Annotated in this window: 93 protein-coding genes, 4 tRNA genes and 1 other RNA gene (1 of these 98 running past the window's edge); 37 read left to right on the forward strand and 61 right to left on the reverse strand. The window is 61.1% G+C overall.

Features of this window, described 5'->3' with window-relative positions:
• Nucleotides 1-2,631 (reverse strand): methyl-accepting chemotaxis protein (locus ACRY08_RS00005; protein WP_432447760.1); only part of this gene is annotated, 2,631 nt, incomplete at its 3' end.
• A gap of 154 nt (nucleotides 2,632-2,785) precedes the next feature.
• On the opposite strand from ACRY08_RS00005, the gene ACRY08_RS00010 reads away from it, so the two are divergent.
• The gene (locus ACRY08_RS00010; protein WP_432447761.1) at nucleotides 2,786-3,442 is read left to right on the forward strand and encodes an NnrU family protein; all 657 of its coding nucleotides are present in this window, start codon (nucleotides 2,786-2,788) and stop codon (nucleotides 3,440-3,442) included.
• On the opposite strand, the gene ACRY08_RS00015 is transcribed toward ACRY08_RS00010, so the two are convergent.
• Nucleotides 3,417-4,391 (reverse strand): GlxA family transcriptional regulator, encoded by a 975-nt coding sequence (locus ACRY08_RS00015; RefSeq protein WP_432447762.1) that lies wholly within the window; start codon nucleotides 4,389-4,391, stop codon nucleotides 3,417-3,419. The genes ACRY08_RS00010 and ACRY08_RS00015 overlap by 26 nt on opposite strands.
• A gap of 82 nt (nucleotides 4,392-4,473) precedes the next feature.
• On the opposite strand from ACRY08_RS00015, the gene ACRY08_RS00020 reads away from it, so the two are divergent.
• From ACRY08_RS00020 to ACRY08_RS00045, 6 genes are read left to right on the forward strand one after another with little or no spacing between them, the layout of a single operon-like run.
• Nucleotides 4,474-5,385 carry a 3-keto-5-aminohexanoate cleavage protein gene (locus ACRY08_RS00020; protein ID WP_432447763.1) on the forward strand — a complete coding sequence of 304 codons (912 nt, stop codon included), beginning with the start codon at nucleotides 4,474-4,476 and terminating at the stop codon, nucleotides 5,383-5,385.
• Nucleotides 5,382-6,158 carry an SDR family oxidoreductase gene (locus tag ACRY08_RS00025; protein ID WP_432447764.1) on the forward strand — a complete coding sequence of 259 codons (777 nt, stop codon included), beginning with the start codon at nucleotides 5,382-5,384 and terminating at the stop codon, nucleotides 6,156-6,158. The genes ACRY08_RS00020 and ACRY08_RS00025 overlap by 4 nt, the downstream gene beginning before the upstream one ends.
• Entirely contained in the window at nucleotides 6,159-7,559 is a 1,401-nt protein-coding gene (locus ACRY08_RS00030) for a carnitine 3-dehydrogenase (RefSeq protein WP_432447765.1), read from the forward strand.
• Nucleotides 7,559-8,719 carry an acyl-CoA dehydrogenase family protein gene (locus ACRY08_RS00035; RefSeq protein WP_432447766.1) on the forward strand — a complete coding sequence of 387 codons (1,161 nt, stop codon included), beginning with the start codon at nucleotides 7,559-7,561 and terminating at the stop codon, nucleotides 8,717-8,719. Before ACRY08_RS00030 ends, ACRY08_RS00035 begins: the two co-directional genes overlap by 1 nt.
• A gap of 14 nt (nucleotides 8,720-8,733) precedes the next feature.
• Nucleotides 8,734-10,761, forward strand: coding sequence for an acetate--CoA ligase family protein (locus ACRY08_RS00040; RefSeq protein ID WP_432447767.1), 2,028 nt, complete (start codon nucleotides 8,734-8,736; stop codon nucleotides 10,759-10,761).
• Nucleotides 10,758-11,561 carry a carnitinyl-CoA dehydratase gene (locus ACRY08_RS00045; RefSeq protein ID WP_432447768.1) on the forward strand — a complete coding sequence of 268 codons (804 nt, stop codon included), beginning with the start codon at nucleotides 10,758-10,760 and terminating at the stop codon, nucleotides 11,559-11,561. Before ACRY08_RS00040 ends, ACRY08_RS00045 begins: the two co-directional genes overlap by 4 nt.
• 61 nt (nucleotides 11,562-11,622) lie before the next feature.
• Here ACRY08_RS00045 and ACRY08_RS00050 read toward each other — a convergent pair whose 3' ends face one another.
• The 3 genes from ACRY08_RS00050 to ACRY08_RS00060 form a co-directional block, all read right to left on the reverse strand.
• Nucleotides 11,623-12,660 (reverse strand): quaternary amine ABC transporter ATP-binding protein, encoded by a 1,038-nt coding sequence (locus ACRY08_RS00050; protein WP_432447769.1) that lies wholly within the window; start codon nucleotides 12,658-12,660, stop codon nucleotides 11,623-11,625.
• Nucleotides 12,653-13,540: an ABC transporter permease gene (locus tag ACRY08_RS00055; protein ID WP_432447770.1), complete on the reverse strand. Its 888-nt coding sequence runs from the start codon at nucleotides 13,538-13,540 to the stop codon at nucleotides 12,653-12,655. The genes ACRY08_RS00050 and ACRY08_RS00055 overlap by 8 nt, the downstream gene beginning before the upstream one ends.
• Nucleotides 13,541-13,637: 97 nt before the next feature.
• A complete protein-coding gene (locus tag ACRY08_RS00060; RefSeq protein WP_432447771.1) occupies nucleotides 13,638-14,648 on the reverse strand; it encodes a glycine betaine ABC transporter substrate-binding protein in 1,011 nt (336 codons plus the stop codon).
• 357 nt (nucleotides 14,649-15,005) lie between these two features.
• On the opposite strand from ACRY08_RS00060, the gene ACRY08_RS00065 reads away from it, so the two are divergent.
• Complete coding sequence (locus ACRY08_RS00065) at nucleotides 15,006-15,527, forward strand: invasion associated locus B family protein (protein ID WP_432447772.1); 522 nt, start codon at nucleotides 15,006-15,008, stop codon at nucleotides 15,525-15,527.
• Between the two features lie 72 nt (nucleotides 15,528-15,599).
• On the opposite strand, the gene ACRY08_RS00070 is transcribed toward ACRY08_RS00065, so the two are convergent.
• The 8 genes from ACRY08_RS00070 to lipA form a co-directional block, all read right to left on the reverse strand.
• Entirely contained in the window at nucleotides 15,600-26,387 is a 10,788-nt protein-coding gene (locus ACRY08_RS00070) for a hypothetical protein (RefSeq protein WP_432447773.1), read from the reverse strand.
• Nucleotides 26,388-26,569: 182 nt separating this feature from the next.
• Nucleotides 26,570-27,556: a helix-turn-helix domain-containing protein gene (locus ACRY08_RS00075; protein WP_432447774.1), complete on the reverse strand. Its 987-nt coding sequence runs from the start codon at nucleotides 27,554-27,556 to the stop codon at nucleotides 26,570-26,572.
• Between the two features lie 89 nt (nucleotides 27,557-27,645).
• Nucleotides 27,646-30,501 carry an aminomethyl-transferring glycine dehydrogenase gene (gene gcvP / locus ACRY08_RS00080; RefSeq protein ID WP_432447775.1) on the reverse strand — a complete coding sequence of 952 codons (2,856 nt, stop codon included), beginning with the start codon at nucleotides 30,499-30,501 and terminating at the stop codon, nucleotides 27,646-27,648.
• 60 nt (nucleotides 30,502-30,561) lie between these two features.
• Nucleotides 30,562-30,927, reverse strand: a complete 366-nt coding sequence (gene gcvH / locus ACRY08_RS00085) for a glycine cleavage system protein GcvH (protein WP_432447776.1) — start codon at nucleotides 30,925-30,927, stop codon at nucleotides 30,562-30,564.
• An 18-nt stretch (nucleotides 30,928-30,945) separates the two neighbouring features.
• On the reverse strand, nucleotides 30,946-32,043 hold the full coding sequence (gene gcvT / locus ACRY08_RS00090; RefSeq protein ID WP_432447777.1) for a glycine cleavage system aminomethyltransferase GcvT: 1,098 nt from the start codon (nucleotides 32,041-32,043) through the stop codon (nucleotides 30,946-30,948).
• Nucleotides 32,044-32,102: 59 nt separating this feature from the next.
• Nucleotides 32,103-32,516, reverse strand: coding sequence for a universal stress protein (locus ACRY08_RS00095; protein ID WP_432447778.1), 414 nt, complete (start codon nucleotides 32,514-32,516; stop codon nucleotides 32,103-32,105).
• 66 nt (nucleotides 32,517-32,582) lie between these two features.
• Nucleotides 32,583-33,956, reverse strand: coding sequence for an alanine/glycine:cation symporter family protein (locus ACRY08_RS00100; RefSeq protein WP_432447779.1), 1,374 nt, complete (start codon nucleotides 33,954-33,956; stop codon nucleotides 32,583-32,585).
• A 48-nt stretch (nucleotides 33,957-34,004) separates the two neighbouring features.
• A complete protein-coding gene (gene lipA, locus ACRY08_RS00105; protein ID WP_432447780.1) occupies nucleotides 34,005-34,946 on the reverse strand; it encodes a lipoyl synthase in 942 nt (313 codons plus the stop codon).
• Nucleotides 34,947-35,353: 407 nt separating this feature from the next.
• Between lipA and ACRY08_RS00110 the strand changes: the two genes are divergently transcribed.
• Entirely contained in the window at nucleotides 35,354-35,890 is a 537-nt protein-coding gene (locus tag ACRY08_RS00110) for a helix-turn-helix domain-containing protein (protein WP_432448820.1), read from the forward strand.
• Between the two features lie 10 nt (nucleotides 35,891-35,900).
• Here the strand turns inward: ACRY08_RS00110 and ACRY08_RS00115 are convergent, their stop codons facing one another.
• Nucleotides 35,901-37,877, reverse strand: coding sequence for an FAD-dependent oxidoreductase (locus ACRY08_RS00115; protein WP_432447781.1), 1,977 nt, complete (start codon nucleotides 37,875-37,877; stop codon nucleotides 35,901-35,903).
• 178 nt (nucleotides 37,878-38,055) lie between these two features.
• Here ACRY08_RS00115 and ACRY08_RS00120 point away from each other — a divergent pair, with 178 nt between their 5' ends.
• Nucleotides 38,056-39,234, forward strand: coding sequence for a M24 family metallopeptidase (locus ACRY08_RS00120; RefSeq protein WP_432447782.1), 1,179 nt, complete (start codon nucleotides 38,056-38,058; stop codon nucleotides 39,232-39,234).
• A gap of 41 nt (nucleotides 39,235-39,275) precedes the next feature.
• On the opposite strand, the gene ACRY08_RS00125 is transcribed toward ACRY08_RS00120, so the two are convergent.
• The 14 genes from ACRY08_RS00125 to ACRY08_RS00190 all read right to left on the reverse strand — a co-directional run bounded on the left by ACRY08_RS00125 (nucleotide 39,276) and on the right by ACRY08_RS00190 (nucleotide 55,600).
• Entirely contained in the window at nucleotides 39,276-39,662 is a 387-nt protein-coding gene (locus ACRY08_RS00125) for a carboxymuconolactone decarboxylase family protein (RefSeq protein ID WP_432447783.1), read from the reverse strand.
• 95 nt (nucleotides 39,663-39,757) lie between these two features.
• Nucleotides 39,758-41,389, reverse strand: a complete 1,632-nt coding sequence (locus ACRY08_RS00130; protein ID WP_432447784.1) for a thiamine pyrophosphate-binding protein — start codon at nucleotides 41,387-41,389, stop codon at nucleotides 39,758-39,760.
• Nucleotides 41,390-41,564: 175 nt separating this feature from the next.
• Nucleotides 41,565-42,386, reverse strand: a complete 822-nt coding sequence (locus ACRY08_RS00135; protein ID WP_432447785.1) for an alpha/beta fold hydrolase — start codon at nucleotides 42,384-42,386, stop codon at nucleotides 41,565-41,567.
• Nucleotides 42,383-44,104: a PHA/PHB synthase family protein gene (locus ACRY08_RS00140; protein ID WP_432447786.1), complete on the reverse strand. Its 1,722-nt coding sequence runs from the start codon at nucleotides 44,102-44,104 to the stop codon at nucleotides 42,383-42,385. The genes ACRY08_RS00135 and ACRY08_RS00140 overlap by 4 nt, the downstream gene beginning before the upstream one ends.
• Nucleotides 44,105-44,247: 143 nt before the next feature.
• Nucleotides 44,248-45,522 carry a glycerate kinase type-2 family protein gene (locus tag ACRY08_RS00145; RefSeq protein ID WP_432448821.1) on the reverse strand — a complete coding sequence of 425 codons (1,275 nt, stop codon included), beginning with the start codon at nucleotides 45,520-45,522 and terminating at the stop codon, nucleotides 44,248-44,250.
• Between the two features lies 1 nt (nucleotide 45,523).
• On the reverse strand, nucleotides 45,524-46,210 hold the full coding sequence (locus tag ACRY08_RS00150; RefSeq protein WP_432448822.1) for a D-lyxose/D-mannose family sugar isomerase: 687 nt from the start codon (nucleotides 46,208-46,210) through the stop codon (nucleotides 45,524-45,526).
• A 363-nt stretch (nucleotides 46,211-46,573) separates the two neighbouring features.
• A tRNA-Ser gene (locus tag ACRY08_RS00155) sits at nucleotides 46,574-46,663 on the reverse strand.
• A 230-nt stretch (nucleotides 46,664-46,893) separates the two neighbouring features.
• Nucleotides 46,894-47,610, reverse strand: a complete 717-nt coding sequence (locus ACRY08_RS00160) for an alanyl-tRNA editing protein (RefSeq protein ID WP_432447787.1) — start codon at nucleotides 47,608-47,610, stop codon at nucleotides 46,894-46,896.
• Nucleotides 47,603-50,089 (reverse strand): DUF3772 domain-containing protein, encoded by a 2,487-nt coding sequence (locus tag ACRY08_RS00165; protein ID WP_432447788.1) that lies wholly within the window; start codon nucleotides 50,087-50,089, stop codon nucleotides 47,603-47,605. Before ACRY08_RS00165 ends, ACRY08_RS00160 begins: the two co-directional genes overlap by 8 nt.
• Nucleotides 50,089-51,117 (reverse strand): cysteine synthase A, encoded by a 1,029-nt coding sequence (locus ACRY08_RS00170; RefSeq protein ID WP_432447789.1) that lies wholly within the window; start codon nucleotides 51,115-51,117, stop codon nucleotides 50,089-50,091. Before ACRY08_RS00170 ends, ACRY08_RS00165 begins: the two co-directional genes overlap by 1 nt.
• Nucleotides 51,118-51,210: 93 nt before the next feature.
• Nucleotides 51,211-52,338, reverse strand: a complete 1,128-nt coding sequence (locus ACRY08_RS00175; protein ID WP_432447790.1) for a gamma-glutamylcyclotransferase — start codon at nucleotides 52,336-52,338, stop codon at nucleotides 51,211-51,213.
• Nucleotides 52,339-52,344: 6 nt separating this feature from the next.
• Entirely contained in the window at nucleotides 52,345-52,785 is a 441-nt protein-coding gene (locus tag ACRY08_RS00180) for a TrgA family protein (protein ID WP_432447791.1), read from the reverse strand.
• 74 nt (nucleotides 52,786-52,859) lie between these two features.
• Nucleotides 52,860-54,092, reverse strand: a complete 1,233-nt coding sequence (locus tag ACRY08_RS00185; protein ID WP_432447792.1) for a class I SAM-dependent methyltransferase — start codon at nucleotides 54,090-54,092, stop codon at nucleotides 52,860-52,862.
• 281 nt (nucleotides 54,093-54,373) lie between these two features.
• On the reverse strand, nucleotides 54,374-55,600 hold the full coding sequence (locus tag ACRY08_RS00190; RefSeq protein WP_432447793.1) for an aminotransferase class V-fold PLP-dependent enzyme: 1,227 nt from the start codon (nucleotides 55,598-55,600) through the stop codon (nucleotides 54,374-54,376).
• Between the two features lie 350 nt (nucleotides 55,601-55,950).
• On the opposite strand from ACRY08_RS00190, the gene ACRY08_RS00195 reads away from it, so the two are divergent.
• Nucleotides 55,951-57,777, forward strand: a complete 1,827-nt coding sequence (locus ACRY08_RS00195; protein ID WP_432447794.1) for a BCCT family transporter — start codon at nucleotides 55,951-55,953, stop codon at nucleotides 57,775-57,777.
• A 49-nt stretch (nucleotides 57,778-57,826) separates the two neighbouring features.
• Here the strand turns inward: ACRY08_RS00195 and ACRY08_RS00200 are convergent, their stop codons facing one another.
• The 5 genes from ACRY08_RS00200 to ACRY08_RS00220 are packed head-to-tail and all read right to left on the reverse strand — an operon-like array spanning nucleotide 57,827 to nucleotide 61,673.
• The gene (locus ACRY08_RS00200) at nucleotides 57,827-58,156 is read right to left on the reverse strand and encodes a contact-dependent growth inhibition system immunity protein (protein ID WP_432447795.1); all 330 of its coding nucleotides are present in this window, start codon (nucleotides 58,154-58,156) and stop codon (nucleotides 57,827-57,829) included.
• The gene (gene acuI, locus ACRY08_RS00205; protein WP_432447796.1) at nucleotides 58,149-59,141 is read right to left on the reverse strand and encodes an acryloyl-CoA reductase; all 993 of its coding nucleotides are present in this window, start codon (nucleotides 59,139-59,141) and stop codon (nucleotides 58,149-58,151) included. Before acuI ends, ACRY08_RS00200 begins: the two co-directional genes overlap by 8 nt.
• A 10-nt stretch (nucleotides 59,142-59,151) precedes the next feature.
• Complete coding sequence (locus ACRY08_RS00210) at nucleotides 59,152-60,252, reverse strand: dimethylsulfoniopropionate demethylase (RefSeq protein ID WP_432447797.1); 1,101 nt, start codon at nucleotides 60,250-60,252, stop codon at nucleotides 59,152-59,154.
• A gap of 34 nt (nucleotides 60,253-60,286) precedes the next feature.
• On the reverse strand, nucleotides 60,287-60,919 hold the full coding sequence (locus tag ACRY08_RS00215; protein WP_432447798.1) for a DUF1326 domain-containing protein: 633 nt from the start codon (nucleotides 60,917-60,919) through the stop codon (nucleotides 60,287-60,289).
• Between the two features lies 1 nt (nucleotide 60,920).
• A complete protein-coding gene (locus tag ACRY08_RS00220; protein ID WP_432447799.1) occupies nucleotides 60,921-61,673 on the reverse strand; it encodes a DUF2182 domain-containing protein in 753 nt (250 codons plus the stop codon).
• Nucleotides 61,674-61,790: 117 nt separating this feature from the next.
• Between ACRY08_RS00220 and ACRY08_RS00225 the strand changes: the two genes are divergently transcribed.
• The 9 genes from ACRY08_RS00225 to ACRY08_RS00265 all read left to right on the forward strand — a co-directional run bounded on the left by ACRY08_RS00225 (nucleotide 61,791) and on the right by ACRY08_RS00265 (nucleotide 68,673).
• Complete coding sequence (locus ACRY08_RS00225) at nucleotides 61,791-62,525, forward strand: FadR/GntR family transcriptional regulator (RefSeq protein ID WP_432447800.1); 735 nt, start codon at nucleotides 61,791-61,793, stop codon at nucleotides 62,523-62,525.
• Nucleotides 62,526-62,606: 81 nt separating this feature from the next.
• Nucleotides 62,607-63,635, forward strand: coding sequence for a fatty acid desaturase (locus ACRY08_RS00230; protein ID WP_432447801.1), 1,029 nt, complete (start codon nucleotides 62,607-62,609; stop codon nucleotides 63,633-63,635).
• Nucleotides 63,628-64,005: a transfer-messenger RNA gene (ssrA, locus tag ACRY08_RS00235) on the forward strand. The genes ACRY08_RS00230 and ssrA overlap by 8 nt, the downstream gene beginning before the upstream one ends.
• A 296-nt stretch (nucleotides 64,006-64,301) precedes the next feature.
• Nucleotides 64,302-64,727 carry a nuclear transport factor 2 family protein gene (locus tag ACRY08_RS00240; RefSeq protein ID WP_432447802.1) on the forward strand — a complete coding sequence of 142 codons (426 nt, stop codon included), beginning with the start codon at nucleotides 64,302-64,304 and terminating at the stop codon, nucleotides 64,725-64,727.
• A 95-nt stretch (nucleotides 64,728-64,822) separates the two neighbouring features.
• A complete protein-coding gene (gene chrA, locus ACRY08_RS00245; protein ID WP_432447803.1) occupies nucleotides 64,823-66,094 on the forward strand; it encodes a chromate efflux transporter in 1,272 nt (423 codons plus the stop codon).
• Nucleotides 66,095-66,158: 64 nt separating this feature from the next.
• Entirely contained in the window at nucleotides 66,159-66,689 is a 531-nt protein-coding gene (locus ACRY08_RS00250; RefSeq protein ID WP_432447805.1) for an SspB family protein, read from the forward strand.
• A gap of 195 nt (nucleotides 66,690-66,884) precedes the next feature.
• Nucleotides 66,885-68,279 carry a class II fumarate hydratase gene (fumC, locus tag ACRY08_RS00255; RefSeq protein WP_432447806.1) on the forward strand — a complete coding sequence of 465 codons (1,395 nt, stop codon included), beginning with the start codon at nucleotides 66,885-66,887 and terminating at the stop codon, nucleotides 68,277-68,279.
• A complete protein-coding gene (locus ACRY08_RS00260; protein WP_432447807.1) occupies nucleotides 68,279-68,461 on the forward strand; it encodes a DUF4169 family protein in 183 nt (60 codons plus the stop codon). The genes fumC and ACRY08_RS00260 overlap by 1 nt, the downstream gene beginning before the upstream one ends.
• Nucleotides 68,455-68,673 (forward strand): ribbon-helix-helix domain-containing protein, encoded by a 219-nt coding sequence (locus tag ACRY08_RS00265; protein WP_432448823.1) that lies wholly within the window; start codon nucleotides 68,455-68,457, stop codon nucleotides 68,671-68,673. The genes ACRY08_RS00260 and ACRY08_RS00265 overlap by 7 nt, the downstream gene beginning before the upstream one ends.
• Nucleotides 68,674-68,678: 5 nt before the next feature.
• On the opposite strand, the gene ACRY08_RS00270 is transcribed toward ACRY08_RS00265, so the two are convergent.
• The 4 genes from ACRY08_RS00270 to ACRY08_RS00285 form a co-directional block, all read right to left on the reverse strand.
• Complete coding sequence (locus tag ACRY08_RS00270) at nucleotides 68,679-68,936, reverse strand: hypothetical protein (protein ID WP_432447808.1); 258 nt, start codon at nucleotides 68,934-68,936, stop codon at nucleotides 68,679-68,681.
• A 173-nt stretch (nucleotides 68,937-69,109) separates the two neighbouring features.
• On the reverse strand, nucleotides 69,110-70,489 hold the full coding sequence (locus tag ACRY08_RS00275; protein WP_432447809.1) for a cytochrome P450: 1,380 nt from the start codon (nucleotides 70,487-70,489) through the stop codon (nucleotides 69,110-69,112).
• Entirely contained in the window at nucleotides 70,486-71,730 is a 1,245-nt protein-coding gene (locus tag ACRY08_RS00280) for a hypothetical protein (protein WP_432447810.1), read from the reverse strand. Before ACRY08_RS00280 ends, ACRY08_RS00275 begins: the two co-directional genes overlap by 4 nt.
• A gap of 77 nt (nucleotides 71,731-71,807) precedes the next feature.
• The gene (locus ACRY08_RS00285; protein ID WP_432447811.1) at nucleotides 71,808-72,560 is read right to left on the reverse strand and encodes a cytochrome c biogenesis CcdA family protein; all 753 of its coding nucleotides are present in this window, start codon (nucleotides 72,558-72,560) and stop codon (nucleotides 71,808-71,810) included.
• A gap of 115 nt (nucleotides 72,561-72,675) precedes the next feature.
• Here ACRY08_RS00285 and ACRY08_RS00290 point away from each other — a divergent pair, with 115 nt between their 5' ends.
• Nucleotides 72,676-72,912 (forward strand): sulfurtransferase TusA family protein, encoded by a 237-nt coding sequence (locus ACRY08_RS00290; protein WP_432447812.1) that lies wholly within the window; start codon nucleotides 72,676-72,678, stop codon nucleotides 72,910-72,912.
• A gap of 75 nt (nucleotides 72,913-72,987) precedes the next feature.
• Here the strand turns inward: ACRY08_RS00290 and ACRY08_RS00295 are convergent, their stop codons facing one another.
• A complete protein-coding gene (locus tag ACRY08_RS00295; protein WP_432447813.1) occupies nucleotides 72,988-75,882 on the reverse strand; it encodes an Rne/Rng family ribonuclease in 2,895 nt (964 codons plus the stop codon).
• A 658-nt stretch (nucleotides 75,883-76,540) separates the two neighbouring features.
• Nucleotides 76,541-79,081, reverse strand: coding sequence for a penicillin-binding protein 1A (locus ACRY08_RS00300; protein WP_432447814.1), 2,541 nt, complete (start codon nucleotides 79,079-79,081; stop codon nucleotides 76,541-76,543).
• A 214-nt stretch (nucleotides 79,082-79,295) separates the two neighbouring features.
• Between ACRY08_RS00300 and ACRY08_RS00305 the strand changes: the two genes are divergently transcribed.
• Together ACRY08_RS00305 and ACRY08_RS00310 are read left to right on the forward strand one after the other, a co-directional pair.
• Nucleotides 79,296-79,592: a YciI family protein gene (locus tag ACRY08_RS00305; RefSeq protein ID WP_432447815.1), complete on the forward strand. Its 297-nt coding sequence runs from the start codon at nucleotides 79,296-79,298 to the stop codon at nucleotides 79,590-79,592.
• Nucleotides 79,593-79,690: 98 nt separating this feature from the next.
• Nucleotides 79,691-81,523 (forward strand): M3 family oligoendopeptidase, encoded by a 1,833-nt coding sequence (locus ACRY08_RS00310; RefSeq protein WP_432447816.1) that lies wholly within the window; start codon nucleotides 79,691-79,693, stop codon nucleotides 81,521-81,523.
• 77 nt (nucleotides 81,524-81,600) lie between these two features.
• Here the strand turns inward: ACRY08_RS00310 and ACRY08_RS00315 are convergent, their stop codons facing one another.
• From ACRY08_RS00315 to ACRY08_RS00335, 5 genes are all read right to left on the reverse strand, one after another.
• Nucleotides 81,601-82,722: a serine/threonine protein kinase gene (locus ACRY08_RS00315; RefSeq protein ID WP_432447817.1), complete on the reverse strand. Its 1,122-nt coding sequence runs from the start codon at nucleotides 82,720-82,722 to the stop codon at nucleotides 81,601-81,603.
• A gap of 275 nt (nucleotides 82,723-82,997) precedes the next feature.
• The gene (locus tag ACRY08_RS00320) at nucleotides 82,998-84,008 is read right to left on the reverse strand and encodes a cytochrome-c peroxidase (protein WP_432447818.1); all 1,011 of its coding nucleotides are present in this window, start codon (nucleotides 84,006-84,008) and stop codon (nucleotides 82,998-83,000) included.
• Between the two features lie 262 nt (nucleotides 84,009-84,270).
• Complete coding sequence (rpoH, locus tag ACRY08_RS00325; RefSeq protein WP_432447819.1) at nucleotides 84,271-85,167, reverse strand: RNA polymerase sigma factor RpoH; 897 nt, start codon at nucleotides 85,165-85,167, stop codon at nucleotides 84,271-84,273.
• 180 nt (nucleotides 85,168-85,347) lie between these two features.
• Nucleotides 85,348-86,793, reverse strand: coding sequence for a cardiolipin synthase (gene cls, locus ACRY08_RS00330; RefSeq protein WP_432447820.1), 1,446 nt, complete (start codon nucleotides 86,791-86,793; stop codon nucleotides 85,348-85,350).
• 30 nt (nucleotides 86,794-86,823) lie between these two features.
• Nucleotides 86,824-87,858, reverse strand: coding sequence for an RluA family pseudouridine synthase (locus ACRY08_RS00335; protein ID WP_432447821.1), 1,035 nt, complete (start codon nucleotides 87,856-87,858; stop codon nucleotides 86,824-86,826).
• Here ACRY08_RS00335 and ACRY08_RS00340 point away from each other — a divergent pair.
• Entirely contained in the window at nucleotides 87,857-88,195 is a 339-nt protein-coding gene (locus tag ACRY08_RS00340; RefSeq protein WP_432447822.1) for a DUF6476 family protein, read from the forward strand. The genes ACRY08_RS00335 and ACRY08_RS00340 overlap by 2 nt on opposite strands.
• A gap of 26 nt (nucleotides 88,196-88,221) precedes the next feature.
• Here ACRY08_RS00340 and ACRY08_RS00345 read toward each other — a convergent pair.
• Nucleotides 88,222-88,298: transfer RNA gene (locus ACRY08_RS00345), tRNA-His, on the reverse strand.
• A 105-nt stretch (nucleotides 88,299-88,403) separates the two neighbouring features.
• On the opposite strand from ACRY08_RS00345, the gene ACRY08_RS00350 reads away from it, so the two are divergent.
• Nucleotides 88,404-88,613 carry a DUF6324 family protein gene (locus tag ACRY08_RS00350; protein ID WP_432447823.1) on the forward strand — a complete coding sequence of 70 codons (210 nt, stop codon included), beginning with the start codon at nucleotides 88,404-88,406 and terminating at the stop codon, nucleotides 88,611-88,613.
• Between the two features lie 6 nt (nucleotides 88,614-88,619).
• On the opposite strand, the gene ACRY08_RS00355 is transcribed toward ACRY08_RS00350, so the two are convergent.
• On the reverse strand, nucleotides 88,620-89,078 hold the full coding sequence (locus ACRY08_RS00355; RefSeq protein ID WP_432447824.1) for an MmcB family DNA repair protein: 459 nt from the start codon (nucleotides 89,076-89,078) through the stop codon (nucleotides 88,620-88,622).
• A 309-nt stretch (nucleotides 89,079-89,387) separates the two neighbouring features.
• On the opposite strand from ACRY08_RS00355, the gene ACRY08_RS00360 reads away from it, so the two are divergent.
• Nucleotides 89,388-90,203 (forward strand): zinc-dependent peptidase, encoded by an 816-nt coding sequence (locus ACRY08_RS00360; RefSeq protein ID WP_432447825.1) that lies wholly within the window; start codon nucleotides 89,388-89,390, stop codon nucleotides 90,201-90,203.
• Here the strand turns inward: ACRY08_RS00360 and ACRY08_RS00365 are convergent.
• The 6 genes from ACRY08_RS00365 to ACRY08_RS00390 form a co-directional block, all read right to left on the reverse strand.
• Nucleotides 90,200-90,502: a hypothetical protein gene (locus tag ACRY08_RS00365; protein WP_432447826.1), complete on the reverse strand. Its 303-nt coding sequence runs from the start codon at nucleotides 90,500-90,502 to the stop codon at nucleotides 90,200-90,202. The genes ACRY08_RS00360 and ACRY08_RS00365 overlap by 4 nt on opposite strands.
• 249 nt (nucleotides 90,503-90,751) lie before the next feature.
• Nucleotides 90,752-91,219, reverse strand: coding sequence for a transcription antitermination factor NusB (nusB, locus tag ACRY08_RS00370; RefSeq protein WP_432447827.1), 468 nt, complete (start codon nucleotides 91,217-91,219; stop codon nucleotides 90,752-90,754).
• Nucleotides 91,216-91,767 (reverse strand): 6,7-dimethyl-8-ribityllumazine synthase, encoded by a 552-nt coding sequence (locus tag ACRY08_RS00375; protein ID WP_432447828.1) that lies wholly within the window; start codon nucleotides 91,765-91,767, stop codon nucleotides 91,216-91,218. Before ACRY08_RS00375 ends, nusB begins: the two co-directional genes overlap by 4 nt.
• A gap of 3 nt (nucleotides 91,768-91,770) precedes the next feature.
• Nucleotides 91,771-92,901 carry a 3,4-dihydroxy-2-butanone-4-phosphate synthase gene (gene ribB, locus ACRY08_RS00380; protein ID WP_432447829.1) on the reverse strand — a complete coding sequence of 377 codons (1,131 nt, stop codon included), beginning with the start codon at nucleotides 92,899-92,901 and terminating at the stop codon, nucleotides 91,771-91,773.
• A 163-nt stretch (nucleotides 92,902-93,064) separates the two neighbouring features.
• Nucleotides 93,065-94,030, reverse strand: coding sequence for an MBL fold metallo-hydrolase (locus ACRY08_RS00385; protein WP_432447830.1), 966 nt, complete (start codon nucleotides 94,028-94,030; stop codon nucleotides 93,065-93,067).
• 82 nt (nucleotides 94,031-94,112) lie between these two features.
• Nucleotides 94,113-94,706 carry a riboflavin synthase gene (locus ACRY08_RS00390; protein ID WP_432447831.1) on the reverse strand — a complete coding sequence of 198 codons (594 nt, stop codon included), beginning with the start codon at nucleotides 94,704-94,706 and terminating at the stop codon, nucleotides 94,113-94,115.
• Nucleotides 94,707-94,912: 206 nt separating this feature from the next.
• Here ACRY08_RS00390 and ACRY08_RS00395 point away from each other — a divergent pair, with 206 nt between their 5' ends.
• The 3 genes from ACRY08_RS00395 (at nucleotide 94,913) to ACRY08_RS00405 (ending at nucleotide 99,537) form a co-directional block, all read left to right on the forward strand.
• Nucleotides 94,913-96,217, forward strand: a complete 1,305-nt coding sequence (locus ACRY08_RS00395; protein WP_432447832.1) for a capsule biosynthesis protein — start codon at nucleotides 94,913-94,915, stop codon at nucleotides 96,215-96,217.
• Nucleotides 96,218-96,320: 103 nt separating this feature from the next.
• Entirely contained in the window at nucleotides 96,321-97,463 is a 1,143-nt protein-coding gene (locus tag ACRY08_RS00400; RefSeq protein ID WP_432447833.1) for a polysaccharide biosynthesis/export family protein, read from the forward strand.
• Nucleotides 97,464-97,491: 28 nt separating this feature from the next.
• Nucleotides 97,492-99,537 (forward strand): capsular polysaccharide biosynthesis protein, encoded by a 2,046-nt coding sequence (locus ACRY08_RS00405; RefSeq protein WP_432447834.1) that lies wholly within the window; start codon nucleotides 97,492-97,494, stop codon nucleotides 99,535-99,537.
• 7 nt (nucleotides 99,538-99,544) lie between these two features.
• Here the strand turns inward: ACRY08_RS00405 and ribD are convergent, their stop codons facing one another.
• From ribD to ACRY08_RS00440, 7 genes are all read right to left on the reverse strand, one after another.
• Nucleotides 99,545-100,618: a bifunctional diaminohydroxyphosphoribosylaminopyrimidine deaminase/5-amino-6-(5-phosphoribosylamino)uracil reductase RibD gene (gene ribD, locus ACRY08_RS00410; RefSeq protein WP_432447835.1), complete on the reverse strand. Its 1,074-nt coding sequence runs from the start codon at nucleotides 100,616-100,618 to the stop codon at nucleotides 99,545-99,547.
• Nucleotides 100,619-100,660: 42 nt separating this feature from the next.
• The gene (gene nrdR / locus ACRY08_RS00415; RefSeq protein WP_432447836.1) at nucleotides 100,661-101,131 is read right to left on the reverse strand and encodes a transcriptional regulator NrdR; all 471 of its coding nucleotides are present in this window, start codon (nucleotides 101,129-101,131) and stop codon (nucleotides 100,661-100,663) included.
• Between the two features lie 267 nt (nucleotides 101,132-101,398).
• Nucleotides 101,399-101,821, reverse strand: a complete 423-nt coding sequence (locus ACRY08_RS00420; protein ID WP_432447837.1) for a secondary thiamine-phosphate synthase enzyme YjbQ — start codon at nucleotides 101,819-101,821, stop codon at nucleotides 101,399-101,401.
• Entirely contained in the window at nucleotides 101,818-102,525 is a 708-nt protein-coding gene (locus ACRY08_RS00425; protein WP_432447838.1) for a hypothetical protein, read from the reverse strand. Before ACRY08_RS00425 ends, ACRY08_RS00420 begins: the two co-directional genes overlap by 4 nt.
• Nucleotides 102,526-102,571: 46 nt before the next feature.
• On the reverse strand, nucleotides 102,572-104,551 hold the full coding sequence (rpoD, locus tag ACRY08_RS00430) for an RNA polymerase sigma factor RpoD (protein ID WP_432447839.1): 1,980 nt from the start codon (nucleotides 104,549-104,551) through the stop codon (nucleotides 102,572-102,574).
• A gap of 177 nt (nucleotides 104,552-104,728) precedes the next feature.
• Nucleotides 104,729-106,699: a DNA primase gene (gene dnaG / locus ACRY08_RS00435; RefSeq protein WP_432447840.1), complete on the reverse strand. Its 1,971-nt coding sequence runs from the start codon at nucleotides 106,697-106,699 to the stop codon at nucleotides 104,729-104,731.
• Between the two features lie 39 nt (nucleotides 106,700-106,738).
• Nucleotides 106,739-107,326, reverse strand: a complete 588-nt coding sequence (locus ACRY08_RS00440; protein ID WP_432447841.1) for a TetR/AcrR family transcriptional regulator — start codon at nucleotides 107,324-107,326, stop codon at nucleotides 106,739-106,741.
• Between the two features lie 135 nt (nucleotides 107,327-107,461).
• Here ACRY08_RS00440 and ACRY08_RS00445 point away from each other — a divergent pair, with 135 nt between their 5' ends.
• The 8 genes from ACRY08_RS00445 to ACRY08_RS00480 all read left to right on the forward strand — a co-directional run bounded on the left by ACRY08_RS00445 (nucleotide 107,462) and on the right by ACRY08_RS00480 (nucleotide 114,484).
• A complete protein-coding gene (locus ACRY08_RS00445; RefSeq protein WP_432447842.1) occupies nucleotides 107,462-107,758 on the forward strand; it encodes a hypothetical protein in 297 nt (98 codons plus the stop codon).
• A gap of 102 nt (nucleotides 107,759-107,860) precedes the next feature.
• On the forward strand, nucleotides 107,861-109,153 hold the full coding sequence (locus ACRY08_RS00450; protein WP_432447843.1) for a homoserine dehydrogenase: 1,293 nt from the start codon (nucleotides 107,861-107,863) through the stop codon (nucleotides 109,151-109,153).
• Between the two features lie 108 nt (nucleotides 109,154-109,261).
• Nucleotides 109,262-110,233 (forward strand): class II fructose-bisphosphatase, encoded by a 972-nt coding sequence (glpX, locus tag ACRY08_RS00455; protein WP_432447844.1) that lies wholly within the window; start codon nucleotides 109,262-109,264, stop codon nucleotides 110,231-110,233.
• Nucleotides 110,233-110,784 (forward strand): cysteine hydrolase family protein, encoded by a 552-nt coding sequence (locus ACRY08_RS00460; protein ID WP_432447845.1) that lies wholly within the window; start codon nucleotides 110,233-110,235, stop codon nucleotides 110,782-110,784. The genes glpX and ACRY08_RS00460 overlap by 1 nt, the downstream gene beginning before the upstream one ends.
• The gene (gene recJ, locus ACRY08_RS00465; RefSeq protein WP_432447846.1) at nucleotides 110,781-112,529 is read left to right on the forward strand and encodes a single-stranded-DNA-specific exonuclease RecJ; all 1,749 of its coding nucleotides are present in this window, start codon (nucleotides 110,781-110,783) and stop codon (nucleotides 112,527-112,529) included. Before ACRY08_RS00460 ends, recJ begins: the two co-directional genes overlap by 4 nt.
• An 88-nt stretch (nucleotides 112,530-112,617) precedes the next feature.
• Nucleotides 112,618-112,692 (forward strand) — tRNA-Glu (locus ACRY08_RS00470).
• Nucleotides 112,693-112,819: 127 nt separating this feature from the next.
• Complete coding sequence (locus tag ACRY08_RS00475) at nucleotides 112,820-114,310, forward strand: DUF4403 family protein (protein ID WP_432447847.1); 1,491 nt, start codon at nucleotides 112,820-112,822, stop codon at nucleotides 114,308-114,310.
• A gap of 99 nt (nucleotides 114,311-114,409) precedes the next feature.
• Nucleotides 114,410-114,484 (forward strand) — tRNA-Glu (locus ACRY08_RS00480).
• A 92-nt stretch (nucleotides 114,485-114,576) separates the two neighbouring features.
• On the opposite strand, the gene ACRY08_RS00485 is transcribed toward ACRY08_RS00480, so the two are convergent.
• Together ACRY08_RS00485 and ACRY08_RS00490 are read right to left on the reverse strand one after the other, a co-directional pair.
• Nucleotides 114,577-114,957, reverse strand: a complete 381-nt coding sequence (locus ACRY08_RS00485; protein ID WP_432447848.1) for a hypothetical protein — start codon at nucleotides 114,955-114,957, stop codon at nucleotides 114,577-114,579.
• 36 nt (nucleotides 114,958-114,993) lie between these two features.
• Nucleotides 114,994-115,343 carry the final stretch of a diguanylate cyclase domain-containing protein gene (locus tag ACRY08_RS00490; protein ID WP_432447849.1) on the reverse strand. Its footprint extends 652 nt past the window's final position, so the window shows 350 of its 1,002 coding nt (coding positions 653-1,002); its start codon lies off the right edge, out of view — the gene reads right to left on this strand; its stop codon occupies nucleotides 114,994-114,996.

Genomic DNA, 115,343 nt, shown 5'->3' on the forward strand with positions numbered 1-115,343 from the left:
GGGGTTTGGCCTGTTTTCCAAAGCGGCCTGCCTGTCCAGAGCGGTGGTCCCGTCAGTCGCGAGGGATGGTGGCTGGCCTGGCAGCTCCGTCGACGGGGTGGCGGTGTCCGGGTCAGGATATCCGGGGCCTGTGATATCGTCAGCTGTGGTCGGGCCCGGCCCTTGAACCGGCCCGTGAAGCAGGTTGTCCGGCGCGAGCCTCTCGTGCCCGGTGTTGAAGTTGCGCATCGTGGTCATCAGCGTGTCCGCCTCACGCGTCAGCGCATGGCTGGCGGCCGTTGTTTCTTCAAACATCGCGGCATTTTGTTGCGTCACCTGGTCCAGCTGGTTCACCGCCGAGTTGATCTCGGCCAGGCCGCTGCTTTGTTCCTGTGCAGATGTGGCGATCTCGCCCACATTGCGGCTGATTTCATTCACGCTGTCGACAATCCCCGACAGCGCAGAGCCCGCCTGGTCAACCAGTTCCACACCGCGTTTCACATGCCCGCCCGAGGCCGAGATCAGCCCGTTGATCTCGCGCGCGGCATCCGACGAGCGCTGCGCCAGTGCGCGCACTTCCGAGGCCACCACCGCAAACCCCCGCCCGGCTTCGCCCGCCCGGGCCGCTTCGACCCCGGCATTCAGCGCCAACAGGTTGGTCTGGAACGCGATATCGTCAATCACACCCGTGATTTTCGAGATCTGCTGCGACGAGCTTTCAATCTCGCCCATGGCGCCAACCGCCTCTCGCACAACCGCGCCCGAAGCTTCCGCATTTTCGCGCGCCGTTTCCACAACTTCACGCGCATGCGCCGCCCCATCCGCGGCCGAGCGCACCGAGGACGTCAGCTCGTCCAGCGCCGCCGCCGTTTCCTCAAGCGTCGCCGCCTGATGTTCCGTCCGGCGCGACAGGTCATCCGCCGCGTTCGAGATTTCGCTCGCTTCGCCCTGGATCAGGTCCGCATTCTCGACCACGCCGCACATCGCCGCCCGAAGCTTGTCCGATGCCGTGTTGAAATCCGCCCGAAGCTGTTCGTATTTGGCATCAAACGCCGTATCGATACGGATCGTCAGATCCCCATCTGACAGCTGGCCAAGACCCACACGCAGCGCATCCACAACCGCGGCCTGCGCCGCCTCCATCTCAGCACGCTCCCCCTCCGCACGCAAAATCGCCTCATGCGACTGCGTAACATCATTCCCGATCAATACGATCCGAAGTAGATGGCCATCATCGTCAAGAACCGGTGTAAAGCCCCCTTCGACATATCGTTCGCCACCCTTAAACTTGAACCGCCCATAGACACTTTTGCTGTCACGCAGGCGATCAAAGACGGGTCCGGATTTTTCGGCCAGCTCCGGATCAAAATCAAAAATTTCATCTGCCATCGGGCGCCGGTCCTGTGCAATCTCGGGCGCCAGACTTTCAAACAATCCATTTGCACTGATCAATTGGCCATCATAGGCAAAATCAGCTTTCACCTGATTGGTTTCGATCGAGGCAAGAATTGATCGGTTCAGGAAATCTTCGGTGATATCACGCCATTCAATCACATAGCCCAAGGCCTCTTGGTCATCACTTTCGATCAGATTGATCTCGATTTCATACCGTGTTTGGCCATAGGCAACTGATTTGCGCAACGGCAGCGCAGAAGGGTCGGACTTGATTTTGTCAAGCAGTCCCAATTGCTTGGTCGGAAAACAATCGCTGATCGAGCTCGACACGATGTTTTCGGCGGGAAAGTGCGGGCAAACCTCGGAAAGATCGCTGATATGGCCTTCGAAACTCGCCCGCAAAGCAGGGTTGGCATAGGTGATGATCATATCCGTATCCGTGATCATCAAACAGGCAGAGGACTTGTTCAGGGCCGTGCCACGAACCTGACTTTTATACATTTGCTTCGCCCCATCGCTGAGACGACAGGCAAATTTCTGTAGTGAGGACGCAATCTTACCAAGCTCGTCCTTGCGCCCAAGACCCGGAATTTCGCGGTCAAATTTCTCGGCAGCCACGTCGTCAATCGCCGATGCGAGCCCTGCGAAGGGTTTTGCCACCGTTTTCCAAACCAAATATCCGGTCACAAGCACAGATATGGCAAACACCGCCAAGGCGACCAACGCGCCAAAAACCTGATCCTGAAACGCCACAGCATGAAGATGCTCTGCCGTCCAGCCAATCGCAAGGACCCCATGGATGGGGTTTCCATCGCCACCAACAGGAACAGCAATCAACAGACCATCCTGGGTCATCTGAGTTGCTTCAGTTTCCAATGCTTTCTGGCCAAGAGAGGTCAGGGTTTCAACCAGATCGGTTCGATCCCCTTTTTCCAGCAAGACCCGCCCCCGTTTGTCCAGAGCAATCCCCATCACGGCGCCGCTGGCAGGGTCTTCCAACAGGTTCGACATACGCAGATCGACCCCGCGCGTGTTGCTCATCTGGAAGGACCCGGTCACGACCTGCGCGGTAAACTTCGTAAGCTCGCTGGCCTGGTGGGCCATAGTTTGATCAACGATGCGTTGGGACGTCGAATATGAGATAAAGGAGGTCACAATCCCGATCAGCGCAATGGTTGCCCCAACCACGACCATGATCTTAGTGAAAATTGTGCTCAACACGCCGGGCTGGCGATCGGTTTCAGGTGCCGTTTTCATATTGCTCGCTCTTTACACATCATCGAAATCTTCCGGGTTTCGACATGAGATAAGCACATAGGTCTTGCCCGACTGTTAACGCGACTGTATCGCGGAGAAGCAGCAGCCTGTCGCGCGAGGTGATCGGGCGCAACATCCGTCCAAGGAGCCACGAATGCCAAGCTGGCTGGAGTTTTTCGCCGCACTTGTCACCTTCATGGCGTCGCATGTGATCCCGACACGTCCCAAGTTGCGCAACTCCCTGCGCAACCTACTGGGAGAAAAGGGGTTTACGGTCTGCTATTCCCTGCTGTCCACGCTGCTGCTTGGCTGGGTGATCGTGGCAGCAGGTCGCGCGCCATTGGTGAATTTGTGGCCTTGGGCACCGTGGCAAAACACGGTCACCTTGCTGGCCATGGCCTTGGCCTGCACCCTTGCGGCATTGGCCATCGGGCGTCCAAACCCCTTGTCCTTTGGCGGCGCAAATAACGCGTCTTTCGACCCCCGGAATGCTGGAATCATCGGGTGGGTGCGCCATCCGCTTCTGGTGGCGCTGCTTTTGTGGTCGCTGGGTCATCTGCTGCCCAATGGCAATCTGGCTCATTTGATCCTGTTTGGCATATTCGCCAGCTTCTCAGCCCTTGGAAAACGGATTATCGACAAGCGCAATCAAAGGCTTTTGGGCATCGATACCTGGCAACGCCTGGCAAACACCAAGCGCGAAATCACAGTCACCAAATCGGGACTGGTGCGTGTCTTTATCGGTGCGGCCGTCTATCTGCTGCTTATCCACTACCACAGCGCAATTATCGGCGTGACACCCCTGCCCTGACCAGCTCCCCCCGTGCAACGGCGAGCGGCGTCAAACCGAACTCCTGCCGGAAGGCGCGCGCAAAGGCGCTGGCATCTGCATAGCCGGATCGAAGCGAGACTTCGGCAACCGACAACCCGCTTGCCTCCAACATCCGACGCGCTGCATTCAGGCGCAGACGCCGATAGACCTTGCGTGGCGATGCCCCGAAATGACGCTCGAACCGCGCTTCAAGATCCCGCTGTCGACACCCCGCCAGTTGTGCCAACTCGGGGATCGTTAAAGGGGTTTCGATATTGGCTTCCATCGCGCGCAGGCAGGTGTCCACCCGGCGATCCGAACGCGCGCGCGCCACGATCTGCGGCGCTGTGGCGTTTTCGGACATGAACATCTGGTTGATTTCTAACAGAATGGCGGCCCCGTGGTCCTGCCCGATCAGCTCGCAGGTCAGCTCATAGGCCGCCATTCCGCCGCTGCATGTGATCCTGTCGCGATCCTGCAACCAGCGCGCGCGTTCAACGTCGATATCGGTGAACTGCTCGGCAAAGGCATCCTGCAAATCAAAGTGAATGGTCGCGCGATAGCCATCCAAAAGCCCCGCGGCCCCCAACAACCAGCACCCGGCATCCACCCCTGCCACCGCATCGAAACGCCCCGCCAAACCGCGCAAAACCTTTCTGGTATGCGCGTTTGCGTGACGCATATGGTCATAACTTGCCACCGCATAAACCACGTCACCTTTGTCGATGTCGGCCAATCGTGCGGTCGGCATAATCGGCAACCCGCTTGAGGTATGCGCCACGTCATCGTCCGGTGTGACAATGCGCCAGCGATACGCCTCACGCCCCAACAACGTGTTGGTCGCCCGCAGCGGCTCCAACAGGTTTGCAAGCGCAAGGTTCGAGAACCTGTCGAACAAGAGAAACGCAATTTCCCGCGTTCTGGAGTCGGATTTTGACCAAATCTGCATAATGCAAACTAATTCCGCACGGAAGCATCCGTCAATTCCTCATGTGATAAACAGGTGAAACACCGCATCAGGAGGGACCGAGATGCCGCTCGCCATGAACAAAGACGTCTTCATCACATGTGCCGTGACCGGATCGGGGTCGACGCAGGACCGGTCGCCCCATGTGCCCCGCAGCCCGAAAGAGATCGCCGACAGCGCCATCGCAGCGGCCAAAGCCGGCGCCGCCGTGGTCCATTGCCATGTGCGAGACCCGGACACCGGCACCCCCGCACGGGATTTGAAACTATACCGAGAGGTCACAGACCGCATTCGCGACGCTGATGTCGATGTGGTCCTGAACCTCACGGCGGGCATGGGGGGGGACATCACTTTTGGTTCCACAGATGCGCCCCTCCCCGTGAACGCAGCGGGCACTGATATGGTGGGCGCGGAAGAGCGCGTGGCCCATGTCGCCGAATGCCTGCCCGAGATTTGCACGCTGGATTGCGGCACGATGAATTTCGCCGAGGCCGACTATGTCATGACCAACACCCCCGGCATGCTGCGCGCCATGGGGCAAATGATGACCGATCTGGGCGTGAAACCGGAGATCGAGGCCTTTGACACCGGCCATCTTTGGTTCGCCAAGGAGCTGGTCAAGGAAGGCGTGCTGGACGGTCCTGCCCTTGTGCAGCTCTGTATGGGCGTGCCGTGGGGGGCGCCGGATGATCTGAACACCTTCATGGCGATGGTGAACAACGTGCCGGACGACTGGACTTTCTCGGCCTTCGGACTGGGGCGCAACCAGATGGCCTATGTCGCGGCGGCCGTTCTGGCGGGTGGCAATGTGCGTGTGGGCTTGGAAGACAACCTGTGGCTGGCCAAGGGTGAGCTGGCCACCAACGAACAGCTTGTGACCCGCGCCCGCGGCATCATCGAAGGCATGGGCGCGCGGGTCATTGGCCCGGAAGAGGTGCGCAAGAAACTGGGCCTGACCAAACGGGCCCCTGTATGAACGGGCTCAAGGGCAAACGCGTCCTGATCACCGCAGGCGGCAGCGGCATTGGCGCCTGTTTCGCCCGCCGCTTTCACGCCGAAGGGGCCAAGGTCGCGATCTGTGACGTGGATGCAGAAGCGCTGGCAGATACGGTAAGCACCCTGCCCGGCGTGATCTCGGTCGCAGCCAATGTGACCCAGCCCGACGAGATGCAGCTGCTGTTTGACCAACTCGACAGCGACTGGGGCGGCGTTGACATGCTCTGCGCCAATGCAGGCACCGGCGGCCCCGCGGGCGCGATCGAGGACTTGTCGCTGGAGGATTGGCGTGCCTGCCTGTCCGCCAATCTGGACGGGGCCTTTCTGGCCTGCGGCTGGGCCGCGCGTCACATGAAGGAACAGGGCAGTGGCAGCATGCTTCTGACGTCTTCCACGGCGGGGTTGTGGGGCTATCCCATGCGCTCGCCCTATGCGACGGCCAAATGGGGCGTGATTGGGCTTATGAAAACACTGGCCTCCGAACTTGGCCCCTATGGCATCCGCGTCAATGCGCTCTGCCCCGGCGCGGTGGAAGGCCCACGCATGGAACGCGTGATTGCGCGCGAGGCCGAGGCGCATGGGCTGGACCCGGAGGAGCTGCGCAAGCGCTACGTCACAGGCGTGGCGATGAAAACATGGGTCACGGCGGATGATTTGGCAGACACGGCGCTTTTCCTGGCCTCAGACGCCAGTTGCAAGATCTCGGGTCAGGCCTTGGCCGTGGATGGACATACAGAAAGCTTGGTTGGATAGATGACAATGAAAGCAGCGATTATTGGCGGTGGCGTGATTGGCGGCGGATGGGCCGCGCGCTTCCTTTTGAACGGTTGGGACGTGGCGGTGTTCGACCCCGATCCCGAGGCTGAACGCAAGATCAGCGAAGTCCTGCTGAACGCGCGCCGTGCGCTGCCGGGGCTTTACGAAACGGCGCTGCCGACAGAGGGCAAGCTGACCTATCACAACGATCTGGCCGAGGCCGTCGCAGGAGCAGACTGGGTGCAGGAAAGCGTGCCCGAACGGCTGGAGCTGAAACACAAAGTGCTTGCCGACCTCATGGCTTTCGCGCCGAAAACTGCCATCATCGGCTCATCAACGTCGGGCTTCAAGCCATCGGAATTGAACGAAAAAGGCGCGCGCGCGATCGTTGCCCATCCGTTCAACCCGGTCTATCTTCTGCCGCTGATCGAGCTGGTGGGCGACGCCGACACCTGCACGCGTGCCGCCGACATTCTAAGCGGTATCGGCATGTACCCCTTGAAGGTCCGCAAAGAAATCGACGCCCATATCGCCGACCGCTTCCTTGAAGCCGTCTGGCGCGAGGCGCTGTGGCTGGTCAAAGACGGCATCGCCACGACCGAAGAAATTGACGAGGCCATTCGCATGGGTTTTGGCCTTCGCTGGGCGCAGATGGGCCTGTTTGAGACCTACCGCGTGGCCGGTGGTGAGGCTGGCATGAAGCACTTCATGGCCCAGTTTGGCCCCTGCCTGTCGTGGCCTTGGACCAAACTGATGGACGTGCCCGAGTTCACCGATGAACTGGTTGACCTGATCGCGGGCCAGTCCGATGCTCAGTCCGGCCACATGTCGATCCGCGAGCTGGAACGCCTGCGCGACGACAACCTTGTCTCCATGTTGCGCGCCCTGAAAGCCCGCGGTGACGGCTCTGGCGCGGGTCGGGTCATTCGCACCCATGAAACCGGCCTCTGGCCTGCCATGTCTGACGAGACGCCGATGCGCACCGTTGCCCGTGACGTGCCCATCGACTGGACCGACTATAACGGCCACATGAACGAGGGTCGCTATGGGCAGGTCTTTTCAGACGCGGCCGACCGGATCATGATCCATGTGGGGGCAGATCCAGAGTACATTGCCTCGGGTCTGAGCTATTTCACCGCGGAAACCAACATCAAATACATCGATGAATGCCATGCGGGTGAAGCCGTCTATGTGGATACGACCGTCACACTTGGCGAAGGCAAAAAGCTGCGCATGTGGCACGAAATGAAGCGCGCGTCTGATGACGGGTTGCTGGCCACCTGCGACCAATTCCTGCTGCATGTGGACCTGAACACCCGCAAATCCTGCCCGCCCCGCGCGGATGTGGAAGCCCGTGTTGAGGCTCTGGCCGCCCTGCACGCCAAAGGAGACGCGTGATGCATTTCGGTCTGTCAGAAGAACAGGAAATGATCGTCTCGACCGTGCGCAGTTTCGTGGAAAACGAAATCTACCCGCATGAGGCCGAGGTCGAACGCACGGGTCAGGTGCCCCATGAGCTGGGGCAAGAGATCAAGAAAAAGGTCATCGACCTTGGCTTTTACGCCTGCAACTTCCCCGAAGACGTCGGCGGCGCGGGGCTAAGCCACCTCGACTTCACTTTGGTCGAGCGCGAACTTGGACGTGGCTCGATGGCCCTCACGCATTTCTTTGGCCGGCCCCAGAACATCCTCATGGCCTGTGTGGGCGAGCAGCGCGAACGTTACCTTCTGCCCGCCGTGCGCGGCGAGAAGATGGACGCGCTCGCCATGACCGAACCAGATGCAGGGTCGGATGTGCGCGGTATGAAGGCCAGCGCAGTGCGGGACGGTGGCGACTGGGTTTTGAACGGATCAAAACACTTTATCTCCGGCGCAGAACACGCTGATTTCTTTATTGTTTTCATCGCCACAGGGGTAGACGAAACCCCCAAAGGCCCGAAGAAACGCATCACCTGTTTTCTGGTGGATCGCGGCACGCCGGGCTTTGAGGTGCGCGAAGGGTATAAGTCGGTCAGCCATCGCGGCTACAAGAACTACGTGCTGGATTTCGACAATTGTCGCCTACCCGACGCGCAGGTGTTGGGCGAGGTCGATGGTGGCTTTGCTGTGATGAACGATTGGCTCTACGCCACCCGCCTGACGGTTGCCGCTTTCTGTGTGGGCCGCGCGCGGCGTTGCTTTGATTACGCGCTGGAATACGCAGCCGAGCGCAAGCAGTTTGGCCAGCCCATCGGCAAGTTTCAGGGGGTGGGCTTCCAGATCGCCGATATGATCACCGAGATTGATGCGGCGGACCTTCTGACCCTCTCGGGGGCATGGCGGTTGGATCAAGATCTGCCTGCCAACCGCGAGATCGCCTCGGCCAAGCTTTATGCCTCGGAAATGCTGGCCCGCGTGACCGACGCCAGCCTGCAGGTCTTTGGCGGCATGGGGCTGATGGATGATTTCCCCATTGAACGGTTCTGGCGCGATGCTCGCGTCGAACGCATCTGGGATGGCACCTCGGAAATCCAGCGCCACATCATCAGCCGCGAGCTGTTAAGGCCTTTGGGGGCCTGACATGGGGGGCCGACATGACGCGCCTTGACCGCCTGTTGCGCCCCCGCTCCATCGCCGTGATCGGCGGCGGGGTCTGGTGCGCAAACGTGATCGAACAATGCCTCAAGATGGGTTTCACGGGCAATATCTGGCCCGTGCACCCAACAAAACCCGAGGTCGGCGGGTTGTCCGCCTATCCGTCGATCGAGGCCCTGCCCGACGCCCCGGATGCAAGCTTTGTCGGCGTGAACCGAAACGTCACGATCGAGGCCGTCGCGGCCCTGTCCGCCAAAGGCGCCGGTGGGGCCATCTGCTTTGCCTCGGGCTTTCGCGAAGCCAATGCCGAGCTGGAAGATGGCGCCGCATTAGAGCACGCCTTGCTGAAGGCCGCTGGCGACATGCCGATCATTGGCCCCAATTGCTATGGGCTGTTGAACCTTCTGGACGGCGTCGCCCTTTGGCCCGATCAACATGGGGCCGCCTGCAGCGACAAGGGTGTGGCGATCATCACCCAAAGTTCGAACATCGCCATCAACCTGACCATGCAAAAACGCGGCCTGCCAATGGCTTACGTGGTCACTGCAGGCAATCAGGCGCAGACCGGGCTGGCCGAGATCGGGCAAGCGTTGTTGGAGGATGACCGCGTCACCGCGCTGGGGCTGCATATCGAAGGCATTGGCGATCTGCGCAGCTTCGAGGCCCTGGCGCGACGAGCTGCGGAGCTTGGCAAACCCATCGTCGCACTCAAAATCGGGCGGTCAGATCAAGCCCGCGCCGCCACCATTTCACACACGGCATCGCTGGCAGGCAGCGATGCGGGGGCCCGTGCGCTGCTCAGGCGGCTTGGGGTGGGTCAGGTCGACAGCCTGTCGGATTTTCTGGAAGCGCTGAAGCTTTTGCATGTGGCAGGCCCGCTTGGGTCAAACCGGATCGCGTCAGCCTCCTGCTCTGGCGGAGAAGCCAGCCTGATCGCGGATGCCGCACATGGTCGGGGGGTGGCGTTCCCAGCGCTTACACAGGCGCAGTCCGAGGGGTTGCGCGCCGCGTTGGGCCCGAAGGTGTCGCTGGCCAACCCCTTGGATTATCACACCTATATCTGGGGCGATGTTGCGGCGATGACTGCCACCTTCACTGCATTGATCGACGGGGATGTGGGACTTGGCCTTGTGGTTTTGGACTTTCCACGCGCGGATCGTTGCGTCGGCGACGACTGGAACAAGGTGATTGAGGCAGTGGCTGCGGCCCAGACCGCCACGGGGCGGTCAATCGGCATTCTGGCGTCGCTGCCCGACACGATGCCGGAAGACATCGCCCAAAGCCTTGTGGCCCGCGGTATTGTACCGTTTTCGGGCATGGGGTCGGCCATTGCGGCGATCGAGCTGGCCGCCAATTTACCCCGTTACACCGCCCAGCCCCTGTTCTTACGTCCACCGCCTGAAACCGGCGCCGCGCTCTCCGAGGCAGAGGCGAAATCCGCGCTGAACGCGCATGGACTGCTCGTGCCGGGGGCGATACGCGCAGACAGCCCGGATGCGGCTGGCGACGCCGCGAACCGTCTGGGCGGTGCGGTGGCATTGAAGGGCGAAGGCATCGCCCACAAGACCGAAGCAGGCGCCGTGGCCCTGAACCTGACGGGCGCCGAGGCGGTGACCAAAGCCGCCCGCGCCATGCCTGCCGACAGCTTTCTGGTCGAAGAGATGCTGACCGGCGCCGTGGTCGAGCTTTTGATCGGCGTGATCTATGATCCTGCGCATGGCTATGTTCTGACATTGGCGGCTGGCGGCACGCTGACCGAGGTCATGAAAGACAGCCAGTCCTTGTTGATCCCGGCCACGCGTGACGACGTTCAGGCCGCACTTGGCAATCTGAAGATTGCGCCCATCATGGCAGGATATCGCGGGTCCCCCCCCGCCGATATGAACGCCGTTCTGGACGCGGTCGCGGCCATCCAGTCCTATGTGATGGCCCAGCCCGTGGCTGAAGTTGAAGTGAATCCCCTTATGGTCATGGCCGACCGCGCCGTGGCTGCAGACGCATTGATCCGCATCGGAGAAAAGACATGACCGACCTGACAAATCTGACCGACGGCCCGATCCGCACCCATCGACGCGGCAAGGTGATGGAGGTCACGTTGAACCGCCCCAAGGCCAATGCAATCGACCTGGCCACAAGCCGGATCATGGGGGATGTGTTCACCGTGTTTCGCGACGACCCTGACCTGCGCGTGGCGGTTGTGACCGCCGCGGGCGAAAAGTTCTTCTGCCCCGGTTGGGACCTGAAAGCGGCCGCCGATGGCGACGCGGTGGATGGCGATTATGGCAAAGGCGGGTTTGGCGGCTTGCAGGAGCTGCGCGGGTTGAACAAACCGGTGATTGCGGCGGTGAATGGTATTTGTTGCGGCGGCGGGCTGGAGCTGGCGCTGTCCGCCGACATCATCCTTGCCGCCGATCACGCCAGCTTTGCCCTGCCGGAAATCCGGTCAGGCACCGTGGCCGATGCGGCCTCGATCAAACTGCCCAAGCGCATCCCCTATCACATCGCGATGGAATTGCTGTTGACCGGGCGTTGGATGGACGCTGAAGAAGCCGCGCGGTGGGGCATGATCAACCATATCTACCCAGCCGCCGACCTGATGGCTGAAGCGCGCAAACTGGCCGACCTGCTGGCCTCTGGCCCCCCGCTTGTCTATGCGGCAATCAAAGAGGTGGTACGCGAAGCGGAAGATATGAAATTTCAGGACGCGATGAACAAGATCACCAAAAGCCAGTTTGAAACGGTCGAGGTGCTTTATCGGTCCGAGGACCAGATGGAAGGGGCGCGCGCTTTCGCAGAAAAACGCGATCCGGTTTGGAAGGGCAAGTAAACCCTTGCCCTGAAAAGGGCGGCCCGAACAAGCCGCCCTTTTGTGATTTCATATGTTTGCGTCAAGCATGCATGGCAGCGACAGCGTCGGCCAGATGTACCTGCCCGGTGACTTTGCCAGTCTCATCTTTGACGGGCACGATATGCCCTTCTGCACCCGCAATCACTTCCAATGCATCCTCCAACACCATGCTGTCAGCCAAGGCATCTCCGGCTGGCACGGCCCCGGTCAGGGGCTTTTGAAGCGCGCTGAGGCGCACCACTTTGGCGCGGTTGATTTCACGCGTGAAGTCCGCGATGTAATCATCCGCCGGGTGCAGCACGATGTCCTGCCCGTCACCTGTCTGGATCAATGCACCGTCGCGCAGAATGGCGATATTATCCCCCAGCCTCAGCGCTTCATCCAGATCATGGGTGATGAAGACGATGGTTTTGTGCAGCTCTTCCTGCAGCTCCAGCAAAATGCCCTGCATGTCCATGCGGATCAGCGGATCAAGCGCCGAAAACGCCTCGTCCATCAACAGGATATCGGCATCCGTCGCCAGCGCGCGGGCCAGCCCCACACGCTGCTGCATGCCACCTGACAGCTGTCCGGGATAGTAGTCTTCATAGCCGGTCAGCCCCACCCGATCGAGCCAATGGCGCGCGCGTTTGGCGGCCTCGGTGTCGTTCACACCCTGAATGAGAAGCCCGTACTCCGCGTTTTCAAGCACGGTGCGATGAGGCAACAGGGCAAACTTCTGAAACACCATCGACATCTTGAAACGGCGCAGATCGCGCAGGCGGGTGTCATCCATCGCCAGCACGTCTTCGCCATCAACCAGCACCTCGCCCGCGGTGGGGTCAATCAGCCGGTTCAGGTGCCGGATCAAGGTGGATTTCCCCGACCCCGACAAGCCCATGACCACCTGAATTTTCCGCGCAGGCATATCCAGCGAGATGTCATTCAGGCCAAGCACATGGCCGGTCTGCTCCAGCAGGTCGTCTTTCGACATGCCCTCGCGCACCCTCTCCATCGCCTTCGCAGGATTGGTTCCGAAGATCTTGTAAAGATTGCTGATCGAGATTTTGATATCATCAGTCATGTTTTGATCAGTCATGGCCGCTCTCCCGATAGGCTTGCAGGCGTTTGCCATAGGTCTGGCTGACGCGGTCAAAGATGATGGCCAAGGCCACGATGGCCAGCCCGTTCATCAGGCCAAGTGCCAGATATTGATTGGAAATCGCACGCAGCACCGGCACGCCCAGCCCCTGCACGCCAATCATGGACGCGATCACCACCATCGACAGGGCCATCATGATCGTCTGGTTCACACCGGCAAAAATATTGGGCAGTGCCAGCGGGATTTGCACGCCAAAGAGCTTTTCCTTGTAAGACGCGCCAAAGGCATCGGCGGCCTCCATCACCTGCTTGTCCACAAGGCGGATGCCCAGATTGGTCAGGCGCACGATGGGCGGCAACGCATAGATACAGACGGCCAAAAGCCCCGGCACCTTGCCGATCCCCAAGAGCATCACCACCGGGATCAGGTAGACGAAGCTGGGGATGGTTTGCATCACGTCCAGAATGGGTGTGATGATCGACTGTGCTCGATCATAGCGCGCCATCATGACACCCAGCGGGATGCCCACGAGGATACATAGGAAGGTCGCAACCGAGATGATCGCCAGCGTCGACATCGTGTCTTCCCACATGCCGAAAAAGCCAATGACCATCAGGCAGACCCCTGCCCCGATGGTGATCTTCCACGACCGTGCGCCGGCATAGGCCAGACCGCACAGCACCAGAATGATGATCGGCCATGGCGTGGCCAGCAACAGGTCTTCGAACCAGACCAGAAATCTCAAAAGCGGATAGAAGATCGCTTCGATGGTTTCCCCCCATGCGCGGGTGAACTCGCGAAACGTGCCATCGATAGCACGTCTGAGCGCACTCAGGTCCTTGCGCCCGAGCGACGGGAATTCGGTCAGAAACTCCATGTCCTGCCCCCCTGTATTTTTTTCTTATTCATGTGTTCACCGAGGGCACACAAAGCGCCCTCGGCTTCGATCAAATCTGCTGCGCGACCCCTATGGATCAGAGCGCACCTTTGACCTTGTCAGCAACGTCTGCGGGAACCCAAGTGGTCCACAGATCTTCATGCGTTGCCAGGAACTCATAGGCTGCATCTTCACCAGTCGCCTGGTTTTCAGTCATGAAGACCAGCATTTCGTTCATCACCGCACCCGGGAATACGCGCGCCTTGAAATAGTCCTGCGCCGGACCCGAGTTTGCGACGAAATCATCGGTCACAACGGTCGAAACCTGACTTTCAGTCCAAGACGACGGCTTGGGATCGGCGCAATCCTGTTCGGCCTTGACGATGCAGCCATCCCAGTTTTCCGATCCGCCCCATTCGGCTTCAAACGGCAGTTTCACCATCTTGTACTTGCCGATCAAAGCCGTGGGCGACCAGTAGTAACCAAACCATGGCTCGCCGCGCTCAGCCGCTTTCGCCATCGAGCCATCCAACCCAGCAGCCGATCCCGGATCAACCAGAACCCAGCCCTTTTCTTCCATACCAAAGGCACGGAACAGGTTGGCGTTTGTCAGCTGACAGCCCCAGCCTGCCGGGCAGGTCACGAAGGCGCCTTTTGACGAATCTTCAACATCCGGGAACAGGTCTGGGCGGCCCAGCACCTTTTCTACGGTGTTGAGATCAGGATGCGCTTCTGCGAAAGCTGGGGTGATCCACCAGCCTTCACCCAATTCAGTGATCGGGCCATCGTTCAGCACGACCATCGAACCTTCACCCGTTGCGACAGCCAAGGGCTCGCGAACTGCATTGGTCCACAGTTCAGGCGCCACATCCGGCTGGCCCTTTTCATTCATCGAGGCAAATGTGGTGGTGGTGGCACCGGGCACTTTCTCGACATCGCATCCATAGCCTTCGCTCAGGATGATCGCATCCACATTGGCCATAAGCTCGGCCGAGGCCCAGTTCATTTCGGCAATGGATACTTTACCGCACTCCTCTGCTGCGGCAGTTTGTGCAAACGCAAGCAATATACCGGTTACACCAAAGGCGCCTTTGATCGTTTTCTTCATTGTTGGGGGGTTCCCTATCCAGATCTTTTCGACTTGAAGGACCGCGGATCTTCGGTTTCACGGCCAGTCACCAGCCCTCGCGGCTGATTTCCAGAATGTATCCACCGGGTGAGGCGTCAATGCTTCTGGCTGCCCAGTCAGTGTGCACAGCCCGACCCCTGTTGTAAACCAAACCGGGAACAAAACTGCCCGTCCAGGGCGTTGACCCTACGGAAACCGAGCGTCGCGCACGGCGAAACCTGGTGGTCGGCACAACCAGGCCGGGCAAAACGGGTAAATCGCTTGACAGATCAACGGGCATCTCGCCTTCTGATGCGCAAAAGCGCCAAAGACATATCCGCAATAGACGAGGCCCCCATGATCCGACCTGCGTTCCGACCCGCCACCCTTTGCCTGCTCACCGCCCTTCTGCCCGCAACCATGCTGGCCCAAAGCGACACAGACGCCGCCGCAGCGCCTGCAGATGCGGCGCGCAACTGGCAGGTCCAGTGCCTTTCGGCAGGCCGCGCAGCCCCGTTGGTCTGCCGCGCGGCGCAAACCATCGTGGATGCGCAAGGCGGTGGCGCACTCCTGCGCAGCACTGTGATCACCTCAGAAGGGATCGACAACGCGACCAAAGCCATGCTGACCGTCGAGCTTCCGGTGGGCGTGCACATTCCATCCGGGGTCAGCGTGGGGGATATTCAGCTGTCGCTTGAAACCTGTGACAACGCGGCCTGCTATGCGCAGATACCGTTTGAAGGGGATGTTCAGGCGATGTTCATGGCCGGCGGCGACCAGCCGATCCGGTTTCGCATGACTGCCGATCAGGACGTAAACTTCACCCTGCAAACCGCTGGTTTTGCAGAAGCTTATGACGCGATCAAACTGGCTGAATAAGCCGTTGAGGCGTTTCGGGGGAAACATGTGGCGCATGTTCATTCAGAAACGCGCGCACCCTATCGAAACGCTTTAGAACGCGTGTTCCAACCTGAACCCAATCGCATTTGAGGTGCTATCCCCCAACCAGCGGCGCTGCGCGGTGACCTCGACCGATGTCAGAGGGCCAAGCTCAAGCCCGACCGAGGCCTCAACAGACCAACTGTCCTCCAGCGGATCTGTCACCGTGAACGGATCAGAGCTTGCCGGGGCCTCGATAAAGCGCCCGGTGGCGCTGGCCGTGCGATTGCCAAGGAAGGTCCGGCGCGCGATCTTCAACCCGCCGGTGACCGTGGCGCACCGTGTTTTGCAGCCGGTTTCAAGCGGCCCGTCAAACCCGATCTCGACCGACGGCGTGAAGACGGCAAACCGGTCCGTGCTTTCTTCCAACACCAGGCCAAGGTTCCCGCCCGTCTCGCGCAGGGCTTTGGTTCTGGTCTGACCCAAACTTAGCTCCGCGCCCGGACGCAGGAACAGCCCCGTGCCCAGGTCAAACCGTTTGCTGGCCCCAACCGTCAGGGCAAGGCTTGTGCTTTCCAGCTTGCCTGTGGTGGCGCCGCCAAGGAACGGATAGCGTGTGATGTCGGACCGCGCAGAGCTGGCCGCGAAACCAACGCTCCAGTCGATGCCCATGGCGGCCATGTCATAGCGCAGACCCAACATCGTATGGTGCCCTTCAACCCGGGCACCGGTCGCGCCATGGCGGGTGCTGTGAGAGCCGAAATCCAGTCCAAAGGACAGCCGCCCGCCCCCATCGGTCAGACGCGCGGCCCCCAACTGGCTGGTCGCCCGGTGACCGGTTTGGCCAAGATATTCAAACGAGGCGCTGCGCGCGCTCGTCTCGCTGGCGAAGCTCAAAGAGGCACAGCTGGGCATGGTCGCAGACAGGTTGCACCGCCCGAAACGCTCGGCAAATGACAGCAGCCCCAAATGGTCCTGCGCCTTGCGCGCAGCGTAGATATCCGCGTTCAAACTGTCAAAAAGCACCGGCAGGTCGCGCGCATCCGGCACGGCAAAAAGCGCGGCGGACAGCGCCTGCAGCCCCTCGGGCGCGCCGCTTGCAAAGGCCGCGTTCAGATGACTGCCCAGCGAGGTTTGGTTGCGGTTGAACCCGGCGGCACTCGTGGCAAAATCCACATCCCACGCCAGCACCAGCTGCGTGTCCGACCGCGCCTTGATCTGGTAGTCAACGATGGCACTTGGCGCGATGTCCAGCTGCAAGCCGCCTTTGTCAGCCCCTTTGGACGCGGTGGAAAACAGCGCCTCGGACCGGCCTGACCGCAGATGGGTCGGGTGATAGGTCAGGACCGACAAGGTGCCATCCCAATCTGCGCGTCCCGTGTTGATCAGGTGATCCGCCGTGCGGGTAGCAAAATCCAGGTCAAGGAAGGTCATCCCGGTGGTGGATTGCTGGAAATCCCCGGTCAGGCGCAAAGTGGCAAGCGTAGAGGGCCGTGATGTCGGGTCATGCGCTGCCATGCGCGCGGCTGCGTTCAGGTGACCGCTATCGCCAAAGGACAGCTCACCCGCATTGTGCAAAAGCCCCGATGCGCCGGCACTTCCATCATGAAGCGCTGACCGCGCGCCCAGAAGCATCAGCGCGCCGTCTTGGTTGTCGAACCGGTTTTCGCCGCCGCCCAGATCAAACACCCCGGCAAAAATACCCGAGTTGCGGATCGCGTCATTGCCGCTGAGGGCTTCAATGACCAATCCGTTCAATCCGCCTGCGGACTGAAGCTGACCCGCGTTTTCAAGCGTGTTTTCGCGGCCCCCAACCAAGGACACCGTGGCCTCGTCAGAGCCACCGGTGATGGTTGATCCCTTGCCGATCCCGATCTCGATCTTGGTGGGCAGGCTGCCATTTGCGGTTGTCTGGGCCAATATCGCATGGGAGTCCTTGCCCAATACGGTGATGTCGCCCTCGTAAAGGATATCAACACTGCCAGAGGGCGCGCCCGCCCCATCCAGAGCGGTTGCAAATATACCATGCGCCCCGTCACCTGCCGTGACAATCGTGCCTGTGTGATCCACCAGAACGTCACCCGCCTGCCCCACAGCACCGCTGCTGCCGACAAGCCCACGCCCTTCGCCGATCTCTCCCAGCACGCCGCCGCCGCCACCCACGGATTGCGCGAAGATGGCCGTGGCCCCGTCGCCCAGCGTGATGATGGTGCCCGTGCTGGTCACGGTCACATCACCGCCATCGCCGCCAGCCCCGCCCGACGCGCCAAAGGCCAGCCCATCGGTGTTCTCAGCACCATCCAGCCCGCGATCCACATTGCCGCCAAATCCGCCGCCACCGCCAACGGATTGGGCAAAGATGCCATAGCCCGCCGTGCCAGCCGTCAGGATCAACCCGTCATTGGTCACGGTCACATCGCCGCCATTGCCGCCTGCCCCGCCAGAGCCACCAAGGCCGATCGTGCCGGTTTCACCAAGCGCACCTGCACCCCCCAGACCGCCGCCGCCGCCAACGGATTGCGCAAAGACCCCAATCGCGCCATCGCCAAAGGCGGCCACATTGCCCCGGTTGGTCACCGTCACAGCACCGCCATCCCCACTGGCGCCGCCCTGACCGCCGATGACAATCTCATAGCGGCTGGTGCCGTCTTCGTCGTCTTCTTCTGCCTCCGGGGTCTCAGGCGCTGTCGGAGCGTCAGGAGCTGTGGGCAGGCCGGGCACATCCGGCGCCTCGGGCAGGTCGGCCACCCCGGGCAGGCCGGGCAGCGCCGGAAGGCCGCCCAGATCAGGCAGACCGGGCACAGTGGCCCCGGACAGTCCCGGCAAAGCGCCAAGGTCTTTCAGGCTGGGCAGGTTCGGCAGGCTGGTCAGATTGGGCAGGCCCGGAAGCCCCGGCAGGCCGGGCAGCCCTGCAAGGGCCGGGAACGCCGGCAGCGCCGGAATATCGGGCAGGTTCGCCACAAGGTCACCACCGATCCCGATCAGCTCGTCCAGGGTCGGCGCCCCGTGTTCGCCCTGACCACCGATGCCGCCACCGCCGCCCACGGACTGGGCAACAATACCAAAGGCATCCGCGCCGTAAGTCACCACCCAGCTGTCATTTTCCACGCTGACATCACCGCCGTTGCCCGCAGCACCGCCATCGCCGCCCATGGCCAAAAGGCGCGAGCGGTTTTGCGGCCCTTGCGGATCATTGGTGTCTTCCTTGCCCGCGAAAATGGTCACGGCTTTGGCATTGCCGCCCGCACCGCCTCCGCCACCAACGCTTTGCGCCATGACCCCATGTGCGGCCAATCCAAACGTGTTTACGATCCCGTCGATATCGACCGAAACCGCGCCGCCATCAGCCCCGGTGCCGCCCTGCCCGCCAAGCGCCACGGCAACCGCAAGATTGCGCGCGGGGTCTCCGCTGGAGCCGGTCGCAGGTGTCGTGGCGCGTGTCATGGCCAAAGACGACCCGCCGGCCCCGCCACCGCCGCCGATGGATTGCGCCAGAACCCCTTCGGAAAAGGCGCCGGTGGTCAGCAGATAGCCCGTGTGGGTCACGTCGACATCGCCGCCGGTATTGCCGTCTCCGCCTGCGCCGCCAAAAGCGAGCACATATTGGTTGGTGTCCCCACCACGGCCCATCGCAGCGCTGCCGGTGAACCCGCCAGAGCCACCACCGCCGCCGATTGATTGCGCCTGAATGCCCCGGCTGAACGCGCCTTGGGTGTAAAGGGACCCGTCATTTTGCACCGAAACCTGACCGCCATAGCCCGCGCTGCCCCCCGAGCCGCCCAGCGACAGGCCAAAGGCCGTGCTGTCCGCACCCGAGAAGCTCAGCGCAAGGGCTTGATTGGCCATGCCACCGCCGCCGCCAATGGATTGCGCCAACAGTGCATGCGACCCGGCTGCAAATGTGGTGACATCACCGCTGTTGTCCACCGCGACACGGCCCGCGTGATTGCCGGTGCCGCCCGAGCCGCCCAAAGCCACGCTAAATTGCTTGGCACCCGATCCGTTTTTCTTGGCAACGATGCTGCCGGCCACCGCTTGCCCGCCATTACCGCCACCGCCACCAATGGATTGCGCGGCGATGCCGTGGCTGCGTGTGCCGCCCGTGGAAATCGCCGCACTGTTGGTGACCGAAACCTCCGAGGCATATCCCCCGTCGCCCCCGTCCCCGCCTGCGGCAATTGCCAGCTGTGCGGCTTCGTTTTCCTTGGCGAAATTGAACGCCATCGCGCCGCCGCCAGAGCCTCCGCCACCGCCAAGCGACAAGGCGCTGATGCCGGTGGCATCTGCCCCGCGTGTCAGGATCGACGCGGTGGACGCAACCGTCACGCGGCCCGCGAAATGCCCGGTGCCGCCATCGCCGCCCAATTGCAGACCAAGCGTTTTACCATCCGCAAATGATCCGGTGAAGGCACCGGCAAAGCCTCCGGTACCGCCGCCGCCGCCAATCGCATGGGCCAGAATGCCGCCGCTGCCATTGCCCGCCGTGTCGATCAAGCTGTCAGAGGTCACCGCGACATCGCCCGAATGCCCGCCAGACCCGCCGGTGGCCCCCAGCGCGACAGACACCCCGTCAGATTTGGTCGACAGGGCCAGCCCTATATTCACCCCCGCATTGCCGCCACCGCCGCCCAGCGACCGGGCCATGATGGCCGTGGCATTGTGCCCCTGTGTCAGCACCTGACCAAGCGAATTCACCTGCACATCTCCGGCCCGCGCGCCGCTGCCGCCATTTGCCCCCAGCTGCAGCGCAAAGCTGCGCGACGTCGACAGCGCCCCGGACAGGTGCAGATTGGCCGATCCGCCACCGCCACCGATACTCTCGGCCTGAAGCCCCACGCTGCCCGCACCTGCGGTGAAGATATTGGCCTGCACATGATCCAGCGTCACAGCGCCGCCCTCACCGCCAGACGCGCCCGCGCCGCCCATGGTCAGGCTCATCCCAGTGCCGCTGGTGCCCTGCGCTGCCATGGTAAAGCTGCCATTGCCCCCGCCACCACCAATGGATTGCGCCTTCAGACCCACCGCGTCATCCGCGCGGGTCAGGATCTGGATCGCGCGGCCATCGGCGCCGATGCGCCCGGTCACAGCTCCGCCGGCACCTCCAGCGCCACCGCTGGAGCCAAAGGACAGGCTGCCGCCCATGCCTTTGTTGCCGCCGCCTGCGATCACGTAAGAGCCATTGCCGCCCCCACCGCCGATGGATTGCAACAGAACCGCATCCGCGCCCCGGCCTTCGGTGCGCAGCTCTGTGACCACGCTGGCCGCGCCCTCTTGCGTGAAGTTGACCGCGCCGCCAGAGCCGCCCGTGCCACCGCTTGCCCCGAAGGTAAGGCTCGCTGACATTGCGCCCGCGGCACGCAGCGACAGGCTGCCACCCGCCGTGCCACCGCCGCCGCCGATGGACTGCGCCACCACCGCCTGCGCGCTGTCACCCAAAGTGAAAACCGATCCGCGATTGGTCACATCCACCTGACCGCCATTGCCGCCATTGCCGCCGCTCGCGCCGATCGACAGGGTCAGCGCATTGCCCGAGGTCGCAGACAAGCTGCCCGCCGATCCCGCCGTGCCGCCACCACCACCGATGGATTGGGCCATCAGCCCGCTCGCGCGCGCGCCCTGCGTGGCAAGGGTGCCGCCATTGTCGACCGCGACCATGCCACCAGAGCCGCCGGTCCCGCCGCTGCCACCAAGGCTGATCGTCGCTGCCCGCCCGGAAGAGACTGTTCCCCCAAGGGCAAAGCCGCCGGTCCCGCCGCCGCCGCCCAGAGATTGCGCCCGAATGGCGGCGCTGTCTTCGCCCAGCGTGGTGATCATCGCGGTTTGGGTCACCGTGACATTGCCGCCCCAAGCGCCGCCATATCCTGCGCCGCCCAGCCGCAACGTGGCGCTATTGCCGCCGCCCGCCGCACCGACCGACAGGCCCCCGGCCCCCCCGCCGCCGCCGATGGATTGCGCCAGCACGCCATCCGACTGGCGCCCGCGCGTCAGGATCGCGCCATCATTGCTGACCGACACCAAGCCCCCCTGCGCCGCGCCGCCACCCGAGCCGCCGATGGTCACACCAAGCTGTGCGCTGTTGGCAAATGTGCCGCCGATGGAAAAGCCGCCATTGCCACCACCGCCGCCAATGGATTGCGCGGCCAGCCCGGTCGAGAAATCTCCTTGCGTCTCAATCGCCGCCTCGTTTTGCACCGTGACCTGCGCCCCGGCCCCGCCCGCGCTGCCGCGGCCGCCAAGCCCGACCGAGGCCGCCGCTGTCTGGCTGAACGCGCCCGAAATCGCCGCACCGCCATTGCCGCCGCCACCGCCGATGGACTGCGCCAGAATGCCCGCCGCGTGATCCCCCAGCGTCAGCAACTGACCCTGCGCCGTGACCGTAACCACTCCTGCAGCACCACCGGATGACCCCCGACCACCCAGACTGACCCCACCGCTAGCAGTCGAGGACAGGCCTGCAGAGACCGTCAGCCCCCCGTTACCACCGCCGCCACCGATGGACTGCGCAAGGATCGCATCAGAAAAGCGACCCATCGTGCTGATATTATTGTAACTCTCCAGGGTGACCTCTGCGGCATCGCCAGCGGCACCGCTGCGCCCACCCAGCGTCAGATCAACTGCTGCGGTGCCCGCGTTCAACCCACCTGCCACCGCAAAACCGCCATTTCCGCCACCACCGCCGATGGATTGTGCCGACAGGCCAGTGGCGTGATCGCCCAATGTTGTCACCGTGGCGCGGTTGGTCAGCGAAACAGTGCTGCCGTGGCCGCCGGTGCCGCCATTGCCGCCCATCACGATCCCCGCTGTGAAGGCGCTGTTGGACCCGCTGGCCCCCACCGCAAATCCGCCATTGCCGCCGCCACCACCGATGGATTGCGCCAAAACGCCCTTCGCGCCGTCCCCTTCGGTGCGCAGCGAGGTGTCAATGCCAATGTCCCCCAAGCTGACCGTCACTTCGTCCGCAAGCTGACCGCTGCCCGCATCGCCTCCAAATGCCAGATCGGCGCGGTTGCCACCCAACCCGCCTGCGGCTGCAAAACCACCATGGCCCCCGCCGCCGCCAATGGATTGCGCCACAATCCCCGATGACAAGCGCCCCTTGGTCAGGATGCTTTCGGTCACCGACACCGTAACTTTCCCCCCCGTGCCACCCTGACTGCCCTCGCCGCCGAAGGACAGGTTGGCGCTGCCGGTCTGCGCAAAACCACTGGACACGGAGAACCCGCCAGAGCCGCCGCCGCCGCCAATGGATTGGGCAAGAATAGCGGTGGAACTATCGCCATGGGTTTCAATATTACGGCCTGCATCACCCGCGTTGGTGACGATCACATGCACCAGGCCGCCTGCCCCGCCAGAGCCGCCAGACGCACCATAGGTAAACGATGCGTTGCCTGTGGTGGCAAAGCTGTTGGCACTGGAGAAACCGCCGTTGCCGCCGCCGCCGCCAATGGATTGCGCCACATAGGCATTGGCGTTGTCGCCAAAGGTCCAGGCCGCACCCGATCCGCGCAAGTCCACCTGCGCCGCATCGCCGCCGCTGCCGCCTGAACCGCCAAGGCTGGCCGTGGCACTGGCCGTGAAGCTGGCAGAAGCGCCAATGGCCATGCCGCCGTCGCCACCGCCGCCGCCAATGGATTGTGCCAAAACGCCGGTTGCGCCGTCGCCCCCCGTCAGGACAAACCCGTTGGCCGCCGCCCAGACCTGCCCGCCATCTCCACCACCGCCGCCTGAGCCACCCAGCGACAGGCTGCCCGAGGCTGTGCCGGAAAATGCGCCTGCCGCGGCAAGCCCACCTCGCCCGCCGCCGCCGCCGATGGACTGCGCCACAAGGCCCGATGACATGCCGCCCGAGGTTTCGATATTGCCATTGGCCGTGACCGTGACGGACCGGGCCTCCCCGCCGCTACCGCCGCCGCCACCAAGGGCAACGGACACCGCCCCCTTGCCTGCGGCACCAAGGGCAAGGCTCATCCCGCCATTGCCGCCGCCGCCACCCAGTGATTGCGCCAAAACGCCCACGGCATTGTCACCCAGCGTGCCGATGCGATCATAAGTGGTGACCGTCACGTCGCGGCCATTCCCGCCGCCCCCGGCATCGCCCCCGGCGGAAACCGCAAGGCTGCCCGCGCCGCTGGCCGCTCCAGCCACGGCGAAACCACCATTGCCGCCGCCGCCGCCAATCGACTGAGCGACGATCCCGTGCGACCCATCTCCGGTCGTTGTAACGCGCCCGCGCGAGGTGACCGTGACGTCATAGCCATAGGTGCCATAAGCCCCGCTGCCCCCCAGCGCAATCGCCCCGGCGCCGGTGCCGCCAAAGCTTGCTGACATCGAGTGACCCCCGCTGCCACCACCGCCGCCGATGGACTGCGCGACAATGCCCGCGGACATCTCGCCATCGGTGAAAATCGCGCCGTGGCTGTCCACCGTCACATTTGCCCCGTTGCCGCCCAGCCCGCCATTGCCGCCAAGCGCAAAGCCCAGACTGCCCACGCCGCCCATCGCGCCCGCAAAGGCAAAGCCGCCATTGCCACCGCCACCGCCAATGGATTGTGCCAGGATCGCGGCCGAGCGGTCGCCCAATGTTGTCAGGTCATGATAGGTGGTGACTGTGACGCTCTGCGCCTGACCGCCGGTGGCCCCGGACCCACCAATTGCGAAACTGAGCGCACCGCTGGTCGACGCCGAGCCTGACACCGCATAGCCGCCCGAGCCGCCGCCGCCGCCGATGGACTGCGCGCGCACGGCGTTGGACCAGTCGCCTTCGGTGCGGATCGCGCCACGATAGGCGACATCCACTGTGCCCGCACCGCCGCCGGACCCGCCATTGGCGCCGATCGCCATGGCCACCGAGAACCCGCTGCCAAAGGAAGATGCCATCGCCGCGCCGCCATTGCCGCCGCCGCCACCGATGGATTGCGCCAAGATGCCATCGGCGAAATCGCCGCGCGTGGTGATATTGGCAGATCCGCTGAAGCCAACCGAATTGGACACGGTTACCTGCGAGCCCCAGCCGCCATCGCCGCCGCTGCCGCCAAGCGCGAAAGAGGCAAAAGGCCCGGCCGAGGTCGCCGAGCCGCCCGTGCCGCCGCCGCCACCAATGGATTGCGCCGAAATTCCGGCGGCATGATCGCCCCAGGTGGAAATCACGCCGTCACTATAGACGCGGGCGAAAAGCGCGTTGCCGCCAGAACCGCCGCGTCCGCCAATGGCCGCCATGCCACTGGCATTGCCGCCATGCCCGCCACCACCGCCGATGGACTGCACGAAGATGCCCATCGCATCATCGCCCACCGTGGTTATCCACCCGGAGTTATGCACCGTGGCCACGCCCCCATGACCGGCCGAATTGCCGGCTCCGCCCAGTGACGCCGCCCCCGAGGCATTGCCGCCCACACCACCGCCGCCGCCAATCGACTGCGCCAGAATGCCATGGCTGCGCAGGCCCCCATAGGTGATGATGCCGCCGCGATTGGTGACCGTGACACCACCGCCATTACCACCCAAACCGCCGTTGCCACCAATCGCGTAGTAGCCATCCGCCGCACCGCCCGCGCCGCCTCCGCCGCCAATGGATTGCGCCAGAATGCCCACGGCATCATAAGCGCCCCATGTATCGATCCGGGCATTGTTGGTCACCGAAACGCCATTCCCGTTCCCGCCGGACACCCCGTTGCCGCCGGCCGAGAACAGATACCCGCCCGACCCCGCAGCACCGGCAAATCCGCCGATGGATTGCGCCAGAATGCCATTGGCCCCCGCGCCGCGCGTGACGATCGACGCCCAGTTCTGGTTGGTGACATTGATGAAGCCGCCGCTTGCGGCCGACCCGCCGGCGCCACCATCCCCCAGCACCCAGCCGCCATTGCCGCCCAACCCGCCGCCGCCGCCCAGCGACTGCACAACGATGCCCGAGGCCCGGAACCCATGGGTGCTGATCGCGGCCATATTGTTCAGAACGGCATATTCGCCGCGCCCGCCGACACCGCCGCGCCCCCCGCCACCAAAGAGGGTGCCATTATGCCCATTGCCCCCCTGGCCGCCCAGACTGCGCAGCAAGATACCGGCTGCGTCATTGCCATAGGTGATGATATTGCCTTGAACGATCGCCCCCAGCGTGCCACCGCGCCCGCCGGGGCCACCGGTGGTGTGGTCCTCGTCGCCCCCGACCCCGTGGCCACCATAGCTTTCCATCACCACGCCGTGGGCATTATTCCCGGTGGTCTCGAGCAAAAACACATTGCCAAACGCCCAGTTCTGATATTGCGCATTGGTACGATCATGCCCGAAGTCATACAGCGTATTGTCGAAATAGACCGCCACATCGTCTGGCGTGCGTGTGGGGTAGGAGTTGTCGATGCGCAGGGACAAATCACTGCCGGAAAAGCCAAAGCGTTCTTCAATCGTCGGGTAATTGGCGTCGCCTTGCAGCAGAAACCCGCCATAAGAGCTGATCTGCACAGCCGAGGCGCCGTAGCCATCGGCCCGAATGTAGCGCCCAACACCATCAGGCAGCAGGCGGGCCTCGAAATCCTGTGCACTATCCAGCGTGGGCTGCGCATAGTTCAGAAGGCGCACCGCCGAAATTCCGTTGGTGTGGATCGGGCGATCCAGATAGGCGATCTCGATCTCAGAGAAATATCCTGCGTGGAACGGGTTCTGTGCGTACAGGCCCAGAGTGTAGATGAAGGCCGAGGGGAAATGCACCCCATCGGCCTGATCGCCTTCGCAGAAAACCTCGATGATGGCGCCCGAAACAGGAAAGCCGTTATCCTCGATACAGGGATCATTTGCCAACGCGGGACCCGACACAAGCACGCCAAGCCCGGCCAACAGACCGAGCTTCGATACGTAAAGCGTCAATATTCTTGCGGCACCCAAGACAAGCCGGGGCGCGCGAGCGCGTCGCAAATACACTGTATGAATACACTGGGGACCCTGATGGTTTCTCCACCTGACGGGTCACCCTCCCCTGGCTACATCTTAGTCAAAAGGTTAGAGGCAAAATGCAAGCGGGTCAACAAAGTTAACAGGTTATGAATAGATCACGAGGCCAGCCGGAAAGCCTCGCGCCGAAGGTCGCGCGGGGTGATCTTATAGACCTGCTTGAAACACTTCGTCAGGTGACCAGACGCGGCAAAACCGGTGGCCAAAGCGATTTCGGGCAGTGGCAGGCTGGTATGGGTCAAAAGCTCGCGCGCTTTTTCAACCCGAAGCAGCCGATAGATCTCGAGCGGTGTCTGACCCAGAACGGCCATGAAACGACGCTGCAACTGGCGCTGCGACACCTCCTGTTGCGCAGAGAGATCATGGATAGACCACGGCGTTTCCATGTGGCGCTCCATCAAATCCAGCGTCGAGGACACCACCACATCACCGCCCGCGCGGCGGCGCAAATCATGCGCCAGCGGGCTGCGCGGCTTTTCCGGGCTGTCATCAAGCCCGACATAGGCCGCAAGCGCGGTCGCCACGAAGGCGCCGTGACTGTCGGCGATCAGCGTCAGGATCAGCTTGACAGCCACAAGCGGGCTGATGGCGCTGTGCAGGCGCGTGTCCTGCGTGGTCAGGCGATGGTGACCCGCCGACCGCAACCCCTCTTCCTGCGCGGCAAGGGCAAAATTAGGGTGGATGGCAAGGGGCAGATCCTCTTCGTGCCCCGATCCGCATAGTAAAAACACAGCGCCCCCCACCAGCACCACCTGGCGGGACAGGTTCATCACCTGCTGCGCGCGTTGCCAGTGTTTGCGTTCCGCCAGCCAACGGTCGTGAATATTGCCCAAAAACACCACGGTCTGGCGCTGCCACAAGGCAGGATCGCCCCCCGGCCAATCGGCCAGCGTACAGATGCGCAGATCATAGCGGGCATTCTGGATCAGGTCATTTGCCGCACGAAAGAGATCGGCGATGATCTGCGCCGAAACCGCGGGCGCCCCGTCCGGCACAATAAGGGTCACACCATGCCGGGTCGGCCTGTCGTACCCTGTCACCGCTTCAAGATGCGGCTTGGGCCTGAGAGTGTCGACATAGGTCATGCAGATCTCCTTTGGCGGGTAACAGGGTGGCACAGGTCTGGTGCGCCCCGACCAGTGAACCCGGTCGGGGCGCTTGGTTTCAGGACCGGTCAGTCCTCGTCGCCATAAGCGTCCATGGGCGGACAGGTGCAGACAAGGTTGCGGTCGCCATAGGCGTTGTCGACGCGGTTCACGACGGGCCAGTATTTGTCCACGCCCAGGTTCCCCGGAGGGAAGCAGGCCTGTTCGCGGGTGTAGGGCCGGTCCCAGTCGCCCACCAGATCACGCACCGTGTGAGGGGCGTGTTTCAGCGGGTTGTTTTCCGGGTCGATCTTGCCGTCGATGATGTCCTGCGCCTCGGCGCGGATGGACAGCATGGCGTCGCAGAAACGGTCCAGCTCGGCCTTGGGTTCACTTTCGGTGGGTTCCACCATCAGCGTACCAGCCACCGGCCAGCTCATCGTGGGGGCGTGGAAGCCGCTGTCAACAAGGCGTTTAGCCACGTCATCCACGGTCACATTGCCCTCATCCGCCAGCGGGCGGGTGTCGAGGATACATTCATGCGCCACACGCCCCGTTTTGGAGGTGTAGAGAATGTTGTAACCATCCTGCAGACGCGCCGCGATGTAGTTGGCGTTCAGGATCGCGACCTTGGTGGCTTGGGTCAGACCCGCACCGCCCATCAGAAGGACGTAAGCCCAGCTGACCGGCAGGATCGAGGGCGAGCCGAAGGGCGCGGCCGACACCGGCCCCACAGCGGTGCCATATTCCGGGTGACCCGGCAGGTGCTCTTCCAGATGCGCCTTCACGCCAATCGGACCCATGCCGGGGCCACCGCCGCCATGCGGGATGCAGAAGGTCTTGTGCAGGTTAAGGTGGCTCACGTCACCGCCCACGTCGCCCGGACGGGCCAGACCGACCATGGCGTTCATATTGGCGCCGTCGATATAGACCTGACCGCCGTGATCATGGGTGATCTGGCAGACCTCTTGCACAGTTTCTTCAAAGACGCCGTGGGTCGAGGGATAGGTGATCATGCAGGCGGCCAGATGGTCCGAATGCTGCACGGCCTTGGCGCGGAAATCCTCGATGTCGATGTTGCCATCCACGTCCGATTTCACCGGCACAACCTTATAGCCCACCATCTGCGCGGTGGCCGGGTTGGTGCCATGCGCCGAGGTCGGGATCAGACAGACATTGCGGTGCCCTTCCCCGCGCGATGCGTGATAATTGCGGATGGTCAGAAGCCCCGCATATTCGCCCTGCGCGCCCGAGTTGGGCTGCTGCGAAATCGCATCATAGCCGGTGATCTGGCACAGCTTGTCGTTCAGATCGGCAATCATCTCGTGATAACCCTCGGCCTGATCTTTCGGCACGAAGGGATGCAGATTGCCAAATTCGGGCCAAGTGACCGGGATCATCTCGATCGTGGCATTCAGCTTCATGGTGCAGGAGCCCAGCGGGATCATCGCCCGGTCCAGCGCCAGATCGCGGTCGGCAAGACGGCGCATATAGCGGGTGATCTCGGCCTCGGCGCGGTTTTGGTGGAAGATCGGGTGGGTCAGATATTCGCTTTCACGCAGCGCATAGTCCGGTAGGCGATAGGCGCGGTTGGCAACACTGTCGTCTTTCTTGTCGATGCCAAACGCCCCCCAGACCGCTTCGATGGTCTCGGCGCGGGTCTGTTCGTCCAGCGAGATGCCGATCCGGTCATCCCCCACGGCGCGCAGGTTCACACCACGGGCCACGGCGGCCTCCATCACGGTTTTCTGCAGCGGACCGACCGCCACGGTGATCGTGTCAAAGAAGACCTCCGGTTCGACCGAGAAGCCAGCTTCTTCCAGACCCGCCGCCAGACGCGAGGTCTTGCGGTGCACGGACTGCGCAATGGCTTTGATGCCATCGGGGCCGTGATAGACCGCATACATCGAGGCGATGACCGCCAGAAGCGCCTGCGCGGTGCAGACGTTCGAGTTGGCTTTTTCGCGGCGGATATGCTGTTCGCGGGTCTGCAGAGCCAGACGGTAGGCCTTGTTGCCGCGCGCATCGATGGACACGCCGATGATACGGCCCGGCATGTTGCGTTTTAGCTTGTCGGTCGTGGCCATATAGGCGGCGTGCGGACCACCATAGCCCATCGGCACACCAAAGCGCTGGGTCGAGCCAACAGCGATATCCGCACCCATTTCACCGGGCGATTTCAGAAGGGCCAGCGACAGGATGTCGGCCGCCACAACGGCGATGGCCTTATGTTCATGCAAAGCCGCGATTTCATTGGTGAAATCACGCACATGACCATGGGTGCCGGGATATTGGAAGATCCCCCCAAAGACCGCGCCCGGATCCAGATCATCAGGATCGGCCACCTGCACATCAATGCCCAAAGGCGCTGCGCGGGTCTTGATCACGGCGACGGTCTGCGGGTGGCAGTTCTTGTCGACAAAGAAGGCCGCGTTATTGGCTTTCGACCGTGACCCGCGATGGGCCATGGCCATGGCTTCGGCAGCGGCGGTGGCTTCATCCAGAAGCGAGGCGTTGGCAACCTCGAGCCCGGTCATATCCGACACCATGGTCTGGAAGTTCAAAAGCGCCTCAAGACGGCCTTGCGAAATCTCGGGCTGATACGGCGTATAGGCGGTATACCACGCGGGGTTTTCCAGAATGTTGCGCAGGATCGGCGCGGGCGTGGTGGTGCCATGATACCCCTGACCAATCAGCGAGGTCAGAACCTTGTTCTTCGAGGCCACCTGTTTCATGTGGTAAAGCGCGTCACGCTCGGACATGGCAGGCCCCCAATCCAACGCCTCTTTCTGGCGGATGGCGGGCGGGACGGTAGCATCAATAAGCTCGTCCAACGTCTTGAAACCAATCACTTTCAACATATCTGCCATCTCACGCGGAGACGGGCCGATATGGCGACGGTTGGCAAAATCATAGGCTTCGTAGTCGGTCAGTTTGAAGGCCATGTCGTGATCCTTATGCGTAAGCGTGGTGGCCCGCCGGGTGGGTCCGGCGGGCGAATGATGTCATCCGATAAGGGCTTTATACCCGTCCAGGTCCATCAGATCATCAAGCTGAGACGCGTCAGCCAGCTTGACCTTGTAAATCCAGGCGTCGCCCTCTGGGCTGTCATTCAGGGCACCGGGATTTTCTTCCAGCGCGCCGTTGGCCTCGACCACTTCACCGTCTACCGGTGCATAGATTTCAGAGGCGGCTTTCACGCTTTCGATCACGCCGATCTCGTCGCCTTTTTCAAAGTCGTCGCCCGCTTCGCGCTGCTCTACGAAAACGATCTCGCCCAGCTGGTCAGCGGCGTGTTTGGTGATGCCGATGGTGGCGATGTCGCCCTCGACGGTGATCCACTCGTGATCTTCGGAATAATAGGTGGTCATGTCAGGATGCTCCCTGTCTTAGCGTTTGTAGTTTTGCTGCACGAAGGGCAGCGATACGATTTCGGCAGGCTGAGCCTTGCCGCGAATGATCAGGTTCACTTTCTCGCCAACGGCGCCGTGGCCCTTGGCGACATAGCCCATGGCGACGGGACCGCCGACCGTGGGGCCAAAGCTGCCCGAAGTGATCTCGCCGATGGTGTTGCCCTCGGCGCATTGGATTTCCACATGCTGACGGGCGGGGGCGCGGCCTTCGGGCTTGATGCCCACCAGCTTTTTCGCGGCCCCTTCAGCCAGCTCGCGCTGGATGCGCTCGGCACCCGGGAAGCCGCCTTCTTCTTTGCGGCGCTTCTGGATCGCCCAGCTCAGGCTTGCCTCGATCGGCGAGGTCGACTGGTCGATGTCGTTGCCATAGAGGCAAAGGCCAGCTTCCAGACGCAGGCTGTCGCGGGCGCCAAGGCCGGCGGGTTCGCAATCGTCATGCGCCAGGAAAGCACGGGCGACGGCCTCGGCATCCGCTTCCGGGATCGAGATCTCGTAGCCATCTTCGCCGGTGTAACCCAGACGCGAGATGCGGCAGCTGACGCCGTTGATGTCCGCGACGGTGGTTTCCATGAAGGTCAGGTCACGGGCGGCGGGGCAGAGATCGCCCACCACATCCTCGGCCTTGGGACCTTGTACGGCAACCAGCGCACGGTCGAAAATCTCGGTGACCTCAACGCCGTCCAGATTGGCGGCCATATGCGGAATGTCCTGATGACGCATCGAGGCATTCACCACCACAAAGAAGTGATCTCCGGCGTTCGAGACGATCAGGTCATCCATGATGCCGCCATCTTCGTTGGTGAAGAAGCCATAGCGCGCTTTGCCTTCCTTGAGGGTGGCATAGGCCTGCGGGCAGATGCTTTCCAGCTTCTCGCCGATACCTTCGCCCTTCAGGATCACCTGACCCATGTGGCTCACGTCAAAAAGCGCGGCTTTCTCGCGGCAGTGCTTGTGCTCGCCCATGATGCCCATCGGGTATTGGACGGGCATTTCCCAGCCGGCGAAATCCACCATCTTGCCGCCAAGTTCGACATGCAGGTCATAAAGCGGTGTGCGTTTGGGGGTGTCGGTCATGGCCGCGCCTCCTGTTGGTTTTGGGTTCTTGTTCAGTCGCGCACGACTGTCACGGTGCATCAGTCGCGCACGACTGTAACTGTACAATGCGCGTTGCGCACGACGCGGGCGAGGTTCGGGCCGATCTCGAAGTTCGGGAAGTCACCCTTGGCCGACGACATAACGATATGGTCAAAGCCTTCTTTGTGAGCGAGCTTCAGAATCTCACGGTAAACGCTGCCTTCTTCAATGTGAACCGGCACGTCACCCGCACCGCCAGCTTCAAGGATCGCTTTCACGGCGTTTGAAACATGGTCCTTGGCCCCTGCCCCATAGTTGGCAGGCAGGTTGGGCAACAGGATGATCTCGGGGATCACGGATACGGCGTGCAACTCGGCATCGTAGAACTTCGCCTGTTCCAATGCGAAAGGCAGCGCCTTTTTCCACGACCGATCATCAGTGTGATCAATGGGCAGCAGGATCTTGCGTGTCATTGTCTCTCTCCTATCAAAAGGAATTTGAGGGTCCGGGGGCGACCCGCGCCGCCCCCGGGGATCAGGTTATTCGGCAGGCGTCGTGCCGCCTTCTTCCGAAGCTCCGTTCGAGGCGAAGAATTCGCGCGTCAGCTTGAAGATGACCGGGCTGAGCAGTGCCAGAGCGATCAGGTTCGGAATGGCCATCATGGCGTTGAGCGTGTCTGCCAGAAGCCAGATGAAGCCCAGATCAGCGGTTGCGCCGAAATAGATCATCACGATCCATGCGATACGATAGACCGGCAGAACCTTGTGACCCGCCAGGAAGCCCACGCATTTCTCGCCATAGAAGGACCAGCCAAGGATGGTGGTGAAGGCAAAGATCGACAGGGCGATGGCGATCAGATAGCCACCAATGCCCGGCAGGCTGTTTTCAAAGGCCAGCGAGGTCAGGGCCGCACCGCTTTCGCCGGACGTCCACGCCCCCGACGAGATGATCGCGAGACCGGTGATCGAACAGACGATGATGGTGTCGATGAAGGTGCCCAGCATCGCAACAAGACCTTGGTTCACCGGACCTTTGGTCGAGGCCGCTGCGTGGGCAATCGGTGCCGAGCCCAGACCGGCTTCGTTCGAGAAGACACCACGTGCCACACCAAAGCGGATCGCCATCCAGACAGCCGCACCGGCAAAGCCACCTTCGGCAGCAGACGCGGTAAAGGCGTGGGTGAAGACCAGCGACAGGGCGGCGCCAATGTTGCCGATATTGATCAACAGAACCAGCAGACCGGCGACAATGTAAGCCACGGCCATGAAGGGCACCAGCTTACCGGCAACCGCGCCAATGCGGGTGATGCCACCCAGAATAACGGCTGCGGTCAGGATCATCAGAACCACGCCGGTGACCGAGGTGTTCAAACCGAAATTGGCTTCCAGCACCTGCGCCACACCATTGGCCTGCACACCGTTGCCGATGCCAAAGGCGGCAATCGCGCCGAACAGGGCAAAGGCAAAGCCCAGCCAGGCCCATTTCGCGCCCAGACCGTTCTTGATGTAATACATCGGGCCGCCCACATAGTTGCCCAGCTCGTCCTGTTCACGGTATTTCACCGCCAGAACGGCCTCGCCGTATTTGGTGGCCATGCCGACCAGAGCGGTCATCCACATCCAGAACAATGCGCCCGGACCACCAAGGAAAACGGCGGTGGCAACGCCGGCGATGTTGCCGGTGCCGATGGTGGCCGACAACGAGGTCATCAGCGCGTTGAACGGGCTGATCTGCCCCGCGCCCTGGCTGTCGCGACCCTTGAACAACAGGCCAAAGCCCATGCCCAGTTTCAGGATCGGCATTAACTTCAGGCCGACCTGCAGGAAAAAGCCGACGCCCAGAATAAGGACCAGCATCAGCGGCCCCCATACGACGCCATTGATGGCTCCGACGATGTTGTTTAACGCTTCCATGGTTTCCTCCCAATGAATGCGGCCGATATCTTCGACCTTTGCGTTTTGTTATACTCCTGGGGCAAGCGCGAGATGGCGCGCCTGCTTCAGAGCAGCAAAATCTTCGTCCGCATGGAATGATGACCGCGTGAGCGGCGTGGCCGAGACCCCAAGGAACCCCTTGGCGCGGGCGGCCTGTTCGATGCGTTCAAACTCTTCCGGTGTCCAGAACCGGTCGATCTTGTGGTGTTTGGCGGTGGGTTGCAGATATTGCCCGACAGTCAGGAAATCGACATTTGCGGCGCGCAGGTCATCCATCACCTGCCGCACCTCTTCCATGGTTTCGCCAAGACCCACCATCAGACCGGATTTGGTGAACACCGCCGGATTGGCCCGTTTGGCGTCGTCCAACAGGCGCAGCGACTGGTAGTAGCGCGCACCGGGGCGCACGGTCGGGTAAAGCCGCGGTACGGTTTCAAGGTTGTGATTGAACACATCCGGTGCCGCCGCGAACACGGCCTCTGCCGCAGCCCCTTTGCCCAAGAAATCCGGCGTCAGCACCTCGATGGTGGTGTCTGGGGTCTGATGACGCACGGCGCGAATGGTCTGGGCGATATGCTCTGCCCCGCCGTCCTCCAGATCATCGCGGTCGACCGAGGTGATCACCACATGGCGCAGTCCCAGCTTTTTCACTGCCGCCGCCACCCGGCCCGGTTCAAACGCGTCCAGCGCCTCGGGACGGCCCGTCGAGACGTTGCAAAAGCTGCAGCCACGGGTGCAAACCTCGCCCATGATCATCATGGTGGCGTGACGTTTGGACCAGCATTCGCCCACATTAGGGCACGCGGCTTCTTCGCAGACAGTGACCAGATCATGATCCCGCATCAGGCGCCGGGTCTCGTAATACTCGGCGCTCTCGATCTTTTTCTTACGAATCCACTTGGGCTTGCGCGGGATCGCCGTATCGGGCTTATGCGCTTTTTCCGGGTGGCGAAGGCGAGGGACGTTCATTTTACCTCTCTTTTCGCCAAATGGGCCGCGTTGGGGCCGCGGGTCGTGAAACAGGGCGCGCGGCTGCCGGCCACCTCAACTGTGGGTAATATGATCACCGGGGCACCGGGTACAGCTTCGATCACAACCGGGTTGAACATTTGTTTCTCCGCCCTGCAGACACATTCAGAAATGCGCACTTTGTGGAATAGTTTCCTATTCGGGATTTCTTGTTCCCTATAGGAAACTTTTGGGGAATTGGCAAGTTTTGTGTGCAGCGGGATACTTTGACAGCTATGCGAACGCCTCCTAAGCTCGTGTGCAACAACGGGAAAAACGGAGGATCGGGCTTGGAGATCGACACAAGCGGCACTTCTCAGACCACAAACGACCCGGCTGAAGCCCCTGACGGCGAAGCGATGGGGCGTATGATTCGCGAGGCACGAAAGGCCAAGGGGCTGACCTTGGAGGATACGGCACGCGCCGCCGGGATTGGCCGATCGACCCTGTCAAAGATCGAAAACAATCAAACCCGGCCAAGTTTCGAAATCATTCGCCGCCTGACCCAGACGCTGGAACTGGAAACCCCGCAGCTTTTTGTGCAGGCGCCGCAAAGCAACATCTCGGGCCGGCGTGATTATACCCCTGCTGGTGCCGGCGAGGTGAAGGATACACCGACCTATCACCACGAACTTCTGTGCAACGAGCTGACCAGCAAACGCATGCTGCCCTATATCTCGACCATCCGCGCCCGCGATGTCAGCGAGTTTGACCCCTGGGTGCGCCATGCGGGCGAGGAGTTCATGTTCGTTCTCTCGGGCGAGCTGACCCTGCATACCGAGCATTACCGCCCCTTGGTGATGAAAGCGGGCGACAGCGTGTATTACGACGCGGGCATGGGCCATTGCTGCGTCTCTTCCAGCAAGGAAGATGCGGTGGTCCTGTGGGTGTCGCTGCAGGACTAGGCGCTTACATCTAAAGCGCCAGCCCCAGCTTTCGCCCTTCGTAAAACGCATAAGGCGCCATGCGCGGGGCGACGCAATCGCCGATCTCGTGGATATTCACGCTGGCTTCGCGCAGCCCGTCACCCACCATCGAAAACGCCTCGTTCGTGGTGGCCAGCACCAGCGTGTCGGCCGCGACCTCTTCGCTGTCACCGGTCAGAAGCGAGCGTACCACGGCCCCGCCCGCGCCCCATGCGTCAATCACGCTCTCGGTGATGAAGCGCGCACCATGCCCCGCCAGAACCTGCCGCGCCCGGTGATCAGCCGTGGTTCGCGCGATCTCTTTGCCGACCATGGCATCGGGGGTGACGATGGTGACCGCGTGCCCTGCCTCGGCCAGATGCCAAGCGGTGCCGACGCCGCGCCAATTGCCACCTTCATCCAACAACACGACGCGCTTGCCGATGGGTATCTCGCGGCGCAAGACCTCTTCAACGCTGGCAACATTGCCCGTATTGATCCCCGGCATCTCGTCAAGCTCGGGGCGGAAACGCTGCCAGCCCGTGCCCGTGGGCAGAGACCCGGTGGCAACGACGATCTCGTCTGCCGAAAACTCCGCCACATCCTCGGCATCGACAAAGCGGTTCAGATGCAGGGTCACGCCCAGCCGGTCAAACTGGCGTTCATACCAGTCCAGCAATTCCAGGATCTGCCCCCGGCGCGGCTGAAGCCCGGCCAGGCGAAACTGCCCGCCGATCTGGGGGGCCGCTTCGCACAGCGTCACCTTGTGGCCGCGTTCCGCCGCGATCCGCGCGGCCTCCAGACCCGCAGGCCCCGCGCCGATCACCAGAACGGATTTCGACACCGTCGCGGGCGTGAAGGGCTCGCCGCCCCACTCCCATTCCCGCCCGACGGACGGGTTGATCAGGCAGGAAATCCAATAGTCGCGTGACCGCCGCCCCCAACACATCTGGTTGCACGAGATACAGCCGCGGATGTCGTCTTCGCGCCCTTCACCCAGTTTGCGCGCCCAATGCGGGTCCGCAATCTGGCCGCGCACGATCGAGACCATATCCGCCTGCCCCGCCTTCAGCACATCACGCGCATTCTCGGGCGTGCGGATCTGGCTTTCGCTTTGCACCTTCGCCGTGACCAGCCGCGCCTTCAGCCGCGCGGTCACATCCACCGACAGCTTTTCGCCATAGACAAAGCTGGGCATGACCTTGTCAAACTCCACATAGCTGCCGGTGCCGCAGGTCACATAATCCAACTGCCCGGTGGCGTCATGGGCGGCGGCGATCTCGACCAACTCGTCGATGCTCAGACCCAAGGGATCATTGGGGGCCACGCTGATGGACAGGCCGATGATGAAATCATTGCCACAGGCGGTGCGAATGCCGTCCTGAATGCGCAGCCCGAACCGCAACCGGTTTTCAAACGCCCCGCCCCACTGGTCCTCGCGGCGGTTCGATGACGGGCGCCAGAACTGCTCGATCAGCGAATGATAGGCCGCCCAAATCTCGACCCCGTCAAACCCCGCCTGCTGACAGCGCCGCGCGGCATCCACGAACCCCATGATCTGCGCCTCGATCTCGTCTTCGCGCATCGCGTGACTGCCATCACTGTCGTGATAGCTGGGCTGGCCCGAAGGCGACATATTGGGGGCATAGGACAGGTCCGCATCGCCGTGTTGCCCGATATGATAGAGCTGCTGGATCATCACGGCGCCCTCAGCCTTGCAGGCCTCGGTGATACGCTGAAAACCGGGGATCACGGCGTCATCCGCCGGGCGAAAGTTGCCACGGGTCAGAACGGCGGTCGGGTCGGTGGGCATCGGCTCGACCACGATCATACCCGCGCCGCCGCGCGCGCGTTCAAGGTAATAGGCCAGATGCTGATCTGCTGGCAGCCCCAACCGGGACATATTGGCGGTATGAGCCCCAAAAACGATGCGATTGCGCAAGGTGCAGTGGCGCAGTTTCAGTGGTTCAAGCAATCCCTGCCCCATTCCCATTCTCCATCGGTCACATCGATCAAATTCAGGCAATCTTGATCCGCGCGCAATCAGTTGGCAAGCAGGGATATTCATGCCATCGTGGCGCCGGGCGCGGAAGGTCCGCTCGCGTTACGACGCCCCCCCGGCGCCCTGCCACACATAGAAACTGCCCCCTGACAGGAGACGGGATATGACCACAAACACGTCCCCCGCACGCGGATTTGACACGGCGGAATTCCAATCCCGCACCGAAAAGGCGCAGGCCGAAATGGCCGCGCAGAACCTGTCGGGGCTGCTGTTAATGACCGAACCCGAGCTGCGCTATTTCACCGGTTTCCAGACATTGTTTTGGCAAAGCCCCACAAGGCCGTGGTTCGTCTTTCTGCCCGCCACCGGCAAACCCATCGCGGTGATCCCTGAAATCGGCGCGGCCCTGATGCGCCAGACATGGGTCGAGGACGTCCGTACCTGGGCCGCCCCCGCGCCCGAGGATGACGGGATCAGCCTTTTGACCGAGCTGCTGGCCCCGCTGGCCCACAAAGGCGCGCGCATTGGTGTGATGAAAGGCCATGAGACCATGCTGCGCATGCCGTTGGGCGATTGGGAGCGTCTGATCACCGCCCTGCCCGGTCTTGAAATCTCAGACGCCACCGGGCTTGTGCAAGGGCTGCGCATGGTCAAAAGCCCCGCCGAGATCGAGAAGCATTCCCATATCTGCGCCATCGGCTCGGCGGCCTTTGGCACGGTTCCCGATTTGGTGCAAATGGGCCAACCGCTGGAAGAGGTGTTTCGCGCCTTTCGCCTGTCCGCCATCGGGCTGGGGGCGGATGATGCGCCCTATCTGGTGGGCGGGGCCGATCAGGGCGGCTATGCGGATGTGATCTCGCCCCCGTCGCGCCGCCCGCTTCAGGCGGGCGATGTCCTGATGCTGGACACGGGCTGCACATGGGACGGGTATTTCTGCGATTTCGACCGCAACTGGGCGATTGGGCGCGCGGATGACAGCGCGCGGCGCGCCTATGACGTCTTGTGGCGTGCGACCGAAGCGGGGATCGCCGCCGCCAAGCCCGGCAACACCTGCCGCGACCTTTTTAACGCCATGTCAGGCGTGATCGCCGAGATGGACAGCTCTGGTGGAGACATTGGCCGTCTGGGCCACGGGCTTGGCATGCAACTGACCGAACAACCCTCACATGCCGCTTTTGACACCACCGAGCTCAAAGAAAACATGGTGCTGACGCTGGAGCCATCGCTGTCTTACGGCGACGGGCTGATGATGGTGCATGAGGAAAACATCGTGATCCGTGACGGCGGTGCGGCGCTTCTGACCACGCGCGCCGCGCCGGAGCTGCCCGTGATCTGCGCTTGATCCGCGCGTAATCTGTGCCGGAATTGCAAAGAAGAGGCGCGCTATAAAGCGCCCTCTGCCTCCAGCACTTTGCGCGCCGCGCGGAAACATTCCAACGCCTGCGGCACGCCACAATAGATGCCGATCACATGGATGATGGCGCGAATTTCCTCGGGGCTGACCCCATTGTTCAGCGCGCCGCGGCAGTGCAATTCCCATTCATGCATCTTGCCCAAGGCACCGATCATCGACAGGTTCATCATCGACCGCGTCTTGGCGTCGATCACCTCGTCCCCCCAGCCAAACCCCCAGCACCAGGCGGTCATCGCCTCTTGAAAAGGGCGGGTAAATTCATCGGCAGCGGCCAGGTTCTTTTCGACATACTCCGCGCCCAGCGTGGCCTTGCGTTGGTCAAGCCCCTTCAGGAACAGGTCTTCATCAAAACTCATCGCGAAACTCCCCGGTGGTGATCTGCCGGATTTTTCCGGCCTGTCACTGTGCATAGCCCGATTTTCAGGCCGGGCCAAACAGGGAATGCGCCCCCCTACAGGCGCATGCGCGGCACGTCGTGGGGATCAAGACGCAGCTCGATCAACACCGGGCCTTTGCGGGCCTCAAGCCCGGACAGAGCGGCCTCGAGCTCGGCGTCATTGCGCACCTCGACCCCCTGCCCGCCCAGCGAGGTCGCAACCTCGGCAAAAGACGGCCAGTGGAACTCGGTCAGGCTGGGGTCCATCTTGCGATCCAGAAACTGGATGTGTTCAGCCCCATAGGCGCTGTCATTGGCCACGATCACAATCAGGTCCAGCCCCAGACGCACCGCCGTGTTAAACTCGTTGATCCCGCCCATCATGAAGCCGCCATCCCCGGTGAACAGCACAACCGGGCGGTCGGGTGCGGCCACACCTGCGCCCACGGCCTCTTGCAGCCCCTGCCCGATGGCCCCGAAATTCGCTGTCACAACAAAGCTTTGCGGATCGGGGGCCGAGAGGCGACACCAGACCTCGGTCATGAAACGCCCGCCATCGGTGACCAGCACGCGGTCTTTGGGCAGCGCCTCTTCCAGCCGCTCCAGCGCGCGCACATAGTTGATGCAGCCCTCGGCGGTGCGATCGGGCGGCATCGGGTGGGCGGTCAGCGCCTTGGTGTCCAGATCACGGGTGAAGCCGCTGGGGGGCACTTCGGCCGCGTCCAGCCAGTAAAGGATGGTCTCGGCCGTCAGACCGGCATCCGCGACCAAAGCGGCATCCGGGTGCAGCCCGCCGCCGATGGCGGTGGGGGTGACATCCACCTGCACGATGCGCTTGCCCGCCATCAGCTTGCCCTTGTCGGTGGTGAAATCATTCAGGCCGGTGCCAAAGCAAATGATACAATCGGTCTGGTCGATCAGTTCATAAGCTGCCGGGGTCGACAGGGTACCGAAAATGTCGATGTCATAGGGGTGGCCGGTAAACAGGTTCTTGGCCTTGAGCGTGGTGGTCAAAGGCGCCTCAAGCCGGTCGGCCAGCCGGATCAGCTCGTCACGCGCACCAATCGCGCCACCGCCGGCTAGGATCATCGGGCGCCGGGCCGAGGCGATCATGCCGATCGCATTGTCCAGCGCGTCCCCTTCGGCCACGCCACCGGGGGTGGTAAACACATCCAGCACCTGCGCGCTGTGGGGGGCCTGTTCCCACATGAAATCGGCGGGCATGTTCAGAACCACCGGGCGACGTTCCACCTGCGCACGGTAGAAGGCACGCGCCACGTCTTTGCCAACCGTGTCTGGGCTGCGCAGCTGTTCAAACCCCGCGCCTGCAGCTTTCACCACCTCGCGCTGGTCAATCCCCTGCAGATGGCGCGGGTTGGACACCGGCGTGTCCCCCGCCAGCAGCACCAAAGGCAGCTGCGAACGCACGCCTTCGGTCAGGGCGGTCATACAGTTGGTCAGCGCAGGCCCGTGAGTCACGGTTGCCACGCCAACCCGCCCGGCCACATGGGCGTAGGCCAACGCCATCAGAACCGCGCTGCCCTCATGCGCGACGGGAACAAACCGGCCCTGCCCTTCGCGCACGAAACTGTCCACCATGAAAAGATTGGCATCCCCCATCAACCCGAACATCGTATCTGCGCCATTGTCCACGACGGCTTGGGCGATGTTCTGATAGACATGAGTTTCGGCGGTTTTTGCGCTCATGGTGGCGGTCTCCAGTAAGAAACGATGCGAATTGCTTCACATGTTATAACAAAGGAGCCGTACGGATTTTACGCAAATCGCGTCCTGCGGGTGCGTTCTTTGCGCAAAATCCGCACCACTGACCTAAATCACGCCCGCTTCACGCACAAACCAGAGTACTGCGCGCGTTCGCCGCCTACAGGAAGCTCTGAATCAGCTTCGCCACTTCGCGACGCCGGGTGAACATCAAAAGATGCCCATCCGGAAAGGTCTTCAGCCGGGCATTCTTGATTTTATGCGCCAACAGCACCTGATTGGCCAAGGGGATCAGCGCATCGAACTGGCCCGCAAGGATCAGCGTGGGTTGCGTAAGCTCTGACAACCACGGCAGGCTGGTCCAGTTGCACATGGCGCGCACTTGGGTGAAATAGCCTTGCGCGCTGGGGCGCAGGGCATGGGCCGAGTATTCCTTGAACTGTTCAGGCTTCAGCACCACCTCGCCGCCATACATCCACGGGCCGATGAAATTGCCATAAGCCTTGTTGGTGAAGCGCATGGGGAACATGATCTCGGTCAGGGCAAGCGGCGTGCCCCACCAGCTGCCGATCCCCCCGGCAGAGGCAATGGCCAGCACCAGTTTATTCACCCGGTCAGGCGCGTTTCGGGTGATCTGCTGGGCCAGCGCCCCACCCCATGAAATACCAAGAAGATCAAAGTTTTCCACGCCGACCTTATCCATAAACTCCAGCGCAAGATCCGCGTAGTCGGGAATGGCTTCCATGCCCTCGTTCCATTCGGACTTGCCAACGCCCGGCATGTCGAAGGCAAGGATCGTACGGTCACAAAACTCCTCGATCAGAGGCAACAGGATTTCCAGCGACTGGCCCAAGCCGTTGCAGATCAACAAAGGCAGAGCCTCGCCTTCTGCGCGCTTGATCAGATAGCGCAGCTTGCGGCCCTGAACCTCGATCGCGTCCATCTCGACCTCACTCATCACACCCGTATCCAACATACTCATTTACCTTCCACAACATAGGTTCCCGGCGCCGCTTCCATCGGCTTGAAGGTCTTATTGCCCAGGCTGCGCGGTTTTGCACGCTCCCCGCCCGGATTGCTGGCCTCGAGCCAATCCAGCCAATGCGGCCACCAGCTGCCCTCGGTCTCGGATGCTGACCCAAGCCAGCCATCTGCATCACCCGTGCGCTCCCCATCCGTCCAGAACCGTTTGCGGTTGCGCACCGGATGATTGATCACCGTGCCCGAGACATGTCCCCCGGTGGTCACCACAAACTCAGCGGGACCGGACACCAAGGGCAGCGCCGAATAGGACCCTTTCCACGGCACGATATGATCGCCATCCGCGGCCAGGAAATAGCACGGCATGTCAATATTGCGCGTGTCCACCGGACGGCCAAGCAAGGTCAAAGCGCCGGGCTCTTTCAGCTTGTCGGCCATATACATCTCTTCAATGTAATACTTGTACCACTTGGCAGGCAGGTCCGAGGTATCCGCGTTCCAATAAAGCACGTCAAAGGGCGCAGGCTGCTTGCCCATCAGGTAGTTTGAGATCACGAAATTCCAAATGCTTTCATTGACGTGCAGCATTGCCATTGCATTGGCGATGTCACGTCCCGGCACCACTTTCTCGGCCTGAAGGCGCATGTCATAGGCGGCGTTCTGACCGTCATCCATGAACACTTTCACCTGACCCGGGTCCTCGAAACTGATCAGAGACGACAGGAAGGTGGCCGATCCCACCAGCGCTTTCAGATCGTCAGGCAGCACCGCCAGCGCCGCCAGCAACATGGTGCCGCCGTTACACCAGCCCAGCATGTCCACATCATTGGATTTCGAGATTGCCGAGGTGACTTTGAGCGCTTCATAAATGCCATCGCGGATATATTCATCCCAACCATTCTGCGCCTGATGCGGCTCAGGGTTGCGCCACGAGATCATGTAAACGGCCTGCCCCTGCTCCAGCAGGTAGCGCACCATCGACTTCTTTTCATTGAGGTCAAAAATATAGAATTTGTTCACGCAGGGCGGCACGATCAGGATCGGGTTGCCGCGTTGTTTGGCCGTCATCGGCGCGTATTGGATCACCTCGATCAGCTCGTTGCGGAACACCACCGCGCCGGGCGTGGTGCCAAGGTTGCCGCCCACCTCGAACGCGTCTTCATCCGTGGTGCTGATATAGCCCTTTTCAAGGTCCGCCAGAAGGTTCTGAAACCCTTCGACAAGGCTTTGCCCGCCCGTGTCCTGCGCCAGTTTCATCACCTCGGGATTGGTCATGGCAAAGTTTGTGGGCGCGATATTGTCGGCCGCGATGCGAGCATAAAAGCTCAGCTTGTTCTGTTCGTGATCGGGAAGACCTGCATTGTCCGCCAGATCGGTCATTGCCTTGGCGGTCAGCTCATAGGACTGACGCATCAGGGGAAACAGCCCTTCATTCCAGCTGTCCGCCTTGAAACGGTGATCCTTGCTGGGTTCGGCCTCGGTCGAGCCCTTCACCATCGCGCCCAGCCAGACCGAGGCCATATCGCTTTGATATTTCAGCCAGGTATTGGTCCAGCGCGCCATCGGGTGATCCCCATCGGCAGAGATCGCCTCGAAGCTTTTGAAGAAGTCCTGCGAAATGTCGTGCAGCTTGGCGGCGTCAAAGCCGGAAAACACCGGGTGGGATTCCATCGCGTCCTGAAACATCTTCTGGATCTCGTTGATCTGATCGTTGTGCATCTCTGTCCCCTTCGCTCTGTCCAAGCCAAAACAGGCCGGCCACCGTTGGAAATCTGCGCCGGGATTCTGTTTCATCCCATGTTCTTGCGCGACAATTATTGCACAAAGTTTGCGAGCGGCGGATGCGGCGCGATTTCAAGCGGTTATTGAGAGGGGTTTTGCGCAGGGAAAACAAGAAACGCGCGAAAATCATTGACGTTGGTCAGGGTGGGCCCGGTCACGATCTGATGGCCCATTGATCGAAAGAAACTATGAGCATCATTGCGCTCAAGCGCGGTTTGCACGCATATGCCTGCCTGGTCCGCCGCCGCCAATAGGTCGGGTGACACATAGGCCCCGGCCACCTCGGCCGCACCATCAACCCCATCTGTGTCGCACGCCAGCAGATGAATGCCCGGCGCCCCATCCAGCGCACAAGCCGCAGCCAAGGCGAACTCGGCATTTGGCCCACCGATGCCATCGCCACGCCGTGTGACCGTGCATTCGCCCCCCGACAAAAGCAGGATCGGGGCTGCATCCGACGCCATGCGCGCTTGCAAGTCCAGTGCCAACCGCGCCTGCCCCGCGCCAAGGTCACGCGCCTCGCCCTCCAGCGCGTCGCCCAGAATTTGCACATCGACCCCGGCCAATTGCGCCTTCTGTGCCGCTGCCGCAAGGGACTGGGACGGCGCGGCCACAATCCGGGTGACCGCCTGCGCAAGACGCGGATCGTCTGGCCGCACATGATCCGTGGCTTCAGAAAGCTGCGCGCGCGCGGATAGCGGCAAAGCAATGCGCCATTTATCCGCGATCGAGAGCGCGTCTTGCGGCGTGCTATCATCGCCCACGGTGGGACCAGAGGCGATCAGCGCCGGATCATCCCCCGGCACATCGGAAATCATCAACGACAAAAGGCGCGCCGGATGCACGGCCACCGCCAGTTTGCCCCCCTTCACCCGCGACAGATGCTTGCGCAAAATATTCATGTCCGAGATCGGCGCCCCCGACGCCAAAAGCGCGGCATTCACCGCCATTTTCTCGTCCAACGTCATCCCATCGACCGGCGCAGATAGCAGCGCCGACCCGCCGCCTGAAATCAGCGCCAACACCGTGTCCTCGGCCCCAAGCCCCGCCACCAAATCCAGCATTCGCCCGGTCGCGGCCACCCCGGCGGCATCCGGCACCGGGTGAGAAGCCTCAACGATTTCAATACCTTTACAGGGGCGCGCATAGCCGTAGCGGGTGATGACCAACCCCTCGCAAGGGCCATAATGCGCTTCAACCGCCTCGGCCATGCGGGCGCTGGCCTTCCCCGCCCCGATCACCACGAAACGCCCCGTTGGGCGATCCGGCAAATGGGCGGCCAGAACCTTCATCGGGTCCGCTTCGGCCACGGCAATATCAAAAAGCCCAGTCAGGAATGCGCGCGGATCTTGCATGTCAGGACAGCCAGCTTGCGTAGTCACTGACCAGCAGATGGGATGGCGCTTCGTCTTCGTCAATCTCGGCAAACCGCCCAATTTTCTCGCGGAAAATATTGTCGGTTTCATCGTCATTCACCGTCGACACCTCACCGATCAGAACGTCTCCGCCCTCGCCCCAGAAAGCATGCCAGTCACCGGGCATCAGCGTCACGCTTTCCCCCGGTGCCAGCTTCAGTTTTTCACCGGGCGCAAACGCGCGCCGGATACCGTCGCAAAGCACGCTGCCGCCGCGATCCTCGGCAAAATTGCCCGCCTCGTCGGACCCGTAGAGCTCGATCACCAGAGTGGCGCCGCCGCGATTGATGATGTCTTCGGCCTTGATCACATGGGTATGCATCGGACTGAGCTGATCCTGACGCGAAATCAGAAGCTTTTCGGCGTAGCACATGCCACCGCCACGTTCCAGATCCGCCAATCGCCCATTGCGCAAGGTGAACAAAAACAGCCCCATCTGGTCGAACCGCCCTGCCCCGTAGTCGGTGATGTCCCAACCGCAACGCGCTGCGATCAGGGCCGCGGCCTTGTCTTTATTGGCTGTGAACGTCTCGGGGGTCCAATAGGCGAACGGGGGCAGGACAAAGCCATAGCGGCGGATCATCTCGTCGGCTTCAGCCATGATCTGATTGATGCGGGAGCGTTTCATGCGGTCGCTTTCATCTGGGTGTTCCATCGGATCACCCTGACCTGTGTCACGCTGATCCATCCCCCGCCGCAATCAGGCGAGGCGGAAGGATGCTCGCACCAAACCCGCTTTTTTCGAACGAAGCAAGACAGTCGGCCCGGGATTTGGTCGGATATGAGTTGAGCCAAAGAGAACGAACGGCGCGCACGCCTGCGCTTACCGTATGACAAGCACCGAACATTGCACGCGTCGTGTCAGCCGTGACGCGGTCGACCCATCATCGGCTTGGATGTGATGAACATCGGAACGTCCGAAACCGTGAATTTGGCGCGGCTCTTGGCGCTTGGGCGCATATTCACGAGCGGAATTTGTCACAAGGTAAGGTGGCGGAGCGGAAGGGATTCGAACCCTCGAGACGGTTTCCCGCCTACACACTTTCCAGGCGTGCGCCTTCGACCACTCGGCCACCGCTCCGCCGCCGTTGCTACAGCAAAACAGGACGCGGGTTCAAGCGGTCATTGCAGGCAATCTGACGTTTTTCCCATGCACCAGCATCTGGCACAAATCGCCGCCCCAGCGACCGCTGGCCGAGCGTGATATTTGAATGCTGCTGGCAGCGGTTTGCCGGGTTTGCGGACCGCAGGTCCGCCACCCCCAAGCGGGCGCGATCCGTCAGGATCAAGCGCGCGCGGGAGCGCCCGCGTTCAGACCAGATGCAGGGCGACGCGCCGGTTCATCTTGCCCTTCTTTTCGACCTTGCCAATCCGCACGCGGCCAATCTCGCCCGTGCGCGCCACATGGGTGCCACCGCAGGGTTGCAGGTCGATCTGTTCACCCTCGGTCCCGATGCGCACCAGCCGGACCTGCCCTGCCCCTTTGGGCGGCTGCACCGACATGGTTTTGACCAGACCGGGATTGGCCTCCAGCTCGGCATCGGTGATCCATTGCTCGCTGATCGTCAAATCACGCGCAATCAGGGCATTCAGCGCATCTTCCACGGCCTGCTTGTCTTCAAGCGGCGCCTCCATCGCGAAATCCAGACGCGATTTTTCGGCCCCGATCTGACCGCCCGTGACAGGCAGCGGGATCACCACGGACAGAAGATGCAGGGCCGTATGCATGCGCATGTGGCGCAGCCGCAAGTCCCAGTCCAGATGCTGCACAAGCTCGACTCCGACATCTGGTAAACGCGCGCCCTCGGCAGGAACCAAGACAACCTCCTGCCCCGGCCCCTTCACCGAAGTTGCAACTTCCATGCTGCCGCCCGACCAGACAAGGCGGCCCTTATCCCCGGGCTGCCCGCCTCCGGTAGGGTAGAAAAGGCTTTGATCCAGAACCACGCCGCCCTGATCCGTGTGGGCGACCACCCGTCCGGCCGCCTCGGTCAGATATGCGTCATCGCGATACAGGTGCTCACTCATCGCCTTCTCCATCGGGATCGTTTTGCACGTCTTCAACGGTCAGCGCATCGCGTGTCAGCGCCGAGCCGGAGCCCTCCGCATCTTGCGCCGGCGCATTCGCAACATTTGGCGCAGTCTGAGCCAGAGCTTCTGGATTGCGCAGCCAGATATCACGCTGGGCAAACGGGATCTCGATGCCTTCGTCAACAAAGCGACGAGCAATCTCGTGGTTGATCTCGCTTTTCACTGTCAGCATGAAATTCACATCCGACAGGATCGCGCGAATTTCGAAATCCAGACTGTCCGCCCCAAAGCCTTGAAACACGACCGAGGGCGGCGGGTTCACGGTAACCAGCGGGTGACCTTCGGCAATCTCGCGCAGGATGGTTTCAATCTTGCGCGTGTCCGTACCATAGGCCACGCCGACCGGAATGATCACCCGACCAATGGAATTGCCGCGGGTGAAGTTTGTCACGACCCCGGACACAAGGTCACTGTTGGGCAGGATCACATCCGTGCGGTCAAAGGTCTCGATCCTTGTGGCGCGCACCGAAATGTCACGCACATAACCCATCTGACCACCCACCTCGATCCAGTCCCCTTCGGAAATGGGCCGTTCGATCAACAGGATGATGCCGGACACAAAGTTGGACACGATGGTTTGCAGGCCAAAGCCGATCCCAACAGACAGCGCCCCCGCGATGATCGCAATCGAACTGAGATCAATCCCCGCGGCGGTGATCGCGGCCACGGCGGCCAGGAAAATCCCCAGATAGCCCGTGCCCACCGCGATGGCATTCTGTCCGCCTTTGTCCATCCGGGTCTTGGGCAGGATCGTGGCCCGCAGCGCCAGCTGCAAGCCGCGCGTGGCGGCGTAGCCAATGCCGAAGATGATGGCAAACACCATGAAGCTGCGCGGGGTGATGCGCGCCTCGCCCATCTGGAAGCCTTGCAGGAAGGTCGCCCAAACCTCGGAGATATCCGTGGCGCGTGCACCCCAGATCAGCGCAAAGAGCGGCACGGATGCCAACACCAGAACCAGCCCGGCCAGCACGGGCAACAATGCCTGCTGGGTGCTTTCTTCATCCTTGCGCAGAAGCGTGCCGTAAAGATTTGTGATAAACCCGTATAGCAGTTCGATCACCGCGATCAGGCCCAATGTCAGCACCGTGGGGAACAGGCTGGCGGAGGCGAGGCTGTGATAGCCGATCGCCGCCATGACCGGCCCGGCAAACCCGACAATTTCGCAAGCGCGCCCAATCAGAGCGGCCATTCGGGCGCGAAATGCCCCCGGTGAACCCGCGGTGACCGGGCCAGAGTTCCGCCGCAGGATGCGCCCCAGACGCACCAGCAAGAACCCGGTCGCCAGAAAGATCGGAAAGCTCAGAACCGCCACGGTATCCGAGCTGTATTTTTCATGTTCCGCAATGGCGTTCAGAACCGAGTTCAACCCGGCCAAAAGCCCCAAAAGTGCGGCGTTCAAGCGGGCTTCGGCGCGGATCGCGGGCTTGGCTGCGGGCAGGATTTGGGCCGCGCCCGCCTCTGCCGAGAACAGACGCGTGCCAATCCAAAGCGCCACGAAGAAGATCAGCCCCAACGCGCCAAGGCTTGAGGCCAGCACCTGCCCGCGCAGCCCCAGAACACCGGTCAGATCAAGTGCCAGGATCATCGCAAATATCCCGACCACCGGCGCGATCACCTGCCCCAGAGACATCAGGAACCCAACAACCCCGCGCGATGGACCGGTCCGGCGCTCGCGCACATAGTTGCCCAAGCGGATGATCCAGCTGCGCGACCGGGTCAACAGCACCAGTGCCACCGCCAGCAAAATCAGGGTCAGCGGCAGATCTGCCTGCAAATCCTTGCGCTGCGCGTCACTGCCCCAAGCCTGCGTCACCTCGCTTCCCGCCAGATCCAATGTGGTCTTCAGGTCCAGAACTGCTGAACCCCACAAGATCGGGTTCAACGGCGTTGGGCCCAGCTTGAACAGGGCATCCGTCTGGCGGCTGCGCAACAGCGTGTCGATCTCGCGGATCAACACATCGGCACGGCTGAACGCCTCATCCGCTTCCTGCACCGGCAATTGCGCCGCATTCAGATCACGGGTCAGTTCGGCACGGCGCTGGGTCAACACGGCAGGCTCTGATCCGGGGGTTTCCGGCTCTGGTCCCAAGGTAGAGAGCTGCGTCTTCAACGTATTGATACGAATAGAGTTTTCAGCCTGATACTCTGAGAACAGCGTGCGCCAATCGGTCAGTTCCCCGCGCAAATCGCTCAGAACCTTGTCTGACGCCCGCCCCACCTCGATCGCCTGCTCCACCCGGTCTGCCAGTTTGGTCCAGGCCGTGTAGTCCGGTGCCCCGGATTTGGTCAGCACATAGGCCGGTGGCGTTTCGACTTGGGCCGGCGCGGCCGCCTCTTGCGCCGCGATGGCAAGCGGCCAGAAAAGCAGGATCAAACCAGCCAAAACCGCTGATACGGAGCGCAGGGTTGTGAACATCAGATTTCCTCAAACACCTCAGGCAGGAAGGCAGGACCGCGATCCAGCCAACCCGGCACCGGCAGGTTTTTCTCTTTCAAAAACGATGGGTTGAACAGTTTCGACTGATAGCGCGTGCCATAGTCGCACAGCATGGTCACAATCGTATGACCCGGGCCCATCTCTTGCGCCATGCGGATCGCGCCCGCCACGTTCACGCCCGATGACCCGCCAAGGCACAGCCCTTCTTGGGTCAGAAGGTCAAACACCACCGGCAGGCTTTCGGCATCCGGGATGCGGAACTGCATATCGGGGGTGAACCCATCCAGATTGGCCGTAATCCGCCCCTGCCCGATGCCTTCGGTGATCGAGTTGCCGGGGTTGTCCTGCCCGGTATAGAGCTTGTACATGCCCGAACCTTCCGGGTCCGACAGCGCCACCTTCACACCTTTGGGCTGAAGCGCGGCGCCAACGCCCGCCAAAGTGCCGCCCGAGCCCACGGCGCAGACAAAGCCATCCACCTTGCCGCCGGTCTGTTCCCAGATCTCTGGCCCGGTGGTTTCGATATGCGCCTGACGGTTGGCCACATTGTCGAACTGATTGGCCCAGATCGCGCCATTAGGTTCGGTTTGTGCAAGTTTCTCTGCCAAACGGCCCGAATAGCGCACATAATTGTTCGGATTTGAGTAGGGCGCGGCGGGCACCTGCACCAGTTCGGCACCGGCCAGACGCAGCATATCTTTCTTTTCTTCGGACTGGGTCTCCGGGATCACGATCACCGTCTTAAAGCCCATCGACGCACCGACCAGAGCCAGACCGATCCCGGTATTTCCGGCCGTGCCTTCGACAATGGTGCCACCGGGCTTCAGATCACCGCGGGCGATGGCATCGCGGATGATAAAGAGGGCCGCGCGGTCTTTCACCGACTGGCCGGGGTTCATGAACTCAGCCTTGCCCAGTATCTCGCATCCCGTGGCCTCTGACGCCGCCTTGAGCCGGATCAATGGCGTATTGCCGATGGTCGCCTCGAGATCTTTTCTGATGGTCATGTCCTGCCCCTTTCGCGCGGTGTGGATGCGTGTCTTCCTTCATCTGTATGTGTTGGCCAGAAGGGGTTCAAGGGGCGGCTTGCGGCGGGCCGGTCACGAAGCCGCGCGCAGATCCGCGCGATGGGCCATGAGCCAGTAGGCACAAAGCAGAAGCGGGCCGCAATTCAACTCTCCGCTCACAGCCAATTCCATCATGTGATCAAAGGAGATAACGTGGCTGCGGATGTCCTCGGCCTCGCTCTCCAACCCGCCAATGCCGCCCGCCCCATCAGGCAGATCACAAAGCGCAATATAGGTATAGAAATATTCGCTGCTGGCGCCGGGGCTGGGATAGTGACCGGGCAGCGCGATCAGACGATCAAAACTCAGCCCGGCCTCTTCGCAAGCTTCGCGGGCGGCGCAGGTTTCGGGCGCTTCCATCCCGTCGATGCGCCCCGCGATCGGTTCCAAAAGCCAGGGGCGCGGATCATGGCGCATATGCGGCCCCATGCGGAATTGTTCGATCAGCATCACGCGGTCACGCACGGGGTCATAGGGCAAAAGGATCACCGCATCGCCCCCCATGAAGGCCGCGCGGTTCACCGTCTCGCTCATGCTGCCATCATAGCGCCGGAAGGAAAGATCTTGCTCTTTCATCGCAAAAAAGCGTGTGTAGGGTTGGGTTTCCGAGGTGATCTTGATGTCGTCGGAACCAAAATCCACGCGCAAGTTTGCCGGGGACAGATCGCGGCGCGCGCGCACGCGGCTGGCGGCACGGGTGCGGATCATCGGGAAGCGTGCGGCAATCTCTTGTGGTGAAACATGGCCAAATGCCGCCATCACCTCGGCCGCCGCTTCCAGCGTCATCTCGGCCTGCGCCTCTGCCCAATCTGACAGCGACCACGGCGCGCCGGCTGTCCAAAGACCGGGATCAGGGAAATAGACCTGCGCTGCGACCGGGGCGCCGCCGTCAGGCTGGACCGTGATATCGCGCAACGTGTAGTCAAAGCCGCCCTCGTAGAAATTCAGGCGCGCCACGGCTGTCTCGCTGAGCCCCTCGACCAGCAAACCACGCGCAGTCTCATCCGGGCTGGCCTTGGAAATCATCGGAAAAGGCTGGTCTTCCACCCAATTGACCCGGTGCCCGCCCAAAGAGGCCGCACGCGCCTTATAGGTCTCGCCCTCCAGCACCAGCTCCAATAGGGGCAGGTGACACAAAGTGCCGTAAAAGAACAGATTCATATAGGCTTAGCCCCATTTCAACGCCGCCCCTCGGGCACACCACGTGGTCACGAGACAGCCCAGAAGCACGGCGATGATGATCTCTGCATTCACATATGTCACGGCATATTTTGACATGATCATGAAGATGTCCTGCAAGGCCTCAATCGGCCCGTCATAGCGCATCCGCAAGCTGCGTTTGATCATCTCGCCAAAGGCCACGGCAAAGAAAGACAAACCGCCAAGCAAAACCGCGGCGGTGAAGCCATTTGCACCGACGCTGCCCAGCCCCTTATCCATGCGCGGGCCCAGAAATTTCCAGCCGATCGCCAACCCAAGGGCTGCAATCGTGGGCGACAATTTGGATGCGTCGCGTCCCTCTTCGATCAACGGTTTTACAAGCTCGCCGGTGAAATACCCTGTCACGGCAAGGAAGATGGCGGCGATAAGCTTCGCGGCGGTTGGCATGTCAGCTCCTGTATCGAACAAGCGCCCCTGTTTCGGGGCCATTTCGGCAAGCATAGAGGTAAGCTGTGGCCAGATTATGGCGCGTTAACCTTTCCAGTTCCGGTCGCTTTCGGCAGGCCCACGGTCATTTGCACAACGTCACAATTGCCCGACCGGAAAGCGGCCGCACATGAGGTCAGGTAAAAGTTCCACATGCGCCGAAAGCGGTCATCAAACCCCATCGGCGCAATCCGGTCCCAGCCGCCGTTGAACATGTCAAACCAACGCCGAAGCGTCAGCGAATAGCTGTCGCCAAAGCTGATCTGGTGGCGCACCGCAAGACCTGCGCGGGCGACTTCTGATCTCAGCGCGGTTTTCGACGGCAACATGCCCCCCGGAAAGATGTATTTCTGAATAAAATCAACGCCTTTTCTATAGGCATCAAAGCGGCTTTCGGTGATGGTGATGATCTGAAGCGTGGCCTTTGCACCCGGTTTCAGGCAACGTTTGAGCGTGTTGAAGTAGGTGGGCCAGTATTTCTCTCCAACCGCTTCGAACATCTCGATCGAGGCGATCCCATCATAGCGGCCAACCTCGTCGCGGTAGTCCTGAAGCTTGATCTGAACGAGGTCGGACAGCCCGGCGCGCGCGATGCGCTCTACTGCGAAATCATGCTGTTCGCGGCTGATGGTCAACCCGGTGACACGGATGCCCTGACGCGCCGCATGTTCGGCAAAGCCACCCCAGCCACAGCCGATTTCCAACACGTGATCCCCCGGACCCACCCCCATTTCCGAAACCATCGAGGCATATTTGCGCGCCTGCGCCCGCTCAAGGCTTTCCTGCCCGTCGCGAAACAGGGCCGAGGAATAGGTCATCGTGTCATCCAGCCAAACCCGGTAGAACGCGTTGCCAAGATCGTAGTGATGGCTGATGTTCTTCTTCGCCCCCCGCTTTGAGTTGGCATTCATCAGATGGCGCATCCGTTCATAGGCGCGCAGCAGGATCTGGCCCGGAAACCCATCGTAAAGCATGTCATTGTCGTCTTGCAAAAGATCCAGCAGCGCCTGCAGGTCCGGCGTTGACCAGTCGCCCTGAATATAGGCGTCGCAAAAGCCCAGATCGCCCTCGCGCACCAGACGCGCAAAGACATCATCGTCATGCACCCGCAACTCGGCCACATAGCCCGGCGCGCCCGCCACGCGAAACCGGCGTCCATCCGGCATCACGAAATCAAGCCGACCGCGTCCAATCCGGCCTGCAATGTGAAAGACACGGGCAAAATAGCGGGGCAAATCGCGTTGCCCATGGGTCGATGTCAGGATCATGTTCCCCCCTGAAACCGCATTCCTGATGGCTTAAAGGCTAAGCTTTTCGGGGCGGCGCTGACAAGACAGCGGCTTTGCAGGCGCAGGATCACACGCTGCGCCTGCGAAAGGGTCATGCCAAATCCTCCCGGCGCGATTGCGCGGAGGATGGCGCATGGGCTTGGACGGTTTCTGGGAAGCCTGTGATCTGCAACGGATGCCACACCGGTGGCGATTGCGCCACGACCGGGCCCGACCCAAAGGATCAAGCCCGGTCAATAGTGCATTGTTTTACATCACAATTACAAGATTTGATCCAGCGCCTCGATCAACCTCTCGACCTCATCTGCACTGGTGTAATGAGTGAAGCTGACACGCAGCACGCCGTGATCCGGGTTCACGCCCTGCGCTTGCAACGCGCGCACGGCATAGAAATCACCGCCGCCGGCCATGATGCCTTTTGCAGCCAAACCTTGTGCCAGCGCTTCACCGGGCTGCGCGGCGGCAAGGGCCACGGTGGGCGCGCGGTTTTCGGCCTGAACCGGTCCCAAAAGCCGCACGGAGTTCTTCTGAGCGGCGTAGTCCAGCAACGGCTGAAGCAGCGCGACCTCATGTGCGCGCATCAGGTCATGCGCCCCTTTGGCAAGCGCGGCCGATTGACCCGTTATCCCGTGATGCGCCGCCAGCGCCTCGAAATAATCCGCGATCCCGGCTGAGGCCGCGACCTGCGCATGATCCGGCCCGGCGGGCGTGAAGCGTTTATAAAGGCTGCCTGCGTTGAAATAATGCCCCTGATTGGGCAAGGCCTCGCCCAGCGCGCGCCGGATCACCATGATGCCCTGATGCGGCCCATAGGTCTTGTAGGCCGAGAACAGATAGATATCCGCCCCCAACGCGTCCACATTCACCAAGCCATGCGGCGCGTAGCTGACGCCATCGACACAGGTAAACGCCCCGACCGACCGCGCCTTGGCGCAGATGGCTTTCACATCATTGATCTCGCCCACCACGTTCGAGCAATGGGGGAAACACACGAGCTTGACCTGCCCATCCGACAGAAGCCGATCCAGATCGGCCGGGTCCAGATGGCCGGTGTCGGGGTCAATCTGCCATTCGCGAAGCTCGACCCCTTCGTCGGCAAGGCGGCGCCATGGCCCGGTATTGGCCTCGTGGTCCTGATTGGTCACGACAATCGCATCGCCGGGTGACAGATACTGCCGAAACGCCTGCGCCAGCACATAGGTGTTCTGCGTGGTCGATGGCCCGAAAGACAGCTCGTCCGTCTCGACCCCCATCATCGCGGCCAGTCGCATGCGGGCTTCATCCATTTCTTCGCCGGCCAGGCGCGAGGCGTCATAGGGCGCATAGGGCTGCACCTTGCGCTGCGTGTAGTAGCGGGTCAGCCGGTCAATCACGGGCTTGCAGGTATAGGACCCGCCTGCGTTTTCAAAAAACGCCTGCCCTTGCAGGTTTGGCTCGGAAAATGCGGGAAACTGCGCACGCACCCAGTTGATGTCCAGTTCGGCCATGTTGGCTCCTTTAGTCATGTTAGGGGGATGCCTGTCAGATCAGAGCCACCCCGGATCCGGCAGGTCTTCCAGCCAGTCCGAGGCCCTTTGCGACCCTCGAACAGCCCCTGTTTGAACAAGGACAATATCTGGCTAGACCGCCCTGATTTGAGCGTCAAGCCCGCCCGAAACGGCATGCAATCGTACACCGAAATTCGCGTCGCAAACCTGGTCAAAAAACGACAAATTGTCGCAACTGGGCATAATCCTGTCCGTTTTGACGAACGTCCCACAATCTTGGTCCTTCACGCTTGCATGAACCTTTTTGGGCAAAACCAACAAGGACGGTTCAACAACCAAGGACAGGGAATATGAGTATCAAACCACCATTTACGGAGCTTCACATTCCGAAGGCTCCGTCAGGGTTCTATGAAGGCAACAGCCTTCCCATTGCGCTGATCTCGAAAGGGATCATGGTCGCGCTGGTGATCTGGGCATTGGTCTTCCCAGCAAACGCGAACTCAACCCTCGGCAGCCTGAACTGGCGCCTTCTGGAAGGGTTCAACAGTTTTTACATTATCATTGTAGGCATGTTCCTTTTCTTCCTGGCCGTCGTGGCCATCCTGCCATCCACCGGCAAACGCAAGATGGGGCTGCCGGGTGAAAAGCCCGAGTTTTCGAACTTCTCGTGGTTCTCGATGATGTTTGGCGCGGGTCTGGGTGTTGGCCTGATGGTCTTCGCCACAGCCGAGCCGCTGGGCCTGTGGGGATCGAACCCGGTCATCCTGACCGGAGATGTCGCCCCCAACACGCCCGAAAGCCTGCAGTCGGGCTATCGCTATACATTCCTGCACTACGGCTTCCACGCCTGGGCGATCTATGTGATGACCGGCCTGTCGCTGGCCTATTACGCTTACACGCGCGACATGCCGTTGACGATCCGCTCGGCTCTGACACCGCTTTTCGGCAAATACGTGAACGGCTTCTTTGGCCATATCGTGGACGTGCTGGGCGTTGTCGCCACCATTCTGGGTGTCTCGGTCACGATCGGTTTCGGCGTCAGCCAGTTCATCGACGGTCTTTATGCCATCACCGGCATGGAGTGGATGATGGACATGTCAGGTGAAGCACCTGCCCCGGGCAAGGTTGGCCTGATCACAGGTCTGGTCTGCATCATGGGTCTGTCGATCATCTCGGCTGTGTCGGGTGTTGGTCGCGGCGTGAAATACCTGTCGAACCTGAACCTGGTTCTGTCGCTGATCCTGCTTCTGACGTTCATCGTCTTTGGCTCGTTCCTGTTTGCCATGTCGACCTATGGCTCAGCTCTGATCGACTACATCCTGCACATCGTGCAGCTGTCCTTCGGTGCCTATGGCCCGCAGCCTGCTGGCGACTTCGCGGCGAACCTGCCCGAGGCAGCAGCTCCGCTGGCCGAAAGCCTGAAAAGCGGCGCGACAAACGCATGGGGCAGCTATGGCGGCTTCGTGTCGGGTCTGGAAGGCGATGCAGCCGCCCTGCCCGAGGATGTTCTGCGTGAAGTCTATGCAGCTGGTGAACCCGCCCGTCAGTTTGGCTGGCAAGCTGGCTGGACCACCTTCTACTGGGCTTGGTGGATCGCGTTCTCGCCTTTCGTTGGCCTGTTCCTGGCCCGCATTTCGAAAGGTCGTTCGGTACGTGAGTTCATCATCGGCTGTGTCTTCGCCCCGGCTCTGGTCTGCTTTGCCTGGATGACCATCCTTGGCGGCACCGCCATTGATCTGGAACTGAGCGGCGCGGCTGAAGGTGCGATCATCGGCGCGTCGAACACCTCGAAGCTTTTCGTCACCCTGGGCGAGATGATCTCTGGTCCGTTCCTGTCGGCCATCACCATCATGTGTGTGGTGCTGATCCTGACCTTCCTTGTGACCTCGGCTGACAGTGGCATCCTTGTGATGAACACGATCATGTCAGGCGGCGAGCAGGAAACCGGCATCAAGCACCGCATCGTCTGGGGTGTGGTTCTGACCGCTGTGATCGGCACGCTGCTTCTGGCGGCGGGGGAAAACAACCCGATGGATGCGTTGAAGAACGCGATGATCATCGGCGCGCTGCCCTTCACCATGGTTATGGGGCTGATGATGGTCTCGCTGACCAAAGCGCTTTACCGCGACGGTCTGCGTGACAAGCACGAGGACGCTCAAGCCCAAGCGGCTGAGTAGCAACCGCCAAGAAGAACCAAAAGCGGCGCCGGATCTTCCGGCGCCGTTTTTATGTCAGGGCGTCAAGTTCGGGATCATCCGGCCATCGCCTGCGCGCGGCTTCCAACAGATCACCGGGGTAGTAGTCCCCTTCGGCCATCGGATCGTCGCGCAAAACAGCCAGTGCAAAGGGCTTCAACACACCTGCGCCGATATCCTGCGCAATCATGATGCGCAGGTCTTCGGTGGTAAATTGTCCAAGGGGTTTTTGGCGCAGCGCGGTGGTCGTCGCCACCAAATACGACGCGCAGCACGGCGTTGGCCAGCGCTGCCCGTCAATCTCTTCCAACGTTTTATCGGCGAGGGACGCGGGTCCGCGCCCCTCTGCTTCTTCAGGCATTCACATCCACCACGACACGACCTTTGACACCCCCTTTTAGGATGTCCGCTCCCAAACCGGGAAGGTCTTCAAGTGTCGCAGGGGTGATCATGGCCTCCAGCTTGTCCATCGGCAGGTCTTTGGCAATGCGCTGCCACGCCCGCACGCGGTTGTCATAGGGCTGCATGACCGAGTCGATGCCCAGAAGGTTCACACCACGCAGAAGGAACGGAATAACCGTTGCCGGCAGCCCAGCGCCGCCAGCCAGACCGACAGCCGAGACCGACGCGCCGTATTTCATCTGGCCCAGCACGCGCGCCAGCATGTCGCCGCCCACAGCATCCACGCAGCCCGCCCAAGTCTCGGCTTCAAGCGGGCGTTTGGTGGTTTCGTTCAGGTCCTCACGGGCCACGATGGTGGTGGCGCCCAGGGACTTGATGTAGTCCGCCTGATCCGGGCGGCCTGTGACCCCGGCAACCTCATAGCCGAGGCCCGCCAGAATGGCGGTTGCAACCGAGCCAACACCACCCGCAGCACCCGTAACCAGCACAGGTCCCTGCCCCGGTTTCAACCCGTGATCCTCCAGCGCCATCACCGCCAGCATTGATGTAAAGCCCGCCGTGCCCACGGCCATCGCCTGACGGGTGGTCAAACCCTCGGGCAGCGGAACCAGCTTGTCCGCGTCAATGCGCGCCTTTTGGGCGTAACCGCCCCATGTGACCTCACCCACGCGCCAGCCGGTCAGCACAACCTTGTCGCCGGGCTTGTAGCGATCGTCATCTGACGCCTCGACCGTGCCCGCATAGTCGATGCCCGGCACATGGGGATAGTTGCGCACTAGCCCGCCGCCCTTAGCCGACAGGCACAGCCCGTCTTTGTAGTTCACGGTGGAATACTCCACGGCGACGGTCACATTGCCCTCGGGCAGCGCGTCTTCGCCAATCTCTTTGATCGACGCCGAGGCCAGCCCGTCGTCCCCTTGTTCCATTACCAGTGCTTTAAACATCGTCATGTCCTTATATCCAGAAAGTGTCATAGACGGTCGCCGCACGCGGCCCGTCAGGTGTCATCACATCCAGCTCGGTGCCCGTGTCCCAATGGGTCATGCGCACCATGCCTATGGCGACACCGGTGTTGAAATCGGGGGAATTGGCGGCCGAGGTCACCTGCCCCACCTGCCGGTCCCCATCCATAAGCGGCCATGCCCGATCACAGGGCGGCACACCGCCCATGATCTCGATCGCGCGGACCTGTTGCACAGGGCCTTCCTTCGCCACACGCAAAAGCGCATCGCGCCCTACGCAGCCAATGGCGCTTTCGGTCGAACAGAACCGCCCAAGGCCCGCCTCGTGCGGGGTATTCTCGCGGGTCATGTCGTTGCCATAGGACAGAAGCCCACCTTCGACACGCTCGATCCCATTTGGACAACCCGCATGGACGTCCATGCTTTTGCCCGCTTCCATCAGCGCATTCCACAGGGGCATCCCAATGTCGGATCCCTCGACATAGATCTCGAACCCGCCTTGCTTGGAATAGCCCGACCGGGCAACCACAAGGCTACGCCCCTGAAACTCCAACCGCTTGTAGCGAAAGAACCGGATATCACGCACCGCGTCGCCAAAGACGGCCGCCGCCAGATCATCCGATTTCGGCCCCTGAATTGCCAGGGGCGAGACATCGGGTTCATCCACCAGCACATCCAGCCGGAAGCCGTAAGCCAGCCCCTTCACCCACATGATCAAGTCACTGTCGGCAATCGAGATCCAGAAGCGGTCCTCGTCCAGTTTCACCGCCACCGGGTCGTTCAGCATCCCGCCGGTCTCGTCGACCATGGGCACATAGAAACACTGCCCGTCCTGCATTTTGGACAGGTCGCGCGGGGTGAGCATCTGGATCAGGCGGGCGGCATCGGGGCCACGCACTTCGACCTGACGCTCACAAGCGACGTCCCAGACCTGCACGGCCTCCTTCAGGTGGCGGTAATCTTCTTCCACCGACCGAAAAACGGTCGGCAGCAGCATGTGGTTGTAAACCGTGTAGCCTTTCACCCCAGCGGCTTCGACACCGGGGCTAAAGGGCGTGCGCCGCAAGCGGCGTGAGGGCGAAATCAAGGCCATCAGGGTCGCGCTCCCAAAGGGTCCTCCGGCCGCGTCAGCGACCGGGGCCTTTCCAGTCGATCTGGCAGATTTCCGCGGATTTGCCGTCGAAATCCCAAACGCGGCCAAAGGCGCGCACGCGGGCCTCATCGGCCTTGGCAACAGTGATGTCCGGACCCATCCAGTAGTTGGTGTTGGTGATCACCTGCTCGGCCCCGCCTTTACCCGGCACCGGGGTGACCGAACCGCGAATGGCTTTGCCCACGATCAGGCGGCGGGTGTTGCCTTCGGTCTCAAACGACACCGGCGCACGTTCAGCGCCAAGGAACTCGCTGACCAGCATCTTGAACAGGCCCGTGGTGCCCTTGGCCTGCCCGGTAAAGATGTGGCAGAGCGCTTCGAACGCCTCGTCCGAGGCGCGGTCATCAATGTAAGCCGCCGCTTTCCAGTTGCCGCGCGCCATGCGACCGGGAATTTCCAGCAAAAGCCCTACGTTCAAGCCCGCCAGGTCCACGTCGCCATACTGTCCGCTGTCAATGCGGATGCCCGCCCAGCCCATGCAGTAGCCCTCGGTCGGGGGATGATCCCCAAGGCTGACCACGCAGGGGCAGAAGACCGTGCAGTTACAGTTGAGGATCAGCTCCCCTTTGATGGTCCATTCGACCGTGCCAATTTGCGATCCGTCCATGTTATCCTCCCTGGACAAGCGCCACGACCCCGCCCGCGATCAGAACCCAGCCCAAGGGGCGGGTCAGATGGCGGCCCAGATCGGGCAGTTTTTCAAAAATCATGATGAGTGTGGCGAGCCCCATGAAAGCAAGGTTCATCACCCCGCCAACAAAGCCCAAAAGCATCAAGGCCCAACAACAGCCAAGGCAGATTGCGCCAAGCCGCAGGCCAAGGGCCACATCGTTCCAGCGTGTCTCGCGCCAATACTGCATGAAGAAGGCCATCGGCTGGCGACATTGGCTCAGGCAGCTGTCTTTCAGCGACGAAAACTGATACGCCCCTGCCCCGATCAGCAATCCGCCCGTCAGCCAGGGCGAGATGCTTTGCCCCAGCGGCGACAAAAGCCCTGCGCGGAAGAGCAGCAACTGACCAGCCGCAGCAAGGGCGGCAAAGCCCAGCCAGATCACCAGATAGCCTGCAACCAGTTCCAAAAACCCGCGCTGGGACCCCGCACCTGACGCGATCATGTCGTCATAGGTGGCAAATGTGGGCAAAGCGGTGGGCGCCATCATGGCCGCCGACATCACCGCCCACATGGCAAAAAGCCCAAGGAATCCGGCCTTGTCAGGCTCAACCACGCAAAGCGCGCGCCAGAACTCGGCACCATAGATGCGCGACAATTCCAACGCGTCAGACGGCAGCGCCATGGCGTAAAGAAGCACCCAGCCCACAAGGATAAGCCCAAAGAGCGCCAACCAATGTGGTGCTCCCATCGTTCTGATCCTTGACGCGACCGACATGTTGCCTCCATCTTGCGAGTCGGGATTCATAATGTCTGACAATTGCCCCTCCGGCAATCGAAATGTCAGACAATTAGAAAGTGACGCGGCGTGAAAACTGATTTGAACGAAAACGAAGACCTCTCGACTCAGATCGCAGAAGCCATTCGCGATGCCATTGTCGAAGGCAGCCTGATCGTGGATCAACGCCTGCCCTCCGAGGCCGAGCTTTGCGACAAGTTCGAAGTGGGCCGGTCCACCGTGCGCGAGGCGTTGAAACGTCTGGCGGCGCAAAACCTGATCCGCACCCAGCGCGGCGCGTCCGGTGGGGCCTTTGTGAACCGCATGTCCTTTGAAGAGGCCTATGACCAACAGATCACCACCTCGACCCTGCTGTTGTCGATGAACCGCGTGGGTTTTGAAACCGCCTGCGAAGCACGCTATGCGCTGGAACGCGCCTGCGCGCCCCTATCGGCCCAGCGCCGCACGCCGGATCAACTCGCAACGATGCGCGCCGAGATTCACCGCCAATCGCAACCCGGCCTGACGGACGAGGCTTTCTGCGCCTCAGACGTTGCCTTTCACCGGGCATTGGTCGATGGGGCGGGCAATCCGGTGCTGTCCTATCAATTGGCGGGTGCGGTCGAGGCGATGCAGCCATTGATGAACATGATCACCTACACGCAAAGGGATCGGGACCGGATCGTTGAACTGCACACAAGGCTGGCAGATGCGATCGAGGCACAGGACGAAAGCGCCGCCGTCGGTGTGCTGTCGGAACTTGATGCCTACACTGTCCTCTTGGCCAAAAACTTCATCTCAAGCACAGCCCGCAAACCCAAATAATCAAAACCGCCCCTGCGCGCGCCCTTTGAAACTTGACTTGCAACCGGTTTCAAGGTCCCCTGCCGCCGCAGGGAGGCGACTATGAAATTCGAGAAGCGAGACTACACACTCACGGTTTTGAACGGACAACGCCCGAAACCTGTAAAGTGGTGGGTGCCCGATATCGCACCAGAAAAGCTTGTTGCTCTTCGCACGGCAAACAACAGGCATGCTCTGATCGATTTTGGCCTCTGGTTTGTGCTGCTTGGCCTGACGGGATGGATGGCCTGGATCAGTCTTGGCAGCCCATGGGCCATTCCCATGTTCTTCATTTATGGCACGATATATGCGTCGTCCGATGCCCGCTGGCACGAACTTTCCCATGGCACCGTCTTTCGCACGAAATGGCTGAACGACAGCCTCTATCAACTGTGCAGTTTCATGACCCTGCGCGAGGCCTATCTGTGGCGTTATTCGCATACACGCCATCACACGCATACGATCGTCGTCGGCAGTGATCCAGAGATTCAGGTCGCCCGCCCGGCTGATCTTGTGCGCATCGCTCTCGATTTCTTTTTCATTCCGTCTGGCATAGGCGAGATACGGCGCATCACCAGCCACGCCTTTCGCGGGCTAAGCGCGCAAGAAGCACAGTTCGTTCCAGAACGCGCGAAGATGCGTCTGATCCGTAACAGCCGGATATATGTGTTGCTGTGGGTGTTGATCGTGCTGTGGTGTGTGATCGGCCAATCACTTCTGCCGCTGCTCTTCGTAATCGGACCTCGGTTTTACGGCGGCTGGCTTCATCAGCTTTTGGGGCTGACCCAGCATGCCGGGCTTGCGGAGAACGTCACAGATCATCGCGAAAACTGCCGCACGGTGATGATAAACCCCGTGTTTCGGTATCTCTATATGAATATGAACTATCATCTGGAGCATCACGCCTCGCCCACAGTGCCCTATCATACCCTGCCTAATTTTCACGCCTTAATTGCCGATCAGTGCCCACCCGCTTACCCCAGCCTCTGGGCAGCATATCGCGAGATCATGCCGGTCCTTTGGGCGCAAGCCACAAAAGACCCCGATATTCATGCCAGCCGCCCGGTGCCCAAAGCAGCAGTTCAAGCTTGAACCAGCCGGGCGCCGGACATATATGTTCTGTGTCTCGTCAGGGACTATGGACATAAACGCGCTCGTAATAAGCGGATCGGACCCGGGGGCGGTACCCGGCGCCTCCACCATAATGCACTCAGGGGCATCCTTCGTTTGGGGACCACCTTGATATTGTGGGGGCGAAATAGGATCGACGGACGTCTAAAGGGGTTAGCTTTGTTTCGGTGAGATACCACCGTTATCGGTTCACTTAAGCTAGTTGCAAACGACAACAAAGCTCCGGCAATGGCTCTGGCTGCGTAAGCAGTTCGGGTCGCCGAAACCTAAGTCCTTACGCCTAGCAGCGTTTGGCGGGGTTCGCAGGTACCTGGCAACAGAAACCTGCACCTTTCCACCAAAGCGTTTCGACTTATTGTTGCAGCGCAATCGTGAGGCGAAACGCGCGAAACCTACTGGTGTTGTGGCCGTTTCGAAATCAACTTGTGTCTCAAGTTAATCTCGAAACGCTTTAGTTTTGCACCTGTGTCCTGACCGCGCTCAGCCCGGCAAAAGCGTCGCACCCATTCTTAAATTGCAAACACCAAACTGTCTTTTAAGACAGGGCGCTATCGACGTTTGATTAACCACCGCGCTCTAGGCTGACCCCGAAGCCGCCCGCTGTGATACGCAAAACAGGAGCAAGACGTGACGAATTCAGACCTTCTGCGCCACTGGTATGACCGCATCTGGATTGACGAGGATCTGGATGCGATCGAACAGGTCTTTACCCCTGACAGTGCAACAATGATGCTTCTGGATTTTGCTCTCAGCCCCGAAGACATGCGCTCCATCGCCCTCGCCATTCTGGCACAAATACGCATCAGTCACGTGGATTTCCTGCGCGAAGTCGAAATGGGGGATTGGGTCTGGGTCGGCTACACGGTCAACGCCCACAGGCGTCGTGATGAGAAACCCATAACCTTCAGCGGGCAGGTCATGGCGCGGTTCTGCGACGGAAAAATTCTGGAAAGCTTCAATCAGGCTGACATGATCGGGCTTTTTGAACAACTGGAGCTGTTGCCGGAACACACTATGGAACTGTGCATGTCCGGCGAAGGGATCGAGCATTGACATCAAGCCCTGACAAAGGGGGCTGATCGGGGGGCTTGCCAAGCCCTGCCTTGCTGGGCACTACTCGGGCCGGACCCCTTTACCCGGACCCTGCCATGGCCCCCTTTGACACAGCTGACACCAAACCCGACCTGTCACAGATTCTGCGGGTCTTTACCCGGATCGGGCTGATGTCTTTTGGCGGACCAGCTGCGCAGATTGCGGTCATGCACAAAGAACTTGTCGAGGACCGGCCGTGGCTGTCAGAACAACAGTTTCTAAGCGCCCTGTCCTTTTGCATGCTCCTGCCCGGCCCCGAAGCGATGCAGCTGTGCACCTATGCGGGCTGGCGCCTGCGTGGGGTCACTGGCGGGCTGATTGCGGGGCTGTTGTTCATTCTGCCCGGCGCGGCGGTCATGATGGCGCTGGCCTGGGCCTATGCCAGCTGGGGCGATGTCCCGCTTGTGCACGCCATGTTTCTGGGCATCAAGGCAACGGTTGTGGTGATTGTGGTGCAAGCCCTTATCCGGCTGGGACAGAAAACCCTGAAACACCGGGTACATTGGCTGATTTCCCTGACCGCCTTTCTGGCGCTTTACCTGTTTGGCGCACCGTTCCCTCTGGTCATTGCCAGTGCCGCACTTATTGGTGCGATTTTCCTGCGCGGCGCATCTGACCCACCCGCGCCAATTCAGAAGACACCCCACCGCCAATCCATGCTGCAGCCGGTGCTCTGGCTGGCGCTTTGGCTGGCCCCGGTCGCCCTGGCCATGGGGCTGGGCGCCACAACACTTGCGGATATCGGGCTGTTCTTTTCAAAACTTGCCGTGGTCAGCTTCGGGGGCGCCTATGCGGTGCTGGCCTATATGGCGCAAGCCACGGTCGAGACCCATGGCTGGGTGACCCCCGGCCAAATGCTCGACGGGCTTGGGCTGGCCGAAACCACCCCCGGCCCGCTGATCCTGGTCACCCAGTTCATCGGCTTCATGACCGGATACAATATCGCAGGCACCGGGCTGGCCATCGCAGCGGCCCTGATGACGCTTTGGACCACCTTCGTGCCCTGTTTTCTGTGGATATTCACCGCAGCCCCCCATGTGGACTGGCTGACCACCCGTCCGCGCCTGTCCGCCGCCCTGTCGGGGATCACAGCCGCCGTTGTGGGCGTGATTGCCAATCTGTCGCTGTGGTTTGCGCTGCATGTGTTCTTTCATGACACCACAACACTGGCGCCGCTCTCTGCCACTGTTCCCGTGCCCACATCCCTTGACCTGAAAGCCCTTGCCCTGACCGGGTTGGCGGCCATGTTCCTGACCCGGATCAGCCTGCCCCTGACACTTCTGTGCATGGCAATTGCAGGCGGCGGGCTGTCGATCGCATTTGGGTAACAGTTCACTCTTTTCTTCGCGCAGCTTTCCCCTATTCTGGACCTACCAACGCAGGAGACCCGGCATGTCCGACACGATCGACTATGGCAATCTGATGCATGACGCCATGCGCTCTTTGATCCGCAAGGTTCTGGACCGGGTGGCGCAAGACGGCCTGCCGGGCGATCACCACTTTTTCATCAATTTCGACACCCATCACGAGGATGTGGAAATCGCTGACTGGATGCATGACCGGTTTCCCGAAGACATGACCATTGTGCTGCAACATTGGTTTGATGCGCTTGAGGTGCGCGAAGATGGCTTTACGGTCACGTTGAATTTTGGCGACAGCCCCGAGCCGCTTTATATTCCATTTGACGCGATCAACACCTTTGTCGATCCCTCGGTCGAATTTGGCCTGCGCTTTGAAATGCAAGAGGAACATCACCCCGACCTGCATCTTGCGGGCAAAGAGGATGAAAAGCTTGCCGAGGAAGACCAACCGGTTGAAGACCCGGAACGCGACGCAACCGCCGCCGATGCGCCGATGCAGGTAGACGCCAAAGAGCCGCATCAGGATGCCGAGATCGTCAGCCTGGACAGCTTCCGCAAATAGCCCGACGGGCAAGACCAGCCCGCCTGTGGCCCGTCTGTAACCCATCTGTGCGCTGTCTGTGGGCCGACTGCAGCAGTTCAATCACCCTATTCATTCGATCGTCAGCACCGTTAGCGGTATCCAACGGTATACAGGATTGAACTTTGCGCCCGATCCGCTATGAAGAACCCGGTTTTTCATACAAAGGCGCCTGACATGACACAGACCCGCACCGAATCCGACAGCTTTGGCCCCCTTGAGGTTCCCGCCGACAAGTATTGGGGCGCGCAGACGCAGCGCTCGCTGATGAACTTCCCCATTGGCTGGGAAAAACAGCCCGTCGCCATCGTGCGCGCGCTGGGTGTGATCAAGCAGGCCTGTGCCGAAGCCAACAAGGCCGCCGGTGACATGGACCCCAAGATCGCCGATGCCGTCATTCAGGCAGCCTCCGAAGTGGTCGCCGGCAAGTTCGACGACAACTTCCCGCTGGTTGTCTGGCAGACCGGGTCGGGCACCCAGTCGAACATGAACTCGAACGAAGTGATCGCCAACCGCGCAATTGAAATCATGGGCGGCGTGATCGGGTCGAAAGACCCCGTGCACCCCAATGATCACTGCAACATGGGCCAGTCGTCCAACGACACTTTCCCCACCGCCATGCATATCGCAACCGCCATGTCGGTGCGTGACGTGCTGCTGCCCGGTCTTGAAAAGCTGCTGGCAGGCCTTGAAGCCAAGGAAGAAGAGTTCAAGGACATCATCAAGATCGGCCGCACCCATACGCAGGACGCCACCCCGCTCACGCTGGGTCAGGAGTTCTCGGGCTATGCCCACATGATCCGTCAGGGCATCGAACGCGTGAAGCTGGCCCTGCCCGGCATTTACGAGCTGGCACAGGGCGGCACCGCCGTGGGCACCGGGCTCAACACCAAAAAAGGTTGGGGCGAAACCGTTGCGGCCAATATGGCGCGCATCACCGGCCTGCCCTTCGTGACCGCACCGAACAAATTCGAAGCCCTGTCCGCCCATGACGCCATGGTCTTCATGTCGGGCGCTTTGGCCACGGTCGCAGGCAGCTGCTACAAAATCGCCAATGACATCCGCTTTCTGGGCTCCGGCCCGCGCTCGGGTCTGGGCGAGCTGATCCTGCCGGAAAACGAGCCGGGATCGTCGATCATGCCGGGCAAGGTGAATCCAACGCAAGCCGAGGCACTGACGCAAGTGGCCGCCCACGTCATGGGCAACAACGCCGCGATGACCTTTGCAGGCTCGCAGGGTCACTTTGAACTGAACGTCTATAACCCGATGATGAGCTACAACCTGCTGCAGTCGATCCAGCTTTTGGGTGATGCGACCGACAGCTTCACCGAACGTATGCTCAATGGCATTCAGGCCAACGAGCCGCGCATCGACAAGCTGATGAAAGAAAGCCTGATGCTGGTCACAGCACTTGCCCCCACCATCGGTTATGACAACGCGACCAAAGTGGCCAAGACCGCCCACAAGAACGGCACCACGCTGAAGGAAGAAGCCATCGCGCTTGGTTTCGTGGACGAGAAGACCTTTGACGAGGTCGTCCGCCCCGAGCAGATGATCGGTCCTAAAGGCTGATGAAAAAGCCGGTCAACCTGAACCGGTTTCGCAAAGAAAAAGCGCGGGCTGCCAACAAGGCCCGCGCTGACGAAAATGCTGTGAAGTATGGGCGCAGCAAGGCGCAGAAGCGCGCCGAAACCTCGGACAAAACCCGCGCCCGCGCGGTGCTCGACGCCCACAAGCTGGACCCGAAATCATGAGCCGGCCCGAAAAACACTCGCTGACCCTGCATGGCCATCGCACATCCGTGTCGCTGGAGCCGGAGTTCTGGCAGGCCTTTCGTGACATCGCCAAGGCACGTGGCTTGCCGCTGAATGCGCTGGCCGCCGAGGTTGACCGGGCGCGCGGCGTGGAACGCGGGCTGGCCTCGGCGATCCGGGTCTATATTCTGAATTTCTACCGCGCGCGCTGACCGGTTCACGCCGTCAGGGCGGCTCGAATACGCGCCGTCTGGCGATGAGCGCGGATTTCCTGTTCGCTCAAACGTACGGGATCGCCCTTACGGCGCAGCACATCCGAAAACAGAAACTCGATCTCGTCTCGGGACACCGTCTCAGCCGGGGTTTCTTGCGTGACGTGAATACCAACAAGCCGCCATGCAGGGATGGCCACGCGATAGGCCATCGAACGGCGCGGTTTGCGGGTTTTGGCTTCAGTCTTGTTAAAACCGATCATGTCATCCTCCCCCAAGGATATGGGTCACAAAGGCGCGCCTTGGACATGGGCAGTCATGTCTTGCGGCCTGAACCAAAGATAGGGATCGCAGAGGTGTTGGATAAGACAAAACAAGGGGGGAAAAGCGGCAAGATGCTCACCGCAACCCGCTATCACCTTGATAAATAACCACGTTATATGTTGTCGCGAGGCGTTAGCCGCAACCAAATCCCATCTGCACCACGCACGGTCAGATGGGCCACAGGCATGGCGGGGCGGTCTTTCACCGGTTCAACCCGATAGGCGCGCAGGATCATCGACAGGATCAACGGCCCCTCGATCATCGCAAAGCCCGAACCGGGACATACCCTTTGGCCAGAGGAAAACGGCATATAGGCTGACCGCAGACAGGACTTGCCATTTTCCGTCTGGAACCGGCCCGGATCAAACGCGTCCGGGCGATCCCACAGCCGTTCATGACGATGCAAATGCCATGGGCTGAGCACAATCTGGCTGCCTTTGGGCACGTCGCGGTCACGGAAATGTTCAGGGCACGCGGCCTCGCGCACCATCATTGGAACGGGCGGGTAAAGGCGCATCGCCTCGCGGAACACATCACGCGACAGGCGCAGCTTGGACATGGTCGAGAAGTATATTTTCTCGGCATCAATATGTTCTTGCGCCTCTTCGGCCACGCGGTCCTGCCAATCGGGGTATAGCGCCAGCAGGTAAAGCGCCCAAGCCAGGGCCGAGGCGCTGGTTTCATGGCCTGCCAGAAAGAAGATAGCCACCTGATCCACCATTTCTTCGGTGTCAAAGACGGCCCCCGTTTCCGGGTCCGGCGTGGTCATGATCTTGGTGGCCAGATCGTCGGGCGCGCGGCCTTCGCGGATCTCCTCCATACGCGCGGCGGTCAGTTGGGTGATCAGCGCCCGGATGACCCGCGCGGTGCGTTTCGTGCCCCGGCTGTGAAAGCGGGGAAACCACTTGGGCAGCGGCAAAAACGCCCCCAGATTGAGCACGGGCTGGGTGCGCTGGTGTTCTTTGAATTCTTCAAACACCTGCCCCGCGACCTCGTGTTCGATCGGGATCGAGAAAAGGGTGCGAAAGATCACGTCAGCGGCGGCGTGGCTGGCGTGGCCTTCAATCTCGACGGGTTGACCATCAGCATGATCCGCCAGCCGGTCCACCAGCGCCACGGCCGCATCCCACATGGCGGGGAAGGTTTCGCGCAGGCGACCGCCCTCAAACGCCGGGTCGATGATCCGGCGCTGACGCTTCCATGTCTCGCCATTGGCGATGAAGACCGAATTTCCCAAAAGCGGCGCGAGCCCCTCGCGGATACGGTCCGATTTCGGAAAATCATCGGGCCGCCCCTTCAGCACAAGATCGACGAGCTTGGGGTCGTTGCACATGTAGCTGCGGAAGAACGGGGTGCGAAACTCGGCCATCCAGGCGCGGTAAAGCCGCGCGGGCTGGGCCGACAGGATGTCCTTGCGAAAAAGCTTCGCATAGCGCCAAAGCGACACGCGCCCCGGTCGTGCCGGTGGTTTTGGAGGAAGCACGTCTGTCATGGCGCCATTGATGTGTATTTCGACACGGCAACGTCAATGCGACTTTTCGACGGGGCACGCCCGTCATAGCGTTCGCGCAATGTGATCGGCCCGGCCGTGATACGGAAATAGTCGTAATCCTTGGGGCGATCAAAGGCGCAAAGATACTGAAAATGCAGGCGGAAAAAGCGCCAGCGCAGCTCGGCCCAACGTTCCGGGCTGAGGGTTTGGGTGAAGGCGGCCGAAAAGACCAGAGGCCAGCGTTTGCCCGTGACCGGAGCAACACCGGACACGCTGACCGGGTCACACAGCGCAAAGGCACAGCCATCCCCCGGCGCGGTCACATCCACCCATGCAATGCGATCTTGTTGGCTGAGGTCGTGCAAATCCCGGCGCAATCGATGCGCATCAGGCAGGAAACTGACCATCGGCACCACCTGTCCCAATGTCAGGAAATTCAGCGCGGGCCGCGTATCAGGCAGGCGCCCTGCCCTGAGCAGATCGGCCAGGATCGACACGCCCAGATGCGCGCCAGAGCTGTGACCCACCACCAGAACCTCGTCCACATCGCTTGTCAGAGCCTCGGCAATCTGGTCGGCAAATTCGGCCATGCGCGCCTCCAGCTCGGGCGGGTTCGCCCCCTTGGTCGAGGCCGAATAGCTGTAATCATGCATCAGGTAGTAGACAAACAGTTTGTTGTCGATCTTGCGAAACCACAAAAGCAACGTCACCACAGTGGCCAAGCCGATGCCCCATGCACAAAGCAGCCCCAACAGGGGCGACATCTGGCCCACCAGCCAACCGGTCAACCCGCCCAGAATGCGCCCCAGCAAGAGCGCCAGCCCCAGTTGCAGGATCAGCATGCCCACGGGGTACAGGGCGGCGATCACCGGCCCTTTGCGCAGTCGCATGAGCCGCCTAAGCGCCCCCGACCCAATATAGGTCCACGCCGTGCGCGCCATCATCAGATAGGTCTGGGCGATGTTTTGTTCCATGCTATCGCGCACGATGTCCGACCAGACCAGCACGTCGAACTCGGCCTCGGTCTCGCGCCCATCCATGCGCCCCGTGACCTGCCAGCCATAGCTGCCCGTACCCTGACGGCCAATGAGCTCGACCTCATAGCCCGACACCTCTGCCTGTGCGCGCCCTTCCTTGCGGTAAAGCTCGCGGTAGCGACGGGGGTGAATGGGGTCGTAGCCGGGGATGTAGAACACCCGTCGGCGGTTTACGGTCTGGATTACTTTGGCGCTGTCACTCATCTGCACGTGCCCTGGTTCGCCCCGACCCTAGACGGGTTATCGGGCAGAATTAAGACCCAAGAGGCAAAAAGGCGCGATTATCCAAGGGTGGCCATGGCCGGAAACATCTCAAGCAGCCAATAGGAGAAGCGCGAAAACCCGCCTGTCAGCATCAAAAGGCCAATGGTCCAGAGCAAAAGGCCCATGATCCGCTCGATCCGCTCCATGTTGCGCTTCATGAAAGCCATCAGACCGCCCATGCGCGGGAAGAAGGCCGCCACCAGCAGGAAGGGAATGCCCAATCCGATGGCATAGACGGCCAGCAAAAATGTGCCCCGCGCCACCGAGCTTTCGCCCGCCGCAAGCGCCAAAATGGCCCCCAGTTGCGGCCCGATGCAGGGTGTCCAGCCAAACGCAAACGCCAGCCCCAGAAGATAGGCGCCAAAGGCACTTCCACCCTGATCGCCTGCGTCCAAACGGGCCTCGCGATTGAGGAAAGGGATCGAGATCACGCCCAGAAAATGCGCCCCGAACACCATCACCACCACACCGGCCAGCGAGGCGAAAAGTGTTTGATTTTGCAGAAATAATGCCCCGAAGGCCGAGGCTGCGAAGCCCAGGAACAGAAAGACCGTCGACAGGCCCAACACAAAGAACATCGCCGCAAGGAACACCTTGCCTGCGCCTTTGCGTCCCTCGGTCATCTCGCCCATGCTGACGCCGGACATATAGGCCAGATAAGGCGGCACAATGGGCAAGACGCAGGGGCTGAGAAAGCTCAGGATGCCCGCGACGAAGGCGATGGTCATGGCGGGCACAAGGCTCGCGTCGATGAGGTCAATTCCAAACATACCCCCACATAGCGCGCCTTTTGCCCGCCGTCACCTGCCGCTTTGTCACATCTGCGCGACAGACCGCGCCGTCACGCAGGATGGACAGAGCGGGCCCGAGCGCCTATGGGAGATTATGGACTATGATGACGATCTGGACGCGATTGGGCTTCTATGCCCCCTGCCTGTGCTGAAAGCCCGCAAGCGGCTGAAATCCCTTGAGAAAGGGCAAGTGCTGCGGCTGCAGGCCACGGACCCGGCCGCGCTGATTGATGTGCCGCATTTCTGCGCCGAACAAGGCCATGACTATGTCGGGGCGTCAGACACGGATGCACCAGACGGCGTGACCTATTACTTTATCCGACACGGATGATCGGGCGATCCACAAGCTGATCCAGAACGAAAAAAGCCGGGCAGTTGCCCGGCTTTCTATTTCTTTTCAACAAGATCAGCGGTTCAGAGACCACCAACCCTTGCGCTTGGGCTTGGGCGGTTCATCAGCCTTCACCTCGGGCTCGGGCGCTGGCGCCGCCGGGGCTTCGACAGCCATCGCAGGTTCTGCGAGTTTTTCCGGTTCGGCTTTGGGCGCATCCGCTTCGGCTGCCACAGCATCCGCCTTCGGCGCGGCTTTCTTGCGCGGCGCACGCTTGCGCGCAGGCTTTTTCGGAGCTTCCTCATCGGGTTTCGTTTCGGCTTCAGCCTCAGTCGCACCTGCGTCAGCTTCAGTGGCGACTGCCTCTTCAGCTTTCGGCTTTTTGGCGCGGCTTGCCCGCTTGCGCTTGGGCTTTTCTTCCTTCGCCTCGGCTTCCGCTTCTGCCGGGGCCTCTTCTGTCGCCTCGGCCGCTTTCGCCTCTTCCTCGGCCTTTGCCTTCGAAGTCCGGCGCTTGCGCGCAGGTTTCTTGGGCTTTTCTTCCTCGGCAGGTGCTTCGGCCTCTACAGCCTCGGTCGCAACGGCGTCAGCGCCTTCGGCATCCGAAGCCGCCTCGTCAGTCTTCTTCTTACGCGAGCGGGTGGCGCGTTTACGCTTGGGCTTTTCTTCCTCGGCAGGCTTTTCTTCAGCCTCAGCCTCGGCGTCATCTGTGGCGGCCTCTGTCGCAGCTGCGTCTGCAGCCTCCGCGTCCGAGCCTTCGCCCTGCTCTGCCCCATCGACCTGATCATCCCCACCGCGACCGCGACGACGACGACGGCGACGACGGCGCTTTTTGGGCTTCTCTTCGCCGTTTTCACCGTTCTCAACAGCATCAGGCGCCTCTTCCGAGATCACCTCGGCCTCTTCGACATCGTCGATATCGGCCATGATGGCCGCATCTGCCGAAACAACCGGCGCCACAGCTTCGGGCACGGTGCGGGTGGCGGTCTTGAACTTTTCGATCGTGTAATCGGGCGAGATCAGGAAGGGATCGGCCTCGATGCGCACGGCCATACCATAGCGCGCTTCGATCTGCGCGATATGTTCACGCTTGTTGTTCATCAGGAAGTTCACGATCCCGATCGGCGCCTTCACCAACACCTCGCGCGAGCGGCGACGCACGCCCTCTTCTTCCAGCTGACGCAGGATATTGAGCGCAAGGTTATCATCCGAGCGGATCAGACCGGTGCCGTGACAATGGTTGCAGGGCTGGGTCGTGGCCTCGATCATGCCGGGGCGCAGACGCTGACGCGACATTTCCATCAGACCAAAGCCCGAGATCCGGCCCACCTGAATGCGCGCCCGGTCGGTCTTGAGCTTGTCTTTCATCCGCTTTTCAACGGCCGTGTTGTTGCGACGCTCGTCCATGTCGATGAAGTCGATCACGATCAGACCCGCAAGGTCGCGCAGACGCAGCTGGCGCGCCACTTCTTCGGCGGCCTCAAGGTTGGTCTTCAGCGCCGTTTCTTCGATCGAGCCTTCTTTCGTGGCCCGGCCAGAGTTCACGTCGATGGCCACCAGCGCCTCGGTCACGCCGATCACGATATAGCCACCGGATTTCAGCTGAACGGTCGGGTTAAACATGCCCGACAGGTAGCTTTCGACCTGATAGCGCGCGAAAAGCGGCATCTGGTCCTGATAGAGTTTCACGTTCTTGGCATGGGACGGCATGATCATTTTCATGAAATCCTTGGCCATGCGGTAGCCGGCCTCGCCTTCGACAAACACCTCGTCGATCTCGCGGCTATAAAGGTCGCGGATCGACCGTTTGATCAGGTTGCCTTCTTCATAAATCTTCGCAGGCGCGGTCGATTCCAGCGTGACCGAGCGAATTTGCTCCCACAGGCGCTGCAGATATTCATAATCGCGCTTGATCTCGGATTTGGTGCGTTTGGCACCAGCCGTGCGCACGATCAGACCCGCGCCCTGCGGCACGTCGATCTCGGAGGCGATTTCCTTCAGTTTCTTGCGGTCAGAGGCATTGGTGATCTTGCGGCTGATCCCGCCACCGCGCGCGGTGTTGGGCATAAGCACGCAGTAACGACCCGCCAGTGACAGATAGGTGGTGAGCGCAGCGCCTTTGTTGCCGCGTTCCTCTTTCACAACTTGCACCAGAAGAATCTGGCGGACCTTGATCACTTCCTGGATTTTATACCGCTTGGGGCGCGGCTTGCGGCGCGGGCGGATCTCTTCCGAGCTGTCATCATCCGCGACACGCTCGATCTGGTCATCTTTTTCCGAGGCTTCCAGCGGCGCATCTTCATCATCGCCATCGCTGTCATCATCCCCGTCCGCATCATCATTGCGGGCTTCGGCATCAGGTTTCGGCGCGTCCTCGGTGGTCTCATCACCCGTTGCATCGGCACTGGCATCTTGCGCGGGCACCTCATCGGCGGGAGCGGCAGCCGCATCATCGGCAGGCTCTTCCACCGGCGTATCAGCCACCAGATCCATCGGCGAATGCCCCTCTTCAGGGGTCGATCCCGCGTCGTCCAGATCAATCACATCCATGCCCGAGCTTGCGGCATCGACCTCTTTGGTCGCCACCGCATCATCGGACTTGGTTTCTTCTGCCTTGGCTTTCGACCGCGACCGACGACGGCGGCGCGTCTTTGGCTTGTCTTCCTCGGCGGCCATGGCTTCTGCATAGGCGCGCTCTTCTTCCAAGAGCGCCTCGCGGTCAGCCACCGGGATCTGATAGTAATCCGGGTGAATTTCGGAAAACGCGAGGAACCCGTGACGGTTCCCGCCATAATCCACGAAAGCCGCCTGCAGCGATGGTTCGACGCGGGTTACTTTTGCCAGGTAAATATTGCCAGCCAGCTGGCGTTTGTTCTCGGATTCAAAATCAAATTCTTCGACTTTGTTTCCGTCGACCACCACAACCCGAGTTTCCTCGGCATGGGTGGCGTCGATCAGCATCTTCTTTGCCATTGTAACTTTCTGCACCCGGATCGGCCGTGTCACGCCCCGGGGGACGCGCGCGGTGATAGGGGTGGCTTGTCAGGGCGAGGCGATGCGGGGGATGGGGCAACACGTCAAGGGGCATGCGCCCCACTATGTTCCCTTGCTCGATCCTCACACGCATCATCGCGTTTCTTCTCCGGTCCTGCTGATCCGGCCCAGCGCCACCATAAAGTGATCACCAAACCGGGCGGACCCATTCATTGCCCTGCCTGATTTCGTCAGACATGGGCGCATTTTCAGACCACCAAGCGCATCTTGCGCGTCTGGTTGTCGTCAATTTCCGGCCTCGGCAGCCATCCCGTCTGGCGGGTGCGTCCCGAAGCGCTCTCGGCCTGTTGCGGTCGGGCATGCGGCAATCTGGCCTGCATCCGGGTGCGCAACAGCGAAACTCGTGCGGCGGGGCTGCGATGTCGCAATCCGCCGTCCTTCGAACATAAGGTCGGTAAGGCACAAATTACAATGGGCAAAATGCGCGGGATGCGAGAAGTTTGCCCCCGCGCCATCGGCGAGCCTAAAGCGTTTCGAGATTAAGCCCAATCACAACTTGATTTCGAAACGCCCACAACGAGGGTAGGTTCCGCGCGTTTCGTCTCATTGTTGCGCCTCAACAACAAGTCGAAACGCTTTAGTAAAGCCCGCCCGAAGACAGCGATCCGAAATCCGCCTTGCCGGGCACCACCACCGTCTTGCCGGTCGAGGTCTTGACCTTTGCCGCCCCTTCATCCGCGTCGCCGCGACCGAACATAGGCAGGTTCGCACCCATGGCAAAACCACCGTCAAACATCACGCCAAACAGCGGCTCTTCCCCGTCACGGAAATACTCGGCCACCACGTGATCGCCACTGGCACTGTCAGACAGGCGCGCACCGGTGAAGCGGTCGATCTTGATGAAATGCCCGCCGGGCGGCACTTTGAACGCCCCGCCGCCATATTCCTTGATCGCCTCTTTCATGAAGCGCTGGAACACCGGGCCACACATGCCCCCACCCGAGGCGCCGGGCATGGTGCGCGGGCGGTCATAGCCGATATAGCAGCCCGCAACGATATTTGAGGTGAAGCCGACGAACCATACATCGCGCGCGTCGTTGGTTGTGCCGGTCTTGCCCGCAGTCGGCACCGGCAGGTTCACCGTCTTGCGTGCCGTCCCGCGTTGCACAACGCCGCGCATCATCGAGGTCAGCTGATAGGCCGTGATCGCATCCATCACCCGTTCGCGATCAGACACAATACGCGGCGCACGCCCGGCATCAATCAACGCATCCCCGCAATCGGCGCAATCGCGGCGATCGTGACGATAGATGGTTTTGCCCCAACGATCCTGCACCCGGTCGACCAGCGTGGGTTCGACCCGCTCGCCGCCATTGGCGAACATCGCATAGGCCGCCACCATCTTGAACAGCGTCGTTTCCTCGGATCCCAGCGAGTTGGCAAGGAACGGGTTCATCCGGTCATAGACACCAAACCGCTCGGCGTAACCAGCCACGGTTTCCATCCCGATCTCCTGCGCCAGACGCACGGTCATCAGGTTTCGGGATTGCTCGATCCCGGTGCGCAGAGGTGTCGGCCCATAAAAGCGGTTCGAGGCGTTCTTGGGCCGCCACAGCTTGCCGCCGGACCGCACCTCGATCGGGGCGTCGATCACGATGGTTGCCGGCGAAAACCCACTGTCCAGCGCGGCAGCATAGACAAAGGGCTTGAAGCTGGAACCGGGCTGGCGCGCGGCCTGCGTGGCGCGGTTATAAACGGAATGCTGATAGCTGAACCCGCCCTGCATCGCCAGAACGCGGCCGGTGTTCACGTCCATCGCCATGAACCCGCCCTGCACTTCGGGCACCTGCCGCAAGGTCCAGCGGATAAAGCTGCCGTCATCGTCGGACACCATGCGGCGCACATGCACGACCTCGCCAACCTTCAACAGGTCTCCGGCCACGCGGGCCTTGCGACCAAGGCTGCCGTCTTCATTGCGGCGACGTGCCCATGTGACATCCTTGGCGGGAATCCAATGGCCGTCATCGTCATCCTCGACCCCCTCGATGCCGATGCGGGCGTCTTTGCCGCCCACTTCCAGAACCACCGCGGGGAACCAGCCGTCAATATCGCGCGGGAACGTGGTCTCCAGCAAGGCTTCACGCCATGCGGCCTCGTCGCCCAGCACCGCGTCAGGCAGGCTGACCCCGGTGGGCCGCCAGACACCACGACCACGGTCATAGCGTTCCAGCTCGCGGCGCAGGCTTTTGGCGGCCTCGCCCTGCAGCTTGGGGTCGACAGTTGCGCGCACGGTCATGCCGCCAGTGAAAAACTCCTCTTCACCGAAATCGCGGCTCAGCTGGCGGCGGATTTCATCGGTGAAATAGTTGCGCGGCGGCAGCGCGCGGCGGAAGCCTTCGAAATCCCCGTTCTGGACCGAACGAAGGGGCAGCGCCACCTCGGCCTCATAGACCGCCTGATCCAGATAGCCGTTTTGGTTCATTTCACGCAGCACATAGTTGCGACGCCCCAGCGCCACCTCTTTGTTGCGTACCGGGTGCAGGCGCGCGGGCTTCTTGGGCAAGGTCGCCAGATAGGCCGCCTCGTGCGGGGCCAGTTCATCCAGCGTTTTATTGAAATAGGTCTGGGCGGCGGCGGCAACCCCGTAAGAGTTCTGGCCCAGGAAAATCTCGTTCAGATACAGCGCCAGAATTTCGTCCTTGGACAATGTGCTTTCCAAACGCACCGACAGGATCAACTCCTTGATCTTGCGTTCCGCCGAGCGTTCCGAGGACAGAAGGAAGTTTTTCACCACCTGCTGGGGAATGGTCGAGGCGCCGCGCAGCGCGCCGCCGCGGGCTGCTTCCACCGCCGCGGCGGCGATGCCGCGCGGGTCAAAACCGGCATGGGTGTAGAAGTTCTTATCCTCGGCCGAGATGAACGCGTGCTTCACCAGCTCGGGAATCTCATCGGCTGGCGTGAACAAACGACGCTCGCGGGCGAACTCATCCATCAGCTTGCCTTCACCGGAATAGACCCGACTGATCGTGGCAGGCGTGTAGTTCGCCAGCTGCTCGTGGCTGGGCAAGTCCCTGGAATACATCCAGAAAACGCCACCGATAACCAGCGCGGCCATGATGATGGTCAGCGTAATGCCGGTAAAGACGGCACCAAAAATGCCCAAGATGAATCTGATCACGCGCAAGGCCCCCGAGGAAATCTTCCCCCTCCTATAAAGGCACGCAAGGGCCGGGTCAAAACCCCCAAGGGGGGAAAATCGGCCAATTCACGCCCGTTTGCAGTCTGCCCATACGCCGTGCACGAGGCGCGTGGCACCATGATACGGAAAAGGTGGCCCTATTCAGGTTCGTTGGACCTTCTAATCTCGATTTGAATACATGGAGGAAAGTGTGATGCGTTGGGTGGTCATTTTCAAAGACAAACCCGAGATGAACGAGATACGCGCGAACAAAGCCAAGCGTGACGCGCATGTGTCTTATGTCAGGGCTCATCCCGAGCTTCTAATCGGTGGTGGCCTGAAACCGGGGCCTGATGACGCCTTTTGCGGCGCATTGTGGGTTGTCGAAGCACCGGCACGGATCGAAGTCGAAAGATTGATCGAGAATGATCCGTTTTATGTACCTCATCTCAGAAGTTATCAGATCTACACATGGGGTAAAATTTTGGAAGATCAGACAGCAACCCTGTAACGGCTTTGTGCGCCCGGCCGTCCCCCAGTTTTGGATGCCCGATTGCAACTGGCCCGACCCCGTCCTATGTCTTGAGCCAGACAACAACCGGAGGTCCGATGTTCACAACCCTTCCCTTCCCCGCCTGTCCTGTCTTTGATGCCAATGCGCAATCCGGTGACATGCCGCTTGAAGGCTTGCCAGAATGGGATCTCAGCGATCTTTACGCATCCGAAGATGCGCCGGAACTGGCGCGTGATCTGAAGTGGCTGGAACAGGCCTGCGCCGATTTCGCCTCGGACTATCAGGGCAAACTCGCCGGGCTGGGCGCGGATGGCATGTTGGACTGCGTCACGGCCTATGAAAAGATCGACCTGATCGGCGGGCGCATCATGTCCTTTGCGGGCCTGCGGTATTACCAGCAGACCACCGATGCCGACCGCGCGCAGTTCTTCCAGAACTGTCAGGAACAAATCACCGTCTTCACGGCACCTTTGGTGTTCTTTTCGCTGGAAGTGAACCGGATTGACGACGATGTGCTGACCGGCTGGTTTGCAGAAAACGCCGATCTTGCGCGCTATCAGCCCATCTTTGACCGCCTGCGCGCCATGCGCCCGCATCAGCTGTCCGATGAGCTGGAGCAGTTCCTGCACGACAAATCCTCAGTGGGCGCCTCGGCCTGGAACACGCTTTTTGATGAAACCGTCGCGGGGTTGATGTTCACCGTGAATGGCGAGGAACGCGGGCTGGAAGCCACCGCCAACCTGCTGACCGAAAAAGACCGCGCCACCCGCGAGGCCGCCGCACGCGAAATCGCCCGCGTGTTGGGCGAGAACGTCAAGATTTTCTCGCGTGTTCACAACACCTTGGCCAAGGAAAAGTCGATCGAGGACCAGTGGCGCAACATGCCAAGTCCGCAGGCCGGGCGGCATTTGTCCAACCACGTAGAACCCGAGGTGGTCGAGGCGCTCAGAAACGCCGTGGTCGACGCCTATCCGCGCCTGTCTCACCGCTACTACGAGCTGAAGCGCAAATGGCTGGGGCTGGATCGCATGCAGGTCTGGGACCGCAACGCGCCGCTTCCGATGGAGGATGACGCGCTGGTCAGCTGGCCTGAGGCCGAAAAGATCGTCATGGACGCTTATGCCGATTTCGACCCGCGCATGGCCGAGATCGCCGCGCCCTTCTTTTCAAAAGGCTGGATTGATGCGGGCGTAAAGCCGGGCAAAGCGCCCGGTGCCTTTGCCCATCCGACCGTGACCGACGTGCACCCTTACGTGATGCTGAACTATCTGGGAAAACCCCGTGATGTCATGACCTTGGCCCATGAATTGGGTCACGGTGTGCATCAGGTTCTGGCCGCGAAACAGGGTGAGATGCTGTCCTCCACCCCGCTGACACTGGCCGAAACGGCGTCGGTGTTCGGCGAAATGCTGACCTTCCGCAAACTTCTGTCCGAGGCGAAGACGCCTGCGGAAAAGAAGGTCATGCTGGCGGGCAAGGTCGAGGACATGATCAACACGGTTGTGCGCCAGATCGCCTTTTATGACTTCGAATGCAAATTGCACGAAGCCCGCGCCGAGGGCGAGCTGACGCCCGATGACATCAACGCGCTTTGGATGTCCGTACAAGCCGAAAGCCTGGGCGAAGCCTTTGATTTCATGGAAGGATATGAAACCTTCTGGTCCTACATCCCGCATTTCGTGCATTCGCCCTTCTACGTCTACGCCTATGCTTTTGGCGACGGCCTGGTGAACGCGCTCTACGCCGTCTACGAAGAAGGCGACGCGGACTTCCAGCAGAAGTATTTCGACATGCTGGAAGCGGGCGGATCAAAGCACCACAAAGAGCTTCTGGCCCCGTTTGGACTGGATGCCTCGGACCCCAATTTCTGGGCCAAGGGTCTGTCGATGATCGAAGGCTTCATTGATGAGCTGGAGGCGATGGAGTGAGGCTGAACTGCGCCTTCCCTTGAAACGAAAAACCCGCGCCCAAAAGCGCGGGTTTCTTTTTTGCCTTGGTGCAGAGATCACTGCTTAGGGAAATAGTCCTCGCAATCGCCATCACGATACACATCCGCCGTGCAGCAATGCAGGCCGCCGCCGAACGCATAGGCGTCGCGCAGTTCGACTTCGACCACTTCCATGCCCAGCTTGTCCATCTGCTCGGCCTGATAAACCTCGGATTTCTCGACACAGACGGTTTTCGGGTCCAGCACCAATACGTTCATCGAGAGCCACGTCGAGGAATAGCACAGCGGCGGCGGGGTGTTGTGGGCCGGTTGGGCGGCGTCCACGATCTCCCAGCCGTTCTTTTCAAACAATCCGCGCTGTTCTTCGGGCAAGCGCCGCTGCGGGTTGTTCACGATCAGGCCCGGGCGCAGGGGTGTGAAGGTCGCATCAATGTGGATCGGATAGGGATCGCCGGGGAAGTTCACCGTATGCACGCGGTGATCGGGGAAGTGACGGCGCAGCCACTCGATACCCTTCAGGTTCGTGGTAAACCCGTGCTGCACCACCAGATCCTTGCCAAAGCGCAGCACATCGGCGGCGTCGAACAGCGGCTCTTCTTCGGTGGTGACAAAGAATTTCTCGGCCGCCCATTCCAGACGTTTCTCGACCCCGATCTTCTCGGACAGGTAATCCGGGTGGTAATCCGCATCCGTCAGGCGCGGCTTGGGGGCGGCCTCGTGGCGGAAGTTCGGGTCCTCTTCCCAATATTCCTTCAGAAGCGGGCGATAGTTCAGATATTCAAACCAGCGACAGCGATAGGACATGGTGGCTTCCAGCATCTCGTGACCGACGGTCAAGAGCACGTCACGCGGCGGCATACAGCCGAACTGGCTGTCCGTATGGAAATCCGGCGTGGTCACGGGCTGCGAATGGTCAATGGACACGGGGCGGTCCACACGAATGCCACGCTTGCGCAGCTGGTCTGCGAAGTTGTCCAACAGCTCGTTGGCGCGGTCGATGGTTTCCTGCGGACGCCGCCCCCACTGGCCGCGCATGTCGCTGTCTTCGGGCACTTTCGCATCCAGCGCGGGTTCCTCGGGCGGGATGTGGCAATCATCGGCACGGCCAACGATCACATGGCGCAGTGTGTCCCATTCGTTCCAGCTTTTGACTTCAGTTTTGTCGGGTGACCAGGCCATGGGTGCCTCCTGTCTGAGGGAGGCAAAGGCGGGGCCTTCAATCTCCCGATTGAAAGTCCCGGCGTACAGGATCGTGGAAAGGGAACCGGGGTCTTGCCCCGCGGCGACGCCATCGCCGTGTCCTGTAGGGCTTCTAGCACTCACGAAAGTGGCAGAAAAGAGGGTTTCGCCGCTATTTCAACTGTCTGCCCCCGGACCCGCGCCGACTGCAATCTGGCATATAGATAGAGGGGCGCCATAAGCGCCCCTTCTCAGGTCTTCACATCCTTGCTGGATCAGTTGGGAACGACTTCCCCCGTCGGCCGCGGCGTTGCCGCCGTTTCCGCTGGCAAAACAGGATAGGTCACGGTTGGCAATGCGCCGGTCAGGCTGTCCAGAAAGGCCACCAATTGATCAGCGGTTTCGCCATCGATCTCTTCACCCAACTGGCTTTCGGCCATGATCTCGACCGCCACTTTCAGATCCCAGACCTTGCCCGAGTGGAAATAGGGCGCCGTCAACGCGATATTGCGCAAGGGTGAGGCGCGGAAGACATATTCGTCATCGACCGTTTCGGTCACCGCGAAACGCCCCTTGTCCCCTTCCGGCAGGACATCTGCACCGGGCTTTTCAATCAGGCCAAACGGATAGTAGCCATGCCCCCCGACATTCACGCCCGAATGGCAGGACGCGCATCCCAGATCGATGAACTTTTCAAGCCCGGCCAGTTGAAGCTCTGACATGGCCTGATCGTCGCCGTTCAACCACGCATCAAACGGAGCGGGCGTGATCAAAGTCGCCTCGAACGCCTCAATCGCTTTGGCGAAATTGTCAAAGGTCACCGGATCGGCTTCGCCTTCAAAGGCTGCTTTAAACCAATCCACATATTGCGGCATCGAGGTGAGCGTGGCGATCACATTGTCCGGCGTGTTGGCCATTTCGACGCCCGCCTGAACGGGTCCCTTGGCTTGCTCGGCCAAATCTGCGGCCCGCCCGTCCCAGAACTGCGCCTCGTTAAACACCGAGTTCAGCGCTGTGGGGGCGTTGCGTGGCCCCTTCTGCCAGCCATGCCCAATCGAAGTTTCAAGGTTGTCATCGCCACCCGTGGCCAGATTATGGCAAGAATTGCAGGAAAAAACGCCCGATGCGGACATGCGCGGATCAAAAAACAGCGCTTTGCCCAGTTCGATCTTGGCATCCGTAATCGGGTTGTCCTTTACCGCAGGCACTGTGGACGGCAGGGGTTTGAAGGTCTCCAAAGCCAGGTTCCGCAGGTCATTGGCGCTGGCCATCGTTGCAACAGACATCAAAAGCCCAGTTGCAAGTGTGATTTTCACAAACATCTTTCAGTTCTCCAAAAGCTCGCGCCAGTGCAGGTTAGAAAGATGGGCCATGCCAACTTTGATTTAGATCAATTCTAAATTAGAATTATTCTAAACTCGTTAAGGGCGTGGGCCAAAAACCGCGCAGTGATTTGCGCGCACAGTTCGGCGTAAGGGCAGAAACAAGAAAAGCCCGTGCATTACTGCACGGGCCTTTCTTTATCTGTAGGCGTTACCTGTGGATCGATCAGGCTTGCTCTAGCAACCCCTTGTCAGCGGCCAGTTCCTGCATGCGTTTTTGCAGCTTTTCAAACGCGCGCACTTCGATCTGGCGGATGCGTTCGCGGCTGACGTCATAGACGCCAGACAGCTCTTCCAACGTGATCGGCTTGTCCTGCAGGCGGCGCTGGGTCAGGATATCTTTCTCGCGGTCGTTCAGAACCTCCATGGCCTGCGCAAGCAGCTCGCGGCGCACGTTCAGCTCGTCGCTTTCGGCATAATCACCGGCCTGATCCGCATCTTCATCTTCCAGCCAATCCTGCCACTGCATGGCCCCTTCACCATCGGCCGAGATCGTGGCGTTCAGCGATGCATCCCCACCCGACAGGCGGCGGTTCATCGAGATCACCTCGTCCTCGGTCACGTTCAGGTCATTGGCAATACGCGCCACGTTCTCGGGCCGCAGATCACCATCTTCCAGCGCGCCGATACGGGCTTTCGCCTTGCGCAGATTGAAGAAAAGCTTCTTCTGGGCCGAGGTCGTGCCAAGTTTCACCAAGGACCACGAGCGCAGGATATATTCCTGGATCGAGGCGCGAATCCACCACATGGCATAGGTCGCCAGACGGAAGCCCTTTTCAGGGTCAAACCGCTTCACAGCCTGCATCAAACCCACATTGGCCTCAGAGATCACCTCGGCCTGCGGCAATCCATAGCCGCGATAGCCCATGGCAATCTTGGCGGCCAGACGCAGATGCGAATTGACCATCTGGTGGGCGGCGTCACGGTCTTCGTGATCGGCCCAGCGTTTGGCCAGCATATATTCCTCTTCCGGCTCCAGCATCGGGAACTTCCGGATCTCTTGAAGATAGCGGTTCAGACCACCTTCAGGCGTCGGGGCCGGTAAATTCTTGTAGTTGCTCATTGTGGCAAACGTCTCCTGTCGTTACCCCTCATGTTTAGAGGCTTAACATTCCAGATAAGCGCTAACATGGCGAAATCAAGAGGGGTGTCGCCGAAATTTGTGAACAAGATATGAACCCCTGCCCCGGTGATGTGAAGCCCATGTCATGAAATCTCACGCGCTCGTGCATAAAGTTGCAAATTACAACAAGGGCGCCATCATCCCGATCGAGTTGATCAGGAGCCTGCGCAGCACCGACCAGCTTTCCACCGCCGCGCGCGATACCGGCAAAGAGGCGTTCAGAAACATGGTTTGCTTGGCTCTGATCTCGGCGACGGTGGGCACATCCGCCAGCATCATGCTGTTTTCATAGTTCAGATCAAAACTGCGCCGATCCAGATTGGCAGAGCCGATCAACGCCGCCTGCCCGTCCACGGTCAGAATCTTGGCGTGCAAAAGACCCGGCTGGAACTCGTGGATTTCGACCCCGGCCTTCAAAAGCGCGCGGTAAAAACTGCGCGACGCAAAGCCGACGATATGGCTGTCATTATTGGCGGGCACATTCAGTTGCACCCGCACCCCACGCACGGCGGTGGCGCAAATCTGCTGTTGCAGCGCCTCGGACGGCACGTAATAGGGCGTGGTGATCACCACCTCTTCCTGCGCCGAGGCCAAAAGCATCTGCGCCATATCCGGCACGCCCTGCACGCTGATATTTGGCCCGGTGCCGGCAACAATGGCCGGGAACCCGGCCGCGGGCTGGGTGGTTTCTCGGTTCAGGATGTCCGAGATATCCGGCCCGCCATTCACCATCCAATCCGACACGAAAAGCCGCTGCGACTGCCAGGCCACGGGGCCGCAAACACGCAGCATGATATCCACCCATGGGGCAAATTTTCGCTTCACCAGAAAGGCGGCATCGGCGCAGTTCTGGCTGCCCACATAGGTCGTATCGTGATCAATCACGACGATTTTTCGGTGGTTGCGGATATCCAGACGACGGAAAATGGCGGCCACAGGGGCGAAACGAAACGGGAAAGCGACCACGGTTTCCACTCCGGCCGCGCGCATATCCTTCCACAGCGTATGGGTCAGCAGTTTGCGCGATCCAAGCCCATCGACGATGACCCGACAGCTGACCCCGCGACGGGCAGCCCGCATCATGGCCTCGGCCACGCGCGTGCCATTGCCATCCGTGAGCCAGATATAAAACAGCAAATGCACATGATCTGTGGCAGCGTCGATATCGCTGATCAGCCAGTCAACCGCTTCGCGGCTGTCCGTGGTCACCTTGGCCTGATTGCCGCCAACCGGTTGAAATCCATTCACAGACCCCGCACGCGCAAAGGCCTGTCGGTACAGCAAAGGCAGATCCGGCGGGTTTGGATCACCTTTGGGAACCTTGGGAAGTTCACGCCGTAAGTCTTTGAGTTTCTTGTCAGACCGTCGATCCGCGCTGGTATCCCCAAGAAAGAAATAGGCGATCACCCCCACCAGGGGCAATGACAGGATCACCACCACCCAAGCCAGACGTGACGCGGCTGAACGCTGCTCTCGGGTGACCGCGCGCGCGACCGTGGCGATGTCCACCACCACCAGCAGCAAGGCCCAAATACCGCCCCAAGAGGCCCAGGAAAGATCGGTCATGCGCGCCTCACGCCAATAACGCGCGGGCGGTCAGCCCGCGCGCAGGGTTTCAATCAGGGCAAGCATATCCGCAGGGATCGGCGCTTCAAAGCTGAGTTTTTCGCCCGAGACCGGGTGTACAAAGCCCAGCGTTGCCGCATGCAGCGCCTGACGCGGGAAGCTGCGCGCGGCCTCAGTCGCGGCCTCACCCACCAGCTTTGCGTTCAGCTTGCGCCGCCCGCCATAGGTGGGATCACCGATCAGCCCATGGCCCACATGCGCCATGTGGACGCGAATCTGGTGGGTGCGCCCAGTTTCAAGCCAGCATTCGATCAGCGCGGCCTGTGCCGGGTCACCAAAGCTGTCCAGAATGCGCGCGCGCGTCACCGCGTGACGCCCGCCAGAAAACAAAACCGCCTGTTTTTGCCGGTCCGTTTTGTGGCGTGCCAATTGCGTCGTCACTTTCAGGATATTGCCCCGTTCGAAATTGGCGCCCTTGATCCCGCCCAGCCGCGGGTCCGCCTGACTGGGGGCGCCGTAGGTCACCGCCAGATAGTGGCGCTCGGCGCTGTGCGCTTCAAACTGTTTGGCCAGCCCGTGATGGGCGGCGTCCGATTTTGCGACCACCAGCAGGCCCGACGTGTCCTTGTCGATGCGATGCACGATGCCGGGGCGCTTTTCGCCGCCCACGCCGGACAGCGCGCCGCCGAAATGATGCAAAAGCGCATTGACCAGCGTGCCCGTGGGCGTGCCGGGCGCCGGATGCACCACCATGCCGGCGGGCTTGTTCACCACAATGAGATCGTCATCTTCGTAAACAATGTCCAGCGGGATATCTTCGGGCCCGATATGGCTTTCCGCCGCCTCGGGCACGCGAACCTCAAGCACGTCGCCTTCGGCCAGTTTTGCGCGCGGATCATCCATCACCTGACCGCCCATGGTCACCGCCCCGTCAGCAATCAAACGCGCCAGACGCGAGCGCGACAGGTTCGCTTCCTCTGGCACATCGCGCGCAATCGCCTTATCAAGGCGCTTGGGCGGGTTCTCGGCAATGACAACCCGGACAATCCGGTGCGAGGTCGACATGGATAAAACTCCTGAACAGGAACTGGACGCAGCCTTGGAAGACAGCGCGGGCCTTGGCACCGTGCGCTACCTGAAAACGCTTGTCACGGCAATGACCGTGACGACGATCCTTGGGCTGATTGTGTTGATCACGGTGGTCGTCATGAAGTTTTCACAAGCCACGCCCCCCCCAAGCGCCCTACCCCTGTCCCTGCCCGAACAAATCACCCTGCCCGAAGGCGTGTCGGCCGAGGCAGTGACCATGGGCCAGGGCTGGATCGCGGTGGTGTCAGGCGATGAAATCCTGATCTACAACAGCGCGGACGGCGCCTTGCAGAAACGGATATCGATCCGCTGAAATCTTTGTCATTTCAAGGAGGGGGATGGTACCGACACCCCGGCTCGAACGGGGGACCTCTTGATCCACAATCAAGCGCTCTAACCTACTGAGCTATGTCGGCACGCCGGATGCATTTACCCCCCCACGCTGGGCTTTGCAAGAGGTCGCGGGTTGAAAAATGCAGGAAAGATCAATAACCCGGACAGGTGAAATTCAGGAGGCCAAAATGGGCATCAACGACGAAAGTGACATCGACGCAAACTTGCAGATCGGCCCGACCTCGATCGGTATGGTGCGCCTTTACGTGGAAGGCGGCGGGGTGGAACTGCCGATGGATTTCGAACCGGAAGAAGCCGAGGAAATCGCCGAAGAGCTGATGGTCGCCGCCAAACAGGCCCGCGCCCTGGCCGACAGCGCCAAGTCGAAGAAAAAGTAATCTTTTCTAGACGTTGACCAAAGCCGCCACGCCGGGATCGCGAAAGCCCTGCAACCGGCGTGCGGCATGGGTCGCAAATTTCTGCACCATCACTTTGCGGCGCGCGGGCGCCAGCTTGTCCTCTGGCCCCATGCGGATGATCTCGGCGTCATAGCTGTCTGCGATGATCAGCCCTGTGCCATCTGGTAAAAGCTCGGTCGGGAAATCGCCGTCCACCGCCCAGAAATAACGATCACACCACTCCAAATAGCCCTGCCATTTGTTGTCAGAGGTGAAATCCGCGCGGGAGGATTTGCACTCGACCACCCAGATCTCGCCCTTGGGGCCAAGCGCCATCACGTCGACCCGTAACCCACGTGTGGGCACCAGCTCTTCGACCGTGACGAAGCCATGCGCCAACATGTGACGGCACACGCCGCGCGCCAGAAGCTGGCCGGGCATCAGAGAGGGGGCGGTGGTTTCCATGAGTGCAGCATGAACAATTCATGAACAAATTGTCAATGGGGCGCGCGCCCGATGCAATGTCTTGTCTTGCAACCGCACGCCGCGCCGCCTATCTAAGCCAAGGCGGCTTCTGCCCTTCGCGTCACATGCGGGTAAAATTCCGGTGGCCTTAAGCAAATCCGAGGGAGCTGGCTCTGTTTGGACCGTGGTCCACTTACCTGGCGCCCACCTGTATATACAGGTCCTCGGGAATTCAGACCCCGACGGTTGCGGTGGGGCCGCCACTTTCCCCACATTGAACTCCTTCACCCGCGCGCTTAGATCGTTAACATGACTTACGCGATCGCCGCCCTTCTTTTGGCCGTCACTGCGCTGGTGGCCCGCCAGATTTCGCGCCACCGCAGGCGGTCTGCCCTTCTGGCAGCGCCGCTCAGCGCCCATCAGCGCGGCCTTCTCGCCCAGCAAGTGCCCCTGATTTCAAGCCTGCCCGCCGATCTGCGCGAGAAGCTTGAGGGCAAAGTACAGCTATTCCTGCACCAGATCAGCTTTCTGGGTTGTGACGGGCTGGAGGTCACGGAGGAAATGGAGCTGTCCATCGCCGGACAGGCCTGCCTTTTGGTGGTGAACACCGATGACTGGTATCACAACTTGCGCACCATCCTGATCTATCCGGGTGCGTTTAAATCCCGTCAGGCAGTGCAGCATGGGTTTGTCGTGACCGAAGAAGAAAGCGTGCGCATCGGCGAAAGCTGGGCACGCGGGCCAGTGGTGCTGTCATGGCAGGCCACCGCGCATGGCGCGCGCGACAGCAGGGACGGTCACAACGTTGTTTTCCACGAATTTGCCCATCAGCTGGATGATCTGAACGGCGAGACCGACGGCTTGCCTCGCCTGCGCACAGGGCAGGATTTCGCAGACTGGAAACGCGATATTCTGGACGCCTATGACCGGCTGGTCAGACAGACCGATAAGGGTCTGCGCGGCACGCTTGATCCTTACGGTGCGCAGTCACATGAGGAGTTTTTTGCCGTCGCGGTCGAGGCGTTTTTTGAGCGCCCGCATGACCTAAAAGCCGAAGAGCCCGCGCTTTATGGTCAGTTGTCACGTTTCTTTCGGTTAGATCCTGAAAGCTGGACCCGGGCTTAGCGCCCGGCGTCAACCCTCACCCGGGCCGGTTCGCCGGTCACGATGGGCTGACGTTTGCCGCCTTTGGGCGTGTCATCTTTTTTGCCCATGCGCATGACAACCAATGAAAACTGCACGCCTGCAAAGACGATCCCGTTGAACATGAACAGCATCAGAACCGCGATCCAGCCCATGTCCGAGGTCGACACAAGATGCCACAGATTGCCAACATTGGTGTAAAGCAACGCGGCAACGAAAACGGCCGACAAGGCAAATCCAATCAGGACGTTCTGGATATAAAGGCGGACAAGTTTGGGCATGGTTGGCTCCTGCTGGGCGGACATTGTCACCTTAGCGCAGCAAGCCCGCGACATGTAAGGGGCCAGAGGGTCGCAGGGCGATGGGCGCAAAGCTTTGCCGATGAGAGGTGCCAACGGAAGCGCGCAGGCAGCCTTAAAAGGCTTCGGGCTTCGCCTCTCTCGATCAGTTTGCTCGGACTTCGCCCTCGGCCTTAAAAGGCCTCAGGCTTCGCCTCTCACGTTCAAATTGCTCGGACTTCGCCCTCGGCCTTAAAAGGCCTCGGGCTTCGCCTCGCGGGCCATATGATCCAGAACTGCGTTCGAAAACTTCGCCTCGTCCCCTTCGGGGAAGAAAGCGCGCGCCACATCGACGAACTCGGTGATCACCACTTTGGGCGGCGTGTCGCCCTCGACCAGCTCGGCACCCGCCGCCCGGAAAAGCGCGCGCAGGGTCGGATCGATGCGCGCAATCGGCCATTTGGCCACCAGCGCCCGGTCCGTCATCTGGTCGATCTTGGCCTGATGGTTCACCGCGTCGCCCACCAGCTTGCGGAATAGCTTGCTGTCACCTTCCGCCATCGTGTGGTCGTCGAACTCTTCGCCAAAGCGGACATCCTCGAACTCGACCATCACGCGGTCGGCAGTCATCTCAGCGGCCTCCATCTGAAACAGCGCCTGCACCGCGAAGAAGCGGGCGGCGGATTTCATCTGGCGTTTTTGGTTGCCTGAAAGCGTCATGCGGTTGGGGTATCCTTCGTGTCACCGGCAAGCTTGATCGAATCCGTCAGCGTTTTGAAGCCAACACCTTTGCTTGCGGTGGCCCATTTGCGCGAAAGCGCGACCAGATGCAAGGCCGCAGCCGCAGCCCCCCCGCCTTTATTCTGATCCGCCACATCTGCGCGCACTTCGGCCTGCGCACGGTTTTCCACCGTCAGGATACCGTTGCCAATGCAAAGCCCCGACAGACCCATCATCTGAATGGCCCGGCTGGAATCGTTGCAGACCGTTTCGTAATGGGTGGTTTCGCCCCGGATCACGCAGCCCAGCGCCACATAGCCGTCGAAGTTTGACAGTCGGTCCGCCATGGCAATCGCAGTGGGCACCTCAAGCGCGCCGGGCACTTCAACGATGTCCCATGTGCCGCCCACGGCCTCGATCTCGGCCTTGGCACCTGCCACCAGATTGTCGGCGATATCCTTATAGTAAGGCGCGACGACAATCAGAAGCTTCACCGGCTTGTCAAAGCTGGGGCGGTCCAGAATGTAATGCTGTTCTGCGGTGGCCATGGTTCAGTCCTTTTGAATGGGGCGCGTGCCGGTGATGGTCAGCCCATAGGCGTCCAGACCGACATAGCGCGTCTGGGGGCTGTCGGTCAAAAGCACCATCTCGTTCAGACCCAGCGTGGACAGGATTTGCGAGCCAAGGCCGATCTGGCGCACGGTGCGCGGGCCTTCCTCTTCATCCGCATGCAAGGTCTTGCGCGGCTCACGGAACAGGCAGACAACGCCCCGCCCCTCATCCGCAATGATCTGCATGGCGCGCGGCAGCTCATCTGCAGGTTTCGGGCCAAGACCCAACACGTCCTGTGCTTCCTGCAGCGCGTGGGTACGCACCAGCACAGGCTCATCGGTCGAGATGTCGCCCTTGATCAGCACCACATGCTCGATCTCATGCGTCATATCGGTGAAAATCCGCATCTCCCATTCACCGCCAAATTCCGAGGTGATGGTCTCGCGACCGGTTTCACGCACAAGATTGTCGTGGCGGCGGCGATAGGCGATCAGGTCCGAGATGGTGCCGATCTTGATCGCATGTTTCTGTGCAATTTCAACCAGTTCCGGCAGACGTGCCATGGTGCCATCTTCGTTCATGATCTCGCAGATCACGCCCGAGGGATTGCGGCCCGCCAGGCGCGAGATATCCACGGCAGCTTCCGTGTGCCCAGCCCGCACCAAGACACCCCCATTGCGTGCCCGCAGCGGGAAGACATGGCCCGGGGTGGCAATTTCAGCAGGACCATTGTCGGGGTTGATGGCGGTGGCCACGGTCAGCGCACGGTCGGCGGCGGAAATGCCGGTCGACACGCCCTCGCGCGCTTCGATGGAGACGGTGAAGGCCGTTTCATGACGCGAGGAATTGTGCATCGCCATCATCGGCAGGCCCAGTTCGTCCACCCGCGCGGCTTCCATCGGCAGGCAGATCAGCCCGCGCCCATGGGTCGCCATGAAATTCACCGCCACCGCATCACAGGCATCGGCGGGAATGACGAAATCGCCTTCGTTTTCGCGGTCTTCGTGATCCACCAGAATATAGATCCGGCCCGCACGGGCCTCGGCGATGATCTCCTCGGTCGAGGCGATGGCATCCGACAATCCGGCTTCGACCGGACCGGGTTTCTCATATGTGGTGCTTTCAGACATGGCGCGTTCCCCTTCAGGCTCGGGGCTGAGTAGCGCAGGCGCGCGATCAATGCCAGTCCAAACCCGGCAAAATCCCCAACGTCAGCGCCATGCGCCCGCGGCTGACCGGCCCATGGCCGGGCAGCTCATCATGGGTGGCGCAGCCACGCCATTGGGCAACCGTTCAGAACTGCCAGAGCGCCGGAACGAATTGATAGGCATCGCCATCACGGCGCACATGACCCACGCCGGGGAACGGGAAGTGATAGCCAAGCACGGCAATCCGGTCTGTTGCGGCCATATCCAACAGGCGGTTGCGTGTGGCACCGACCTGCGCGCCATCACTGTCACGACCCGAATACCAACCCGGACGTGCGAAGTTCAAAATCGCGTGCGTCATGCAATCGCCCAGCGCAATGAGCTGCTGCCCATCGCTTTCCACCGCCACGGACATATGACCCGGCGTGTGGCCCGGCGTGTCGATCAGCCGGATGCCCGGCGCGATCTCGTGATCATTGCCCGCGAGTGTCCACTCCAAACCTTCTGTGTTGATCGAGTTCACCGCCCCCAGCACAAATTGCTGATCCTCAGGCGCCACACGGTCCACCAGACCGTCCTGCAGCCAATGAGCGTGTTCGCCCTCGCCCATCACATATTCAGCATCAGGGATAATGGGTTCGTCGAAATCATCGCGCACGCCCCAGATATGATCCGGGTGCGCGTGGGTGATGGCCACATGGGTGATGCCCATCGGGTCGATCCCGGCGGCCTCAAGGTTCTCCATCAGGCGCCCCGTCGTGTCAAACCAGCGCGTGCCCGATCCCACATCGACCAGCACGCGCGCCTCGCCCAGCTCGATATACATGTGGTTGGTGTGGGAATAGCCAACTTCGGGGTCGATATAGTGCTCGGCCATGAAGGCCAGCTTCTCGTCCTCGGGCGCGTTGATCGCCTGCCCGCCAAAGGGCAGCGTGAAATAGCCGTCCGACACGATGGTGACCCGCGCCTGCCCCAGCGTGAAGGAAAAATGCGCCGGATTACCTGCAGAGGGCGCGCCCAGCATGGCGCGGGCCGCAGCGGGCATGGCAAATGCCGGCGCGACAGCGGCCATGCGCAAAAGGTCACGGCGGGTCGGGCGAATGAGGGACATGGGCGAGCTCCGTCAAATTGGTGTTTCCCGGATCATATGCCCATATCGGAATATTTCAAACAGAGATCACGCCAAACAGCGATCAAGACTGTCCATAATCCGCCAACCGCGCCACGTAGCGCGCCAGCGTGTCGATCTCGAGGTTCACCCGGTCGCCCACCTTGGCCTGCCCCCAGCCGGTGACCTCTTTCGTGTGCGAGATCAGGTTCACGCCAAATTCGTCACCCTCAACCTCGTTCACCGTCAAAGAGGTGCCGTTCAGCGCGACCGACCCTTTGGGGGCAATAAAACGTGCAAGCTCGGACGGGGCGCGGAACCGCACGCGGGTGCTGTCGCCCTCGACCTCCATCGCGGTGATCTCGGCCACGCCATCCACATGGCCCGACACGATATGCCCGCCCAGCTCGTCACCCACTTTCAATGCGCGTTCAAGGTTCACCCGGCGCCCCACCACCCAGTCGCCCAGATTGGTTTTTGAAACGGTTTCGGCAGAGATATCAACGTCATACCAGTCATCGCCCAAGGCCACGACCGTCAGACAAACCCCATCAGAAGCGATGGACGCCCCGATATCAATGCCCGCCGTGTCATATCCCGTCGTGATGCGCGCGCGCATGTCACCCGCTTGCTCCAGCGCTTTGATGCGCCCTACATCTGTGATGATCCCGGTAAACATGGCTTCTCTCCTGCGTCTTATTCCCAAGACCTAGCCCCAAGCCCGGCCAATGCCAAGCCCGCAGAATGCACATGCTCTTGGCCCCAAATTGCCTTAATTCTGCCGTTACGGGGGAATATTCCCGGTATCGAACCCGTTTTGTTTCGGAAACTTAAACGCTATGAAGGGATAATGCCCCAGATCACGGGGCCATAAAGCAGACCAGTATGAGCAGTATTTCAGGACAAATCACAGGACAGAACCGCCGGTTCCTCTTCCTGCAAGGCCCACATGGGCCCTTCTTTTCCCGTCTTGGAAAAATGCTGACCCGTGCCGGGGCAGAGGTCTGGCGCGTGGGATTCAATGCCGGCGACCAAGTCTTCTGGCGTGACCGCGACCGCTTTATCCCCTTCACCGAACCCCAAGAAGTCTGGCCAGATCGCTTTGCCGAGTTGATCGACACCTATGACATCACCGACATCGTGCTTTATGGGGACACGCGCCCGATCCATGCCCAGGCGGTGAAAATCGCGCAGGCGCAGGGGCTTGGCGTGCATGTCTTCGAAGAGGGCTATCTGCGCCCTTATTGGGTCACCTATGAACGCGAAGGCTCAAACGGCCATTCACGCCTGATGCAGATGAGCGTGCCCGACATGCAGGACACGCTGGCCAATGCCGAACTTGATATCCCCGAGGCCCCGGCCCATTGGGGCGACATGCGTCACCATGTCTTCTACGGCGCGCTGTATCATTGGTTTGTGATGTTTCGAAACGGGCGCTATGCCAATTTCAAACCTCACCGTGCTCTGTCGGTCAGAAAAGAGTTTCAGCTTTATATTCAACGGCTTGTCCTGATGCCAATGCTGGCACTGGACCGGATCATCGCCACGTTGCGCATCAAATATGGCGGCTTTCCTTACCATCTGGCGCTTTTGCAGCTGGAACATGATTCAAGTTTCCAAAAGCACAGCCCCTTTGACAGCATGACCGACTTTCTGGCCCTTGCCATCGAAGGGTTCAAACAGGGCGCCGCCCCCCACCATCACCTTGTGTTCAAGGCCCATCCGCTGGAAGACGGTCGCGTGCCCCTGCGCCGCGAAATCCGGCGTCTGGCGCGCGAACATGGCGTCGAAGGCCGCGTGCATTATGTGCGCGGCGGCAAGTTGGCAAAGCTTCTGGACCATGCCCGCTCTGCCATCACGGTAAACTCCACGGCCGCCCAACAAGTGCTGTGGCGTGGCCTGCCCCTGAAGGTTTTCGGCGATGCGGTGTTCGCCAAACCTGAATTCGTGTCGACCCAGCCTTTGGCTGACTTCTTTGCTCTGCCAACCCGCCCGGACAATCGCGCCTATCGCGACTATCGTCACTTTCTTCTGGAAACCAGCCAGGTTGTGGGCGGGTTTTATTCGTCCCGCGGACGGCGTCAGTTGCTCAGGCAGGTGGTTGACATGATGCTGACCCATGATGACCCCTATGAGGCGCTCAAGCAGGGCACAGCGGCACCACGGCAACAGTTGCGCGTCGTGAAATAGCTCACCCCATAGGAAATGCTGGATTTTTTCCACCTTCCCGCGTAGATTCATAAAAAAATAAATCGAGGCAGCACTCCAAAAAGGAGCCCGAGCAGTGAAAATCATGGGTAAAAGCTGGGTCCGCAAGGCGGCCCTGTTTGCGCTTGTTGCAAGCGTAAGCGCATGTGGTTTGCCGCGTGTCGGACCAAATAAAAGCGAAATTTATGCAGGCTCGGTGCAGCAAAAAGGCGATGCTTTCGTCATTGCGGTGAATGACCGCGTGACCCGCGCCACCGCTGTCGTGCCTGCGCTTGGCTTCAGCCAGGAATTCCAGAACGCCGCCGTGATCGGGTCGGACACGATCCGCCCGGGTGACGTGCTTGGCATCTCGATCTGGGAAAACGTCGAAGACGGCATCCTGACCACAGCAGGCGCGCCTGCCGGTTTGGAAGAGGTGCAGGTTGACGGCGCGGGCTACATTTTCATCCCCTACGCTGGCCGGGTGAAAGCCTCGGGCAACTCGCCCGAAGCCATCCGCCGCGTGATCACCAAGAAACTGGCCGAACAGACCCCCGACCCGCAGGTCATGGTGCGTCGTCTGGCAGGCGACGGGTCGACCGTGACCATCACCGGATCAGTAGGTGGTCAGGGCGTCTATCCCATCGAACGCCCCACCCGCACGCTGAACGCAATGCTGGCCAAGGCCGGCGGCGTGTCCATCGCGCCTGAGATCGCCAAAATCCGCGTGATCCGTGGCACCAAAACCGGCGAGATCTGGTTCCAGGACCTGTTCAAACACCCCGAAACCGATATCGCACTGCGTGGCGGCGACCGCATTCTGGTCGAAGAAGACACCCGCGCCTTCACAGCCCTTGGCGCAACGGGTGCACAAAACCGCGTGCGGTTTGACACGCAAACCCTGTCCGCGCTGGAGGCGATTGCACAAGTGGGCGGGCTCAGCTCGGCCGTGGCTGACCCGACCGGCGTCTTTGTCTTCCGCAACGAAACGGCTGAAATTGCCAACAGCGTGATGGGTCGCAACGATCTTCAGGGCGCACAGCGGATGGTTTACGTGCTGAACCTGACCGAGCCCAACGGCATGTTCATGGCGCGCGATTTCGTGATCCGCGACGGCGACACCGTCTATGTGACCGAAGCGCCTTATGTCCAGTGGACCAAGGTTCTGTCCGCAGTGACCGGCTCGCTGTCGACCGCCGGGTCGATCTCGGCGCTGAACCAGTCGCTCAGCGGAACATCGACCAACTAAGGCCCGCCCAATGGCGCATGGCCCAGACATGACAGACCCCGCCGGAGCGCCCACCGCGCCCCGGCGGGTTTTCGTTTACAATGGCGGCTTTCTGACCCAGACGCGCGTGAAGCGCATCCTGCAGCTTGCGGGCTGGGACATTCGCGTGGGCCTGCCCGGCGACGGGGACTGGGTTGGCACATGGGGCAAAAGCCCCACATCGGGGCGCGGTGAAACCGTGGCCGACCGGCGTGATGCCCCGGTTCTGCGGGTCGAAGACGCCTTTCTGCGCTCGGTCCTGCCGGGACGATCAGGCGAGCCGCCGCTGGGGCTTTTGCTGGATGATATGGGCGTGCATTTTGACGCCGCGACGCCGTCTCGGCTGGAACAGATCCTGTCTGAAACACCCTTGGATGACAGTTACTTGCTGACCCGCGCGCGCGATGCCATGGCGCGCATGCAGAGTGCTCACCTGTCAAAATACAACGCCTTTGACCCCACCCTGCCCGTGCCTGACCCGGGCTATGTTCTGGTGATAGACCAGACCGTGGGCGATGCGTCCATCGTGCATGCTGGTGCCAATGAAGGCACGTTCCGCGACATGCTGGTGGAGGCCCGTCTGGCCCACCCGCACGCGCGTATCGTGATCAAGTCCCACCCTGAAAGCCAGGCCGGGCACCGCATGGGTCATTTCGGCCCCGAAGATGAAAACGATCAGGTCAGCCTGATCACCGATCCTGTCAGCCCATGGGCGCTGCTTGAGGGCGCGCAGGCCGTCTACACCGTGTCCTCGGGCATGGGGTTCGAGGCCATTCTGGCAGGCCATAAACCCCATGTGTTCGGCACGCCTTTCTATGCGGGCTGGGGGCTGACGCAAGACGCGCGCCCGGTCAATCGCCGGGGCCGCGCCCTGACCCGCGCACAGCTCTTTGCCGGCGCGATGATCCTCTATCCGACCTGGTACGACCCCTATCGCGATCAGCTGTGCCAGATCGAGACCGTGCTGGACACGCTGGAGGCGCGCGCGCGCGCCTGGCGCGAAGATCACCAAGGCTATGTGGCCTCGGGCATGCGCCTGTGGAAACGTCGCCCGCTGGCAGATTTCTTCCGCGCAGACACGGCCATGGTCTTTGACGATCACGCCACGCGGGCCGCCGACGGGGCCAACACGCTTGACCGCCCGCTGATGGTCTGGGCGGGAAAAGAGACCGAAGATCACAGCCTGCACCGCGCGCCTTTGCGCATCGAAGACGGGTTTTTGCGCTCGCGCGGGCTAGGGGCCGAACTGGTCGCGCCCCTGTCGCTGGTGCGCGATGATCTGGGCATCTATTACGACCCGACCCGCGAAAGCCGGTTGGAGAGATTGATTGCTGACGCCACCACCCTGCCCCCCTCTGCCCGCCTGCGCGCTGAGCGGCTGATTGCGGCGATCACCGGGGCGGGCTTGGGCAAATACAATCTGGACCGCGCCTTGCCTGAGGGGCTGGACACTCTGCCGGCGGGCAACCGCATTCTGGTGCCGGGTCAGGTGGAAGATGACGCCTCAATCCGGCTGGGCACGCAGGCTATCTGCACCAATCTGGGGCTGCTCAAAGCGGTGCGGGAGGCCAACCCGGAGGCGGTGATCCTCTACAAACCGCACCCGGATGTGGAAGCCGGGCTGAGGGACGGAAAGATCGACCGTGTTGATGCGTTGCGCCACGCCGATCTTGTGGCCGACAGCACCGACCCAATCGCGCTTTTGGCCCATGTAGATGCGGTCTGGACGATGACCTCGACCCTTGGCTTCGAGGCGCTGTTGCGCGGCCTGCCGGTGACCTGTCTGGGCACGCCCTTCTATGCCGGTTGGGGGCTGACGCAGGATCTGGGCAGCGTGCCCGCGCGCCGCACGGCCCGGCCCGATCTGGTCGCGCTGACCCATGCAACCCTGATTGATTACCCGCGCTATTATGACCCGGTTACAGGCACCGCTTGCACGGTCGAGGTCACCGTGACACGGCTGGCAGATGGCGAACTGCCCAAGGCACGCAGGTCCACGCGGCTGTTGGCAAAATTACAAGGTATTTTCGCAAGTTACGCCTATTTGTGGCGCTAGGTGGCGGTCAGTTTCGCGCTCGCCAGTGATGCAGGATATCAGCGCCAATGGCGCGGCACTCCACCAGATCGAACCGAGGTGCCTCGGCCAGACGCCCCAGCCCCATCGCCGCCAGCGACGGGCGCCCTTCGGCCCCGATGGCCAGACCTGCGGTATAGCCCACAAGCTCATCCACCATGCGCGCCGTCAGGAACGACGCAGCCACCGCACCGCCGCCTTCGCAATAGACCCGCGTCAAACCGCGCGCCCCCAAGGCCTGCAGCACCGATACCGGGTCCAGCGCGCCGCCAGCCTCCTCCACCTCGATCATCTCAGCGCCGAGCCCTGCCCAAGCCGAGACAAGCTCTGGCGCAGCCCGGCGACCATGGCAAATCCAGACCGGCACCTCGCGCGCCGTGCGCGCCAGCCCAGAGTCCAGTGGCAGGTCCAGATGACGTGACAAGATCACACGTACGGGCTGATGGGACATGCCCAATCCTCGCACCGTCAGGGACGGATCATCCGCACGCACCGTGCCCGCGCCCACCATCACCGCATCATGACGCGCGCGCATGGCGTGCACGTGACGACGAGCCTCGGGCCCGGTGATCCACTGGCTTTCGCCACTGGCGGTCGCAATGCGCCCATCAAACGACCCGGCGAGCTTCAGGGTCACCATCGGGCGTCCCTTGGTCACGCGGGTCAGGAAGCCTGACTGATCGGCGCGGGCTTCATCCTCGCACAGACCAGTGTCGACCTTGATCCCGGCCGCGCGCAGCATCTGAAACCCACCCCCATCCACGCGCGGGTCGGGGTCGCCCAAAGCACAGACCACGCGGGCCACACCCGCATCGATCAGCGCCAGCGCACAGGGCGGTGTTTTTCCGATATGGGCACAGGGCTCCAGCGTGACATAGACATCCGCCCCTTGCGCCAAAGCACCCGCCTGCGCCAGCGCCATGGGTTCCGCATGGGGCCGCCCGCCCGGCTGGGTCCAGCCACGCCCGACGATACGCCCCTCTTTCACGATAACGCAGCCCACGGCCGGGTTGGGCCAGACACGGCCAAAACCCCGCCGCGCAAGCGAAAGGGCCAGTTTCATGTAGCGCAGATCTGGGCCTGACACAGGCATGCCCAAACCCGCTTAGTCTTCTTCAGGAGCGATATCCGGGCGCAACTCGCTGACAAATTTGTCAAAGTCGTCCGCTGCCTGGAAGTTCTTGTAAACGCTGGCAAATCGCACGTAAGCCACGGTGTCGATCCGGGCCAGACTTTCCATCACGATCTCACCGATGGTCTTGGACTGTATGTCCGTCTCGCCCATGCTTTCCAAGCGCCGCACGATGCCCGAGATCATCTGGTCGATGCGATCCGGTTCGACCGGGCGTTTCTGCATCGAAATACGGATCGAGCGTTCCAGTTTTTCGCGGTCAAAATCCTCGCGGCGGCCATTGGATTTGATCACCACAAGATCGCGCAATTGCACGCGCTCATAGGTGGTAAACCGCCCCCCGCAAGCCGGGCAGAACCGCCGGCGGCGAATGGCCACATGGTCCTCGGCCGGACGACTGTCTTTCACCTGAGTGTCAATATTACCGCAAAACGGACAGCGCATGGGCGATCCCTTTCATTCTTTGTGCCTCATCCCGTGGGTCTTTGCCCACTTATCCACAGGCACTATAGGCGAGCCGCTAGGTCTTGTGTAGTGGAAAAAGCGCGCCGCTAGATACGGAAACGGACAAGTCTAGGGGGAATGTTGCGCATTTACTCCCCCTAAAGCTTTGCGGCCCGAACCTGAGACGGGGAAAGCCGAAACGCGGCAAGACACGTCAAGGGCGCAAGTGATACACGGCAGACTGCGTCAGGCCCAGCTCGAAACGCCTTAACGGGCGGGCAGCAGCGTCGCGACCACGTTTCTACGATGTGGCGCATCGCGATGTTCGAAAAGGTAAATTCCTTGCCATGTCCCCAGCGCCAAACGTCCGTTTTGGATCGGAATTGTGAGGCTCACCGGCATCATCGCCGATTTGATATGGGCAGGCATATCATCCGGCCCCTCATAGGTATGGGTCAAATAGGACATGCTGGGGTCGGTGGTGGGCGGCACCAGACGGTGAAAGAAGTTACGCAGGTCCACCTGCACCTCGGGATCAGCGTTTTCCTGAATGAGCAGCGAACAGGAGGTGTGCTGCACGAAAAGGTTCAAGAGCCCCATTTGGATGCCCTGCCCTTCGACAAAGCGGGTCACGTCACGGGTGAATTCGTAAAAACCCTGGCCGGTGGTGGAGATGGTGAAGGTGGTCATGGGTGGTGAAGCTCATATTTCGGGCCAAATCTCTTACACCAAACCTCCGCTCTTCTACGCATACCCTCATCAGCATTCACCACAAAGAAAGTACGGCTGGAAAATGCACGGGCCCTCACAGCAAAGGATGCAACAAGCTGTTGCATCCAATGGCGAATTTCAGCCTCATGCCCTCCAACGAACCTCGTGTTGTGGTGATAGAAAACGGCTGGGCGGCCTGCCGAAAGGAACACGGCTTCTTCAAGAGGTTGCCGTTTCCACATCTGCTTGTTGCAGTGTTTGTAGCGGCGATCGGGATAAAGGCCGTTGTCAGGATCACAGAAAACGAGATCACAGTGTTTTAACCTGTCAGCGGTTCGGGCAAACCACTCCCTACGCCACTGCTCCCGCCTAGTGTGGCTGGCGCTCGTAAAATCCAAAACTTCATCCGCATACACCGCAGCCTGTAGGGCACCGCTGTTTTGCAACCCAGACACAGACCTTTCGCCAGAGTTTACAATTGCGCGCAAGGCATCAAAAACCTGCGGATCTTTGGAACGCCACTCATCGGCGCGTTCAAGATAAGAGATGTGGCTCCCATCACCATTGTGGGCCTCGTCTGGGAACAGATACCAAGCCACACCCAACTGACGACCTTCTGACATGGCGTTCAGAAAGGAATACTTGGCGAAATCCCCCACATCTCCGACATATCTATTTTGCATAAATCACTCCAAAACAAAAAACGCCCCCTTGCGGGGGCGCTCTAAGCTACTGATCCAGGAAACTGCGCAGTTTGCGGCTTCGGCTGGGGTGTTTCAGCTTCCGCAAAGCTTTCGCTTCGATCTGGCGGATACGTTCGCGGGTGACCGAGAACTGTTGGCCCACCTCTTCCAGCGTGTGGTCGGTGTTCATGCCGATGCCAAAGCGCATGCGCAGCACGCGTTCTTCGCGCGGGGTGAGAGAGGCCAGAACCCGTGTCGTGGTCTCTTTCAGGTTTTCCTGAATGGCAGAATCCAACGGTAGAACCGCGTTCTTATCCTCGATGAAGTCACCCAGCTGGCTGTCTTCTTCGTCGCCAATCGGCGTTTCCAAGGAAATCGGCTCCTTGGCGATTTTCATCACCTTGCGCACCTTCTCAAGCGGCATTTGCAGCTTTTCGGCCAGCTCTTCCGGCGTCGGCTCGCGGCCGATCTCGTGCAGCATCTGGCGGCCTGTGCGCACCAGCTTGTTGATCGTTTCGATCATATGCACCGGAATACGGATGGTGCGTGCCTGATCCGCGATCGAGCGGGTGATGGCCTGACGAATCCACCAGGTCGCATAGGTCGAGAATTTATAGCCCCGGCGGTATTCAAACTTATCCACCGCCTTCATCAGGCCGATGTTCCCTTCCTGAATAAGATCAAGGAATTGCAGCCCGCGGTTCGTGTATTTCTTGGCAATCGAGATCACCAGACGCAGGTTGGCTTCGACCATTTCTTTCTTGGCCTGACGCGCCTCTTTTTCGCCCTTCTGAACCTGCTGCACGATGCGGCGGAATTCCGGGATGTCGACGCCGACATATTGACCCACTTGCGCCATGTCGCCGCGCAGCTTTTCGACCTTGTCGGTCGACTTCTCGATGAACGCCTGCCACGCGCGCCCGGTCTTTTCGCCCATCTCGTCCAGCCATGTGGGGTCCAGCTCGCGGCCCCGGTAGGCTTCGACAAATTCACGGCGGTTGATGCGCGCCTGATCGGCCAGTTTCACCATCGAGCTATCAATCGACATGATGCGGCGGTTGATGCCGTAAAGCTGGTCAACCAGCGCCTCAATACGGTTGTTGTGCAGGTGTAGCTCGTTCACCAGCTCGACAATCTCCGAGCGCAGCTTCTGATAGGCGCCCTCTTCTTTCTTCGAGAAGCTGTCATCCTCGTTCAGGGTCGCGGACATGCGCAGATCCTGCATTTCCGACAGCTGTTCATAGTCGCGCGCGATCAGTTCGAGGGTTTCCAGCACGCGCGGCTTCAGCGCTGCCTCCATCGCGGCCAGCGACATGTTGGCGGCCTCGTCCTCGTCATCATCGTCGTCATCATTGTTGATGGGGTTGCCATCCGCGTCGAGCTCTTGCTCTTTTTCCTTCTTCTCGGGCGCGGCACCTCCGGCAGCGGGGGTGACCTCTTCTTCTTCGTCGTCGTCATCCAGCTGATTGCCAAAGGTGGCGTCCAGGTCGATCACGTCGCGCAGAAGAATGTCTTCGTTCAGAAGTTCGTCGCGCCAGATGGTGATCGCCTGAAAGGTCAGCGGGCTTTCACACAGCCCGGCGATCATCGTGTTGCGCCCGGCTTCGATCCGCTTGGCAATCGCGATCTCGCCTTCGCGCGACAGAAGTTCGACCGATCCCATTTCGCGCAGATACATGCGCACGGGGTCGTCGGTGCGGTCCAGTTTCTCGGTCTCGGCCGTGGCAACGGTCACTTCACCGCCGGCGTTCTTCGCCACCAGCTCGGTCGAGCCCTTCTCTTCGTCTTCCGCCTCTTCGTCTTCGATGATGTTGATGCCCATCTCTGACAGCATCGACATCACGTCTTCGATCTGCTCGGAACTGACCTGATCGGGCGGCAGCACCTGGTTGAGCTGGTCATAGGTGATGTAGCCACGCTCGCGCGCCTCGGCGATCATCTTTTTGACGGCGGTCTGGCTCATATCGGCCATCGGCTCGGCGTCTTGGTCGTCCTTGCGGTCGGTGGCGGTGTCCTTGGCGGCCATGGGCTCTCCTTGCACAAAGGGGCGGGTGTCGGCGGGGCGTCCCCCTGCGTGCCGATCCGCAAAGTGATTCGGGTTGGACGAATCATCGGTCCGAATCAGTGATTCGCCAACCCGTGTAACGTGATTTCTTTAGGGGCGCTTTGCAAGCAGGTGACAGATGCAGCGCCCCATGGTGTTTTAAGTGCCCTTCTTGGGGTCGATCTGGGCCAAAAGCGCATCCAGCGCGTCGCGTTCTTCGCGGTTCAGAAGCGAGCCATTATCGGCCACCTCATAGGTTGCTTTATCCTCGGTCTGGCTGCGCAGCGCCTTGTTGCGGGCTTCTGCCGCCTGCCCCAACCGCCATGTCACCCCTTCGTCAGGCAGGGCGTTCATGTCAGCCTCGGCATCGATCACTTCACGCCGGGCACCGCGCAGGGCTTCCAGCTTTGTCAGTTCCTCGGTCAAGCAGGCCGAAACAATCTCGTCGTCGTCATCAGCCCGGATCGCGGGGGTAATGCGCACATGGTTGAGCGCAAAGAGCTTTTCAAGGGCCTGCGCGCCAATTCGGGCCTCGATCTGATCGGCCAGAACGGCTGCTCCGTCATGGGCATGGCGCAAAAGCAATTGCTGCAAGTCGCCATGGCCCGGTCCGACCATTTCAATCCGTTCCATCCGGCTTTCCACCTGATCAAGCATATCCGGGCGGCGGATCAGAATGGCCAGAATGACCGCCTCGCGCAGCGCTTCCTGCGCGCGATCATCGGCACTGGCCAGAAGCGAGGTTTTGGTCGATGCCAGCACGGGTGGCGTTTGTTGCCAGCCGCCCCCCTTGCCGGGCTGCCAGGCACGTTTCTGCCCGCCCTGCCCTTTAGATCCCTGCGGACGGGCGCGAAACAGCTCCCACCGCTTGTCTTTGATCGCCTGCCCATAATGGTTGCGAATGGACGGGTCCTGAATGCGCGCAATGGCGGTGCGCAGGTCCTTATCAAGCGCGGCCTTGCGTTCGGGGCTGTCAAAGACCTTGCCTTCGGTTTCGCGCTGCCACAGCAGGTCCACCATGGGCTGAGCACCATCAATCAGCGCCTGCATCGCCTCGGGCCCGCTTTCCTTCAGAAGGTCATCCGGGTCCTTGCCCTCGGGCATGATGGCGAAACGCAGGCTTTGACCGGCCTCCAAGAGCGGCAGGGCGTTGTCGATCACCCGCATCGCCGCGCGCAGCCCCGCTTTGTCGCCGTCCAGCGCGATGATCGGTTCGGGCGCAATGCGCCACAAAAGGCGCAGCTGGTCTTCGGTGATCGCGGTGCCAAGGGGGGCGACGGTGGCGCCAAACCCGGCCTCGGAGAGCGCAATCACATCCATGTAGCCCTCGGCCACAATCAAAGGTGCGCCCTTGCCTGCCGCCTCGCGTGCAGGCCCGTGATTGTAAAGGCTGCGCCCCTTGTCGAAGAGGTCAGTTTCGGGCGAATTCAAATACTTGGCATTGTCATTCGGGTCCATCGCCCGCCCGCCAAAGGCAATCGCCCGCCCGCGTGCATCGCGGATCGGGAAGATGATGCGCCCGCGGAACGTGTCATAGGGTTTGCCACCCTTCTGGCTGGGCTTGGCCAAACCTGCGCCAAGGATCAGGTCATCCTCGACCCCCTTGGCCTTGAGATGATCCCACAGCCCCTGCCACGCGTCCGGCGCAAAGCCGATATCCCAACGATCCAGCGCGGCATCGTCTAATCCGCGCCGGGTCAGGTAGTCACGCGCCTCGGCCCCCGCGCCGGTTTTCAGCATCAGGCGAAAATGGCTGACGGCCATTTCCATCACTTCGGCCAATTGCGTGCGCCGATCAGCCTTTTCCTGTGCCTTCGGGTCGCGCGCGGGCATCTGCATTCCGGCCTCGCCTGCCAGAATTTCAACCGCTTCCATGAAGCTGACATTTTCCGTCTCGCGCACAAAGGAAATGGCGTCGCCCTTGGCGTGACAGCCAAAGCAATAATAGAACCCCTTTCGGTCATCCACATGAAAAGACGCGGTTTTTTCCTGATGGAAGGGGCATGGTGCCCACATGTCACCCTTGGCCTGATTGGATTTGCGCTGATCCCACATGACCTTGCGCCCGGCAACCTGGCTCATGCTCAGGCGGGTGCGCAGCTCATCAAGAAATCCGGGTGGCAGAGACATGGGATATATATTGGGCCGTGCGGGCGGAATGTCCAGCGCTCAGGCACCCACCGCACCGCGCACCATGTCCCAATAGCGATCCGCCACCGCTTCGCGCGACAGGCGGCCGCCTTCACGGTACCATGTGTTCACCCCGGTCAGCATGGCAATCACCGCCATGGTGCTCAGGCGAATATCGGTCACGGCGATCACGCCTTCCTGCTGGCCCGCGCGCAGGATCGCCTCCAGCTCGGCCTCATACTGGCGGCGCAGGCTTTCAATGGCGGCGAAGTTGTCGGGTGTCAGGTTGCGCAGTTCCATATAGGCGATGAACACCGCATCGGGGCGTTCCAAGTGAAAGCGGATGTGAAAGCGCGAAAACGCCTCCAGCGCATCCAACGCGCCTGCGCCCTTCGGTTCCACATCCCAAGCGGCCAGAAGCTCTTCCATATGGCTGCGCATCAGGTCAAAAAGCAGGCTCTGCTTGTCCTTGGTGTAAAGATAAAGCGCGCCTGCCTGCACGCCGACCTCGCCCGCGATCTGGCGCATCGAGACAGCCGCAAACCCGTGACGCGCAAAAAGCGTCAGCGCCGCGTCGCGAACACGCGGGCCGGTGATTTCGCTGTGTGATCCGGTTTTACGAGCCATAAGTCGGGCTTAACTGAACAAACGTTCAAATCCAAGCGTTTCGCTGCGTCTTATCAACAATGAAAGGGCGGCTTGCCCGTCTGGGCAGGCCCGGATATGCTGCGCCCAACGCCCTGATTTCGCAAAGGTTCCCGCATGGCCCGCCCCCTGTTGATCTGCACCGGCCTGTTGGGACTGGCGCTGGCCGGATGTTCCAGCCCGCCGGATTTCGCAGATAACCTGTCCGCGGACACACCCTTCCCGCAGATCGTGCCCACCAGCCAGATCACCGCGCAAGTGCCGGTGGAAACCGCGTCTGAGAACACCGATGCGCTGGCCAACCGCGCAGCGGCCCTGCGTGCGCGTGCGGCTGCCCTGCGCAACCAAAGCGTGGTGGCCCCAGACGACAAGGCCGAACTGAACGCCGCCGATCCGCAGGTCCCTGCAGAGTAACCACCCGCCAGAAAATCGCCGCCCACCGCACCCAGCGGATTGCACAGCCCCGCGCCATTGGATATGCCTCGCGGGACGCAACCACAGCCGACGGAGACTGACATGAGTGACAAAGCCCCCCTGCGCCTTGGGATTGCAGGCCTTGGCACCGTCGGTATCGGCGTGGTCAAGATCATCCGCCGTCAAGCCGCCGTCTTGGAAGCGCGCGCTGGCCGCCCAGTGGTCATCACCGCCGTTTCGGCCCGCTCGAAAGACAAGGATCGCGGCGTGGACCTGTCGGGCTACGCTTGGGAAGATGATCCTGTTGCGCTGGCCAAACGTGAGGACGTGGACCTGTTCGTCGAACTGATGGGCGGCCATGAAGGCCCGGCGAAAGACGCCTGCGAGGCCGCCATTGCCACCGGCAAGGACATCGTGACCGCCAACAAGGCGCTTTTGGCCCATCACGGGCAGGAACTGGCACTGGCCGCCGAGGCCGCAAGTGTCTGCCTGCGCTATGAAGCCGCCGTGGCGGGCGGCATCCCGATCATCAAATCCCTGATGGAGGGGCTGGCAGGCAATGAGATTACCCGCGTGATGGGCGTGATGAACGGCACCTGCAACTATATCCTGACCCAGATGCAGGCGACCGGGCGCGGCTATAACGCGCTGTTCGAGGAATGCGCCGAGCTGGGTTATCTGGAGGCCGATCCCAACCTTGACGTGGGCGGCATTGATGCCGGTCACAAACTGTCGATCCTGTCCTCCATCGCCTTTGGCACGCAGGTCAATTTCGACGCGGTTGATCTGGAAGGCATCCAGCGCATCCAGCTGGAAGATATTGAAACCGCAGCAGAAATGGGCTTTCGCATCAAACTTTTGGGCGTGGCCCAGATGACCGGGCGCGGGCTGGAGCAACGCATGACCCCCTGCCTGGTGCCCGACAGCTCGCCGCTGGGCCAACTGGAGGGCGGCACCAATATGGTGGTCGTGGAAGGCGATGCGGTTGAGCAGGTCGTGCTGCGTGGTCCCGGCGCGGGCGAAGGCCCCACCGCCAGCGCCGTCATGGGCGATGTGATGGATCTGGCGCGCGGCATCCGCATTCCCACCTTCGGCCAACCCGCCGAGACGCTGCGCCCTGTCACCGGCGTGAAAGCAATGAAACCAGCGCCTTATTACTTGCGCATGTCGCTTCTGGACAAGCCCGGCGCCATGGCGAAAGTCGCCGCGGTGCTGGGGGATGCGGGCATCTCGATCAACCGGATGCGCCAGACCAGCCACAATGAAAAGCTCGCCCCCGTGCTGGTGGTCACCCACAAATGCACCCGCGATGCGTTGGACGCAGCCATCAGCGGTTTCGCCGCCACAGGCGTGGTCGATGGCGATCCGGTCGCCATTCGCATCGAAGAAGTCTGACCCTCAGCGTCAGCACCGCTTTTAATGGGGGCAAGGGGGTAAACCTCTTGCCCCTTTTGCATGCGGTGTCTAAACGTCAGGCAAACAAAGACAGTAAGGATTGCCCCTATGGCCGATAAAGTCGTTTTCGCCGACCGCATGCTTTCGCTGGGTCTGGCCCGTGTCTCCGAGGCCGCCGCCATGGCCAGCGCCACCCTGATTGGGCGCGGCGACGAAAAAGCCGCCGATCAGGCCGCCGTGAACGCCATGCGCGACCAGCTGAACCTTCTGGACATTCAGGGCACCGTGGTCATCGGCGAAGGGGAACGCGACGAAGCGCCCATGCTGTATATCGGCGAAGAGGTCGGATCGGGCGATGGCCCCGCCGTGGACATCGCGCTGGACCCGCTGGAAGGCACCACGCTGACCGCCAAGGACATGCCCAACGCGCTGACCGTGATCGCCATGGCCCCGCGCGGCACGCTGTTGCACGCACCTGACGTTTACATGGAAAAGCTGGCCATCGGGCCGGGCTATGACAAAGACGTGGTCAGCCTGGACATGTCGCCTGCCGAACGCGTTCAGGCGCTGGCCAAGGCCAAGGGCTGCGACGCCTCTGACATCACCGTCTGTGTGCTGGAACGCCCGCGTCACGAGGAAATGATCGCCGGCATCCGCTCAACCGGGGCGGCGATCCGCCTGATCACCGATGGCGACGTGGCGGGTGTGATCCACTGCGCCGAAGCCGAGATCACCGGCATCGACATGTATATGGGCCGCGGTGGCGCGCCTGAGGGCGTGTTGGCGGCGTCCGCGCTGAAATGCATGGGCGGCCAGATGTGGGGTCAGCTGACCTTCCGCAATGATGACGAACGCGGCCGCGCGGCCAAGGCGGGCATCACCGATCTGGACCGCATCTATACCCGCGACGAAATGGTCACCGCCGACGTGATCTTTGCGGCCACCGGCGTGACCGATGGCTCGATCGTCTCGGGCATCAAGCGTGAACCGGGTTTCCTGACCACCGAAACGCTGCTGATGCGTTCGAAAACCGGCTCTGTACGCCGCATGATCTACCGTAACCCGGTAGCTGCTGGCTGATGGCGCAGGCGCTCCTCCTGATCGACATTCAGGACGGGTTTGACGACCCTTTTTGGGGCGCGCGCAACAACATGGATGCCGAGGCCAACGCCGCCCGGCTTTTGACTCATTGGCGGGCGCAAAACGCGCCCGTCTTTCACATTCAGCACCTGTCCGTGACGCCGGGCAGCCCGCTGAACCCCGATGGTGGGCGGCCCTCTATCAAAGCCTGCGTTGCGCCTCGGACCGGGGAACCCGTGCTGACCAAATCCGTAAACTCTGCGTTCATTGGCACCGATCTCGAGACACGCCTGCGCGCCACGGGCGCAACGGCCCTGACCATTTGCGGGCTGACCACGCCGCACTGCGTGTCCACCACCACGCGCATGGCCGCCAATCTGGGCTTTCAGGTCACGCTGGTACATGACGCCTGTGCGGCCTTCACGATGAACGCAGATGCCAGCTGGCGCGCGGGGGATGCGCCCACCGCCGAGGATATACACCGCGCAGCACTGGACCAGCTCAATGGCGAGTTTGCCCATGTCACCTCGACCAGACAGGTGCTGTCATGAGCGCATTTCTGGGGGTCGAGACCTCTCTGACCGGGCGGCGCTGGGTCGGCCCTTCGACAGAAATCGACCGCGCGGCCGAGGCCTTGGCACAGCAAACCACCCTGCCCGCGCCCCTGTGCAAACTACTGGCCCGGCGCGGTGTGCCAGCCCATGAGGCAGCAGGGTTTCTGGACCCGACCTTGCGCGATCTTCTGCCCGACCCGCGTGGGCTGAAAGATATGGAGGTCGCCGCCACACGGGTTCTGGCCGCGCTGGACAAGCGCGAAAAAGTCGCCATCTTTGCCGACTACGACGTGGATGGGGCCACCTCAGCCACGCTGCTGATCGACTGGTTTCGCCATTTCTCCCAAGAGGTTACGCTCTATATCCCCGACCGGATCGCCGAAGGCTACGGTCCCAACACCCCCGCGATGGAAAAACTGGCGGCGGACCACAGACTGATCATCTGCGTGGATTGCGGCACGCTCAGCTTCGATCCCATCGCGGCGGCGCGGGCCAAAGGGGCGGATGTGGTGGTGCTGGATCACCATCTGGGCGGCGAGACCCTGCCCGAGGCCAACGCCGTGGTGAACCCCAACCGGCAAGACGAGATGGACGGACCGGATTACCTTTGCGCAGCGGGGGTTGTCTTCCTTTTGCTGGTCGAACTGGGCCGCATCCTGCGCGAGGCGGGGCGAAGCGGTCCTGATCTGATCAGCATGCTCGACATCGTGGCCCTTGGAACCGTGGCGGATGTCGCACCCCTGATCGGCGCCAACCGGGCGTTGGTGCGCCAAGGCCTGAAGATCATGGCGCGCCGCACCCGCCCCGGCATGGTGGCTCTGGCCGATGTGGCCGGGTTGAACGAAGCGCCCCGCGCCTACCATCTGGGCTACCTGATGGGGCCGCGCGTGAATGCGGGCGGGCGGATCGGCAAAGCCGATCTGGGGGCACGCCTTCTGTCCACACGCGACCCGCATGAAGCAGGGGCGATTGCAGAAAAACTCAACGAACTCAACGGGGAACGGCGCGAAATCGAAGCCCGCGTACAAGAGATGGCGCTGGAACAGGCCGAGGCGCGCGGGCTGGATGCCCCCTTGGTCTGGGCGGCCGGCGATGGCTGGCATCCGGGCGTTGTGGGCATTGTCGCAAGCCGCCTGAAAGAGGCGACCAACCGCCCCGCCATCGTGATCGGTTTTGACGGCGACGACGGAAAAGGATCGGGCCGGTCCGTTTCTGGTATCGACCTTGGTGCGGCGATCCAGAAGCTGGCCGCTGAAGAGGCAATCACAAAAGGCGGCGGGCACAAAATGGCCGCGGGTCTCAGCCTGACACGTGATCAGCTGGAGCCCGCCATGGCACGGCTTTCCGAGCTGATGGCAAAACAGGGCGCGGGCGAGCTGGGTGCGGCTGACCTGAAACTGGACGGCATGCTGATGCCGCCCGCCGCCACGGTTGAACTGATCGAGACGCTGGAAACCGCAGGTCCGTTTGGTGCCTCGGCCCCTGCCCCGCGATTTGCCTTTCCCGAGGTGCAGATCCTCTTTGCCAAACGCGTTGGGCAGAACCACCTGAAGGTCACATTCGGGGATGGATTGGGCACGCGGATCGACGCGATTGCCTTTGGCGCATTTGATGGCCCGATGGGCGAAGCTCTACAGAACCATGGGGGCGCGCGGTTCCATTTGGCGGGTCGACTCGAAATCAATCAATGGCAGGGACGTGTCAGCCCGCAACTTCGGCTGGAAGACGCCGCAAGGGCCTGAAAAGGTTCAAATAATTGACAAAGTAAAAAAGTCAAAATCCCTCTTGCGCGGACAATGGCTTTGACTTAGAAACCCCTCACCACAGCGTGGCCCGTTCGTCTATCGGTTAGGACGCCAGGTTTTCAACCTGGAAAGAGGGGTTCGATTCCCCTACGGGCTGCCACTTTTCCCCATATTTCCAATTTTGCGTGACGTTCTTGACTGGGAACTGAAGGGTGTTCACCTGCACCCTTGCGATCGGGCAAAAATCCCCGCACCATCGCGCCTGTTGAAAAAAACGCCCGAGGGCTATGATGATCCGTAGACGCTTTCTGTGCCTGACCCTGTTGACCCTGTCTGCTCTGCCCCCCCAAGCGACCAGCGCGCAAAACTGCGATCCTGCACGCCATTCCTATATCCGCTTGCCCCTGTCGATCCCCCTGCCCGCACTGCAAACACAGCTGAACGCTGCGGTGGACGAGGTGATGACCGGCGTTGAACAAGATCCCGTTCCGGGGCGTCTGGTGAATGACACGCTCAGCTGGGCGGCGCGACGATCTGACATCGTGCTGCGCGCAAATGGCAATGGCGGGTTGATCGCCGCGGCCAACATCCGCGGAAATGTCAAACTGACCGGTGGCCTGCAGGTTATAGGCGGCACGGTTGGCGCGCTGCTGAACCAGGTGGCCCCGGCCAATATCCCGATCAGCCAATCCGGCCGGCTCGAGGCCCAAGTGGTCACGGATGCCCGGCCCATCTTGTTTGAAGACTGGCGTCTGGCCCCTCAGGCGGTCGCCTCGGTGCGCATCACCCAAGCAGACGCCAGGATCGCCAAGCTTGGGAACCTGTCCTTTCGCCAGTTTCTGCAACCAAAGGTACAAAACCAGATCAACAGGCTGCTGGCCAAGCTTAACCGCGACATGCCAAAAGACCAGTTTCTGCGCAAAGAGGCGCAGGATCTTTGGAACGATGCCCATAAGGTGATTGAAGTCAGGGGCGAGGCTCCCGGCTGGATCGTGACACGGCCGGTTCAGTTTGAAGCGGTCCAACCCTTTGTAGATTCGAAAGAAAATGAATTGCGATTGGGGTTGAACCTGTGTTTTGACGCCTCTGGGGTTCTGACCCCCGAACGCCCCGATCGCCCCGCGCGCAGCAAGGTTGCGCCGTTGCATTTTATCGATGAGATCAAGTCCGGTGGCATCCAGCTGCGCCTGCCCGTTTTTGCCAGCTGGGACAGGATCAGCGACATTGCGACCTCGGAACTCGTGCACAGCCCGCTGACCTGGCCTCGTGGTTCGGGCGCGTTCAACATGACCCTGTCCCACGCCGACCTTGGCGGTTCAGAGGATGGGACGCTATCGATCAGGCTGGGTTTGTCTGCCTCGAAAGGGTGGATCAGCCGGGTGCTATTTGGGCAGGCCTTCGAAGGTGAGTTGACCTTCACCGCCACACCAAACCTGACGGACAACAAACTGACACTGAACAATGTGCGCCTGTCGCAGGACAGCGACAGCCTGTTGCTGCGCTCTGCCAAATGGTTGCTAAAAGGCCGCTTGGAAGAGCTTGTGGAAACCCATGTGCATGCGGATTTGTCGACGGCCAAAGCTGAAACCGAAACCTCGGCCAAAGAGGCCCTGCGGCGCCTGGCCCAGGATATGCGCTATGATGGGTTCAAGGTGGACTTCAACGACGCTGACATCAATCTGACGGCGCTGACCCCAGATCAAAACGGCCTTGGGTTCACCTTAACCGGAACGACCACCACTCGAGACGCGCAGGTGACCTTTGTGCCGCAGTTTTGAACTCAGCAGCGCCGCGAGACGATGGAAATTCAGAATTCTTCACTTTCTCCTCTTGCGCTTGCAAAACGGCTCGCCTAAGAAGCCGCCTACCAACAGCGTGGCCCGTTCGTCTATCGGTTAGGACGCCAGGTTTTCAACCTGGAAAGAGGGGTTCGATTCCCCTACGGGCTGCCACTTTTCCCAAAAGCAGATGATTAAACCGGTGCAACGCCTTCGAACCGGCAGATGGGCCGCTGCGAAGTGTATGGCGCGATGCGTGTCGCGATTTATTTAAGGGTAAACTCCGAACGACCGCCCGCGCCGTGAAAAACGATCTCGGTAATGGTTCCGGCATCGTTGCGAATAGCTTCAACCGACATGCAGGCGGGGGCGCCTGACAGGCCGCGGGTAAATTCACGGCAATATTGCCCCTGATCCAGCGTCCACGTGCCTGCAAAGGCGATGCCGTTAAAGACCCCCTCCAGCGTGCCATCTGCGTAAATGACCGCTTCGCTGACATGATCATTTTGCATGGTCCGGCCGATGATGGACTGGATGATATCCGCGGTCTCGACAGCCGGTTGAGCCGTGGCCCCAATCGCCATGCCAAAGAGCAACCCAGCGAAAGCAGGCATCTTGTGGAAAATCGACAAAGCAAAATCAGACATGGAACACGCTTTAGACAGGGACTGATGACCCGTCTGCTATTGTCCGCCCTGCCCCATGTCAACAGATGTAACGACCTGCCGGGGACTGTGCACCGACTGCGCGACCCCGTGGATACAGAAACAGGCCCGCCCGTTGCGTTTTGCCCCGTAAAGCGCGTGATCTGCGTCTTCGACAATACGCGCAATTGTCAGCTCTGCGGGGGTATATTGATCTGATTGCGCAATGCCGATACTGGCCGAAATCCGACACAGTTCGTCTTTGAAGGGGATGGGGCGTTCCAGTTTTTCGATGATACGTTCCGCAATACGCGCCAACCGATCTGCACTTGGTAACCGGTTGATCAATATGGTAAATTCATCCCCGCCAACCCGGGCCACAACATCCG

Source organism: Aliiroseovarius marinus, assembly GCF_050881025.1.
GTDB classification, from domain to species: Bacteria; Pseudomonadota; Alphaproteobacteria; order Rhodobacterales; family Rhodobacteraceae; genus Aliiroseovarius; species Aliiroseovarius marinus_A.

Excerpts from the sequence above, each read along its gene's own strand:
- ACRY08_RS00440 (WP_432447841.1), bottom strand. The coding sequence starts at position 107,326 with ATGGCTCGTAAAACCGGATCACACAGCGAAATCACCGGCCCGCGTGTT.
- ACRY08_RS00305 (WP_432447815.1), top strand. The coding sequence starts at position 79,296 with ATGCGTTGGGTGGTCATTTTCAAAGACAAACCCGAGATGAACGAGATA.
- lipA (WP_432447780.1), bottom strand. The coding sequence starts at position 34,946 with ATGAACGTCCCTCGCCTTCGCCACCCGGAAAAAGCGCATAAGCCCGAT.
- ACRY08_RS00020 (WP_432447763.1), top strand. The coding sequence starts at position 4,474 with ATGCCGCTCGCCATGAACAAAGACGTCTTCATCACATGTGCCGTGACC.
- rpoH (WP_432447819.1), bottom strand. The coding sequence starts at position 85,167 with ATGAGCAACTACAAGAATTTACCGGCCCCGACGCCTGAAGGTGGTCTG.
- ACRY08_RS00065 (WP_432447772.1), top strand. The coding sequence starts at position 15,006 with ATGATCCGACCTGCGTTCCGACCCGCCACCCTTTGCCTGCTCACCGCC.
- ACRY08_RS00130 (WP_432447784.1), bottom strand. The coding sequence starts at position 41,389 with ATGAGCGCAAAAACCGCCGAAACTCATGTCTATCAGAACATCGCCCAA.
- ACRY08_RS00150 (WP_432448822.1), bottom strand. The coding sequence starts at position 46,210 with ATGAAACGCTCCCGCATCAATCAGATCATGGCTGAAGCCGACGAGATG.
- ACRY08_RS00315 (WP_432447817.1), bottom strand. The coding sequence starts at position 82,722 with ATGGCCTGGTCACCCGACAAAACTGAAGTCAAAAGCTGGAACGAATGG.
- ACRY08_RS00320 (WP_432447818.1), bottom strand. The coding sequence starts at position 84,008 with ATGTCTGTTGCAACGATGGCCAGCGCCAATGACCTGCGGAACCTGGCT.
- ACRY08_RS00210 (WP_432447797.1), bottom strand. The coding sequence starts at position 60,252 with ATGGCCTTGATTTCGCCCTCACGCCGCTTGCGGCGCACGCCCTTTAGC.
- chrA (WP_432447803.1), top strand. The coding sequence starts at position 64,823 with ATGGCCCCCTTTGACACAGCTGACACCAAACCCGACCTGTCACAGATT.
- ACRY08_RS00475 (WP_432447847.1), top strand. The coding sequence starts at position 112,820 with ATGATGATCCGTAGACGCTTTCTGTGCCTGACCCTGTTGACCCTGTCT.
- ACRY08_RS00215 (WP_432447798.1), bottom strand. The coding sequence starts at position 60,919 with ATGGACGGATCGCAAATTGGCACGGTCGAATGGACCATCAAAGGGGAG.
- ACRY08_RS00365 (WP_432447826.1), bottom strand. The coding sequence starts at position 90,502 with ATGCCCAAACTTGTCCGCCTTTATATCCAGAACGTCCTGATTGGATTT.
- gcvT (WP_432447777.1), bottom strand. The coding sequence starts at position 32,043 with ATGACCGACACCCCCAAACGCACACCGCTTTATGACCTGCATGTCGAA.
- ACRY08_RS00355 (WP_432447824.1), bottom strand. The coding sequence starts at position 89,078 with ATGGAAACCACCGCCCCCTCTCTGATGCCCGGCCAGCTTCTGGCGCGC.
- ACRY08_RS00175 (WP_432447790.1), bottom strand. The coding sequence starts at position 52,338 with ATGAATCTGTTCTTTTACGGCACTTTGTGTCACCTGCCCCTATTGGAG.
- ACRY08_RS00385 (WP_432447830.1), bottom strand. The coding sequence starts at position 94,030 with ATGTCCCTCATTCGCCCGACCCGCCGTGACCTTTTGCGCATGGCCGCT.
- ACRY08_RS00405 (WP_432447834.1), top strand. The coding sequence starts at position 97,492 with ATGACAGACCCCGCCGGAGCGCCCACCGCGCCCCGGCGGGTTTTCGTT.
- ACRY08_RS00100 (WP_432447779.1), bottom strand. The coding sequence starts at position 33,956 with ATGGAAGCGTTAAACAACATCGTCGGAGCCATCAATGGCGTCGTATGG.
- ACRY08_RS00420 (WP_432447837.1), bottom strand. The coding sequence starts at position 101,821 with ATGACCACCTTCACCATCTCCACCACCGGCCAGGGTTTTTACGAATTC.
- ACRY08_RS00375 (WP_432447828.1), bottom strand. The coding sequence starts at position 91,767 with ATGGCCACCGCAGAACAGCATTACATTCTGGACCGCCCCAGCTTTGAC.
- ACRY08_RS00050 (WP_432447769.1), bottom strand. The coding sequence starts at position 12,660 with ATGACTGATCAAAACATGACTGATGATATCAAAATCTCGATCAGCAAT.
- ACRY08_RS00125 (WP_432447783.1), bottom strand. The coding sequence starts at position 39,662 with ATGAGTTTTGATGAAGACCTGTTCCTGAAGGGGCTTGACCAACGCAAG.
- ACRY08_RS00400 (WP_432447833.1), top strand. The coding sequence starts at position 96,321 with ATGGGTAAAAGCTGGGTCCGCAAGGCGGCCCTGTTTGCGCTTGTTGCA.
- ACRY08_RS00340 (WP_432447822.1), top strand. The coding sequence starts at position 87,857 with ATGGATAAAACTCCTGAACAGGAACTGGACGCAGCCTTGGAAGACAGC.
- gcvP (WP_432447775.1), bottom strand. The coding sequence starts at position 30,501 with ATGGCCTTCAAACTGACCGACTACGAAGCCTATGATTTTGCCAACCGT.
- ACRY08_RS00045 (WP_432447768.1), top strand. The coding sequence starts at position 10,758 with ATGACCGACCTGACAAATCTGACCGACGGCCCGATCCGCACCCATCGA.
- ACRY08_RS00035 (WP_432447766.1), top strand. The coding sequence starts at position 7,559 with ATGCATTTCGGTCTGTCAGAAGAACAGGAAATGATCGTCTCGACCGTG.
- ACRY08_RS00095 (WP_432447778.1), bottom strand. The coding sequence starts at position 32,516 with ATGACACGCAAGATCCTGCTGCCCATTGATCACACTGATGATCGGTCG.
- ACRY08_RS00260 (WP_432447807.1), top strand. The coding sequence starts at position 68,279 with ATGAAAAAGCCGGTCAACCTGAACCGGTTTCGCAAAGAAAAAGCGCGG.
- ACRY08_RS00460 (WP_432447845.1), top strand. The coding sequence starts at position 110,233 with ATGGCGCAGGCGCTCCTCCTGATCGACATTCAGGACGGGTTTGACGAC.
- ACRY08_RS00040 (WP_432447767.1), top strand. The coding sequence starts at position 8,734 with ATGACGCGCCTTGACCGCCTGTTGCGCCCCCGCTCCATCGCCGTGATC.
- ACRY08_RS00115 (WP_432447781.1), bottom strand. The coding sequence starts at position 37,877 with ATGGGGCAGGGATTGCTTGAACCACTGAAACTGCGCCACTGCACCTTG.
- recJ (WP_432447846.1), top strand. The coding sequence starts at position 110,781 with ATGAGCGCATTTCTGGGGGTCGAGACCTCTCTGACCGGGCGGCGCTGG.
- acuI (WP_432447796.1), bottom strand. The coding sequence starts at position 59,141 with ATGTTTAAAGCACTGGTAATGGAACAAGGGGACGACGGGCTGGCCTCG.
- ACRY08_RS00075 (WP_432447774.1), bottom strand. The coding sequence starts at position 27,556 with ATGACCTATGTCGACACTCTCAGGCCCAAGCCGCATCTTGAAGCGGTG.
- ACRY08_RS00250 (WP_432447805.1), top strand. The coding sequence starts at position 66,159 with ATGTCCGACACGATCGACTATGGCAATCTGATGCATGACGCCATGCGC.
- ACRY08_RS00335 (WP_432447821.1), bottom strand. The coding sequence starts at position 87,858 with ATGTCGACCTCGCACCGGATTGTCCGGGTTGTCATTGCCGAGAACCCG.
- ACRY08_RS00135 (WP_432447785.1), bottom strand. The coding sequence starts at position 42,386 with ATGAGTATGTTGGATACGGGTGTGATGAGTGAGGTCGAGATGGACGCG.
- ACRY08_RS00185 (WP_432447792.1), bottom strand. The coding sequence starts at position 54,092 with ATGATCCTGACATCGACCCATGGGCAACGCGATTTGCCCCGCTATTTT.
- ACRY08_RS00280 (WP_432447810.1), bottom strand. The coding sequence starts at position 71,730 with ATGAGTGACAGCGCCAAAGTAATCCAGACCGTAAACCGCCGACGGGTG.
- ACRY08_RS00310 (WP_432447816.1), top strand. The coding sequence starts at position 79,691 with ATGTTCACAACCCTTCCCTTCCCCGCCTGTCCTGTCTTTGATGCCAAT.
- ACRY08_RS00425 (WP_432447838.1), bottom strand. The coding sequence starts at position 102,525 with ATGCAAAATAGATATGTCGGAGATGTGGGGGATTTCGCCAAGTATTCC.
- ACRY08_RS00180 (WP_432447791.1), bottom strand. The coding sequence starts at position 52,785 with ATGCCAACCGCCGCGAAGCTTATCGCCGCCATCTTCCTTGCCGTGACA.
- fumC (WP_432447806.1), top strand. The coding sequence starts at position 66,885 with ATGACACAGACCCGCACCGAATCCGACAGCTTTGGCCCCCTTGAGGTT.
- ACRY08_RS00445 (WP_432447842.1), top strand. The coding sequence starts at position 107,462 with ATGGCCCGCCCCCTGTTGATCTGCACCGGCCTGTTGGGACTGGCGCTG.
- ACRY08_RS00350 (WP_432447823.1), top strand. The coding sequence starts at position 88,404 with ATGGGCATCAACGACGAAAGTGACATCGACGCAAACTTGCAGATCGGC.
- ACRY08_RS00015 (WP_432447762.1), bottom strand. The coding sequence starts at position 4,391 with ATGCAGATTTGGTCAAAATCCGACTCCAGAACGCGGGAAATTGCGTTT.
- nusB (WP_432447827.1), bottom strand. The coding sequence starts at position 91,219 with ATGACGCTTTCAGGCAACCAAAAACGCCAGATGAAATCCGCCGCCCGC.
- ACRY08_RS00165 (WP_432447788.1), bottom strand. The coding sequence starts at position 50,089 with ATGTTCACAACCCTGCGCTCCGTATCAGCGGTTTTGGCTGGTTTGATC.
- ribB (WP_432447829.1), bottom strand. The coding sequence starts at position 92,901 with ATGTCTGAAAGCACCACATATGAGAAACCCGGTCCGGTCGAAGCCGGA.
- ACRY08_RS00270 (WP_432447808.1), bottom strand. The coding sequence starts at position 68,936 with ATGATCGGTTTTAACAAGACTGAAGCCAAAACCCGCAAACCGCGCCGT.
- ACRY08_RS00230 (WP_432447801.1), top strand. The coding sequence starts at position 62,607 with ATGAAATTCGAGAAGCGAGACTACACACTCACGGTTTTGAACGGACAA.
- ACRY08_RS00010 (WP_432447761.1), top strand. The coding sequence starts at position 2,786 with ATGCCAAGCTGGCTGGAGTTTTTCGCCGCACTTGTCACCTTCATGGCG.
- ACRY08_RS00055 (WP_432447770.1), bottom strand. The coding sequence starts at position 13,540 with ATGGAGTTTCTGACCGAATTCCCGTCGCTCGGGCGCAAGGACCTGAGT.
- glpX (WP_432447844.1), top strand. The coding sequence starts at position 109,262 with ATGGCCGATAAAGTCGTTTTCGCCGACCGCATGCTTTCGCTGGGTCTG.
- ACRY08_RS00390 (WP_432447831.1), bottom strand. The coding sequence starts at position 94,706 with ATGTTTACCGGGATCATCACAGATGTAGGGCGCATCAAAGCGCTGGAG.
- ACRY08_RS00285 (WP_432447811.1), bottom strand. The coding sequence starts at position 72,560 with ATGTTTGGAATTGACCTCATCGACGCGAGCCTTGTGCCCGCCATGACC.
- ACRY08_RS00060 (WP_432447771.1), bottom strand. The coding sequence starts at position 14,648 with ATGAAGAAAACGATCAAAGGCGCCTTTGGTGTAACCGGTATATTGCTT.
- ACRY08_RS00025 (WP_432447764.1), top strand. The coding sequence starts at position 5,382 with ATGAACGGGCTCAAGGGCAAACGCGTCCTGATCACCGCAGGCGGCAGC.
- ACRY08_RS00195 (WP_432447794.1), top strand. The coding sequence starts at position 55,951 with ATGAGTATCAAACCACCATTTACGGAGCTTCACATTCCGAAGGCTCCG.
- gcvH (WP_432447776.1), bottom strand. The coding sequence starts at position 30,927 with ATGACCACCTATTATTCCGAAGATCACGAGTGGATCACCGTCGAGGGC.
- ACRY08_RS00360 (WP_432447825.1), top strand. The coding sequence starts at position 89,388 with ATGACTTACGCGATCGCCGCCCTTCTTTTGGCCGTCACTGCGCTGGTG.
- rpoD (WP_432447839.1), bottom strand. The coding sequence starts at position 104,551 with ATGGCCGCCAAGGACACCGCCACCGACCGCAAGGACGACCAAGACGCC.
- ACRY08_RS00275 (WP_432447809.1), bottom strand. The coding sequence starts at position 70,489 with ATGACAGACGTGCTTCCTCCAAAACCACCGGCACGACCGGGGCGCGTG.
- ribD (WP_432447835.1), bottom strand. The coding sequence starts at position 100,618 with ATGAAACTGGCCCTTTCGCTTGCGCGGCGGGGTTTTGGCCGTGTCTGG.
- ACRY08_RS00140 (WP_432447786.1), bottom strand. The coding sequence starts at position 44,104 with ATGCACAACGATCAGATCAACGAGATCCAGAAGATGTTTCAGGACGCG.
- nrdR (WP_432447836.1), bottom strand. The coding sequence starts at position 101,131 with ATGCGCTGTCCGTTTTGCGGTAATATTGACACTCAGGTGAAAGACAGT.
- ACRY08_RS00110 (WP_432448820.1), top strand. The coding sequence starts at position 35,354 with ATGATTCGCGAGGCACGAAAGGCCAAGGGGCTGACCTTGGAGGATACG.
- ACRY08_RS00200 (WP_432447795.1), bottom strand. The coding sequence starts at position 58,156 with ATGCCTGAAGAAGCAGAGGGGCGCGGACCCGCGTCCCTCGCCGATAAA.
- ACRY08_RS00120 (WP_432447782.1), top strand. The coding sequence starts at position 38,056 with ATGACCACAAACACGTCCCCCGCACGCGGATTTGACACGGCGGAATTC.
- ACRY08_RS00485 (WP_432447848.1), bottom strand. The coding sequence starts at position 114,957 with ATGTCTGATTTTGCTTTGTCGATTTTCCACAAGATGCCTGCTTTCGCT.
- ACRY08_RS00160 (WP_432447787.1), bottom strand. The coding sequence starts at position 47,610 with ATGAGTGAGCACCTGTATCGCGATGACGCATATCTGACCGAGGCGGCC.
- ACRY08_RS00190 (WP_432447793.1), bottom strand. The coding sequence starts at position 55,600 with ATGGCCGAACTGGACATCAACTGGGTGCGTGCGCAGTTTCCCGCATTT.
- ACRY08_RS00170 (WP_432447789.1), bottom strand. The coding sequence starts at position 51,117 with ATGACCATCAGAAAAGATCTCGAGGCGACCATCGGCAATACGCCATTG.
- ACRY08_RS00220 (WP_432447799.1), bottom strand. The coding sequence starts at position 61,673 with ATGGGAGCACCACATTGGTTGGCGCTCTTTGGGCTTATCCTTGTGGGC.
- ACRY08_RS00030 (WP_432447765.1), top strand. The coding sequence starts at position 6,159 with ATGACAATGAAAGCAGCGATTATTGGCGGTGGCGTGATTGGCGGCGGA.
- ACRY08_RS00290 (WP_432447812.1), top strand. The coding sequence starts at position 72,676 with ATGGACTATGATGACGATCTGGACGCGATTGGGCTTCTATGCCCCCTG.
- ACRY08_RS00395 (WP_432447832.1), top strand. The coding sequence starts at position 94,913 with ATGAGCAGTATTTCAGGACAAATCACAGGACAGAACCGCCGGTTCCTC.
- ACRY08_RS00295 (WP_432447813.1), bottom strand. The coding sequence starts at position 75,882 with ATGGCAAAGAAGATGCTGATCGACGCCACCCATGCCGAGGAAACTCGG.
- ACRY08_RS00145 (WP_432448821.1), bottom strand. The coding sequence starts at position 45,522 with ATGCAAGATCCGCGCGCATTCCTGACTGGGCTTTTTGATATTGCCGTG.
- cls (WP_432447820.1), bottom strand. The coding sequence starts at position 86,793 with ATGACCGATCTTTCCTGGGCCTCTTGGGGCGGTATTTGGGCCTTGCTG.
- dnaG (WP_432447840.1), bottom strand. The coding sequence starts at position 106,699 with ATGTCTCTGCCACCCGGATTTCTTGATGAGCTGCGCACCCGCCTGAGC.
- ACRY08_RS00450 (WP_432447843.1), top strand. The coding sequence starts at position 107,861 with ATGAGTGACAAAGCCCCCCTGCGCCTTGGGATTGCAGGCCTTGGCACC.